This is a genomic window from Brevibacillus brevis NBRC 100599, from assembly GCF_000010165.1.
GTDB lineage: Bacteria > Bacillota > Bacilli > Brevibacillales > Brevibacillaceae > Brevibacillus > Brevibacillus brevis_D.
In genome coordinates, this window is sequence record NC_012491.1 from 5,189,730 (window position 1) to 5,305,072 (window position 115,343).

The 115,343-nt window shown below is 49.7% G+C and carries 100 protein-coding genes (2 of these 100 cut by a window edge); 21 read left to right on the forward strand and 79 right to left on the reverse strand.

Translation table 11 applies throughout. The annotated features are described in order from the left end of the window. Positions 1-1,137, forward strand: partial view of a Ger(x)C family spore germination C-terminal domain-containing protein gene (locus BBR47_RS24695; protein WP_015893169.1) — the 3' portion only. It extends 42 nt beyond the left edge of the window; the window shows 1,137 of its 1,179 coding nt (coding positions 43-1,179); the start codon falls outside the window, past its left edge; the stop codon is at positions 1,135-1,137. 60 nt (positions 1,138-1,197) lie between these two features. On the opposite strand, the gene ald is transcribed toward BBR47_RS24695, so the two are convergent. The 3 genes from ald to BBR47_RS24710 form a co-directional block, all read right to left on the reverse strand. Then, positions 1,198-2,322, reverse strand: a complete 1,125-nt coding sequence (gene ald, locus BBR47_RS24700) for an alanine dehydrogenase (RefSeq protein ID WP_015893170.1) — start codon at positions 2,320-2,322, stop codon at positions 1,198-1,200. Positions 2,323-2,453: 131 nt separating this feature from the next. Beyond that, on the reverse strand, positions 2,454-3,692 hold the full coding sequence (locus tag BBR47_RS24705) for a PucR family transcriptional regulator (RefSeq protein ID WP_015893171.1): 1,239 nt from the start codon (positions 3,690-3,692) through the stop codon (positions 2,454-2,456). Between the two features lie 81 nt (positions 3,693-3,773). Further along, on the reverse strand, positions 3,774-4,343 hold the full coding sequence (locus tag BBR47_RS24710) for a helix-turn-helix domain-containing protein (RefSeq protein ID WP_015893172.1): 570 nt from the start codon (positions 4,341-4,343) through the stop codon (positions 3,774-3,776). A 237-nt stretch (positions 4,344-4,580) separates the two neighbouring features. Between BBR47_RS24710 and BBR47_RS24715 the strand changes: the two genes are divergently transcribed. Next, positions 4,581-5,567: an ornithine cyclodeaminase family protein gene (locus BBR47_RS24715; protein WP_015893173.1), complete on the forward strand. Its 987-nt coding sequence runs from the start codon at positions 4,581-4,583 to the stop codon at positions 5,565-5,567. 68 nt (positions 5,568-5,635) lie between these two features. On the opposite strand, the gene BBR47_RS24720 is transcribed toward BBR47_RS24715, so the two are convergent. After that, positions 5,636-5,989 (reverse strand): response regulator, encoded by a 354-nt coding sequence (locus BBR47_RS24720; protein ID WP_015893174.1) that lies wholly within the window; start codon positions 5,987-5,989, stop codon positions 5,636-5,638. A gap of 119 nt (positions 5,990-6,108) precedes the next feature. Next, on the reverse strand, positions 6,109-6,300 hold the full coding sequence (locus BBR47_RS24725; RefSeq protein WP_041749638.1) for a hypothetical protein: 192 nt from the start codon (positions 6,298-6,300) through the stop codon (positions 6,109-6,111). Positions 6,301-6,473: 173 nt separating this feature from the next. Between BBR47_RS24725 and BBR47_RS24730 the strand changes: the two genes are divergently transcribed. Together BBR47_RS24730 and BBR47_RS24735 are read left to right on the forward strand one after the other, a co-directional pair. Next, a complete protein-coding gene (locus BBR47_RS24730; protein ID WP_015893175.1) occupies positions 6,474-7,484 on the forward strand; it encodes a BMP family ABC transporter substrate-binding protein in 1,011 nt (336 codons plus the stop codon). Between the two features lie 5 nt (positions 7,485-7,489). Beyond that, a complete protein-coding gene (locus tag BBR47_RS24735) occupies positions 7,490-9,310 on the forward strand; it encodes an ATP-binding protein (protein ID WP_015893176.1) in 1,821 nt (606 codons plus the stop codon). On the opposite strand, the gene BBR47_RS24740 is transcribed toward BBR47_RS24735, so the two are convergent. Both BBR47_RS24740 and BBR47_RS24745 read right to left on the reverse strand, forming a co-directional pair. Beyond that, positions 9,307-10,107: an alpha/beta hydrolase family protein gene (locus tag BBR47_RS24740; protein ID WP_015893177.1), complete on the reverse strand. Its 801-nt coding sequence runs from the start codon at positions 10,105-10,107 to the stop codon at positions 9,307-9,309. The two genes, BBR47_RS24735 and BBR47_RS24740, sit on opposite strands and share 4 nt — an antisense overlap. 5 nt (positions 10,108-10,112) lie before the next feature. Then, complete coding sequence (locus BBR47_RS24745; protein ID WP_015893178.1) at positions 10,113-11,000, reverse strand: LysR family transcriptional regulator; 888 nt, start codon at positions 10,998-11,000, stop codon at positions 10,113-10,115. Positions 11,001-11,119: 119 nt separating this feature from the next. Here BBR47_RS24745 and BBR47_RS24750 point away from each other — a divergent pair, with 119 nt between their 5' ends. After that, positions 11,120-11,506 carry a rhodanese-like domain-containing protein gene (locus BBR47_RS24750; protein ID WP_015893179.1) on the forward strand — a complete coding sequence of 129 codons (387 nt, stop codon included), beginning with the start codon at positions 11,120-11,122 and terminating at the stop codon, positions 11,504-11,506. Between the two features lie 53 nt (positions 11,507-11,559). On the opposite strand, the gene BBR47_RS24755 is transcribed toward BBR47_RS24750, so the two are convergent. The 5 genes from BBR47_RS24755 to BBR47_RS24775 all read right to left on the reverse strand — a co-directional run bounded on the left by BBR47_RS24755 (position 11,560) and on the right by BBR47_RS24775 (position 18,381). Then, positions 11,560-11,973 (reverse strand): S1 RNA-binding domain-containing protein, encoded by a 414-nt coding sequence (locus BBR47_RS24755; RefSeq protein WP_015893180.1) that lies wholly within the window; start codon positions 11,971-11,973, stop codon positions 11,560-11,562. A gap of 127 nt (positions 11,974-12,100) precedes the next feature. Beyond that, positions 12,101-13,219, reverse strand: a complete 1,119-nt coding sequence (locus BBR47_RS24760; protein ID WP_015893181.1) for an acetate/propionate family kinase — start codon at positions 13,217-13,219, stop codon at positions 12,101-12,103. A gap of 61 nt (positions 13,220-13,280) precedes the next feature. Further along, the gene (locus BBR47_RS24765) at positions 13,281-13,784 is read right to left on the reverse strand and encodes a VanZ family protein (protein ID WP_015893182.1); all 504 of its coding nucleotides are present in this window, start codon (positions 13,782-13,784) and stop codon (positions 13,281-13,283) included. A 108-nt stretch (positions 13,785-13,892) separates the two neighbouring features. Beyond that, positions 13,893-17,141: an efflux RND transporter permease subunit gene (locus tag BBR47_RS24770; RefSeq protein ID WP_015893183.1), complete on the reverse strand. Its 3,249-nt coding sequence runs from the start codon at positions 17,139-17,141 to the stop codon at positions 13,893-13,895. Beyond that, on the reverse strand, positions 17,134-18,381 hold the full coding sequence (locus BBR47_RS24775; RefSeq protein ID WP_015893184.1) for an efflux RND transporter periplasmic adaptor subunit: 1,248 nt from the start codon (positions 18,379-18,381) through the stop codon (positions 17,134-17,136). The genes BBR47_RS24770 and BBR47_RS24775 overlap by 8 nt, the downstream gene beginning before the upstream one ends. Positions 18,382-18,646: 265 nt before the next feature. Between BBR47_RS24775 and BBR47_RS24780 the strand changes: the two genes are divergently transcribed. From BBR47_RS24780 to BBR47_RS24790, 3 genes are all read left to right on the forward strand, one after another. Continuing rightward, positions 18,647-19,339, forward strand: coding sequence for a CoA transferase subunit A (locus BBR47_RS24780; RefSeq protein WP_015893185.1), 693 nt, complete (start codon positions 18,647-18,649; stop codon positions 19,337-19,339). A gap of 45 nt (positions 19,340-19,384) precedes the next feature. Beyond that, positions 19,385-20,041, forward strand: a complete 657-nt coding sequence (locus BBR47_RS24785) for a CoA transferase subunit B (protein ID WP_015893186.1) — start codon at positions 19,385-19,387, stop codon at positions 20,039-20,041. Between the two features lie 98 nt (positions 20,042-20,139). Continuing rightward, complete coding sequence (locus BBR47_RS24790; protein WP_015893187.1) at positions 20,140-20,904, forward strand: alpha/beta hydrolase; 765 nt, start codon at positions 20,140-20,142, stop codon at positions 20,902-20,904. On the opposite strand, the gene BBR47_RS24795 is transcribed toward BBR47_RS24790, so the two are convergent. Further along, a complete protein-coding gene (locus BBR47_RS24795) occupies positions 20,882-22,096 on the reverse strand; it encodes an MFS transporter (protein ID WP_015893188.1) in 1,215 nt (404 codons plus the stop codon). The two genes, BBR47_RS24790 and BBR47_RS24795, sit on opposite strands and share 23 nt — an antisense overlap. A 125-nt stretch (positions 22,097-22,221) precedes the next feature. Here BBR47_RS24795 and BBR47_RS24800 point away from each other — a divergent pair, with 125 nt between their 5' ends. Next, complete coding sequence (locus BBR47_RS24800; RefSeq protein ID WP_015893189.1) at positions 22,222-23,115, forward strand: LysR family transcriptional regulator; 894 nt, start codon at positions 22,222-22,224, stop codon at positions 23,113-23,115. A gap of 69 nt (positions 23,116-23,184) precedes the next feature. Here BBR47_RS24800 and purU read toward each other — a convergent pair whose 3' ends face one another. From purU to BBR47_RS24825, 5 genes are all read right to left on the reverse strand, one after another. Then, positions 23,185-24,081, reverse strand: coding sequence for a formyltetrahydrofolate deformylase (gene purU / locus BBR47_RS24805; RefSeq protein WP_015893190.1), 897 nt, complete (start codon positions 24,079-24,081; stop codon positions 23,185-23,187). A gap of 111 nt (positions 24,082-24,192) precedes the next feature. Beyond that, the gene (locus BBR47_RS24810) at positions 24,193-24,873 is read right to left on the reverse strand and encodes a TetR/AcrR family transcriptional regulator (protein ID WP_015893191.1); all 681 of its coding nucleotides are present in this window, start codon (positions 24,871-24,873) and stop codon (positions 24,193-24,195) included. Positions 24,874-24,890: 17 nt separating this feature from the next. Then, positions 24,891-26,030 carry an ABC transporter permease gene (locus BBR47_RS24815; RefSeq protein ID WP_015893192.1) on the reverse strand — a complete coding sequence of 380 codons (1,140 nt, stop codon included), beginning with the start codon at positions 26,028-26,030 and terminating at the stop codon, positions 24,891-24,893. Continuing rightward, positions 26,027-26,785: an ABC transporter ATP-binding protein gene (locus BBR47_RS24820; protein WP_015893193.1), complete on the reverse strand. Its 759-nt coding sequence runs from the start codon at positions 26,783-26,785 to the stop codon at positions 26,027-26,029. Before BBR47_RS24820 ends, BBR47_RS24815 begins: the two co-directional genes overlap by 4 nt. Then, complete coding sequence (locus BBR47_RS24825) at positions 26,782-27,972, reverse strand: HlyD family secretion protein (RefSeq protein ID WP_015893194.1); 1,191 nt, start codon at positions 27,970-27,972, stop codon at positions 26,782-26,784. The genes BBR47_RS24820 and BBR47_RS24825 overlap by 4 nt, the downstream gene beginning before the upstream one ends. A 296-nt stretch (positions 27,973-28,268) precedes the next feature. Between BBR47_RS24825 and BBR47_RS24830 the strand changes: the two genes are divergently transcribed. Next, on the forward strand, positions 28,269-28,646 hold the full coding sequence (locus tag BBR47_RS24830) for a VOC family protein (protein ID WP_015893195.1): 378 nt from the start codon (positions 28,269-28,271) through the stop codon (positions 28,644-28,646). Between the two features lie 53 nt (positions 28,647-28,699). Here BBR47_RS24830 and BBR47_RS24835 read toward each other — a convergent pair whose 3' ends face one another. Next, entirely contained in the window at positions 28,700-30,898 is a 2,199-nt protein-coding gene (locus tag BBR47_RS24835; RefSeq protein ID WP_015893196.1) for a DNA topoisomerase III, read from the reverse strand. A gap of 243 nt (positions 30,899-31,141) precedes the next feature. Here BBR47_RS24835 and BBR47_RS24840 point away from each other — a divergent pair, with 243 nt between their 5' ends. Genes BBR47_RS24840 through BBR47_RS24850 form a run of 3 tightly spaced genes read left to right on the forward strand, consistent with a single transcriptional unit; the run spans position 31,142 to position 33,628 of the window. After that, positions 31,142-31,630, forward strand: coding sequence for a MerR family transcriptional regulator (locus BBR47_RS24840; RefSeq protein ID WP_015893197.1), 489 nt, complete (start codon positions 31,142-31,144; stop codon positions 31,628-31,630). 13 nt (positions 31,631-31,643) lie between these two features. Beyond that, complete coding sequence (locus BBR47_RS24845; RefSeq protein WP_015893198.1) at positions 31,644-32,084, forward strand: SRPBCC family protein; 441 nt, start codon at positions 31,644-31,646, stop codon at positions 32,082-32,084. Further along, complete coding sequence (locus BBR47_RS24850; protein ID WP_015893199.1) at positions 32,081-33,628, forward strand: MFS transporter; 1,548 nt, start codon at positions 32,081-32,083, stop codon at positions 33,626-33,628. Before BBR47_RS24845 ends, BBR47_RS24850 begins: the two co-directional genes overlap by 4 nt. A gap of 259 nt (positions 33,629-33,887) precedes the next feature. On the opposite strand, the gene BBR47_RS24855 is transcribed toward BBR47_RS24850, so the two are convergent. From BBR47_RS24855 to BBR47_RS24865, 3 genes are all read right to left on the reverse strand, one after another. After that, on the reverse strand, positions 33,888-34,790 hold the full coding sequence (locus BBR47_RS24855) for an Ig-like domain-containing protein (RefSeq protein ID WP_015893200.1): 903 nt from the start codon (positions 34,788-34,790) through the stop codon (positions 33,888-33,890). Between the two features lie 198 nt (positions 34,791-34,988). Beyond that, the gene (locus BBR47_RS24860) at positions 34,989-35,507 is read right to left on the reverse strand and encodes a DUF402 domain-containing protein (protein ID WP_015893201.1); all 519 of its coding nucleotides are present in this window, start codon (positions 35,505-35,507) and stop codon (positions 34,989-34,991) included. 117 nt (positions 35,508-35,624) lie between these two features. Beyond that, complete coding sequence (locus tag BBR47_RS24865) at positions 35,625-37,046, reverse strand: amino acid permease (protein WP_015893202.1); 1,422 nt, start codon at positions 37,044-37,046, stop codon at positions 35,625-35,627. Between the two features lie 176 nt (positions 37,047-37,222). Here BBR47_RS24865 and BBR47_RS24870 point away from each other — a divergent pair, with 176 nt between their 5' ends. Beyond that, on the forward strand, positions 37,223-39,673 hold the full coding sequence (locus BBR47_RS24870) for an IPT/TIG domain-containing protein (RefSeq protein ID WP_015893203.1): 2,451 nt from the start codon (positions 37,223-37,225) through the stop codon (positions 39,671-39,673). Positions 39,674-39,742: 69 nt separating this feature from the next. Here the strand turns inward: BBR47_RS24870 and BBR47_RS24875 are convergent, their stop codons facing one another. From BBR47_RS24875 to BBR47_RS24895, 5 genes are all read right to left on the reverse strand, one after another. Next, positions 39,743-40,204 carry a DinB family protein gene (locus BBR47_RS24875; protein WP_015893204.1) on the reverse strand — a complete coding sequence of 154 codons (462 nt, stop codon included), beginning with the start codon at positions 40,202-40,204 and terminating at the stop codon, positions 39,743-39,745. A gap of 491 nt (positions 40,205-40,695) precedes the next feature. Continuing rightward, positions 40,696-44,523 (reverse strand): helicase-exonuclease AddAB subunit AddA, encoded by a 3,828-nt coding sequence (addA, locus tag BBR47_RS24880; RefSeq protein ID WP_015893205.1) that lies wholly within the window; start codon positions 44,521-44,523, stop codon positions 40,696-40,698. Beyond that, on the reverse strand, positions 44,492-47,989 hold the full coding sequence (addB, locus tag BBR47_RS24885) for a helicase-exonuclease AddAB subunit AddB (protein ID WP_015893206.1): 3,498 nt from the start codon (positions 47,987-47,989) through the stop codon (positions 44,492-44,494). Before addB ends, addA begins: the two co-directional genes overlap by 32 nt. Before the next feature lie 15 nt (positions 47,990-48,004). Then, a complete protein-coding gene (locus tag BBR47_RS24890) occupies positions 48,005-51,655 on the reverse strand; it encodes an AAA family ATPase (protein WP_015893207.1) in 3,651 nt (1,216 codons plus the stop codon). After that, positions 51,652-52,893, reverse strand: coding sequence for an exonuclease SbcCD subunit D (locus BBR47_RS24895; protein WP_041749641.1), 1,242 nt, complete (start codon positions 52,891-52,893; stop codon positions 51,652-51,654). The genes BBR47_RS24890 and BBR47_RS24895 overlap by 4 nt, the downstream gene beginning before the upstream one ends. Before the next feature lie 172 nt (positions 52,894-53,065). On the opposite strand from BBR47_RS24895, the gene BBR47_RS24900 reads away from it, so the two are divergent. Next, a complete protein-coding gene (locus BBR47_RS24900; RefSeq protein ID WP_015893210.1) occupies positions 53,066-53,815 on the forward strand; it encodes a hypothetical protein in 750 nt (249 codons plus the stop codon). Between the two features lie 387 nt (positions 53,816-54,202). On the opposite strand, the gene BBR47_RS24905 is transcribed toward BBR47_RS24900, so the two are convergent. The 32 genes from BBR47_RS24905 to coxB form a co-directional block, all read right to left on the reverse strand. After that, positions 54,203-55,117 (reverse strand): COX15/CtaA family protein, encoded by a 915-nt coding sequence (locus BBR47_RS24905; protein WP_015893211.1) that lies wholly within the window; start codon positions 55,115-55,117, stop codon positions 54,203-54,205. A gap of 122 nt (positions 55,118-55,239) precedes the next feature. Beyond that, the gene (cyoE, locus tag BBR47_RS24910; protein ID WP_015893212.1) at positions 55,240-56,175 is read right to left on the reverse strand and encodes a heme o synthase; all 936 of its coding nucleotides are present in this window, start codon (positions 56,173-56,175) and stop codon (positions 55,240-55,242) included. 38 nt (positions 56,176-56,213) lie between these two features. Next, positions 56,214-56,672: a DUF420 domain-containing protein gene (locus tag BBR47_RS24915; RefSeq protein ID WP_015893213.1), complete on the reverse strand. Its 459-nt coding sequence runs from the start codon at positions 56,670-56,672 to the stop codon at positions 56,214-56,216. A gap of 43 nt (positions 56,673-56,715) precedes the next feature. Further along, positions 56,716-57,588, reverse strand: a complete 873-nt coding sequence (locus BBR47_RS24920; RefSeq protein WP_041749642.1) for a cytochrome c oxidase assembly protein — start codon at positions 57,586-57,588, stop codon at positions 56,716-56,718. A 554-nt stretch (positions 57,589-58,142) separates the two neighbouring features. Then, a complete protein-coding gene (locus BBR47_RS24925) occupies positions 58,143-59,585 on the reverse strand; it encodes an NAD-dependent succinate-semialdehyde dehydrogenase (RefSeq protein ID WP_015893215.1) in 1,443 nt (480 codons plus the stop codon). 24 nt (positions 59,586-59,609) lie between these two features. Then, positions 59,610-60,113, reverse strand: coding sequence for a 1,2-phenylacetyl-CoA epoxidase subunit PaaD (gene paaD / locus BBR47_RS24930; protein WP_015893216.1), 504 nt, complete (start codon positions 60,111-60,113; stop codon positions 59,610-59,612). 17 nt (positions 60,114-60,130) lie between these two features. After that, the gene (gene paaC / locus BBR47_RS24935; RefSeq protein ID WP_015893217.1) at positions 60,131-60,964 is read right to left on the reverse strand and encodes a 1,2-phenylacetyl-CoA epoxidase subunit PaaC; all 834 of its coding nucleotides are present in this window, start codon (positions 60,962-60,964) and stop codon (positions 60,131-60,133) included. 17 nt (positions 60,965-60,981) lie between these two features. Continuing rightward, positions 60,982-61,314 carry a 1,2-phenylacetyl-CoA epoxidase subunit PaaB gene (gene paaB, locus BBR47_RS24940; protein ID WP_015893218.1) on the reverse strand — a complete coding sequence of 111 codons (333 nt, stop codon included), beginning with the start codon at positions 61,312-61,314 and terminating at the stop codon, positions 60,982-60,984. A 10-nt stretch (positions 61,315-61,324) separates the two neighbouring features. Continuing rightward, a complete protein-coding gene (gene paaA / locus BBR47_RS24945) occupies positions 61,325-62,293 on the reverse strand; it encodes a 1,2-phenylacetyl-CoA epoxidase subunit PaaA (RefSeq protein WP_015893219.1) in 969 nt (322 codons plus the stop codon). Between the two features lie 115 nt (positions 62,294-62,408). Further along, complete coding sequence (locus BBR47_RS24950; protein ID WP_015893220.1) at positions 62,409-63,236, reverse strand: methyl-accepting chemotaxis protein; 828 nt, start codon at positions 63,234-63,236, stop codon at positions 62,409-62,411. 84 nt (positions 63,237-63,320) lie between these two features. After that, on the reverse strand, positions 63,321-64,508 hold the full coding sequence (locus BBR47_RS24955) for an ABC transporter substrate-binding protein (protein WP_015893221.1): 1,188 nt from the start codon (positions 64,506-64,508) through the stop codon (positions 63,321-63,323). 34 nt (positions 64,509-64,542) lie between these two features. Next, positions 64,543-65,286, reverse strand: a complete 744-nt coding sequence (locus BBR47_RS24960) for an ABC transporter ATP-binding protein (protein WP_015893222.1) — start codon at positions 65,284-65,286, stop codon at positions 64,543-64,545. Between the two features lie 22 nt (positions 65,287-65,308). After that, entirely contained in the window at positions 65,309-66,070 is a 762-nt protein-coding gene (locus tag BBR47_RS24965; RefSeq protein ID WP_015893223.1) for an ABC transporter ATP-binding protein, read from the reverse strand. Continuing rightward, positions 66,067-67,098 carry a branched-chain amino acid ABC transporter permease gene (locus tag BBR47_RS24970; RefSeq protein WP_231850519.1) on the reverse strand — a complete coding sequence of 344 codons (1,032 nt, stop codon included), beginning with the start codon at positions 67,096-67,098 and terminating at the stop codon, positions 66,067-66,069. Before BBR47_RS24970 ends, BBR47_RS24965 begins: the two co-directional genes overlap by 4 nt. Beyond that, complete coding sequence (locus tag BBR47_RS24975) at positions 67,095-67,973, reverse strand: branched-chain amino acid ABC transporter permease (protein ID WP_015893225.1); 879 nt, start codon at positions 67,971-67,973, stop codon at positions 67,095-67,097. The genes BBR47_RS24970 and BBR47_RS24975 overlap by 4 nt, the downstream gene beginning before the upstream one ends. 135 nt (positions 67,974-68,108) lie before the next feature. Further along, positions 68,109-68,936, reverse strand: coding sequence for a phenylacetic acid degradation operon negative regulatory protein PaaX (gene paaX, locus BBR47_RS24980; protein ID WP_015893226.1), 828 nt, complete (start codon positions 68,934-68,936; stop codon positions 68,109-68,111). Positions 68,937-69,105: 169 nt separating this feature from the next. Next, positions 69,106-69,531 (reverse strand): thioesterase family protein, encoded by a 426-nt coding sequence (locus tag BBR47_RS24985; RefSeq protein ID WP_015893227.1) that lies wholly within the window; start codon positions 69,529-69,531, stop codon positions 69,106-69,108. Positions 69,532-69,558: 27 nt separating this feature from the next. After that, the gene (locus BBR47_RS24990; RefSeq protein WP_015893228.1) at positions 69,559-70,758 is read right to left on the reverse strand and encodes a thiolase family protein; all 1,200 of its coding nucleotides are present in this window, start codon (positions 70,756-70,758) and stop codon (positions 69,559-69,561) included. 33 nt (positions 70,759-70,791) lie between these two features. Continuing rightward, on the reverse strand, positions 70,792-71,991 hold the full coding sequence (locus BBR47_RS24995; protein WP_015893229.1) for a thiolase family protein: 1,200 nt from the start codon (positions 71,989-71,991) through the stop codon (positions 70,792-70,794). Next, the gene (locus BBR47_RS25000; protein WP_015893230.1) at positions 71,988-72,743 is read right to left on the reverse strand and encodes a 3-hydroxyacyl-CoA dehydrogenase family protein; all 756 of its coding nucleotides are present in this window, start codon (positions 72,741-72,743) and stop codon (positions 71,988-71,990) included. Before BBR47_RS25000 ends, BBR47_RS24995 begins: the two co-directional genes overlap by 4 nt. Then, complete coding sequence (locus tag BBR47_RS25005; RefSeq protein ID WP_015893231.1) at positions 72,727-73,584, reverse strand: 3-hydroxyacyl-CoA dehydrogenase family protein; 858 nt, start codon at positions 73,582-73,584, stop codon at positions 72,727-72,729. The genes BBR47_RS25000 and BBR47_RS25005 overlap by 17 nt, the downstream gene beginning before the upstream one ends. 22 nt (positions 73,585-73,606) lie before the next feature. Continuing rightward, positions 73,607-74,386 carry an enoyl-CoA hydratase-related protein gene (locus BBR47_RS25010; RefSeq protein ID WP_015893232.1) on the reverse strand — a complete coding sequence of 260 codons (780 nt, stop codon included), beginning with the start codon at positions 74,384-74,386 and terminating at the stop codon, positions 73,607-73,609. Between the two features lie 9 nt (positions 74,387-74,395). Continuing rightward, positions 74,396-75,169 (reverse strand): enoyl-CoA hydratase-related protein, encoded by a 774-nt coding sequence (locus BBR47_RS25015; RefSeq protein WP_015893233.1) that lies wholly within the window; start codon positions 75,167-75,169, stop codon positions 74,396-74,398. Positions 75,170-75,202: 33 nt separating this feature from the next. Beyond that, positions 75,203-76,531: a phenylacetate--CoA ligase PaaK gene (gene paaK, locus BBR47_RS25020; protein ID WP_015893234.1), complete on the reverse strand. Its 1,329-nt coding sequence runs from the start codon at positions 76,529-76,531 to the stop codon at positions 75,203-75,205. A 57-nt stretch (positions 76,532-76,588) separates the two neighbouring features. After that, positions 76,589-77,374 (reverse strand): enoyl-CoA hydratase-related protein, encoded by a 786-nt coding sequence (locus tag BBR47_RS25025; RefSeq protein WP_173362211.1) that lies wholly within the window; start codon positions 77,372-77,374, stop codon positions 76,589-76,591. Next, positions 77,374-77,775, reverse strand: a complete 402-nt coding sequence (locus BBR47_RS25030) for a PaaI family thioesterase (RefSeq protein ID WP_007723391.1) — start codon at positions 77,773-77,775, stop codon at positions 77,374-77,376. The genes BBR47_RS25025 and BBR47_RS25030 overlap by 1 nt, the downstream gene beginning before the upstream one ends. A 93-nt stretch (positions 77,776-77,868) precedes the next feature. After that, on the reverse strand, positions 77,869-78,330 hold the full coding sequence (locus BBR47_RS25035; RefSeq protein WP_015893236.1) for a PaaI family thioesterase: 462 nt from the start codon (positions 78,328-78,330) through the stop codon (positions 77,869-77,871). Positions 78,331-78,332: 2 nt separating this feature from the next. Continuing rightward, on the reverse strand, positions 78,333-78,632 hold the full coding sequence (locus tag BBR47_RS25040; RefSeq protein WP_041749930.1) for an EthD family reductase: 300 nt from the start codon (positions 78,630-78,632) through the stop codon (positions 78,333-78,335). Between the two features lie 697 nt (positions 78,633-79,329). Then, complete coding sequence (locus BBR47_RS25045; RefSeq protein ID WP_015893238.1) at positions 79,330-79,647, reverse strand: cytochrome C oxidase subunit IV family protein; 318 nt, start codon at positions 79,645-79,647, stop codon at positions 79,330-79,332. A gap of 3 nt (positions 79,648-79,650) precedes the next feature. Beyond that, positions 79,651-80,277 (reverse strand): cytochrome c oxidase subunit 3, encoded by a 627-nt coding sequence (locus BBR47_RS25050; RefSeq protein WP_015893239.1) that lies wholly within the window; start codon positions 80,275-80,277, stop codon positions 79,651-79,653. Further along, positions 80,277-82,121, reverse strand: a complete 1,845-nt coding sequence (gene ctaD, locus BBR47_RS25055) for a cytochrome c oxidase subunit I (protein WP_015893240.1) — start codon at positions 82,119-82,121, stop codon at positions 80,277-80,279. Before ctaD ends, BBR47_RS25050 begins: the two co-directional genes overlap by 1 nt. A 71-nt stretch (positions 82,122-82,192) precedes the next feature. Continuing rightward, complete coding sequence (gene coxB, locus BBR47_RS25060; protein ID WP_015893241.1) at positions 82,193-83,221, reverse strand: cytochrome c oxidase subunit II; 1,029 nt, start codon at positions 83,219-83,221, stop codon at positions 82,193-82,195. Between the two features lie 336 nt (positions 83,222-83,557). Here coxB and BBR47_RS25065 point away from each other — a divergent pair, with 336 nt between their 5' ends. After that, entirely contained in the window at positions 83,558-84,394 is an 837-nt protein-coding gene (locus BBR47_RS25065) for an oxidoreductase (protein ID WP_015893242.1), read from the forward strand. Positions 84,395-84,449: 55 nt separating this feature from the next. Here BBR47_RS25065 and BBR47_RS25070 read toward each other — a convergent pair whose 3' ends face one another. The 6 genes from BBR47_RS25070 to BBR47_RS25095 all read right to left on the reverse strand — a co-directional run bounded on the left by BBR47_RS25070 (position 84,450) and on the right by BBR47_RS25095 (position 89,144). Then, a complete protein-coding gene (locus BBR47_RS25070; protein WP_015893243.1) occupies positions 84,450-84,800 on the reverse strand; it encodes a DUF2512 family protein in 351 nt (116 codons plus the stop codon). A 47-nt stretch (positions 84,801-84,847) separates the two neighbouring features. Then, positions 84,848-85,075, reverse strand: coding sequence for a hypothetical protein (locus BBR47_RS25075; protein ID WP_041749643.1), 228 nt, complete (start codon positions 85,073-85,075; stop codon positions 84,848-84,850). A 28-nt stretch (positions 85,076-85,103) separates the two neighbouring features. After that, on the reverse strand, positions 85,104-86,285 hold the full coding sequence (locus BBR47_RS25080) for a Ger(x)C family spore germination protein (protein WP_015893244.1): 1,182 nt from the start codon (positions 86,283-86,285) through the stop codon (positions 85,104-85,106). 35 nt (positions 86,286-86,320) lie between these two features. Continuing rightward, a complete protein-coding gene (locus BBR47_RS25085; protein WP_015893245.1) occupies positions 86,321-87,829 on the reverse strand; it encodes a spore germination protein in 1,509 nt (502 codons plus the stop codon). Between the two features lie 141 nt (positions 87,830-87,970). Continuing rightward, positions 87,971-88,615: a SurA N-terminal domain-containing protein gene (locus BBR47_RS25090; RefSeq protein WP_015893246.1), complete on the reverse strand. Its 645-nt coding sequence runs from the start codon at positions 88,613-88,615 to the stop codon at positions 87,971-87,973. Positions 88,616-88,724: 109 nt separating this feature from the next. Further along, entirely contained in the window at positions 88,725-89,144 is a 420-nt protein-coding gene (locus BBR47_RS25095) for a hypothetical protein (RefSeq protein ID WP_015893247.1), read from the reverse strand. 217 nt (positions 89,145-89,361) lie between these two features. Between BBR47_RS25095 and BBR47_RS25100 the strand changes: the two genes are divergently transcribed. Together BBR47_RS25100 and BBR47_RS25105 are read left to right on the forward strand one after the other, a co-directional pair. After that, positions 89,362-90,105: an ABC transporter ATP-binding protein gene (locus BBR47_RS25100; RefSeq protein WP_015893248.1), complete on the forward strand. Its 744-nt coding sequence runs from the start codon at positions 89,362-89,364 to the stop codon at positions 90,103-90,105. Further along, positions 90,102-91,241: an ABC transporter permease gene (locus BBR47_RS25105; protein ID WP_015893249.1), complete on the forward strand. Its 1,140-nt coding sequence runs from the start codon at positions 90,102-90,104 to the stop codon at positions 91,239-91,241. The genes BBR47_RS25100 and BBR47_RS25105 overlap by 4 nt, the downstream gene beginning before the upstream one ends. Positions 91,242-91,560: 319 nt before the next feature. On the opposite strand, the gene BBR47_RS25110 is transcribed toward BBR47_RS25105, so the two are convergent. Both BBR47_RS25110 and BBR47_RS25115 read right to left on the reverse strand, forming a co-directional pair. Further along, positions 91,561-93,285: a methyl-accepting chemotaxis protein gene (locus tag BBR47_RS25110; protein ID WP_015893251.1), complete on the reverse strand. Its 1,725-nt coding sequence runs from the start codon at positions 93,283-93,285 to the stop codon at positions 91,561-91,563. Between the two features lie 210 nt (positions 93,286-93,495). After that, positions 93,496-94,260 carry a class I SAM-dependent methyltransferase gene (locus BBR47_RS25115; RefSeq protein WP_015893252.1) on the reverse strand — a complete coding sequence of 255 codons (765 nt, stop codon included), beginning with the start codon at positions 94,258-94,260 and terminating at the stop codon, positions 93,496-93,498. 231 nt (positions 94,261-94,491) lie between these two features. Between BBR47_RS25115 and BBR47_RS25120 the strand changes: the two genes are divergently transcribed. Next, positions 94,492-96,642, forward strand: coding sequence for a multicopper oxidase family protein (locus BBR47_RS25120; RefSeq protein ID WP_015893253.1), 2,151 nt, complete (start codon positions 94,492-94,494; stop codon positions 96,640-96,642). Positions 96,643-96,674: 32 nt separating this feature from the next. On the opposite strand, the gene BBR47_RS25125 is transcribed toward BBR47_RS25120, so the two are convergent. The 9 genes from BBR47_RS25125 to BBR47_RS25165 form a co-directional block, all read right to left on the reverse strand. Beyond that, on the reverse strand, positions 96,675-99,518 hold the full coding sequence (locus tag BBR47_RS25125; RefSeq protein WP_015893254.1) for a VWA domain-containing protein: 2,844 nt from the start codon (positions 99,516-99,518) through the stop codon (positions 96,675-96,677). Beyond that, positions 99,508-101,382: a vWA domain-containing protein gene (locus tag BBR47_RS25130; RefSeq protein ID WP_015893255.1), complete on the reverse strand. Its 1,875-nt coding sequence runs from the start codon at positions 101,380-101,382 to the stop codon at positions 99,508-99,510. The genes BBR47_RS25125 and BBR47_RS25130 overlap by 11 nt, the downstream gene beginning before the upstream one ends. 16 nt (positions 101,383-101,398) lie before the next feature. After that, the gene (locus BBR47_RS25135) at positions 101,399-102,280 is read right to left on the reverse strand and encodes a DUF58 domain-containing protein (RefSeq protein ID WP_041749644.1); all 882 of its coding nucleotides are present in this window, start codon (positions 102,278-102,280) and stop codon (positions 101,399-101,401) included. Then, on the reverse strand, positions 102,277-103,260 hold the full coding sequence (locus BBR47_RS25140) for an AAA family ATPase (RefSeq protein WP_015893257.1): 984 nt from the start codon (positions 103,258-103,260) through the stop codon (positions 102,277-102,279). Before BBR47_RS25140 ends, BBR47_RS25135 begins: the two co-directional genes overlap by 4 nt. Before the next feature lie 30 nt (positions 103,261-103,290). Next, entirely contained in the window at positions 103,291-104,994 is a 1,704-nt protein-coding gene (locus tag BBR47_RS25145; protein WP_015893258.1) for a hypothetical protein, read from the reverse strand. A 3-nt stretch (positions 104,995-104,997) separates the two neighbouring features. After that, a complete protein-coding gene (locus BBR47_RS25150; RefSeq protein WP_041749645.1) occupies positions 104,998-105,858 on the reverse strand; it encodes an ABC transporter permease in 861 nt (286 codons plus the stop codon). After that, complete coding sequence (locus BBR47_RS25155; RefSeq protein WP_015893260.1) at positions 105,855-106,781, reverse strand: ABC transporter ATP-binding protein; 927 nt, start codon at positions 106,779-106,781, stop codon at positions 105,855-105,857. The genes BBR47_RS25150 and BBR47_RS25155 overlap by 4 nt, the downstream gene beginning before the upstream one ends. Beyond that, on the reverse strand, positions 106,778-109,153 hold the full coding sequence (locus tag BBR47_RS25160; RefSeq protein WP_231850520.1) for a DUF7408 domain-containing protein: 2,376 nt from the start codon (positions 109,151-109,153) through the stop codon (positions 106,778-106,780). Before BBR47_RS25160 ends, BBR47_RS25155 begins: the two co-directional genes overlap by 4 nt. 231 nt (positions 109,154-109,384) lie before the next feature. Then, positions 109,385-110,350, reverse strand: coding sequence for a proline dehydrogenase family protein (locus BBR47_RS25165; RefSeq protein ID WP_015893262.1), 966 nt, complete (start codon positions 110,348-110,350; stop codon positions 109,385-109,387). 127 nt (positions 110,351-110,477) lie between these two features. On the opposite strand from BBR47_RS25165, the gene BBR47_RS25170 reads away from it, so the two are divergent. After that, complete coding sequence (locus BBR47_RS25170) at positions 110,478-111,917, forward strand: PLP-dependent aminotransferase family protein (protein ID WP_015893263.1); 1,440 nt, start codon at positions 110,478-110,480, stop codon at positions 111,915-111,917. After that, the gene (locus BBR47_RS25175; RefSeq protein WP_015893264.1) at positions 111,904-112,257 is read left to right on the forward strand and encodes a hypothetical protein; all 354 of its coding nucleotides are present in this window, start codon (positions 111,904-111,906) and stop codon (positions 112,255-112,257) included. Before BBR47_RS25170 ends, BBR47_RS25175 begins: the two co-directional genes overlap by 14 nt. 181 nt (positions 112,258-112,438) lie before the next feature. Here BBR47_RS25175 and BBR47_RS25180 read toward each other — a convergent pair whose 3' ends face one another. The 3 genes from BBR47_RS25180 to glpK all read right to left on the reverse strand — a co-directional run. Further along, a complete protein-coding gene (locus BBR47_RS25180; protein WP_015893265.1) occupies positions 112,439-112,993 on the reverse strand; it encodes a glycerol-3-phosphate responsive antiterminator in 555 nt (184 codons plus the stop codon). Positions 112,994-113,006: 13 nt separating this feature from the next. After that, positions 113,007-114,677, reverse strand: a complete 1,671-nt coding sequence (locus BBR47_RS25185) for a glycerol-3-phosphate dehydrogenase/oxidase (RefSeq protein WP_015893266.1) — start codon at positions 114,675-114,677, stop codon at positions 113,007-113,009. Between the two features lie 147 nt (positions 114,678-114,824). After that, a protein-coding gene (gene glpK / locus BBR47_RS25190) for a glycerol kinase GlpK (protein ID WP_015893267.1) crosses the window boundary here: on the reverse strand, positions 114,825-115,343 show its 3' portion. Its footprint extends 981 nt past the window's final position; 519 of the gene's 1,500 nt are visible here — the last part of the coding sequence; its start codon lies off the right edge, out of view; it ends in the stop codon at positions 114,825-114,827.

Below are 115,343 nucleotides of genomic sequence, written 5' to 3' on the forward strand. Positions count from 1 at the left end.
TCCATTCTTCTTGGGGGTTGCTGGGACCAGAAATCGATTCAGGATCTTCGCTACTTATCTGCCATGGGCATTGATTTCGTCAACAATGAGTATGTTTTATACGCCCAATCCACCGACCTGTCTACCGTCGCGAAACAGGAATCCTCATCCACCCTGCAAGCACCTCCTGCCACCATTTCGATCGGAAAAGGAAAAACACTTCAATCTGCTTTTGATAACCTGCAAAAAAACGCACAGGTGCCCGTATTTCTAGGCTTTGTATCCTCCCTCGTATTTCATGAGCGTCTCTTGCAAAAGGGCGTTATTACCTCCCATGATATTATGAATAGATACGGTTTGATTCGTTACACCAAATGGGTATTCGGAACGCGGGAGCCGATTGACAAAGTGTTAAGCTCTCATTCTTTGGTCGGATTTTCTCCATTGGACTCTCTCTTGCATCAGCCAAAGGATGTTTATGAGCAGCGTTCGTTTATCGAGCCGATCCAATTTTTTCGGTTTATCTCGGACTTTTGGGAGCCGTCAAGCACCGTGTTATTGCCAAACATCACGCTGTACAAGCGTTCCTGGAAAGAAAATAACCGTTTTATTTCTCGTCTCTCCATCGATGGCATCCACGCCATTCATCGTGGAAATTGGCAGGGTTACTTTCCCAATCGTGATTTAATGGGGATTCGATGGATGAATCATGATACGAAATTTGCTGGCCTCGTTGTGAGACAAAACAACATTCCCAGAGCAACCATGCGCATCGAGCACGTTCAATTGGACATCATTCCGATTACCACCGGAGAGCATCCTCGTTATCAGGTCAATGTTCGTCTAAAGGGGTTCGTTCGTGAAATGTTGAGTACAGTTACGCCTGCTTTCGTACAAAAAAGCTCCGAAGAACAGGTAGCCGAGCAAATTCGCGGGACGTTTCTAAAAGGAGTCAAGGCAGGGGTTGATCTATATAGCTTGGAGGAGAGTTTGTTTAAAAAGGACTACCAGGCTTGGCGAAAATACGAAATACGCAAGCGCAATAAGCTCACACCTGATTCCCTGACCCAAATCCAGGTGCATATGTACTTAAGTGATTCTGGAAAAATGAAGATGGATTCGGTTAAATACCCTGACCCGCTTGGGACGAATAAATAAAAAAACTGCTTGCCGTAAGCTCGGACAAGCAGTTTCTTCTTTATCTATTTACCGTTGAAGCTAGTTTTTCACCAGCAAAACTTCTTCGATAGAAGCATACGGCAGGTTATGCGCATCAGCGACAGCCTTGTAAGCTACTTTTCCGTCGATGACGTTTACGCCTTTTGCCAATGCTTTGTTGTCGCGAATCGCTTGTGCGTAGCCTTTGTTCGCCAATTGTACCGCGTAAGGAACGGTTACGTTGGTCAGGGCCAATGTAGATGTACGAGCGACTGCACCAGGCATGTTCGCTACCGCGTAGTGAATCACACCGTGCTTCTCATAGGTTGGCTTGTCATGAGTCGTGATGCGGTCAACGGTTTCGATCGATCCGCCTTGGTCAATCGCAACGTCTACGATCACTGAACCAGGTGACATCTCTTTTACCATGTCTTCTGTTACCAGACGTGGAGCACGAGCACCTGGAATGAGCACAGCGCCTACCAGCAAATCTGCTTTTTTCACAGCGTTTGCGATGTTGAAGGAGTTGGACATCAGCGTCTGAACGCGGCCTTGGAACAGGTCATCCAGTTGGCGCAGACGGTCTGCGTTTACATCGATAATGGTTACATTTGCACCCAGTCCAAGCGCCATTTTCGCTGCGTTTGTTCCTACGATCCCGCCGCCGATTACGACTACCTCGCCTTTTGGCACGCCTGGTACGCCACCGAGCAGAACACCTTTTCCACCATATTGCTTTTCCAAGAATTGCGCACCGATTTGAACGGACATGCGACCTGCTACTTCAGACATCGGCATCAACAGAGGCAGAGCGCCATTGTCGAGCTGGATGGTTTCGTAAGCGATTGCAATCACTTTTTTATCGAGCAATTCACGAGTCAATTCAGGCTCTGGTGCGAGATGCAAATACGTGAACAGAATCAGACCCTCACGGAAATATCCGTATTCAGCAGGGAGTGGTTCTTTTACTTTCATGACCATGTCAGACGCCCATGCCTCTGCTGCTGTCTCTACGATCTCAGCGCCTACTGCCTTGTAATCTTCATTCGTAAAACCACTGCCTTGCCCTGCGCTTGTTTCTACACGAACGGAATGTCCGTTTTGCACCAGAGCAGCTACACCTGCTGGGGTAATGGCTACGCGGTTCTCATTATTTTTAATTTCTTTTGGAATTCCAACGATCATGATAAGTATGTCCTCCTTGGAAACGCCAATTTCTTTGCGGTTACTATTATTGTACAGCGTATCTTCGGGCATACTCCTTGGAGATTCCTTTAATTTTAGCGTCTTTTCATTTGTGAAAATTCACAAACAAACTACTGTTCCCCATCTAATTTGGCTATTTTCAACTCTAAATATAAGGCAGCCCGCTGGTTCATATTGTCGAGATCGACACGCATGATCTCCTCAATTCGTCTCAGTCGGTAGCTCAACGTATTGATATGGATATGCAGGCGCTCTGCTGTCTTGTTGACCTTGCCAGCGGCATCCAAAAAAGTCTCCAATGTCGTCAAGAGTGTGGTCTGGTTGTCGCGATCATACTGTCTGAGCTTTTCCAGCCGTTCATTCTGATAGCCCTGCTCCTCTTCCCACTGCTTCAGTTGTAGTAGATATCGATATATCCCAAGCTCGTGATACCCGTGAATCCCCTCATTTTCCTGAGGAAACAACTTTTTGATCTTGAGTGCATGCAGCGCTTCCCTGTAGCTTTTCACAATATCCGTATAAGACTTGTAATCTCTCCCGTACCCGGCAATCACCTGGCGTCCTTCTGTAACATGTGCTTCGAGCTTGCCGAGCGAGTCGGAGAGGAACTGTTCCACCTTGCGAATGAGCACATCACTCTTCTCTTTTTTCGCATCGGACAGACCGATCAATAAGATGATTTGCGATCCGTCGACAACCCAGAGCAGCTTGTCACGCATTAACAACGGATACAAGTACTGGTCCAGACGGGCTCCTGCCGCTTCAATAATACAAATTAAATAAGAGGTCGGAAGCTGCATCTGCAAGGTGTCCGCTTTTTGGCGAATGCCAGCCTCACTGCTGTGATTCCCCAGCAACAGCTCCCACAGAAATTCCTTGCGTCGCTGTTCTTCCGCCTTGCGTTTTCCCTGCCGTTGGATGAGACGCGAGACAGCTACGCGTGCTGCCTGACGAAGAATTTCATCATCTTCCTGGGTAATTGGTCGATTCACCTCTTGTGCCCAAATGTAACCGAGCACGTCGCTCCCTCTGCGAATGGCAATTGCCACACGCTTCCCCAAGCCGATTTCGTCCTTGGCCGGGATGTGTACGGGGTTGTCGTGCGTTAACAGCTCCTGGAATACGCCGTCCTTCCAGAGGCGCGTCAGCACTTTTTCCGGTACCCGTCGCCCCATGATGGTAGACCAGCGCGCTTCATCTGTGCTTTCTCCGTGTGAGCTGTAAGCAATCAGTTTATGATCGGCATCTTCAACCGTAATCGGATTTTGCAAAAGTTCTCCAATGACATCAGCTAATTCGTCGATATCAGCATGCTGATACTGTTGAAAATAGTTAGGCTCTACGGGCACGCTTTCACCTCTTTACCGCTCTTTTCTACGTGTTCTTCTATTATAGTAGAAAACATGACTTCGCTACACGCTCTCGCTCCATTAATGAGCAGCGGTCGGAATCCTGTCGCTGTCATGCGAATTGACACAAAGGAATCTGGTGACCTCGCCTGTACGGTTCACCCAGTTGTGTGGCACGGATGAATCCATGTGAATGCTGTCACCAGGGAACAAATCATGCTCCTCTTCCCCCAGTAAAACAGTCAGCACACCCTCCAGGACATAAATAAACTCCTGCCCCTGATGAACAAAAGGCATGCCTTTTTCCCCATGTGGGGATAGCGTGACGAGAATCGGTACCAACGTCGGATTCACCAAATCACTGGACAGGTCCTCATACACAAAAGGCGCATGCAGAAGCCCAGATCGCTCCTTGCTCGCCCTGCGTACCTGCTCATTCCCTCCACTCGACTCGCCCGAAAAGAAATAGCCTGGGCTCACTCCCAAGGCTTCCGAAATTTTTTTCAATGACTCCAACGTAATGGAAGACTTCCCACGCTCTACTTGGGACAAAAAGCTGATCGACAGCTGTGTTTTTTCCGCAATTTGTTTGAGTGTCTTCTTTTTGCCGACACGAAGCGATTTGATTAATACACCAATGGTGGGTTCCATTTGCATACCTCGCCGTAAAAAGGATAGGTCTATCATACTCTTTCCCGAAAAAAGTTGTAAAGTTAGCATAAGTATCAATTTTTACTATTGCTACCAATTGTGTTTCATTTTAAAATATTTATTATTATCTGATTTGTGATTGTTTTATTTTTGCAAATCGAAGTGTTACTTCACTTATAATTTGAAGTGACACTTCAATATCTACTGACAAAGGATCCCGATGAAAGGATGAATGTCATGCTCGTATTAAGCCGTGAAAACATTGAACGAATCTACACGATGAAAGATTGCTTGGAAGATGTGGAACACGTCTTCCGTGAGCATATGCTAGGAAATGTCACCACCCCTGTTCGTACTGCCATTGACCATCCGAAATACGGAGCAACCAGTCTATACATGCCGTCCTATTTGGAAACGGACGATTATGTAGCGGTAAAAATCATCAGCATTTTCCCGGAGAATCACAAACACGATATCAAAGCACTCCAAAGCGTAATCGTGTTGACGGAAGCAAAAACGGGACAGCATGTGGCGATGATGGACGCGAGCCTATTGACGATTATGCGCACAGGTGCAAGTAGTGGCGTTGCAACCAAATACTTGGCAAAAGAAAATGCGCAAAGCTGCGCTGTATTGGGCTGCGGGGCTCAATCCATCGGACAGATTCAAGCCGTCATGGAGGTCCGTCCGCTGACAAACCTTTATCTCTATAACCGCACACGTCAGAAAGCGGACGAAATGAAACAAACACTACTCTCCCTCTATCCGGAGTGGCAAGGCGAAATCACGGTTATGGATAATGCCAATGAAGCGGTTGCGAATGCCGAAATCGTGATTTGCAGCACCAAGGCTACCAGCCCATTGTTTGATGGAGCAAGCTTGCGTCCCGGTACGCATATCAATGCCATCGGTGCTTTTCTTCCTCATATGCAGGAGGTCGACTCGACTACCGTACAAAACAGCAAGGTCGTGGTCGATACACTGGAGGGAGCCCGGCAGGAAGCAGGCGATCTGCTCATTCCGGTTGAACGCGGGGAATGGAGCTTTGAACAAATGCACGCTGAGCTGGGAGACATTCTGATTGGGAAAAAGCCCGGCCGAGAAAACGAGGAGGAAATCACGCTGTACAAATCAGTGGGGGTTGCCTACCTGGACACAGCCGTAGCCAAAACGGTCTATGAACGGGCGAAAGCAAACGGCATTGGAACGGAAATCAGCTTGTAAAATCTTCTCTTACTAGAAAAACAGCCGCCTTCCCAACCGGGATTTGGCGGCTGTTTGCTTTTTCCTGTTTACAAAAGCCGTGCGATTGCATCGAGAATCTGCTCTTTTTGAAAAGGCTTTACGACGAAATCACTCGCTCCTGTCCTCATCGCTTCTAGCACCTTCTGCCGGTGCCCGACTGCCGAGCAGATCAAAATTTTGGCATCACGGTCAAAATCCAAGATGTGACGCGTGGCTTCAATCCCGTGCATGTGCGGCATAGTAATATCCATGGTGACAATATCCGGCCTGAGCTCCTTGTACTTTTCAATTGCCTCCAAACCATTGCTCGCTTCTCCACAAACTTCATGTTGCTCGCCTAACATATCCGTCAGCACCCTTCTCGTGAAGGCTGCGTCATCTACTATCAGCAATCGGGCCATGCAATCTTATCCCCTCGCATCTCGCTTGCTATTCTACCTCCTACTTTTGCAGAAATCGCAAGCCTTGTCCACGAGAGAAAATGACTTCTTTTGTCGAATGGCGCGAAATCCGATCGGCTTTATGAAATAAAACCGATTCGCTCACTGCTCTCATTCGAAACGCTCTCGCTGGCGAGTTCGGCTGTTCCGCTCGACGCCAGAGGGCTTTCCGGTTTCGGGTGTGGAGTGGTCTCTCCAATCTCCGGTCGATCGACCTGTGTAACCTCATCAGGAATATGAATCTGGGGGATTTCCACCATATCGTTTTCCATCGCGTGCATGCCTCCCTTCTGTTCCCTCTTTGCAGGGGGATATGTTCTCCATATGCTTAGGCTGTCCGTATCCCTTTTTTCCATGCACAACCCTCAGAGAACCTATATAATAGGCATGACGTGTATCTATATTTTCAAGTGGATTATGCTTTTTTTCTATGGAGGAATCCCGCATGCCAAAGCTGCTGCCATTTCCCGTCTTATTTACCGGTTTGGTAGTCGGGCTGCTTCTGCTCATTACCAGTCAATTCGTTACAAGTATGAAGCATCTCGATAAAGTCATAAATAAAAGCAGCCATTCTTCTGACAAAGTGCGTGTCGCCCTATTGCTGGAGGGCCCCACATATGATCAGGGCTGGAACAGCAGTGCACTGGAGAGTATGACAGAACTGCAAAAAAGATTTAACTTTTCACTCGAAATCGCCAATAATATAAAACCGGAGCAGATCAGAAAGGTGGCTGAGAAATATGCAGCCAACGAGTATGATCTCATACTCGGTCATGGCCTCATCTTCTCTGATCCTTTTACAGACGTAGCGCTTCGCTATCCGAAATCACACTTTGTTTCCTTTAACGGAGAGGCTCCGCATCCGAATCAGACGACGATTCGTTACGATATGAAGCCTGCCGGCAAGCTCGTCGGTATCCTTGCCGCCAAAATGACGAAATCGGATAAAGTCGGATACATCATGGTGGACAAGCCCACTGAGTTAACGCAAGTAGAAGGCTTTATCGAAGGAGTGAAAAAGGCATCACCCAACACTACTATCGTTATTGGAAAGGTACCTGATTTCAATGATAGTACGGGGGCCATTCGCACGACTCGCAACATGATTTCGCAAGGCGTGGATGTTATCTACACCACAGGCGACAGCTTCAATCTCGAAGTGATTACAGAAGCGCAGCGCGCAGGAGTATTTACCATCGGATATATTGCCGATCAAAGCTACATCGCTCCAGAATACGTGCTGGCCTCCATGATGCAGGATGTTCGTCAGTGCTACCGCATCATCATGGAACAGTTTATTCAAGGGGATCTCCCCAATGGAAAAGTCATGTACGGACTTGCAGAAGGGGTCAACCATCTCAGTCAATTCGGACACATGGTGCCAGAAAATGTACGTAAAGATTTAGAACGGGAACTGCAAAATCTCATTCCTTCCCGTGGCTCGTATGGAGGTTAATCAGCATGCCCCTTTTCAGCAATCTCGGATTTCAGAAAAAAATCATGCTCAGCTATCTCGTAATGATGCTTCTCATCGGTTGCGTAACGACCCTTTTCAGTTATCAAATGACCAAAGTCACCTCTGATGAAGTGTATTTAACGCAAAACCTCTTACCGCAAACGAGTGCCTTATTGGAAGTCAAAAACCAGATATACACCAAGACATATGCCTTGAACATGTATACATTGACACGAGACGAGTCTTACCTGGATCAGTACTATACAAATCTAATCGATACGGCGCGCTTTTCCTCGCTTCCCAAAACCGAAGCCAACAGTGGCTTGTTTACCATTATTGAATCGATATCTAAACTGGATTTTATTTTTCTGAACAAAATCAATCCGTTGCTGCAAGCAGGGAATGTTCCTGCCGTCAGCTATGTCCTTACCAATGAAGTACAGCCATTGCTCGATCGGTTTGAACGGGATCTGTCTTTTTCACTCAATCAGCTGGAGTATCAGACGAATAAAGAGTTTCAGGATTCGAATGAGAGTATCAAGGTTTCGTTGATTCTAACCTATACGGTTTCCGTAGCCTCTATCTTGTTTGGGCTATTCTGTACGTTTTACTTCCGCAATGAGCTGTTGCGCCCGATTCAGTCTCTCATGCAACAAGCCCGTGAAGTATCGAAAGGAACATTCGGTCAGCAAATCGTCTATACCCATCAAGATGAATTCCTTGAGTTGGCGCAGGAGTTCAATAAAATGTCGAGTAGTATCGCCAATCTATTCGCGCAAGATGAACGGCAACGGCAAATTTTGACCGAAGAAAAAAACATCCGGGAGCAAATCTTAAACTCCCTGCCTGTTGGGATTATTACACGCTCCCATGCGCCAGTCGGTCTTCATGTAAACAAGTTGGCGCAGCATTTAGTCAAGCTCGACGATCTCGGCTACCCGGTGTCTAAGGATTCCTTTGAAGCACCCACAAGCAATGAGCCGACTCCCTGGTTCGTCAATCGCAAAATGACCTTGTACAAAAAAGACGATACACCATTCATTGCTCTGGTCTCCTACATCCCTTTACACAATCATCACCACGATCAGGAAACCGGGTGGATGGTCGCCTTCTTGGACATTACGGAGCAGGAGCAAATTCAAGAGTACTTGAATCAATCTGAGAAGCTGGCCATGGTCGGTCAGCTAGCAGCGGGAGCCGCTCATGAAATTCGCAATCCGCTAACGGTCATCTACGGCTTTATTCAGCTATTAGAACAGCGTTTATCTGATCAAGAGCGCGATTTGTACTATTTGCCCTTAATCTTGCAGGAAATTGAACGGGTCAACCGCATCGTGACGGAGTTGTTGATGCTCTCCAAACCATCCAAGCCCGATTATCGCGAGGTTGCGCTAACCGGTGTCATTCATTCGATTCTTCCCTTGATGAATGCCGAGGCTATGCTGCATGGGATTGAAATCGTAGACCGCTGTGATCCGAGCATTCGCATTCACGTCGATGTCGAGCAATTAAAGCAAATCCTGTTAAATTTAATGAAAAACAGCATTGAAGCCATGAAAGACGGCGGCGTTCTCTCCATCGAAAACCGCCTGGATGATCAAGCTGTCCATATTCATGTCAGAGACACGGGAGAAGGCATTCCCCAAGAATATCTGGTGCGTATATTCGATCCGTTCTTCTCCTTAAAAGAGGATGGGACTGGACTGGGGCTGCCAATTTCGCGGCGAATGGTGGAAAACCACGGTGGGGAGCTGCACGTGAACAGCAAGCTGGGAAAAGGAACGGAAATCATCATTACGCTGCCGCTTACACCAAAAGAAGATTAGGCTTGCGCATCCAGCCAAGCGAACATCTTGCGCGTGTACATCTCCATATCTTCCCCGACAAACAGATGGCTGGCCCCTTGCGCCAGCCATTTCTCATACGGTTTGCCTGCTAGCGTCAGCGCATCTGCCAATTTATGAGCATGCTCCACTCCCACATTCTCATCTTCCGTTCCATGTATGATTAGCACAGGACAAGAAATCTCGTCTATCCGGTACAAAGGTGTCCGATCGCGGTAAGCATCCTCCTGCTTACGTGGATGACCGATGATTCTGCGCAGCATCCTTCTCAGATCAACCCGCTCCTCATAGGTCAAAAACATGTCGCTGACACCACTCCATACGACACAAGACAGCATGCCCTTGCACTCTATTGCGGCAAACAAAGCCATGATACCACCGCGTGAAAAGCCGTAGACGCTGATTCGCTCCTTGTCTACCCTCTCCAGTCTACAGAGCAATTCAAATGCGGCAAACACATCATGCCTGTCTGCCCCACCGAATTCATCCCGGCCCTCTCCGCCTTCGTTGCCACGGTAATGAGGAGCGAGGACCACGTAGCCAAAAGCAGCCATCTGACTAATTCTCTCGGGTCTGACGCGTCCCACTCCTTTAATCCCACCTCGACAATACAGGAGAGCCGGCAGACATGCTCCCTCCTGAAAATACACCTCTGGCACAGCCAATGCAGCTTTTACCAGCAAGTCTTGACTGTAGTAGCTGACGGTGTAGAGCCGCACTCCCGGATAGACTGTCTCCTCAGGTGTACATGCGACAAATGGTGAAGTATCTAGCTGCATCCTGCTCACGATTCCTCTCTCTGTGATCTCGTAATCGTATCCACAAGCGTCACCATCGAAGGTGATAGCCATTTCTTTTTATGATAAACAAGCTGAATGGAAAACGGCGGCTTATCCGACTGAAACGGGATAGCTGTGAGCACCCCTTCTGCGAGCTCTCTCTGGACCGCCATTACTGGCAGCAATGCCACACCCAAGCCACAGCGTACACACTGCTTGATCGCTTCCGGATTGCTGAATTGGCAGGCGATTCGTTGGGTCATCCCAGCCTCACCAAAAGCCTCCAGCAGCATGCCCCGATACGTACAGCCTTCTTCGGTCAATACAAGCGGCTCCCCGCCCAAATCATGGACTGTGAGTGCCGTTGCTGTTGTGAATCGATGGGCGGGTGGCATGACGACCACCAATTCTTCCTCGCGAATGACGTGGGTGACTAACTCAGGGTCTGTACAAGGGCGATCGAAAATGATCCCGAAATCGAGATAACCATCCCTGATCTGTTGCACGATTTCGGCTTCTCCAGCCGTCCTCAATACTAAATCAACCTGAGGATATTGCTGGCAAAAAGCCTGCAAATACGGTGGCAGAAAGAATGCCGCCAGTGTATCGATCGTTCCAATGGCAATGGGACCTGTCGTCTGATGCTTGATCACTTCTTTAGATTCCCCATACAGACGAATCAATTCCCGTGCGTACGGCAGCAAGGCTTCACCTGCTTGGGTCAGTCGCAGCTTGCGTCCATATCTTTCAAATAGCGGGGCTCCATACGACTGCTCCAGCTTTTGCATTTGTGCCGTTACCGTCGGTTGAGCATAGCCCAGTTCTTCTGCTGCCCGTGTAAAGCTCCCATACCGGGCTACTTCGCGAAAAGTATGTAAATAGACCAGCTCCATCCCGCTTCCTCCCATAGAAATTAGTAATGATCCTCATTAAATAGTATAGATAACTGTGATGATTGGTTCAATGCTATGCTTTGTGCATCACCATCACATGTAACGAGGAGGATTTTGATATGTCCCTTGTTTTGCAAACACCCGCCGCGTCACCTGAAGTAGCCCGCACTCATTTTCTCGAGAAGCTTTCTCTTGAGACAGATGTCTCTGATGTATGGAGTGACATTCAGAACCGTGTGGAAGACTTCTACATCCTGGATGCTCGCAGCGAAAAAGCGTATAGGGATGGTCACGTTCCCGGTGCTCTGAATCTCCCCCATTCGCTCATTTCCACTGACACGACGGCTGCTCTGGACCCGACCAAGCTCCTGGTCGTCTACTGCTGGGGTCCCAACTGCAATGGTGCTGCAAAGGCTTGTGCGAAACTGGCCGCTCTCGGCTTTCGGGTAAAAGAGATGCTTGGCGGGATGGAATACTGGGAAAAAGAGGGAAACCCTATCGAATAGGAGACGCAAAAAAGGACGGGAGCTGATCCCGTCCTTCTTAGTTATCGCAAGGCTTAGTAGCCGCGTTTTGCGTTCTTTTTGTTGATTGTCGCAAGGTTCTCTTCGCTGTGCTTCATCCATTTTTTCATCTTGTCTTCGAAAGAAGCTCCGCTATCTCGTTTTGCATTCCCTCCGCGGTCGCCTCCACGATATCCACCGCCACGGCGTTCTTCACGTTCCGGACGCTCAGGCGCTGGGAGTGCTGCGCGAACCGAAAGCGAGATTTTACCTGCATCATCAATGGAGAGTACTTTTACCTTTACTGGTGCCCCCACGGTAAAGTGATCATTGATATCCTTAACAAAACCGTTTGCTACTTGGGAAATGTGGACCAGCCCCTGCTCCGTTTCGCTGACTGCTACAAACATCCCAAACGGTTTAATCGCTGTCACTTTTCCTTCGATGATGCTTCCCACTTGTACTGCCATCCAGTTTGCACTCCTTTTATTTTTTCAGAAAAATGGTGAGAACCTCAAACCAGAAGCCTCATTCTCTTAGTATAGCAGAGAAATTCCAATACTGAAAAGCCTATTCTTTCTAGGGACATACTCCAACCTAGTTATTGCCCAGTTCAAATGCATCCATTGCCATGACAAGTTCTTCATTTGTCGGGATGACCATGACTTTTACCGGGGAGTATTTCGTGCTGATGAATGCCTCACCTTTGCTGCTGCGGTTTGCCTCACGATCCAGGTTTACCCCGGCGAATTCCAAACCAGAGCACACCAAATCACGCACGGCAGCACTATTTTCTCCAACCCCTGCTGTAAAGATAATGCCGTCGACTCCATTCAAGCGAGCAAGGTACAGTCCCACATGCTTATGTAGAATAGTAGTAAATAATTCCAAAGCGAGCTTGCTGCGGAGATGTCCCTCTTCTGCTTTTTTCATAACGTCGCGCAAATCATTGGATACACCCGATACGCCCATGAGACCGCTCTTGTTATTCAGAATCTTGATAGCACCAGCCGTGTCGGTCCTTTCAATTTCCTCAATATACGGGATGATACCTGGGTCAATGTTTCCACTGCGCGTACCCATGGACAAACCTGCCAATGGTGTCATACCCATCGACGTATCATAAGATTCACCATTTCGGATCGCCGTAATACTTACCCCGCTTCCAATGTGGCAGCTGATCAGACGAAGCTGCTCCTTCTGGCGACCCATCATTTCTGCTGCACGGCCCATTACATAGCGGTGAGACGTTCCATGGAAACCGTATTTGCGAATGCCGTATTGTTCGTAGTATTCATAAGGCAGTGCGTACAAATACGAGGATGGTGGCATGGTTTGGTGAAATGCTGTGTCAAAAACAGCTACGTGAATCAAATCAGGAAACAGACCTTGAGCAACTTCAATCCCGGTTAGGTTAATGGGGTTATGAAGCGGGGCGAAACGGGACAGGTTCCGAATTTCTTCTTTTACTTGGTCATTGATAATAACGGACTGCTTAAATGCTTCTCCGCCGTGGACAACACGATGGGAAACGATATCTATCGAATATTGTTTGAGGGATTCAAACACTCCCCGAATCGTATCTTCATATTGGTCACGCTGGATTTGTTCCAAATAATCATGCGCAATCAATGTCTTGGAAGGCATTTCATAAAGCTTGTACTTCACCGAAGAACTTCCGCAGTTCAGTACAAGGACATTCTTTTTTTCTCCCACGATCTAATCCACTCTCCAATCGTTCATCACAGCCTTCTCTCCCATAGGATGGATAGGCTTCCTACATTTTATAACGATGTGCTCTTCGTGAATACAGGTAATTGAGAGCAATTATCAACAACATCGTGACAGATCCAGCTGCATCGAGCAAAACATCCTGCACCATTCCGGTTCGATCCGGTGTAAACGTCTGGTGCCATTCATCCAAAGCAGCCGTCATCACACTGCAAAAAGCGCTCCAGGGCAGTGCTTGCCCAAACGAGAGATGCTGCGAAAACACGCGATACCAGCTAAAAGCCAAGAGGGCAAAAACAGAAAAGTGTACCCCTTTCCGTAAGAAGAACTCTATAAAACCAGCCGCTCCCTTTTCTTCCAGGCTCACATCCTTGCCTCCGTAAGGAATGGATATGTCGCCTATACGGTTCTGTAAGCTCTGTTCGTCCACTAGCTTGTCTATCGTCCCTCGCATGTCTTGCTTGGCGTATGGCTGTGATGAAGAAATAAATAACCCGAGCAGAATCGCAATCAAAAGCAAGTAATCCCATACTTTTCGATATCGACGCACGTGTTGCTACCCCCTGCTTTCGATTCTCTTTCTATCTTACCATGACGCATACCTGGTACGTTGGTTACAGCTACGTGAACGATTGAAAATAAAAAACGCCAACCTATTTTAGCGGTTGGCGTCATGTGAAGAAGAAGAAAGAGGCAGGAAGTCCTCTTGTACAGGGACATAGTCCCGGGAATTGTGATTCGAGGCTTCGGCTTGCCCTGTTTTGGGTGAGCGGGCCTGTTCCCGTTTTCTTTCTTTGAAATCGCGGCGACGTACTTGGTTGTTTTCCCACCATATCCGCAAATGACGAGCAAGGATCGGCAAGGACATTTCAGAATGGGCAGCCTGTCTTTGCATAGCTGCATACTGCATACCGGGAAGAAGTGCCATGGTGACAAAAGCCCCCATTAGAATGCCAAACAACAATACGCTGGCAAAGGACGCAAACGAATCATTTCCTTCACCCAAGCCCCCAGCAAGTGGAAGGCTGGCTAACGCGATCGCGAAATATATCCCCGCTTGATTGGCCATGGTGCTTTTAGCCCCCAGCTTGATACTGTCCCAAACTCGCTCCTGTTCGGCTTGGGCCTTGTACAGCTCATTCATTGTAAGAAGTGCCTGCAAAACGATGACGGCAATGGCAGCCACCATACCATAGAAGCTCATAATGTTCATAGGTCGATCCAACCACAGCAATCCCAGCGCAAAGCCTCCAGACAAGGCTGGCAAGAGAACGAGGACAATTAATCCGTCGCGTGTTCTGCGTTGCAAAAGCAAGCTCATGATAAGTACGAGGGCAACCAGGCTGCCAATCGTCAAGAACCGACTGCTCCAATCAACCTTGTTGAGCTTTGTCTCCTCCAATTTCTTCAGCTCATCGTCGTTATATACCGTGTAGCCTTCGGGTATCTCCACCTTTTCTTGCATGGAAGAAGGAATGATATACGACCACAGCTCAATTCGACTCGGGTCTGAGACGGCACTACTTACCTTGAAGACATACAGTCCATCTTCCCGTTGATAAACGGGCGGCTCGCTGCCGATCGACCAATCTACCAGCTCAGATAATCGCACATTACCTTGTGATGTTCGAATCAAAATATGTTTCACCTGATCCGGATAGTCCATCCACCCGTCAGGGAATCTGACGTGGATAGGTACCTGACGCTCGTTCCAATAGACACTGCCAGCTGTTTTTTCTCCCAAATAGCTCTCCAGCTGTCTCTTGATCTCCTCCTGCGTAATCCGGTAGCGTGCCAGCATCTCTTGTTTCGGACGAATGTCGATTAAGGTCCCCTCTGCACCTGGACCGATTCTTTCATCGGTTACAAGTTCTCTCCCCTCTTTATCCTTCGCAGTCTGCTTTTCCATGAATGCCAATACTTCATTGGCAATGTTCTGCGTCGTTTGCAAGGATGGTCCCATGATCGTCAAGACGAGACGAGTCGCCTTATCTTTATTAATGACCAGCGCAAACGGATCTGTCTGAGGAATATCCCGCAGCTCTTTGTCCAGTACTTTTTCCAGCTCAGAGACTGATTGCGTCCAATCGTATTTATCCACGAGCTTTAGTTGAAAGCTCAGGTTTTCTTCGGAGGCAATCGTGTAGACATCTCGGACTTCGTCAATGGCGAGTAAACGCTCCTCAGCTATTTGTGCTGCCCGCATGGCCTCATCGATGCTGCTTCCCTGCACCATTGGCAATGAAAGCGTCTTGTTGCCATAATCAAGCTTTGCGTAGGGATCAACGAGAATAAACGACTTGAGCAAAAAGACAAAGACAAGCGAGGCAACCAGTGTGATTCCATAGGGCAAATACCCCTGTTCCACCAGTCGTTTCCAGCGATCTTGAAAATAACTTGTCACTTTATTGGAAGCCCGTGGCGTTTCCTCGTCTATTCGTACGGAAGCTTCTAGCCACGTTCCTGTCAGTACCGGCGTGATAAACCCATAGATAAGAATAAGAGCAAACGTCCCCAGCAAAAGTACGGGCCAGGCATCGTACAAGACAACCTTGTCTTCTGCCTTGAGGAAATCAGTGAAAACGACACCTGTCCAACAGGCCGCCACTACCACAACCGTAAGCAAAAACGGCTTCATCAACCCCCACGCCACTTGCAAACAACGAACAAACGAGTACGAGGGCAACCCTGAAAACCGATGAAACAACGCAGAGCCTGCTCCTGTGAACAATAGCGAAAACAACACAAGTGGCCCAAGTGTAGAGAGCGTCAATGGGATTCCCCAAAGCCACATACCCCCAAGAACACTGCCGACCGCGAGAACGTTTGCCAAAAGCGCGAGTACAGCCCCTGCCCATTGTTTTCGGGTCAGGTACAAAAAGAGTGAACAGATGACAGCGGTTAGAGCCGCCAGTGTTCCAAGCTGTCTCAATGCAGCGGTGATTGTCTGCGCATCGTCATGAAACAAATCGAGGCGGTATTTTCCGCCTGAAGCCTGATTCAACTCACCAATTGCTTCCTTTACTTGCTTGCTGATAACTGGCAATTGCCCGACATCTGCTGCGTACACCGTGATTCCTAAGGCAGGCGAGCCTCGATACATCCCGATTTGTTCGCCTTTGCTCCCCCGTCGATCACGAATGTCAGCCAACGTATGTAATGGCACGTATCCTTTATCGGTGGAGATCAAGTGCTTACCCAGATCTTGCAGCCCTTCCGATTTACTCGTCCATTGAATCCTGGTTCGATCCTTATCTGCACCAACAGAGCCTACCTCTTCTCCAACCACATCTGTCGGCAGCTGCGCCAGCATATCAGCAGGTGTGAGCCCGTAGGCGAGTAGCATGGACGGTCGGAAAATGATATCTACCTGCTCCTTCAAGCCTTGCTTGTCCATTTCGATGCGAGCGATTCCTGGCAGATTGATCAGTTTGTCGTAGACCGTATTTTGAGCAACGTCAGACAAGGTCTGCAAGTCCGTGCCGTACAGAACATAAAAACCAATTTTGTTATCTGCCAAATTGCTTTGACTGATGCTCCAATCCTGCACGGGTAGCTGCTTCGTGATCTCTCCCAGCTTCTTATCCAACCGTTCCTTGTAATCCGAACCGATTTGTTCTGATGTTTTTACAGTGATAACCGCGGATCCCGTCCGAGATTCCGTAGCAATCGTAAGCACACTGCCTAATGAACGTACTGATTCCTCTACTTTTCTCGCGACCGATTCATCTACTTCCGCAGAAGAGAGCTTGGGTGCCGAGAGACTGATTGTATATTCAGGCACAGACCGATCCGGAAAAGTCTTGATATCCAGCCCGAACCAAGCTCCTACCGCAAGTAGACAGCAAATGACCGCCAGAATGCGGGCAAAGGAGGGGACCGTCGCTAAAAATGTCTTGTTATTCATCCGCCACCTTCACCGCCTCACCATCCACTACATACGACAAACCTGCAGCGACAATCTGGTCACCAGGCTCAAGACCTTCCACTACCTCATAGAAGGTTCCTTGCAATGCCCCCACTTTGACAAACGTCTTTTCCACTGAATGTTCATTGATTTTCATGACGTAATATTCTTCATCAGAGACACCGATGCTGCTAACAGGAACAAGCGCAACGTTTGACGCTGGCAGCGGATACTGACAAGTAACAGTCATGCCACCCTTCCACGCTACTTTCTTGCCGTCTACGGTCACCTCGACGGGATAAGATCCCAAGCTGGTATCCATAACAGGTGAGACAAACGTCACTTTTCCTTCTGCTTCACTGCCGTCCGGAGCCTTCACCTTTACGACTTTCCCTGCCTGCCAATGGGCGATTTGCTCCCTTTCTATATGTAGCTTGACAAGCCATGAGCTCGTATCGACCATTCGAATGACCTCTGTTCCAGGTCCAGCTTGCTCCGACGCTGTCTTGGAGATCGCTGCAACCACACCTGTAAAAGGAGCTTTGATCACCGCATCAGCTGCTTCCTGCTTCGCTCGGCTCAATTGAACATTGGCCTGCTGGATGCTTGCATTCGCTTCTTCGATGTCCAGTGGATCGGCGCCCTTCAGCAGGTTGTTGTACGCCACTTGTTCTTCTTCCAGACTCAGCTCGGCCTGTCGCAGTGCAGAGGCCAGCTTGTCTTTTTCATCCTTCGAGATTGCTCCATTCGCATACAAAATCTCTGCTTTGGAGAGCTCGTCGCGAGCTTTTTGCATCTGTTCTCGCGCTTTTTCTACCTGTAGCTTCTTGGTTTGCAACTCATGACTCTCCGGTCCCTTGGCGGCCTTTTCCCGCTTGATTGCAGCACTTGCTACCTGTCCCTGGGCTGCGTGAATACCTTGCTGCAAGGCCGTTCCATCTAATGTCGCCAACGTCTGCCCTGCCTTGACAGTGGCTCCTTTTTCAACGAGAATGCCTGAAATTTTGCCTGAGGCGCCAAACGATAAAGCCAGCTCCTGACGCGGTTCCACTACACCTGCTACTTCCATCAGTCGCTCATCCTTGCCACTCTCCACCGTATACGCACTTACCGTTTTCAGCTTGATATCCGTTTCTTCTCTCGTCCGTTTCAGACTTGAGACATCCTCATTTAGCTTTTCGCACCCTACGAGCAGCAGGACCACAACCGTGAGACTTATCCATTTATTCGTATTTTTCATTCCTGCAACCCCACATTTCCCCTCGAGTCTTCCTATACTGACCAAAAAAACGACGAATATTGACAAAATATATTTTACAGAAAAAAATGGTATAGTTGTACTACTTTTCTGTCATTTTACATTATTTTTTATAATCCAAATGTCTCGTCACTTGTTTGTAACTCGCATCTAGTATGATAGAAGGGCAGGAAAACGGGGCACTGCATCGCCCTTATTGTTAACGCTTACAAAAATCCTTTATTTTTTCATGGTGGGAGTGATCGTCATGGCCAAAATTTACACTTCTTACACGGACATCGTGGCTGATATTCACGATGGTGCCACTTTATTAGTGGGCGGCTTCGGACTAGTAGGAATTCCGGAAAATCTGATTATCGCCCTGCGAGACAAAGCAGTGAAAAACTTGACAGTTGTCTCAAATAACTGTGGGGTAGATGATTGGGGACTCGGTCTCCTTTTACGTGAAAAGCAAATCAAAAAAATGGTCTCCTCTTATGTGGGTGAAAATAAGGAATTCGAGCGTCAATTTTTGTCCGGTGAGCTCGAAGTCGAGTTGACGCCACAAGGGACGCTGGCGGAAAGAATTCGTGCAGGTGGAGCTGGTATTCCGGCATTCTATACCCCTGCTGGAGTCGGCACACCTATCGCTGAAGGCCGGGAAACGCGTGATTTCGCAGGGAAAGAGTACCTGCTTGAGTATGGTATCACGGGGGATTTCGCACTGATCAAGGCGTGGAAGGCTGACAAGATGGGCAATCTCGTCTTCCGTAAAACAGCACAAAACTTCAATCCGATGATGGCCGCAGCCGGAAAAATCACCATCGTCGAAGTAGAAGAAATAGTAGAGACAGGTGAACTAGACCCTGAGCATATTCACACACCAAGTGTTTATGTGCAACGTGTGATACAGGCACCATCGTTCGAGAAACGCATCGAACGACGCACAGTCCGCTCATAGAGAGCAACAGAGAGAATTAATTACATTCAAGGGAGGAAAACACAGATGTCGCTTACACGTGAGCAAATCGCCACTCGTGCCGCCGGGGAAATAGAAGATGGCTTTTACGTAAACTTGGGGATCGGAATGCCCACGCTCGTCGCCAACTACATCCCGGAAGGAAAAACGGTCGTTCTGCAATCGGAAAACGGCTTGCTCGGAATTGGCCCTTACCCGACGGAGGAAAACCTCGATCCTGATCTCATCAACGCCGGAAAAGAAACCGTTACCGCTATTCCAGGTGCAGCCTACTTCTCCAGTGCTGAATCGTTTGCGATGATTCGCGGCGGCCATATCGACCTCGCTATTTTGGGGGCGATGGAGGTTTCTGCTGCGGGTGATCTCGCAAACTGGATGATTCCTGGAAAAATGGTCAAGGGCATGGGCGGTGCCATGGATCTCGTCCACGGCGCGAAAAAAATCGTCGTCATCATGGATCATGTCAACAAGCATGGTGAGACAAAAATCCTGAATGAATGTGCTCTGCCTCTTACCGGCAAGAAGGTTGTCAACCGTATCATTACAGACAGAGCTGTCATGGACGTGACGCCAGACGGGCTCGTCCTCGTCGAAGTAGCAGAAGGCTATACAGTGGAAGATATCCAAGCCTGCACGCAACCTACGCTGCTTATCTCTCCAGAACTGAAAACAATTGGGCTGTAACCTTTTTTCAGGGACAGAACCCCGTTAGTAAATAGCCGACTTCATCGCAGCTGCGTGGAGTCGCTTTTTCTTTCCTTTTTTGCTTGGTGTGGGCACACTTGCGTTGTCGCCTCCTTCTCACCTTTTCGTATATAATATGGATGATTCATCAAATTTCCCAGTATCTGAGAGGAAGAGATTCCATGTCAGGAACAGTCGGATGCTTACTCATCCATGGATTTGCCGGAGACATCAACGATATACTCCCACTCGCCAAAAAGCTCCGCGAGGCTGGCTATCAGGTGGAATGCCCTACCTTGGAGGGACATGGGACTACTCGTCGTCACATGGCAAAAAGCACCCGCCACGACTGGCTTCGCTCGGCAGAAGAAGGCTACAAGCGACTGGCCATGCGCGCTGACACCATTGTGGTCATTGGATTTTCCATGGGGGGGCTGCTCGCCTTTCATTTAACGACGAAATACCCCGTCGCCCTGCTAATTACCATCAACACTCCTTATAAATATTGGGATGTCAAAGAAGCGATGCACTATTTGCGTGAGGATTTCTCTACCCACTCCAAACGCTACATCCATGGCATCGGCAGAATCCCTATTAGCAGCATGCTGCAATTTCGCAGGCTGCTGGCAGAAACGAAGCCGCTTCTGCCTCAGATTACGACCCCTTACGTCCTGCTGCAAGCAAGGCGAGACGATACTGTACACGCCGTAAGTGCCCAAATACTCGCAACCAGTGTAGACGAATCTGCCTCCCCGCAAATCACCTGGTACGAGCATTCGAACCATATGCTGCTGCATGGTCCGGACAAGGAGGCAGCCATTGCTCACGTCATGACAACCATCAAGAAGCGCTTTCCATCTTGATCAGCTTTGGTCGCCACAGCCATACAAGACCAACCAGAAGCAAGATCATCGCTATTCCGATGTACACCAGACCAAGACCTACGTGTTCATCCAGCCAGAAAGCAAGGAGCGGCCCCAGCGCCGCCCCTAGATCGCTTACAACTGAATACTGTGTCATTACCCCTTGGCTGTTGGCCTGCCTCGCAGCTTCATCTGCCGCAAGAGTATCCATCACGGTTGTGATAATCGTCGCAGTCAACTGGATGCCGAATAAAATCGCAAACCATAGCACAAGTGAAGACGTTGCTTGCAACGTGGCAAACAGAACAGAAGCAACTAGCAACGTCCCGATGAATAGATTCGTCCGACCATGCCTGTCCGACAATTTTCCTACCAATGGAGCAGCCCACGGCTCCCACCCCCAGCGAATGCCTTGGATCACACTCGCAATCACTGCTGCCCCAAGCACGACTCCGCCAATCATGATGAGCGGTTCACGTACTTCGATCACTCTACTTAGCGTGGAGGTAAACACCCCCTGGTACACCATCGTGACGAGCAATCCCGTCATCAGCGTCAACAGCACCTGCGTCTGACTCCACAAGCTTTTTCCTGTATCCATCTGCTTCACGTCTTTCGGATGCTGACTGGTAAAGGAAGGACGTATATAGCGAAAAATAAGAATGAATGCTAACAAGGAAGGCACCGCAAGTGCGATGGAGGCAACAGAAAGTCCGTACCAAGAAGCCAGCAGCGCTCCGACCAGCATGCCGCCAAGACTGCCCAATCGATACAGTCCGTTGTACAAGCCCATAAGCTGCCCGCGATTATGCCCTTCGGAAACACCCACGATCAGGGAAAACGCACCTAATCTTAAAAATGTCCAAGCTACTCCCCACAAGCATCGCATCACAAGCCACAGCCAAAAGCCTTCCAAGCTGTACGAAAGTGTCGTCAGAAAAGCCAATACCACTGCCACAATCAAACCCGTGCGTCCGCCCGAGCGCTCATACCATTTTCCAACAAGAGGGCCGAGTGGTACACGGATGAAACGGTTCACCGCAAGCAATACCCCCACTTCCCACAGCGATGTTAATCCTGCCTCCTTCCAGAAAAGAGGAAGCGCCACATACAGCATCGAATCCCCTATCATGCATAATGCTGTCACCAGTGCGACTGCCACGACTTGTGTCTTTCCACTGACTTCTCTCATTCCATGATCCTTCTCTCTACCCGTTTTTACGTCTTTCTGAGTTATACCTTACGTGCAATCACTCATCATTTCTAATACATATTTCTCTATCACTCATAAACAAAAGTTATGAATCGAGGTACAGGATGAACTTACATGCTCTCCGCATTTTCGTAGAAGTAGCGTCACGAGGCAGTGTCACCGAAGCAGCATTCGCCCTCTCGATCAGCCAGCCTGCCGTAAGTGCCCAAATCCGCAAGCTCGAAAATGATTTGGACATGACCTTGCTCATCCCGGATGGTCGCGGCATTTCTCTCACCTATGAGGGGCGCTTTCTTTTTGAAAAAGCACGCCGCATTTACGACTGGGAACGCGAAATCGAATCACAGCTGACAGAAATCAAACAAGGGAAGAAAGGACGGCTAAGGATTTCTTCGACCTATCTCCCCTCCCATTATCTCGTGCCACAGTGGCTGGCTCAGTACAAGCGCGAATACGAAGGAGTCGATGTGGAAATTCGCACGCGTAATTCCATGCAATCCATTGAACTGCTTCTTAGCTGTGAGGTCGATGTGGCTATTATTATCAAGGAATCGTGGGATGAGCTGCCTATTACGCGGATTCATTTGACGGATGTGTCCTATTGGTTTATTTTGCCTGCCCATCATCCGCTTGCAGGAAAAGAGATCCGTATGGAGCAGCTCGTGGAGGAACCGTTTTTGCTACGCGAGCAAGGCAGTTCTACCCGCGATTGGCTTTTTGCCCTCTGTCGCGAGCATGGTGTAAAACGTCCACAGGTCGGTATGCAGTATCACGGTCTGGTCGAGTCAATCCACTCCGTTCGCGCGGGTTATGGGACGATGCTGGCTCCTGCTCTGGCCGTTAGGGAAATGGTAGAGCGTGGTGAGGTTGGTCGGGTAACCGTGCCAGGGGTAGAGATCAAGCGTCCCTTGTATGTCTGCACGCGTGACGATGAGACAGACCAGCGGCCTGTTGTTGCTCAGTTTCTGGAGATGGTGAAGCGTGAGAAACTGACTTGAAACTATGGCGAATCAAAACAAAAGAAGAGGCTTTTCCTCAAAAGGAAGGCCTCTTCTTATGCGAATTGCTTATGGGAACACAATCGTCTTGTTACCGTACACCAGCACCCGATCCTCCAGATGCCAACGAACTGCACGTGCCAGCACCGTACGCTCTACCTGACGTCCCAGCTGCTTTAGTGTCTCGACGTCTTCCTGATGCGATACACGTTGAACGTCTTGCTCGATAATCGGACCTGCGTCCAGCTCTTCTGTGACGTAATGCGCAGTCGCTCCGATTAGCTTCACGCCGCGACGATACGCCTGCTCGTAAGGCTTCGCTCCGACAAAGGCTGGGAGGAAGGAATGGTGGATATTGATAATCCGCATCGCGTAGTCCTCCAAAAAGCGCGGGGACAAAATCTGCATGTAGCGAGCCAGAACGATCAGATCGACGCCCTCTGCTGCCGCAATCTGCTCTTCTTCTGCCTGCGGCTTGTTATCCTTCGTGACTGGAATGCAACGATACGGAATACCGAAGGACTCGACAGTCTCCTGCATGTCAGGATGGTTGCTGACGACAACTGCGATATCCGCGAACAGCTCCCCGGACTTCCAGCGCCACAAGAGCTCCAAAAGACAGTGATCCTCTTTGGAAACAAACAACGCAACCTTTTTGCGCTTGTTCGCTTCGACCAACGACCATTCCATGCCAAAGCTCTCGGCTACTGGGCTGAATGCTTGCTTGATCTCTTCACAGCGCTCGTCCAGATTGATGAGATCGAATTCAATGCGCATAAAGAACCGGCCTGTTTCCGGATCGGTCGTGTACTGGTCAGATTGAACGATGTTGGCTCCTTGTTGGAACAAGAAGTTCGACACCGCCGCGACGATACCCGCGCGATCCGGGCAAGAAATCAGCATGCGCGCACGATCTTTGTTTTTCTCTCGATACGCGAGCCATTCTCTCTCTGATAACAATTGCATGGTTTACTCTCCTCCAAAAAACAGCAAAAAGTTGTTTGCAATTATACCATTCCCAGAAGGGATTTCTATACCCAATTAGAGAGAAAAATGTTCACTTATCGATAAAAATTTTTAGATAGAGTGATTTCCAATCCCGTTAAGCAAAATATCTACGGTCAGGGCGATTTGCTCGTCGTCGCTGAACTGCGTAAATTCATCGTTATCCAAAACTTGCCGGAACAAAACAAGCCCGATCATCGAGGACAGGATCGCCCGAAAGACAGCCTGTGTCGGGAGCGGACGCAATTCGCCGACCTCTACCTTTGCTTCGATCAGCTTGTTTGCCATCTCCTTCACACCCGTGAAAACGGTAGCGACCAGTGCTTCCCTGATTTCGTCATGGAAAAAAGCTTCTTGCAGCAAAATCCGAATATGCTTTTCATTCGCCAGCACCAAATCGATCCGGTTTCGGTACAGCTCTGTCACGATTTGGGAGAATGTTTTATGATTCTGCTCTTTGAAGATCTCACGGACATCTTTCAAGATAAACGGCGCCGCGAATTTGACCAATACAGGTGCAACGACGGCAAGTAAAATATCCTTTTTCGATTTATAGTGGCGAAAAATCGTTCCCTCTGCCACTCCTGCTTCTTTGGCAATTTCAGAGGTGGAGCTGGCATGGAAGCCTTTTTCAGCGAACAGCTTCACTGATGCACGCAAAATATTGCGCTGCTTCTCCGTCATCTCACTCTCATCTTTCAACTCTTCTACATATTGCAACAGGCCTTCTACAAATGTTGGCGGCTTGTTCATCACCCATTACGCTCCTCTTATTCGATCTTCTTGCGGAATCGCAGGATAGCGACGGTCAGGATCAAGAGACAAAAGCTGCTCATTCCGACGACATCCTTCCAGAGCGCATCGATGCCCACGCCCTTTAAGAAAATTCCCCGCAGGATTTCCAGAAAATAGGTCAACGGGACGAGCCCGCCTAACCATTGTATCACGAGCGGCATCGAATCGCGCGGGAACATAAAGCCGGAGAGAAGCACGCTAGGCAGGATAAAGGCGAATGCCATTTGCATCGCTTGAAGCTGGGTCTTTGCCACCGTAGAAATGAAAATGCCCAAGAGAAGCGTCGTCACCAAAAACAAAACAGACAAAGTCACCAAAAGCGAAATGCTGCCTTTGACCGGGACTCCGAACCAATACGTTCCAACCAATAGCACCAGACAAAACGAGAAGAGACCTACACCTACATAGGGGGTAATTTTTCCGAGCATCAGCTCCAATGGGCGTATCGGCGTCACGATTAACTGTTCCATCGTTCCCCGCTCCTTCTCTCGTACGAGGGAAAACGCCGTCAGAATCATCGTGACGTTTTGCATAATCAACCCGATCAAGCCGGGAATATTGAAGACGATACTCTCCATATTGGGGTTAAACAGCACGCGTGTATCCAAGCCGAGTGGCTGTTCTAGCTCCCCCAAGCCTTGTTTTTGCAGCTTCATTTCCTGCAACGTGATCGCCTGATGCTGGACGATCAACTGCGCTTGAGAGGTCGCAGTGCGGGCAATATTCGGATCGGAGCCATTAATGAGCATCTGCACGTCTACCGGCTCGTTGCGATCACGCTTGCGGGTGTAGTCAGGTCCGATAATGAGCGCTACATTTACGGAGCCATCGTCTAACATAGCTTCGATCTCCTTGTAGCTACTTACATGGGCTGCCACTTCGAATACATGCGTATGGACGAACTGATCTACCAGCTCTCGACTGGCAGCAGAAGGGCTTTGATTCCAGACGGCCATCTGGATGTCATTCACGTCTGTATTGACAGCATATCCGAACAAAAACAACAGCATCAGCGGCATGACCAGTGCAATCGCTAGACTGGGACGATCCCGTTTGATTTGGATGACTTCCTTTTTCACGACAGACCAGTAACGCTCCCAGACAAAATGCCTCATCTGACTCCCTCCTCCGCCGCCTGTCTGGCTTCCTCCCGCCTAACCAGATCGATGAAGACATCCTCCAGATTGCCTACTCCCATACGATCGATCAACGCTTGTGGAGTGCCTTCCGCCAACAAATTGCCGAAAAAGATAAAGCCGATCCAATCGCAAGTCTGCGCCTCATCCATGTAGTGTGTAGTTACCAGCACGGTGATCCCCTGTCTTGCCAGCTCATGAATCACGTCCCAAAAAATCCGGCGGGAAACAGGATCGACTCCTGCTGTCGGTTCGTCCAAAATCAACAGCTCCGGCTTGTGCAAAAGAGCGCAGGAGAGCGCGAGGCGTTGCTTCCATCCCCCTGACAGCGAACCCGCAAGCTGCTTTTCCCTGCCTGTCAGGCCTGCCATCTCAATCAGTTCCGTTTTCCGCTCCTTGCGTTCTGCTGCACCTAATCGGTAAACCCCGGCATAAAAATCGAGATTTTCTTCCACTGTCAAATCTTCATACAGGCTGAACTTTTGCGACATATACCCGATCCGCTGCTTAATTTCCTCGCTCTGTGTCATGACATCGAAGCCAAGAACCGTCCCCTTTCCCGTCGTCGGGGTTAGCAAACCACAAAGCATCCGGATTGTGGTCGATTTCCCTGAGCCATTCGGACCCAAAAAACCGTAAATCGAACCTCGCGGAACTGTCAGCGTCAAGCTGTTCACAGCTACTCGATCTCCAAAACGCTTCGTCAACTGCTCGCATTGGATAGCGGCGTTCATTGACCTCCCTCCTCGTCTGCCAGCAGCACATCGGCAGGCATACCTGGTTTGATTTTGTCGAGTCCATCTGTGATGTGTATCGTAACAGCGAACACGAGCTTGGTGCGTTCATCAGGTGTTTGTACATTCTTCGGCGTGAATTCCGCTTTTTCCGAGATACGACTGATTGTTCCTGTAAACGTCTCTTCCGGATAGGCATCCACCTTGATGCCAACCTTTTGCCCTTTTTTCACCCGATTCAATTGTGCTTCCGGGATGTACACGACGAGCTCAAGCTGATCTGACTTCATCATCGTAAACAAGGTGGCACCTGTTTTTGCTACTTCCCCCTGTTCGATAGAGGAGCGCAAGAGAGTACCGTCGTCGGTTGCCGTAATCTTGGACTTTTCCAACTGCAATAAGGCTTGATCCAGTTTCGCTTTCGCCTGCTGCTGGGCGGCGAGCAGTGCCCGAATCGCATAATCAGTACTTCCTTCCTTCACCTGGTCGAGATCTGCCTGCGCTGCGGCTTGCGCGGCTTGTGCTGTACCGATTTGGGCCACAGTTGCTGCGATGTCTTCTTGTGCAGAATGGTACTGTGCCTGTGTCTGCGCTACTTGTGCCGCCCATTGATCTGCCTGCGTTTTTGCCTGATTCACTGCTTCTTTTTGCGTGTCGAGGTCTTTGGCAGAGATCGCTCCTTTTTCAAAGAGCGCTGTTGCTTCCTCGAGTCGTTTTTGTTGATACAAAAGGGTCTGCTGCGCCCCCTGCCATTGCGATTCTGCCTGCGTCATCTGCTCTGCAGCACGTGCCTTTCCTGCTTGTGCCTGATTTTTTCTCGCTTGGGCCAGTTGGATATTCGCATTTGCTTGCTGGACGTTGGCCATGCTTCTTTGGATTGTTGTGTCGCGTGAACCCGCTCTCGCCTCTTCTAGTTTGGCTGTCGCTTGGTCCAATGCTGCCTGTGCTTCTGCCACAGTCATTTGGTAGCTTCGTTTATCGATTTGGGCCAGCACTTGTCCTTTTTTCACTGTACTTCCCTCTTCTGCCGTAACGTTTGTCACCAATCCGCCTACTTCAGCTACGATCGGCAGCTCGATGGCCTCGATTGTGCTAGACAGAGACGAATGATTTTCCGCTGTCCAATTGCAGCCTGACAAAGCCAGTAAGAGTCCCCCGATACAAATGGAGCGAACAATTGGTTTCATAAACGCTTCCCCCTACCTACGTAATGGAGTGAGTAATCACTTTCTTTTTATGAGTAAAAAAACAAGTCACAGAATCAGACTCGAGATGAGCTTTTTAGGGTAGCGAGTGATTACTCACTTTTAATTGTGAGTATATGCTCCTCTTTTGCGAAATGCAATTCCTTTTTCTACAATGCGCAATTGAAAAGAAATCCTGTCTGACGTCCGTTGGCATCGGGTATCAGATACCGTCGCGATGGAAAGGATTAGGAGCATCGGGTTATAAACTACCATGTAGGGAGTGGAACATGTCTATGATGATTAGCAAAGTCGGTCAAATCATGTTGTATGTCAATAACCAGGATCAAGCAGTGAACTTTTGGACCGAAAAACTAGGGTTTCGTGTGGTTTCAGAAGAGAAGAACGGTGAAATGAGATGGATTGAAATTGCTCCCGCACAAGGTGCTGAAACAAGCATCGTTCTGCACAATAAGGAATTCGTAGCGAAAATGTCGCCCGGAATGAATCTTGGCACTCCTTCGCTCCTGTTCTTTTCGGAAAATATCGAGGAATTGCGTAACGACCTTAAGAATAAAAATGTGAAGGTTGGAGACATTGTCACGATGCCTTCGGGCCGTGTCTTTAACTTCGCAGACGATGAAGAAAATTACTTCGCTATTCTGGAGAAAAAGTAAACAGAAGGAGGCGGCTGACTTGAATGGTCGGCCGCCTTTTGTTTCATGCCTATTTAGTCGAACTTTAATTTGGACAGTGCGTCTTTCAACGCTGAGTTGATTCCTTCGTCCGGCTCCTTGTCTTGCCCCTTTAAATACTTGGATACTTCTTTCTTCGAAACCTTGCTGCCCTTTTCCTTGTCGCGACGCTCCTGGAAGGTCTTCAGTTTTTCCTTGTGCCCACAACCGCAGACAAAGGTTTGTCCTTCCCCTTCTCCGCGCAGCTCCAATCTTTTGTGGCATTTTGGACATCTGGCATTGGTTTGCTTGGCAATGCTTTTGCGATAGCCGCATTCCCGGTCCTGGCACACCTGCATTTTGCCGCGCTTTCCGTTTACCTCCAACAAAAACTTATTGCACTCCGGGCACCTGCTTCTGGTCAGGTTGTCGTGCCGGAAAGTCTGATCGCTGTTCTTGATCTGCTGGACGACTTCTTTGGCGTACGTTTTCATCTCTTCGATAAACGCTCGCTTGTTCAAGCTTCCCTTGGCGATGGCACCGAGCTTTTGCTCCCATTGGGCGGTCAAGGTCGGCGATTGCATTTCATCTGGGACAAGCTCTAGCAATTGCTTGGCTTTTGCGGTGACAAAAATATGCTTGCCGCGCTTCTCTAGCAAAAAGCTGTTGAACAGCTTCTCAATCACATCCGCGCGGGTTGCTACCGTACCAAGGCCGCCTGTTTCCCCAATCGTTTTGATCAAATCCTTGCTCTCGTTTGCCATGTATTTTGCCGGGTTTTCCATCGCAGATAGCAGACTCGCTTCTGTAAATGGCTCTGGCGGCTTCGTCTCGCCCTTGGTCTGGGAAATCGACTGGATTTGCAAACGATCTCCTTTGGCAAGAGAAGGCAGGATTTGTTCCTTTACGCCGTCCTTCGCATCGTCTTCTTCTACATCGTGGTCGTACGCCTCTCTCCAGCCTTGGGAGAGCACGGTTTTTCCTTTTGCCAGGAATGTTTCATTCCCGATTTTTGCCTGGATGGTCGTTTGCTCGTATTCGAAGGCAGGCAGCAAAACGGCCAGGAAACGCTTCACGATGAGGTCGAAAATCTTGCGCTCCTTATCGCTCAAATCACCGAGAAAAACAGCTTGCTCCGTCGGGATAATCGCATGGTGGTCAGATACTTTGCTGTCATCCACGAATGATTTGTTCGCTTTGATCGGCGCCCGCAGGATTCTGGCGGCGAGGGGCGCGTATGGCTTCATTTGGACAGCCTTGATTCGATCCGGCAGCGTCTCGACGATATCAGCAGAGAGATAGCGAGAGTCCGTTCGTGGGTATGTCACTGCCTTGTGATGCTCATATAGCCCTTGCATGATAGACAGTGTCTGCTTTGGCGAATAGCCAAACATCCGGTTGGCATCCCGTTGCAGCTCCGTCAAATCGTACAGCTGTGGTGCATACGTCTTTTTGTGCGCACGAGTAATCTCGATGACTTCTGCATTTTTCTCCTGTTTGAGAGCGGCTATTAGCTGATCAGCCTTTTCCTTGGAAAACGTTTTGAAATCCTTCGTTTGCTGATCCTGCCATTGGAGCTGAATCGGACCTTGGGCCACCGCAGACAGTCCGTAAAATGGCTTGGGTGTAAAGCGACGAATCTCCTCTTCTCGCGTTGCCACAATGGCGAGTGTTGGCGTCTGGACACGACCGCATGAGAGCTGGGCGTTATGCTTGCACGTCAAGGCGCGGGTGGCATTGATTCCAACGAGCCAGTCGGCTTCTGCACGAGCAGCAGCGGAGGCAAACAAGTTTTCATAGTTTTTGCCGTCCTTCAGATTGCGGAAGCCCTCACGGATTGCCTTATCTGTCACCGAGGAAATCCACAGACGTTTGATTGGTTTATTCACGTGAACCAGCTCGAGAATCCACCTGGCTACGAGCTCTCCTTCACGTCCTGCATCCGTCGCAATGACGATCTGCCCGACATCATTGCGTCTCAATTGTTGTTTGACGACCTGAAATTGCCTGTTGCTTTCCTTGATCACGACCAAGCGCAATGGGGACGGCATAATCGGCAAATCCTCGATTCGCCACGAGCCGAATTGCTGCCCGTACGCTTCAGGATCAGCGAGAGTAACCAAATGCCCGAGCGCCCACGTTACAATGTATTTATCTCCCTCAAAAAAGCCGTTTCCTTTTTTGTGACACTGCAATACTTTGGCAATGTCTCGTCCAACCGAAGGCTTTTCTGCCAGTACAACTGTTTTACTCATGTACGACATCCTTTCAAACCAATTCAACAATCTGTTATCCATTGTAAACAAAAAAGCAGGAAGAAGGGGCTTAGAAATTTTTCGAGATCATAAAGTTTTAGACTCTTAGGGTTATGAAACGCTAACGGGCAGGCTTAAATTCCCTCTGGAAAAAAATTCATATGGGTCCTTGACCATTACGTAACGTAACGGTTTATAGTGAAATTACCGGTGAAACGCTAGCGATCAAGAAAGGGGCTGATCATGAAAAGTCATTGGAAAGTCGGAGAACTTGCGAAAATAGCGGGAATTACGATACGGACTTTACGTTTTTACGATCAGATAGGCTTGTTTTCACCATCTGGCTATTCGCCATCCGGATACAGACTCTACACCGAAAAGGACATTTCACGCCTACAGCAAATTTTGTCCTTAAAGGAATTGGGGCTATCGCTGGAGCAGATTAAAGCCGTTATGGCCGGAGACCAGCTCAGCCTGTCAGACATTGTTTCCATTCAAATAGACAGCCTGAAAGAAAGTATCCGCATGCAGCAGAAACTCTTGCATGAGCTTGAGAATGTTTCGAGTCGGATGCAAAGGAACGAACCGTTTACCGTTGAGCATTTCATGAACATCATACGAACGATGAGAATGAAGCATGAGAAATTTTTCGCTGAGAGAAAATCGAGTATGGATCGCCACCTCGACCGACTTGGTGAATATTTAGATGAGCATCCGGAAGAACCCGGATAAGGAGGTTTCGACTGTGAGTGAAAGATCAGCCAAACATTCCACATTTGTCATTGAAAGGAACTATAAGCATTCCCCTGCTCGTGTATTCGCTGCATGGGCGGGTCAAGCAGCCAAAGCCAGTTGGTTTCCTAAAGCTGAAGAATTCGACTTCCGCGTCGGCGGCCGCGAATTCAATCGTGGTGGTCCGCCTGGGGGACCCGTTTACACATTCGATGCCTGCTATCAGGAAATCGTTCAGAATACGCGAATTGTATACTCTTACACGTTGAACATGGAAGACAAGCGGATGTCTGTCTCCGTGACGACGGTAGAATTCGAATCCGTAGACGGCGGCACGCGCTTGATCTATACCGAGCAGGGCGTTTTTCTGGACGGTCTCGATACACCTGAACAGCGTGAGCACGGAACAAAGGTGATGTTGGATCGGCTCGGAGAGGTTCTCGACGCCCAATGAAAGCTGCTGCGCTTGAATCGAGTCACCGGGCCGGTTTGAACGAATGGATTGGACTTGCCGTACTTTCCTTGCCTGCACTGCTCGTTTCGATAGATTTGTCGGTCATGATTCTCGCACTTCCTCACATAAGTGTCTCTATCGGCGCTGACAGTACAGAACAGCTCTGGATCATGGATATATACGGCTTCATGCTCTCGGGGTTTCTGATCACGATGGGCTCGCTCGGAGATCGGCTCGGACGCCGTAAGCTGCTGATGTTCGGAGCAGGGGCATTCGGTTTGGCTTCGGTGTTGGCTGCTTACTCCAGCACCTCTGGGATGCTGATTGCAGCACGGGCGCTGCTTGGCATAGCCGGGGCAACGGTATCGCCTTCGTCCCTGGCATTGATCAGCAATATGTTCCGCGATCATAAGCAGCGTTCCCTCGCCATAGGCATATGGTTCATGTGCTCCATGGGAGGCATGGCGCTTGGCCCAGTAGTCGGCGGGATGATGCTGGAGCATTTTTCATGGGGTTCGATTTTTCTACTCGGCGTTCCTATCATGGCGCTGCTGTTGTTGACTGCAACCCATCTTCTGCCCGAATATCGGGATCCCGCACCTGGTCATTTGGATATGACTAGCGTCATGCTGTCGATGTGCACCATTCTACCAACAATTTACGGCCTAAAGGAAATCGCTAAGCAAGGTATACATACCTTGCCGCTCATTGCCATCGTGGCTGGCGTTGTTTTCGGGACGTTATTCGTAAGACGGCAGCAACGATTGGACAGTCCGCTAATGGATTTGCGCCTATTCGCAAACCCCGCCTTCAGCACAGCACTGGGCGGCTTGTTCGGCATCACTTTGACAGGTGCTTCCATGTTCTTCATCGCACAGCATCTTCAATTCGTGGAAGGACTATCGCCGCTTGCGGCAGCGATGTGCATGCTCCCGGGAGTGGTTGCGTCGATGGCAGGCATGTTGTTGTCGCCGATCATCGCTCGGTGGGTCCGACCGTCGCTCCTTATCGGGGCAGGCCTTGTCGTCTCGGCGACTGGTTGTTTTCTACTGTCCCAAGTAGAGGCGGGATCCGGGCTCTCAACCCTGATCGTCGGTTATATCTTTTTTCATGTAGGAGCCGCCCCGTTTGCGAGCTTGTCCAGCGATCTCATTATCGGCTCAGCCCCGCCTGCAAAAGCAGGTTCGGCGGCGTCCTTGCTGCAAACGAGCGGTGAATTCGCATTCGCACTGGGTATTGCTGTATTAGGCAGCATCGGAACATACGTGTACCGCACTCAAATTGCCAGCTTCATACCGGGAGATGTTACGATGTTAACATCCGCAGCCTCCCGCGAAAGTCTCGCTGGGGCAGTCTCGGCGGCTAAAGCTTTACCCGAACCTATTGGTTCACCACTTCTTCATGGCGCCCAGATAGCATTTACCGACAGCATGCATGCTGTTGTGACCATTAGCGGCGTGCTCATGATCGCTATCGCCATACTCACCGTGATCAAGCTTCGGCATATCCCCCCCATCGGGCAGAAAGCGCCAGGTGAGATGTAAGGATCCGTGGCAGTCTAGGACTTTATTTTCTCGTCCCAGACTGCCACTGTCTCATGTATGCGAGACAACCTTTCAAACCTAGTCAAACATCCCTGTAACGATTGTAAAGAAAGAAGTCGTAGGAGGGATTCAGGAATGAATGAAAAAAGGGCCGTCTCTGGAATAGAGACAACCCTTCTATCTTTAACATTTCACCCTATACACTTGTTGCCCTTTCCAGTAACAGTCGCAACAGAGGTGTCAGAAGAAGATGCTTTTTCTACTCAACCTCTGTTGAAAGGTCACCAAATTCTAGATCATCCCATCCACCAGATGGGGTGCCTGTTGAAAACAAGGAAAAATATTTATAGCTTTCATTCCCTGATGTATCCTTTACTGCTCCTTGGGCTACATCTATGTAGTACTCTACATTATTTTTTAAAGGCGCTTTCGGTTGGATCGTTACAGTGTCATTACTGACAGTAAAAGTTGCAGGAACCTTCGCACCATTGTCATTCATTAATAGGAATTTCTTTGTTCCACTTATCACTTTGCGATCATACTTAATTGTAATAACCGCATCTACATCCACTTTTGTTTCCTCTCCATACGGCTTTACATCGATTACTACAGGCGCTTCGTTGTTGCTGGTCACAAACTGTAATAAATACTTATCGATCGATTTAGTAGAATCAATGGTGCTTACAATTGCTCCTTTGTCAATCTCGATCGCATATTTCGTATTGGATTCCAAAGTCTTGTCAGGACGAATATAGAGTGTGTTATTTCTAATCTCCAATTTTCCGCTGACTGGTGATTTTCCTTCAACCTTATAGAGCGATACTACTGTTGACGGATCATTGTCAAAAGTAATTGGCACCGGGAATGTTAGCGCAGGTTGAATGTTTGTAGGAACATCTGTCTGCGCAATAATAGGATTAGAAACTGATACGAACACATCCCCAGGCTTTGGATAACTGATTAGGTCGTCGGAAATATACGTGCTATCAAGTTGGTATTCACTTTTGAATTTCGCGTCATTTTCCTCTAGCTGCTCATCATCAAGGAACTGATTCGGTACACCAAGCTCTTCTTTCTCCGATTTTGCTGATACGCTGTTGCTGTTTAGCGTTAAACTGAACATGAGTGTTACTGCGAGTAAGGATTGAACTAATCTCTTCATACTTCTCCTCCTACATGGTTTGTTTGTTCATAAAAATCGTATTTGATTTTTTAGGCGTAACATACAGTTTTTTACACGAAATAAAAATATGGTTATTTTGGACTAAGACAAGCTCCGAGCCTCCGACTCCACTCCAAAATGCGGTACGTCGACCAAAAAAAGAACGAAAGCAACAACCGCCTTCGTTCTTCCATACGTTTATGCAAAAAAATTCGGAAAGTCAAAGTCATCCCGTTTGCCCGACAAAATATTTTGTAATAAAAGATCAGCGGTCTCAGAGGCAAACTGGTGATACTCGCTCGTGATAACGCCTTTTTTCAATGCCTCATCGAGCTCATCCTGATCAAGCAGATATACTTCTCCTGTCGGCAGTACCACGATGTCGAGGTACAAATCGTCATACCAGATATGCCCGTTCTCGTCCTTGCCATGTCCCCGGCAAATATCGATATACCACTGCACGGTATTCCCTAACTCATCCATCATTTTTGTAACGGCATAGGCTTGGCCATGGGGAAAATACTGCAAGTACACATATCCTCTATCGCCCACACACAGTAGTTGATCCCCGACAGGCATGTAGGCAGGCTCACTTACTTCGTCCAGAGTCAGGCGGACAGTGTACCCTGAGAAAGATAAAGATTCTACCCATTTTTGCTGGTAGCCCAATCGTTTCACGCGTCTCCAACCAGGTCGATCTGCTCGTTTTCGCTTCATAGCCTGCCCTCCCTCGTCATTTAGGTTGTTTTTACTCTACCATGAATAGGATCGTTTTGTCAGATAGCAAACAAAGACATGCTCACGTTGAACATGCCTAAACGGATGACCTGCCATTTATGTTTGGGAGGAGTCGTCTTTTGTTGCCAATCGACTGTGTTTGCGCCCATAAAGAAAATAGACGATCGCTCCTACCGACAGCCAACCGAGAAAACCGAACTTGGTCAGCGTAGGCAGGTTGAAAACGAGATAGCCGCAAAAGAGAACCGAGAGCAAGGGAAAAAGCGGAACAAGCGGGACGCGAAAAGCCCTCGGTAATTGCGGATGTGTACGACGCAGTACAACCACTCCAACCGAGACCAAAATAAAAGCAAACAGCGTGCCGATGTTGGTGAGCTGGGCCAAGCTGGAGAGGGGCAATAATCCACTGAAGGTTGCTACTAATACAGCCACGACAAGCGTGCTCTTTTGTGGTACCTGTGTGCGGGGATGTACGTGCGAAAATAGCTCAGGGAGCAAGCCATCCCGGCTCATCGCAAAAAACATCCGGGCTTGTCCATACATCATGACTAACAAAACGGTCGTAATTCCGACGATAGCTCCCAACGAAATGAAGCCTGCTGCCCAGTCCTGATTGACATAGCTGAGCGCAAACGCGACCGGATTTTTGACATTTAACAAATAGTACGGAACAATCCCTGTCAATGTCAGTGAAACAGCAATGTACAAAATTGTGCATACGAGTAAGGACGAGATGATCCCAATTGGCATGTCGCGCTGGGGATTGCGCACTTCTTCGGCGGCAGAAGACACCGCATCAAATCCGATAAAAGCAAAAAACACCGTTGCGGCACCAGTCGCTACTCCAGCAAAACCAAACGGCATGAATGGACTCCAGTTTTCCGGCTTGACATACTTGACCCCAACGACGAGGAACAGGACCACTACCGCTACTTTTATTAACACCATGATGGTATTCAAGCTCGCTGACTCTTTCGTCCCTTTCATCAATAAAGCTGAAATGATGACAATGATGAGGACCGCAGGTAAATCAATGATTGTTCCTTTCGATGCATCAAACGCACTCGTGAGCGCATGTGGCAGATGGATGTTAAACCCGGCTAGCAATCCCTGAGCATACCCCGACCATCCGCTTGCCACTGCAGCACAAGCCACTCCGTATTCGAGAATCAAGTCCCACCCGATCATCCAGGCGACAAACTCACCAAATGCGGCATAGCTGTATGTATAAGCACTTCCTGACACCGGAACAGTCGATGCAAATTCTGCATAGCAGAGTGCGGCAAACACACAGGCAAGTGCCGCAATAACAAAAGACAAAACAAGTGCCGGTCCTGCGTGCAAGGCAGCCGCAACCCCCGTTAGCACAAAAATCCCTGTTCCCATGATCGCACCGATGCCCAGCATTGTCAGGTCAAAAGCACCTAATGACTTTTTGAGAGAGCTTTCTTTTTTATTCACCTGCTCCAGCATTTGCACAACTGACTTTTTTCTCAGCAATTGATTTTTCCATGACATCATGTGCGACCTCCCAAGCGGGTCATTCGCTTCCAACTGTAAATGAAAACAGTTGGAGTATGATCCATTTGGAGGAAAGTTATACACATCTGATAGAGCGAGCTTCGCGGACTAGTTAAATATATCCAGATTATATTCCGATAAGAAACTATAGAAAAATGAAAAGGAGTTTCAAAATGAGAAAAGCGAATGTTTCATTAACAAGCCTAAAGATATTTATGGTCTTGTTACTCGTATTTTTTGCATCAGGCGTATCAGCACCTCGGGCACTCGCACTAACAGATTCACCTGTCATTACGAAAGTTACCCCGAACAGCGGAAAGCTAGCGGGGGGCGAAATTCTTTATATGGATGGGAAAGACTTCGCCCAAGATTTGAAAGTGTACGTAGGGAACAAAGAAGCTAAGCTCATCACCTACTACAATGCTACCCGATTGAAGGTGGAGGCACCCCCAGGAGATAATCCGGGTACCATCGATCTGAAAGTCGTGAATCCAGATGGCACAGAAGCGGTGTTGGCTAATGGCTATACCTATCTGGCGCCGCCGGTGCTCATTCCGGCGATTACGAATATTTCTCCGAACAGCGGAAAGCTGGCGGGGGGCGAATTTCTTTATATTGATGGAAAAAACTTCATCCAAGGCTTGAAGGTGTACATTGGGAACAAAGAAGCTAAGCTCATCACCTTTTATGGGGACGCTCGAATAAGCGTACAAGCACCTCCGGGAGATAGTCCCGGAAAATTCGATCTAAAAATAGTAAACCCGGATAGCAAAGAAGCGGTGTTGGCTAATGGCTATACCTATCTGGCGCCGCCAGTACTCATCCCGGCGATTACAAATATTTCTCCGAACAGCGGAAAGCTTGCTGGGGGCGAAATGATTTATATTGATGGCAAAGACTTCGACCAAGGCTTGAAGGTGTACATGGGGAGCAAAGAAGCAAAGCTCATGACCTATTATAATGCTACCCGCATCAAGGTAGCGGCGCCTCCAGGAGATAATCCGGGTACCATCGATCTGAAAGTCGTCAATCCGGATGGTAAAGAAGCAGTATCGGCTAATGGCTATACCTATCAGGCGCCGCCGGTACTCATCCCGGAAATTACGAAGATTTCTCCGAACAGCGGAAAGCTAACGGGGGGCGAATTTCTTTATATTGATGGCAAAAGCTTCATCCAAGGCTTGAAAGTGTACATTGGGAGCAAAGAAGCAAAGCTCATCACCTATTATGGGGACGCTCGAATAAGCGTACAAGCACCTCCGGGAGATAGTCCCGGAAAACTCGATCTAAAAGTAGTAAACCCGGATGGCAAAGAAGCGGTGTTGGCTAATGGCTATACCTATCAGGCACCGCCAGTACTCATCCCGGCGATTACGAATATTTCTCCAAACAGCGGAAAGCTTGCTGGGGGCGAAATGATTTATATTGATGGTAAAGACTTCGACCAAGGCTTGAAGGTGTACATGGGGAGCAAAGAAGCAAAGCTCATGACCTATTATAATGCAACCCGCATCAAGGTAGAGGCGCCTCTAGGAGATAATCCGGGTACCATCGATCTGAAAGTCGTCAATCCGGATGGAAAAGAAGCGGTGTTGGCTAATGCCTATACCTATCAGGCTCCGCCAGTACTCATCCCGGCGATTACGAAGATTTCACCGACGAGCGGAAAGCTTGCTGGAGGCGAAGCTATATATATCGATGGCAAAGACTTCGACCAAGGCTTGAAGGTGTACATGGGGAACAAGGAAGCAAAGCTCATGACCTATTATAATGCAACCCGCATCAAGGTAGAGGCGCCTCTAGGAGATAATCCGGGTACAGTCGATCTGAAAATCGTCAATCCAAATGGAAAAGAAGCGGTGTTAGCCAATGCCTACACCTATTTGAAAGATCCGGCTCCTGAGTTAACAAGCGTTACACCTTCTAGCGGATTGTTAGCGGAAGAAAAAGAGGTATTCCTGTCCGGAGTAAATCTAAAGCCAGATGTAAAGATATTCTTTGGGGATAACCAAGCAAGCATTCTGGCTTACTATACTGACGGTTACATGAAAGTAAAAGCTCCGGTGGCAAATGCAGAGGGCGATGTCGATATACTGGTTGTCAACCCGGATGGACAATCCTACAAGTTGAAATCGGCGTTTACGTACCGCAGCACGTCCGATCCAAACGACCGTGTGGACACTCCAGCAGATGTTGGTAGTACCAAGATTACGAATATCATTACTCCGAGTGGAGCAGGACCAATCAATTACGGGTACGGAGACAAATGGCGTGTGGACGATTTTGTCCCGGTTACATTTGAAGGAGAAGTTACCGATCAAAACGGAAATCCGTTACCAAATGAAAAAATGACCTTCCGTTTCCTTGGCCATCTTAAAGCAGAAGGTATTAAACAGATGGAATTCGTTACGGATGCCAACGGGCGCTTTTCTTTCCAGATGATTCTTCCAGCAGCTCTTGGTGAACACGTGTACGCTTTACCAATGGGAACCCATTATTACGATATTGTAGAAATTGAATTTTACGAGGGAATATATGACGCTACACAACCATCATCAGCAAGAATCATAGAGAATGTAACAGATCGAGATGTCTATCATTATGGCCTCTCCATCTTTCCTTGATTCAACGCTTGATGTTGAAGGCCCATGCAACTACGCATGGGCCTTTTCTATTACTGTCTGTTCAACACTTTATTTTTTTGATCGACCAATGACATTGGCGGAAACAGGGGTAATCCCGAGCTCTCTCGCCCAAACAGACAACTGACCCATGTGATGAATCTCGTGGGCGATGACATGACGAAGTAGCTCCCCCTTCGTGTACACTTCATCATCCCAGGCGACCTTTACCGATTCGCTCTCCCTCTCGTCTGACCAACTCTCGATGAAATCACGCAATTCTGGGCGCCAGGCATCTGATAGCTCTTTTACTTTTTCTAGCGTCTTGTACGCTTCGTATGCCACCTGAACATCCGGCTTTCCTTGTACACCCCGAAGCCAGCTATACTCGACGTCAGCAATGTGAAACAAGGTGTACAAAATCGTGCCAGCCCCACCTGTACGCTCGCGCAGCAATTCTTCTGGTGGAAGCTGCTTGCACCATTCCATCCACTCGTCCCGTACCTGCCAGTTATACTGGAAAAGCATTTTCATTGAGTTCACCCTTTATTTGATGATTATGTATAGTAAGGAAATCACAACCAATTATAGCACGTACGTTCGTGTGTTTTGTAAAATTCTCAGTTGATTTCTAACGGTAGTGGTCGGGAGAAGCCCTGCCACATGTTTTCGTATGGCTGTGATCCTCTTCTGGCTTCTAGATCATATTAGAAGGTCAGTGCAAAATAGCTTTCTTACATTCTTTTTAATCAAAGCCGCGTAGGAAGAAGCGCATTTCCAGTCCAAGCGCCTCTGGAGCCCACCTCAGCGCAGGAAAAATGGCGGGGAATTTAAGCTTCACTTATGAAAAACCTCCTCGAAACTTCTACGTTTGAAGCGCTCCCGCCATTTTTCCGGAGCGGACAGTGAATCCCCTTGCGGGGCGTAGGCCGAAGCGTAGACTGGAAATGCGCTTCTTCCCCCACCACAGCAGCTCTACTAAACAAAAAGACCACCAGAGCTATTAACCCTGACGGTCCAACATACTAATCCATGCTTTCATCCGAAAACGAAAGAGAGAATCCACCTGAGAGTAAATAAAGATAACTAGACACGTTCCCTTTTGGCTTGATGATCTGCTTGATCGCTCGGACGTATAGCCTGATCTGACCTTCGTATCTTCGCTTCATCTCTTCCATGGCTACGGCAGTCGCCTCTTTTGCCATCCAATCTGTCTTGAAATCGATCAGAACCAGGCTTCCATCCGGTTCCTCCAACAGGCAATCAATGACCCCTTGGACGACAACCTGCTCGTCGCTCTCTTCACCTAACTCCGCTTCTACTTCATATGCAGGCAACACGAGAGTAAATGGCAATTCTCGATGCACGACCGCCGCCGACTTCATTCGCTGCCCCAAAGGATCAGCGAAGAATCGGGCGATCTGAGGAACGTCTACTGCTTGTACTTGCTCGTCAGTCAAAAAGCGGTGCGCCGCGAGTGCCGTCACCTGCTCCCGAATATCTGCTTCATCCAGCGGGCGCTTCAAATCGAGATGCTGGAACACTAAGTGCGTAATTGTCCCTTTTTCTGCTGCTGTCAGTCGATTGGATTTTTGCTCAGACAAAAACTTTGGTTTTTCCGTAATCGACGGAAGTGTAAGTGGCTGTCCGCCTTTGCTGACTTTGGCATGTCGCTTGAGTTCGCTGACACTCCATTTCGCAGCTACGCGAGGCGCAATTGGATGCGGGTCCTGCCATCCTAATCTCTTTTCGACAATCTCTCGCAAAATGTCATCAGACGGTCGTTCCGCGATCGCCTCTCGCCTGGTCATGCGTTCCCACAGTGACGCCTCGTGGTTGGCAGACTCTCCTTGGGCACGAAGCTCATCTGCCTGATAGAAGTGAAACGACCAAACCGAATCGTCCGGCACACTTCTGACTCTCACGACGTCTCCTGAGCCTTGCTGCTCTGGATATGCCCGCAGCAATCCTGCCCCAGGATGTCGCAGCATCGCACGCCCTACCCAGTCCAGGTATCCCTTTGCCTGAATCAAGTCTTCGTCACTGAGCCGCTCGCTGTCATCCTGTCTTCCCCAGTCCGTCACACTTTTTGCGAGATCCTTGGATGAACCGACAAGAATGAGCTTCTCGCGTGCACGCGTCAAAGCCACATAAAGCACACGCATTTCCTCTGCCAGCATATCCCGACGCAGTTTTTGCCGGATGCCCAGCGCAGCCAGACTCGGATAGCGCAGCTGCATGGAGGGCTCAACAGCCATCGGGCCAAAGCCCAGATCTTTATGCAACAAAAACTGGCTTTTCAAATCCATCGTATTAAACTGCTTGCCCATGCCCGCCACAAATACAACAGGGAACTCCAGCCCCTTACTTTTGTGGATCGTCATGATACGTACGACATCCTCGTTTTCCCCGATGGTTCTTGCTTCGCCCATATCATTGCCCGCTTCTTGCAGGCGGTCGACAAAGCGCAAAAAGCGGAACAAACCACGATAGGAGCCAGCTTCGTATTGTCTCGCACGATCATAGAGCGCACGCAAGTTAGCCTGTCGCTGCTGACCGTTTTCCAGAGCCGCTACATAATCGAGATAACCTGTCTCCCGGTAAAGCATCGTCAGCAGTTCTGATAAGGCACCTCTGCGAGCCTCTGTCCGCCATAGACCCAATCGACCAAAGAACTGCCGAAGTCTTTTCTCCCACGACTCTTGGGGCGGGCGTTCTTCTGCATATTGGAGAACAGCTTGGTGAAACGGCCCTGTCGCGTAGTGAATGCGGATTTGAGCAAGTTGCTGCTCCCGCAAACCGACGATGGGTGATCGCAAGACAGCTGCCAATGGAATGTCTTGGAGCGGGTTGTCAATGACACGCAGTAAAGAGAGCATCGTTTCCACCTCAGTCGCCGCAAAATAGCCCGCAGTCTGCTCTGCATACACAGGAATTCCTGCTGCGTGCAGCTCCTCTTGCATCGTCTGCCCCCAGCCTGAGGTCGCACGAAGCAAAATAACGATATCGCGATAGGCCAGCGGGCGCATTCCCCCAGCCTTTTTATCGAAAACGAGTAGCGGCTCTTCTCCCTCGCCCGGCTCCATCCAGCGGCGAATACGGCTGGCAATCAGGCGTGCTTCCAGCTGTGCCACACTCGCTTCCTCAGCGGACTCTCCATCGGGAATACCTGCTTCGCCCTCATCTGTCGCCTCTGCAACTACTGCCTGACCTTCGTCTGCTATCACTGTATTCCGGTCGATCAGATGCATCTCTGCCTGCAAACGGTTCGGCTGTGCTTCAGGATAAGACGCGCGGTTGATCAGCTCCGCCGAAGGATCATAACCGATCTCACCTACCCCGTGAGACATGATCTGACGAAACAAAAAGTTAACGGCATCTACGACTTCCCTTCTACTGCGGAAGTTCGCCGCCAGATCGATACGCCGTCCGATGCAAGCTTCGTCGGCATCACCATCTTTTTGATAGGTTACATATTTTTCGAGAAACAGCTTCGGCTCTGCCAAGCGGAACCGATAAATACTCTGCTTCACGTCACCCACCATGAAGCGATTCGCTGGCTGACCATTCGCTCCGTCTCGGGAAACCATTTGCAAGATTGTCTCCTGCACGAGGTTGATATCCTGGTATTCGTCTACCAGTACTTCAGCGAACTGTTCGCGCAATTGAGTGGAGATAGACGAAGGAACAGTCTTCCCAGACTCATTCGTTTCGGTTAGAACACGCAGAGCCAGATGCTCCAAGTCGCCAAAGTCGACCAAGCCACGTAAGCGCTTCTCCAATTGATAAGCATCCGAAAATGCTGTAACCAGCCTAGCCAATGTCTGCATGTGAGGAGCAATCCGCTGCAAGTCCGCAACATACTGCTCGGCTGGCGTAGAAAAGTACTGCTCGATTTGCTCTGCCAGTTCCTTTTTCACACTGTTTCGCAGGTCTTGCACCTGTTCCTTCACGAGCGGATCTGTGCCTTTCACCGGAGGCAGCTTGGCAAATACAACTCCACGAACAGCTTCGACGGTCGCTTCCCAGCCAGCTCTGCAAGCCGCTCCTGCACGGTGCAGGGCAGCGGCTTCCGCCTCAAGCAAAGGCAAATAGCCAGCAGGCCCTTCCGGTGAGCCAGCCAAAAGAACTGCCCTGCGCATCTTAGCGGTCATTCCACCGAGTGCCAGCTCCACAGAACGCAGCACGCTTCTACTCCACTCCAGCCCGTCCAGGCCGTTTTTATCGTGAACCGCAAACATTCCTGCCGCTTCCCCAAGCCATTGTTCTGGTGCCGGATGACTGCGCGAAAACTCATACAGCCTGAGCAGCAACAGGGTGAGGGCATGGTCATCCTGACCGTCAAGCATCACATCAGCCAATGCATGAAAGTCCGCGTCATTCTCATACCAGCTCTCTAGCTGTTCCTCCAAGACATCCTGACGCAAAAGCTCCCCTTCCATCTGATCGGCAATGCGAAAATCAGGATCAAGTTCTATCAGATAGTAATACTGGCGCAAAATCCCCAAGCAAAACGAGTGAAGTGTCGTAATCGTCGCCCGCTGGAGCAGTGCCAGTTGTCGGCGGAGATGAGAAGAGTGCGGATCATCTTTCAATGCTTTTCGCAAGGCATCGCCAATCCGGTGACGCATCTCTGCCGCTGCCGCATTGGTAAAGGTCACCACCAACAGTCGATCGACTCCAACCGGGTCCTTCTCGTCCATGATGCGTCGGATAATCCGCTCAACCAGGACTGAGGTTTTCCCAGAGCCAGCCGCAGCAGCCACCAGGAGATTATTCCCGCGCTGCATAATCGCTTGCCATTGCTCGTCCGTCCATTGTTCAGGCTTGGCCTGCAATTGTTGATCCACCATCGGTCATACCTCCTTCTCCTGCCATCTGCTGCTCTGCCAGCATGCTCCATATTTGCTTATTGTTCCATTTGGCAAGCTGTCGGTGCTCATTCCCGCCCGCATCTCCATCAAACTTGCATACCGGCTTGTACGAACAGTAATCACAAGCGGTCATCGTCCCGTTCGTGTACGGTTCGATCTGAATTTCCCCGTTGGTCATGCGCGTACTGATTTGCTTCACAGTATCGCGAACATAGGAGGTCAAAGCTTGGAATTGCTCGACTGTTGCCACGGATGATCGTGACGAAAGCGTTCCGTCCTTTTTGATTTCAAATGGCACCAGCTCTGACGCCCCTTGCTCTACATAGCCATCCATCATTCGTGCCAGCTCTGGGTCTGCGAGCATCAAGCCTTTCATGCGCAAACGCTTTGCCCGCTCCTTTGCCGCCTCGTCTGCCGTTAGCAAGCGTTTTGCCGTCACAAAAGGATCCGCTACCTGGTAGTAGAAAACGCCTCCCATTTCAGCTTTTTTCCCCAACCATTCCTCGGCATTTGCCACGACGACATCCAAATAGACAAGTAGTTGCAAATTCAGACCATTCCACACATCCGAGAGAGATAACTGCTTGGGACTGGACTTGTAGTCAATCACGCGCAGATACGGGACCTCACTATCCAGTGATTGGTCAACACGGTCAATCCGTCCGATTAACTGAAGCTCCACGCCATTTTCAAGCGTTAAAGCCAATCCAGGCAAATCTGAATTTGGCCCAAACGAAACCTCCAGCCCTACTGGGGCAAAACGGCTGCGCTTCGCATGCTCCCCAAGTACGTAAATCGCACGTCCAACGGCTCGCTTTAGCTTGCCGGACAAATAACGATACCGGGCTGTCCGCGTCAAAATACTGCTGCGAGTCGCAGGAACCAGTTCTTCTACAACCACGTTTGCCAGCTGCATGCTATTGTCTTCCGTCAGCTTGCTCCACTCCAGATTGTCTTCGTTCATTTTTTCAACGGCCCGCTTGAGTGAAGCGTGGAACAGCTCTCCCACATCGAACCGCTCAAGCTTGTACATCGTTCTCTCCGCCAATCTGAGACCGTGGGAAGAAAAATGCGAGAACGGACATGACTGGAACCGCTCCAGACGAGATACGCTCATTTTTAGTTGTTTGCCGTATAAGGTCGTGCTCGTTTCCAAATCCAGCTCCTGAGGTCGGTTGAAATAGCGCAAGCCGGACAAAAGCCACTGCTCCCGTTTGACATCGGGAGAAGCGCGAATATACCAGTCGTATACCTCCCACCAAAAGTCTGGCAGCTCTCCTGTTTTCTTCATCGATCGCAATAGCGTCAAAAGGTGGCGAAACACACGTCTCGGATGTCCGAGCAGGAATGCATCTGTCTCGTACTGCCCCGTCGGTTCATTGTAAAACACCTGATGCGGGATATCCGGTAGCACTTCCCGGATGCGGGTAAACACAGAGGAAGGCAACAGTGCCTTGCCCTCTTCATCTGCCAACGCACAGCTCAGGATCAGCCTCTCCGACGGTCTCGTCATCGCTTGGTACAGCAGGTAAGGCTCAGCCATCAGCTTTTGCTTTGCACTCGGTGCCAGAGACATGCCCATTTCAGCCAGTCGCTCACGTTCCGCCTCATCCAAAATTCCTTCTTCTTTTGGACGCAACGGAATAATGCCCTCGTTTACACCAAGCAAAAACAGAGCTTTGACATCCGGTTGACGGGAGCGCTCCATGGCCCCGATCAGCACCTGATCCAGCGCCGGAGGAACGAGTCCCAATTCAATCGTCTCCAGACCGCTGTCGAGCACACGGGCAAATGTCGCCAGGTTCATGCTCTCGTCACCCATGACCTCCACGACCTGATCCATCAACTCGATCAATCCTGTCCATACTTGTCCGTGCACCTGTGCTGCATCGAGATCGCCGTCATTTTCCGCCTTTCGCTGCCAATGCTCCAGCTTGTTAGGCACATCCAGCGCGATCAGAAGGTTGTACAGGGCAAGCGTCATTTCCTGTACGTTTAGACCCGTTGCTTGCTTCATCTCTTTTTCAAAGGACAGGAGCGGCGCTGCGTATTTGCGTCTCAACTCATCGATTTGCGCGTCTTCCTCAGCGCCTGCCTGCCCGCGGAAATGCCAAGGAGATTCTTCTGCCCATTGATAGCCAAAGACACCATGAGCCAGCACGTAGTTTTCCAGGCGGTCGATTTCCTTCCGAGCTGTATGCTCATCGGTAATATCCAAAAGGAGCAGGTCTGTTTTCAAACAGCGGAAAACCGCGTCGTACCGCCACCTCGTAACAATGACCTCCAATGCCGATCGCACCAGCTCTACCAAGGGATGGTGCATGACGGAGCGCTTCTGGTCCAGGAAGTGCGGGATGCCGTATTCGGTAAACACAGCCGAAATCTCATCAGCGTACGTCCCGATTTCCCGAAGCAATATCGCCATATCCTTCCAGCGATATCCCTCTTCTCTCGACAGAGTCAGGAGCTTCAAGGCCACAGCCTCTACCTCTGCCCGCCTGTTCACTGCTGAGAGCATTGTCACTTCGTCAGCACGTCCGGGCTGATCCGGGATCGGCGGGTCTCCCCATTGGAAATACACTTGCTCAACCTGACGCAGCCACGGACTGCTCTTGAATCGCTGTGCCTCGGTCAATAAAAGCGGCTTGGCGATGGATACACCCGATTCACGCGCCATCAGTGTCAAGGCTTGATACGTTCGCAGCGTAGGGTGAAAAAGCCCCAGTTCATCCACAGAGGCGTCACGTTCATTCGGGTCCAGCGTCAGCGCAATCGTCACTTGCTTGGCGTGCTGCATCAACTGCTCGATCAAGCGCAGCTCTTGATTCGTAAACCCGGTAAAGCCATCGATAAATATTTCAGCCTGCTTGATGTACATGGAATCACGCACCATCGTGGCCACTCGATTCAGGATGTCGTCCGCATCACAATACCCCTCTGACAAGTAAGCCTCGTACGCATTCATAATCAAGCGAAGGTCATGTATTTTTTGATTGAGATTGGCTCCTCCCCATTCCACATTCTCGGAATGGGTGAAGGATACCCCATACGATTTGCACTCGCTAATCAAGCGACCGAGCTGAGCAGCAAACCCAGGCTGTGTCGCCGAACGCCCGAATACGTTCAGCTCCTCCTTGTGCCGCTCCAAAAGCATGCGCAAAACCATATGCTTACCCAGATCGTCGACAGGCACGGTAGTCAGATCGCCCAGCTCCTGCATGAGCCTGTGAGCCAATCTACCGAAGCTGAGCACTTGCGTCCCTATCACACCGCCCAGCTCTGGCAGTGTAGCGAGAGCATACTCTTCCTGAAAGCTTGCCTGTTCCGGCACGAGCAGAATCATAGGCGAACCCAACGGCTTTTCCCGCAGCCGGGCTTGCATCTGCCGATGAATCGATTCTGTCTTCCCCGTCCCTGCCCGTCCCAGTATAAATTGGACTGCCATGATTTTTCCCCTTCCCTACTCCATTTCCAGATGCAGCATGCTTCCTTTTCCCATCGGTTCTGCTGGTGTCACGACCAGACGACGCGGCATGCGCACACGTATTTCCGGGACGTGGCTAATGACTCCGATGGTGAAATCGTCCATGCGCAGTCGCTCGAGCGCATCCATAACGACTTCCAAAAGCTCCGGATCGAGTGTTCCAAAGCCTTCGTCCAGGAAGAAAAACTCCAGGCGTCCGCCACGCATTTGAATCTCCATCGACAGGGCAAGAGCCAGCGACAAGGAGGTTAGGAATGTTTCCCCGCCAGACAATGTGCTAACTGGACGGCGCATTCCACCAGCTCCCTCATCCCGCAAAACAAATTCGCCCTCGTCGCCGATTTCCAGTCCGTAACGATTGGCGGTCATCCGCTTCAGGTGATAGGAAGCGTCTCTTGCGATTGATACCAGTTTTTCCTCCGCAATGAACTGGACAAACGCCTTAGCTTCAAACAATTTTTTTAACTCTTCCAAGCGGCTCTGTTCATCCTGCTGCTGTAACATCTCTTTGTGAAGCTCTTGCCATTTGTCATGATTTTTTTCCATGCGATCCACATGCTCTTTGGCGACAGCGACTTGCTTTTGAGCCTCCTGGAAGGCTTGCTCCCATTGATCCCACGCCTCTTTTGCGGTGGTGAGCTCTTCCTGCGTAAACGAACGGCCTGCTATAGCTTGTTGCAGCCGTTCTTCCTCATAACGAAGCTGCCCTGCGATTCTCGTGTAAGCCTCGACTTGCTCCTGTGCCTGTGGCAATTGCTCGCGCTCTGCGTACCGTTCCCGTACATACTCGACAGTGCCGAGACCTGTTTCCTGCAAGCCTTGGTACAAGGTCTCGTGAGCTTCCGTGCGTTGCCGCGTGAGGATCGCCAGCGTCTCCGAATACTTGACCAAATTGTTTTGCACCGTTTCCCGCGCTTCGGAGGTCTCTTTGCGCTTTGTCTCTGCCAGCGTGACTGCCTGACGTAAGCCGAGGAGAGAATCCTCTACCCTCATCAAACATTCCTGCGCAGTAAGTCCTCCCGTACGCTCCAGCCATTGAGCATGCTTTTGTTCCCACATGCGCTTTCTATCTTCCAGCTTTTCCTTCAGCGCCGCTTCCCGTGATTTTCCCTCTACCTTGCGCGACTTGGCGGCTTCTACCTGCATCATCAGCTTTCCGCGCAACGCTTCTTTCTCTGATCGCACCTGCTGCAATTCTGCCAAACGGCGATCTGATTTTCCGATTTCCTCGTACCGCAGTTCGATTTCCTCAATGGGAAGCTCATTGCGCTTCGCGTCCAGCTCTTCTCTGGATTGCTTTTCTTGCATGGATGCAGCGTCCAGACGCGCTTTATTGTCATGGATCACCTTCTGTGCCTGTTCGAGCAACAGCGAGCTCCGCTCCATCAAGCGTTTCTTTTCCGCTTCTTCCTCACGCAAGGCCTCCAGCTGCTGCTGTAATTGCTCACGCTCTGCTTTTAGCCGCTCTCTTTCCGCTTGCTTGGCAATCAGTTCTTTTTCCTCGCGCTGATAGACGGCGATCAGCTCTTCAAAAGAATCCACGATCCAAGGCTGTCCGTACCCGCTGCACTCTGCCTTGATCGCTTCCAAGCGCGCGTCCAGCTGTTCCTGTTCAGCCTTTACGCTTGCAAGGCGCTCATCAAAAGCAGCAAGCGCTCCCTTTGCTGCCAACCAAGCTTCCTTGGTCTTGCCTGCTTCTTGTTCAGCCGCACGCACTGCCTCTTCTGACGCTTTGATTCGAGCACGCAGGCCATCACCCTCTGTTCCCGCTTCAGATGCTTTTGGATGGTTCTGGTGGCCGTGTGGGTGGTGTTCGGAACCACATACCGGGCACTCCTTGCCTTCCTCTAAACGTTCGCGCAAAAATCGCGCCATATTTTCCTGCTGCCAGCGTTCCCAGTCCTGGCGCAGCTCATCTCGTTGGGCCAGTTGACTCTTCACAAGTGCTTCGCTTGCCTCTACCGCCCGAGTCAGCTCTTGATTGTGCTCCTCCAACTGCTTACGCTCCTGGACGATATGTTGCGACTTCTCCTGCCAGGCTGAGAAAGCCTGCAATACTTCCCGCCACTGGCGACCTACCTGCTTCATATCTGCCAGGACATTTCTTGCTTTCTCCCATTCAGCTTCGCTCATCAAAGCCGAGTCGGCTGGTGCTGCCAGCTCTTCTCTTTTTTGTGCCAAACGATTCGCACAAGCTTCCCAACTGCGTTTGTGCTCATCGGCAGTATGGGTTGCCGCCTGAATTTGCTGCTGTGCTGTGAGTTGTTCTTTTTCCAGCTCACGCGCCTTGGCATAGTCCCGCTCCCACTGCTGCTTCGCTTCCCTGGCTGCTCCTATTTGCGCTCGCCATTCGGGAGAGATCGTGACCTGCTTCATCTGTTCTTGCAGTTCCGCCCACGCAAGCTCCCAGTTTTTTAAGTCGGCCTCATCCTTTTCCAGCTGTTGTTCTATGTTGGTCAAGGCGACTGACACTTCGTTCCATTCACGTTCCAGACCTGTCCACTCTTCCCGGATCGCCTTTAGCTCCTCTTCCCACTCCTGTGCCTGTACCAGCCTGCCCTTTTGCTGAATCAGTAACGGCTCCTGTACAGCCAACTCGGCTTGAACCTTCTGATACGCTTGCTCTGCCTCCTCTACAGCCAAACGTGCGCTCTCCTGTTGCTCGCGGCTGCGTTCCAATCCCGCACCGGTCGCATGCCATTCCTGATCCAAGCGCTCATATTGCTGGAGTAATGGCCACAGTCGAATACTCGACTCCCACTCGCGAATCTTTGCAGTGAGAGCTGCCATTTCCGCTTCATTTGCTCCCTGCTGCTTTAGTTGCGCCTGGACGTGCAATAGCTCCTGATGCCATTGGTTAAGCTCCTCCAGCTCCTTGAGCTTCCCTGCCAGCTCCTGTTTTTGCTGGGTGAATTCCTGCTCTTTTTGCGCAGCTTCCTCCCACGTTTGTCTTGCCAGCTCTAAGGCTTCCGGACCTGCGTCACCCAGTGCTGCACTCGCCAGCTGCAAGCGATGCATCTGTTCCTTGACCTGCTCCAATGCGTGCCGTACGCGTTCACTCAGCTTTTCCCCATATATATGTAGGCGGAACATTCGTTGCAGCATTTCATTGCGTTCACTGCCCTTCAGCGTCAAAAAGCGAGAAAATTGACCTTGTGGCAAAACGACCGCCCGGGTAAAGTCCTGCAAAGTGAGACCAATCAGTGCCTCAATCGCAGCTGTCGCAGAAGTGGCTTTGGACTCCAATACGACATCCGGCTCTCCGGTCAAGGCTCCCGACTGAATCAGCCTCACTTCTGGTTGTCGCTTGTTCCCCTTTTTATCCAAACCAAATTCCCGTTCCACCGTATATTGCTTGCGCTCATCGCCAGTACCCAGCTCAAAGGTAAAGGAAACGAAAACGCGCTGCTCCAGTTGGTTCAGCACTTCTTTTGGGTGATTACCCCCGCCCAGCCGGACGACCTGCCCGTACAACGCAAGCGTGATGGCATCCAGAATCGTCGATTTCCCGCTTCCAGTCGGGCCAAATATCCCAAACAGTCCCGCCTGACATAGCACTTCGAAATCGACCTCTTGCATTTCTCGGTAGCTGTGCATCCCTGCCAGCTTCAATCGTATCGGTCTCACTCTTCTTCCCCCTCTCCTCCGGTTTCTGCCAATAGACGTTGGAACAAGGCCACGAGCTGCTCATCCGGCTCTGCTCCCCGTCTTCGTTCGTAGAAGCGCTTGAACAATTGATCGGACGAAAGCTCTGTCAGCTCGACCCGCTGTTCCTCTTCCTCCTCACGCTCTTCCCTCACGACAACACGCTGTATTTTCAAGAAATCATCCGATAGCTTGCGGACACGCTGAAATTCTGCCGGGTCGATCACGCCAGACACATGCAGCTCCAAGTCAATCCACGCCCCTGCATCGCGTCCCTCTTCCAACCAGCGCTCTACTTGCTCGATTCCCTCTGTTGCCCTCCAACGTGCCAATGGCCGTGCGCTCGTCAAATAAATGATCTCCTCACGTACTTCTTGCCCTGGCTCCACCTCGACCAGTACGACTGCCTTGCTCTGGCCTGCTTCAGAAAAGCTGTACGAAATCGGTGAGCCACTGTAACGCACCAATGGCTTGTCACTGAGCTTTTGTAGTCGATGAAGATGGCCGAGTGCCACATAATCAGCGTTCTTCGGAAAAGCCTGCGGCGATACAGTCAACGCTCCCCCAATTTGAATCGGACGTTCGGAATCCGTTTCTTTACCGCCCATGACAAACAAGTGACTCGTGACCAGATTGACCGTATCCTCGCGAAAATGAACAGACAGATCGGCAAGCAATTGTGCAATGCGCTCGGAAAAAGCAAGCTGCATCTGCTCCTGGGTAAAGCTTTCGCTCAACAGCTCCTTTAATCGCGATTCAGAAGGATATGGCAATGCCAAAATGATCGCATTCGCAGCGCAACCAGGAATCTTCATTTCCAGCCAAGAAGGCCCTCCCTGCACAATTTGCACGCGATCAGCCGATGCTTCCTGTGTCAGCAATGGCGCTTCCTTCGGCAACCCCAACAAAACGATCCCGTGCTTTGTGGCAAGCGGCGCTGCTGCCCGCACCCGCTCAGGCTGGTCATGGTTCCCGGCGATCACGACAACACCTCTCCTGCCTTCCGAAGACAAGCGCTCCAATGCATCATAAAAAAGCTCTTCCGCCCAAGCAGGCGGATTGACCGAGTCGTACACATCCCCAGCAATGAGCACCAAGTCCACTTCCCGCTCATCCGCTATGTGACAAAGCTCGTCCACAAACGCCGCTTGCTCAATGCGGCGATCCCGCCCTTCCAGTTGCCGCCCGAAATGCCAATCGGCTGTATGTAATATCCGCATAGCTACTATCACTCTCCACGATCATGTGTTTGCTTTTCATTGTAACAAAAGACAGCGCTGTTCGCGGTTGAAATTTACTCCACTTCTCCGTAACTTTTGCTCCTGACTGCTCGTCTTCCAACTGAAAGGGTCATGATTGATCGATCTCATCCCGGAAAGGAGCTCGTTACCGTTGCCTAATTCCCGCCTGTTTCTCAACCTGACAGTAGGACTTGCCGCCTCTAGCCTCGTCCTCACTGCCCCCTCTTCCCTTGATTCCAAGGCGCCTACCAAGACCCAAGTATTGGATTGGATTAACAAGCAAGCCAAAGCCCCAGTTGTTACCGACAACTTTGATTTTGAGCTCGTCAATCTCGATGATGATCCAGAACCAGAAATTGTCGCTAAGCATAACGGCAGCGTACATATCGGTAACTTTTACATTTTGGATCAAAAGCCAGATCGTACATATGCCCTTATCGCGGAAGAGCAATGGAATCCACCGCGCCTGCAATTGGACCATTGGGACTATACCCGTGAAGTAAATTCCTCTGAGATCGACAAGAACGCGGAAGATGAACCACGTCTGCTCGCAGGAAAACGGGTTTTTGAAACAGTCCAGCACACTGGCGTATCAGGTGTATCAGTATACGAGGCGAATCTGTGGTATTTGGACAAAGGTCGTCTGGTCAAAGCATGGGAAGGGCTGCTGCGGGAAACGGTTTCAGTGCCGGGTGGTCAACTTTTCCGGACTGTCGGCAGTTATCAAATCGTACATAATGACGAAGTAAAACCATTGCTCTACCACTGGCAAACGAAGCAGGAGCTAAACCCGGATACAGGTGAACTACTGCCGGGCAAGCCTGAGACTACTTTGCAAATGTATCGTTGGGAAAATGGTGTTTTTGTTCCATTGAATGTTGAAAAACCGTCTGGGCAATAGCCTGACGGTTCGGTATGTAAATGCGTTGTCTTCTATCCGTTGTAGTGGGGAGAAGTCCTGCCACATGTTCTCCAGTCGCCTTTTTCCTCTCTGCGTTCGGGCGGTCTCCTTCCGAACATGCGACAGGACTTCCAACAGCTGTGTATCTGAGCCGATGCTTTTACATCATTGTGAGAGCAGGACAAGAAGTTCTTTGAATCCACTCACAGATTGTTTTATCAAAAGCTCGTCGGAAGAAGTGCATTTCCAGTCCAAGCGCCTCTGGAGCCCTACCCAGCTATGAAATAAATGGAGGCCGAAGCGTAGACTGGAAATGGACTTCTTCCCCCACCGCAGCCACTTATAAAAAAAGCTGCCCTCCTCGAATCAGGAGCGCAGCTTTTCCTCTTATCTTCTCAGCTTTTCATTTGTCGGTGACTTCAACGTCTGCAAACACATGTAGCAGATGATCCCGAACAAAATCGTGATGATCATCGAGTGCGTCAGAGTAGCATACAGGTGAAGCTTGTAGATAATTACGAAGCCGCCGCTGAACACCTGCGCGATGCAAAGAATAAAGCTCAGGATACTTGCACCGTACAAATCACGTCGTTTTTCCTTGAAATGACGTATGCAGTAAATCATTGTCCCCAACAACAAGAATCCCAACACCAACGCAGCGATTCTGTGTGCAAAATGAATACCAGTCTGTCCGTACAACTCTGGGATGACCTGTCCTTGGCACAGTGGCCAGTCACTGCATGCCATACTTGAACCCGTATGTCTGACATACGCTCCGAGATAAACGACCGCGTATGTATAAATGGCGACGAACCACATCCAGTTGCGGAAGCCTTTTGAGACGGTCGTTTTCACCAGGCTTTGCGTTTTTTCCCGCTGATAAACGAACACACTCAACAAGAACACGCCTGTATAAGCAAGCAAAGAGAATCCAAAGTGCAGAGCCAAGACAGATGAGGACTGTGGCCAAATAACGGCAGAAGCGCCGAGAATGGACTCCACTACGATGAAAAACAAACCAAAAATAGCGAGATTGCGAACTTCTTGGTTGTTTTTGTAATAGCGCCAGCAAAGTACAGAGAAAATCGCGACAACAATACCGGCAACACCTGTAATCAGGCGATGAGAATATTCAATAATGGATGCCAACGTGTATTCCGGAACCCATTTACCGTTGCACAGCGGCCAGTCATTTCCACAGCCGAGTGCTGATTCTGTCTTTGTAACAAGCGAACCGGCTACCATCACGATAAACATGATCAAGGTAGCAAGAAAAGCTAATGGCTTCAGCCATTTTCCCATAGTAAGTCACCCTGTTTCTTGTGAGGATCAAACAACACCTCGTTCTATGTCCTCTTTTACGATAATGAAACATCCCCTGCTAAGCAAGGGATGTTCCGTGAACATTTAGTGAGTGTTTCGTGTCAATAATAGTTGACCATGGTACTAATGACGATCGCCGCACAAAACACTGTCAAATAAAGGATGGAATAGCCGAATAGTTTGCGTGCCCAAGCAAGATCATCCTTGGTTTTGAACCCTTGGAAAAGCAGAACCATGTACACAATCCCCATCACACCCATGACGAGCAAATACACAAAGCCTAGGCTACCGTGGATGAAAAGCAGCAAAGAAGCCGGGAACAACACCGAACCCCACAGCACCATTTGTCGCTTCGTCTCTGCAAAACCTTTTACTACAGGTAGCATCGGCAGATTACCTGCACGGTATTCTTCTGTTTTTAACATGGCCAACGCCAAAAAATGGGGAGGCTGCCACAAGAACAAAACCAGGAACAACAGCCAAGCAGTCATGTCCATGGTCTCTGTTACTGCTACCCACCCAATCACGGGAGGAGCTGCACCTGAAATACCGCCAATCACCGTATTGAGAGTTGTCACTCGTTTCAACGGCGTGTAAATCAGTACGTAAAAAATGTGGCCGATCAATCCCCAAACAGCCGCCAAGGGATTCGCATAAACTGCCAACACAGTAACCCCTGCCAAGAGCAGGCCAATTCCTAAGAGGATTGCGTTACGTGCAGATATTCTTCCTGTCGCTACCCCCCGATGTTGCGTCCGCTTCATTTTTTTGTCCAGATCACGGTCGTAGAAATTGTTTAATGCCGCACCCGACATAATGACCAAAGCGGTTCCCAGCATGGTGAAAAAAGCCAGTTTCCAGTTCGGATAACCGTAGGACGCTAACCATAAAGCAGCAAAAGTGGTCATCAAGTTTGACAGAGTAATACCTGGCTTCGTCAGTTGTACGTAATCCCGAAAGGTAGCTGGCCCTACCGGCTGTGTCTGCAAAGAAGCATCGGCATCAAGCGATTCCTGCACGGTCATTTGCTGGTCCACGTTTTGTACCTCCTGTTTCCTTCTATCTGAATACCCGATTACTTACCAAAAATGACATCCAGCACGCCAGACGTCTCGCCACCTGGATAAATCCAATACAACAGCAGATAAACCGCAGCTCCCGTAATGGATGTGACAAACCAGACAATGGACGTCCAAGGACCGATCTTCCGATGTGAAGCATAATTTTTCGTGTAAGCGTACCTGAGTGTAATCAGACCCATCACACCACCGACTGTTGCCAGGACGATGTGGAAGAACAAGAACGTCTGATAGATTGGCTTGATGCTATCAGGTCCGCCAAAATGCGTGTTTCCGATAAAAGCCGTTCTGGAAACATAAGTGATAAAGAAGATCGTGGCACAGATTGCAGCCCATTTCATAATCTTCATATGCTTATCTACTTGCTTTTTCGCAATGGCGTACCAGCCAATTGCAACGAGAATTCCGCTAATGACAATAAAAGTCGTACTTACCGTAGGCAAGATGAGCCCCATTTTTTCACCTCATTCAACAAACGTTTCTGCTGTTCGCGCATATTTAAAAAGTCGGCTTTTCAGCACCGAAAGATTGATCCATCGGCAAGTCGTCCTGCTTCTCTGCCTTGTACCAATGGTAGAAGACATAGGCCAGCACACAGCCATAAACAAGCTCCTGTACCAGCTTCATAATGATTCCGCCAAGACGCTGATCGTTAAACGCATCGAGGCTCTGGAATAGCTGTGGAGCAGCTATATACGTAGCGTACAGCGGTTCCGAGGCAAAAATAATCAGCGCACAGGCTGGCGTAATCAAGACACCGTTTGCAAAAACGTACGACAGTTTTTTCAATCCGGCCAGTTGTCGCTTGTTATCAGACAACGGACTCACAATGGGCCACCACATTGCAAATGCGGCAATCACGAGAATGATATGATAAAACGTCATCCACTCATGGTTGATCGCAACGGCATCAAATATAAACGGAACATGGTAAAACGAAAACAGCGAGTTGAACAACAGCGCTGCCACTAACGGATGTGTCAAAGCGTTTAGGATAAGCTTCAGCGCTTTCGGACTGAAAATCCTTGCCAAAAGCCATTCAGGCATGGCCAGAAGCATGAGCGGTGGCAGAGCAAAGTACAAGATCGATTGTTGAAGCATGTGTAAACTAAACATGTAATGATGGCCGTAATAACTGATAGGGCTTCCTTGTGCAACGTAAAACAACACGATTGCCAACACGAAAAGCAATCTTTGCTTGCCAGTCGCCGGTGTAGCGTTTTCAAAACGTTTATGCATGGGACCTGTTAGAAGAAAGTAGACAGTTGTCACGAGCAACGACAAAAGCATCACATCCGGACTCCATAAATCCGAAAAGGTTGCTGATCCGGTAGCCGGTGACATCTCGTGCATTTGATGTGCATTTCCCAAGTTTATATCCTCCCTTCCGAATGTGAAATCTTGGACGTTGCCGCACTCGCTGGGCGTCGTCATATGTACATTTTGTTTCAATTTGAAATACCAATTTTTATCTATTAAATGTTGCCCTTGATCCAATCTCCATTATACCGTTTATTCCCTTTTTCTTTGAAGACAAAAATGAACAAAGTGTTGAACAATACAATTCGTAAAATTCACACAAAAAACTCCTTATGAGTGGAGTCAACATAGTGTAGGGAAAGAAAAAGCACAGTTCTCTCCGACTCTGACACGCCCGCAAGGGGGATTTACTGTCCGTCTCCACTTCCAAAAGGGGACCGTCGAGCCAAAGCCACCCTACGGGCGGAAGTTTCTCAGGGAAGAAGTGTTCGACAAGCGTGGTCCTCTTTTGGAAGTTCCGACTGGGTAGGCGTTGTCAAGGTCTACGAGACCTGTGCTTTTTCTTCTCACCAGCTTTATTGGGACATCGTACCTTTTACAACACTTCCTATAAAAAAAATAAAGAAGAGTCCAGATCTTGTCTGAACTCTTCTTCTCTTCTTATCTTACAAACCAAAGGAAACGAACTTCGTCTCCAAATACTCATCCATTCCGTAGCGGCCACCCTCACGGCCGATTCCGCTTTCCTTGAAACCGCCAAACGGCGCTTGTGTCTGGGTTGGCGATCCGTCATTGATCCCGACGATTCCGTATTCGAGGAGCTCAGCCATGCGGAAGCAACGCTGATTATCGCGGGTATACACATAAGCAGCCAAGCCGTAACGTGTGTCGTTTGCCATCTGTACGACATCCGCTTCCTCGGTAAAACGCACGAGTGGAACGACAGGGCCGAACGTTTCCTCAAAGGAGATTTTCATATCCGTTGTAACGCCAGCAATCAAGGTCGGTTCGCAATAGAAGCCCTTCGCATAATCACCTTCAACCAAACGATTTCCGCCGTATACCACTTGCCCGCCTTTGTCCTTGGCGTCCTCGATATGCTCGAGCACCTTGTTCAGGGCACGCTCGTTCACCAGTGGACCGATCTCCGTCTCTTTCTGGCGACCATCCCCTACCTTCGCACGCTTCAAACGCTCTACCAGCTTTTCTGTAAACGCATCTGCGACATCCTCGTGGACGTACAGACGGTTCGTGCAAATGCACATTTGACCGGAGTTGCGGAACTTGCTCTCAAACAGACCTTTTACGGCTGCATCCAGATCGGCATCCGGGAATACGATGAACGGTGCGTGACCACCAAGCTCCATGCTGACGCGCTTCACTTGCTTCGCCGCGCCTTCCATCAGCAGCTTGCCGACACGGGTGGAGCCTGTAAATCCGATTTTGGAGAGCTTCGGATTGTCGATAAACTCCTTCCCAATCGATTCCGGATTTCCAATGACGAGGTTTACGACGCCTTTTGGAAAGCCAGCCTGCTCAATCAGCTCAAACATGCGAATCGCAGACAACGGCGTGCTTTCTGCTGGCTTTAAAACCACCGTGCAGCCCGCAGCCAAAGCCGGAGCGATCTTACGTGCAACCATGTTCACCGGGAAATTCCATGGGGTAATCGCCCCTACCACTCCTACAGGCTGGCGGAGCACCATGATGCGCTTATTCGCAACCGAGGATGGGATCGTTTCTCCATTGACACGCTTGGCCTCTTCTGCGTACCAAACAAAGTTATCAGCAGCACCCAGCACTTCGCCTTTTGCCTCGCCCAAAGGCTTGCCCATTTCAGCAGAAATGATGCCCGCCAGTTCATCCCGATTGTTTTTCACCAGCTCGGACAAACTGTACAAATATTTGGCGCGCTCACGAGCAGTTAGTCGAGACCAGCTGGCAAATGCCTGATGAGCAGCGTCGATGGCCTTGTTGGCATCACGCCCATCACCGAAGGTTACGGTGCCAACTGTTTCACCTGTAGCCGGATTCGTAATTTGAATGGACTCGCCACTCTCGGCATTCTCCCATTCTCCATTAATAAACATTTGCTTGTACTCTCCCATGACATTCGCTCCTCTCAATCTCTCTCAATAGATTGGTTTTAGGGCCTCAAATGGATTTTTGCAGTGCCGGCAATACAAAATACTTCGACAAGCAGCAGGGCCAAACAAATTTTCCATTTGCGTATAAGGGGAATCACAATAGGGACAGGCTACTTCCCATGTGTCTCCCGGTTTGAAGTCAAGCGGTGGCGGCGCGATGCCAAAGCTTTTCAGCTTATCGCGGGCATCCAAAGCGATACGATCAGATGTCCAGGCTGGATCATAGACGAACGCTACCTGAACCTGATTGATTCCTTCTGCCTCCACCAGCTTTTCTGTGATGTTTCTCTTCATGATCTCGAGTGCCGGACAGCCGACAAAGGTAGGGAGCACCTCGACGTGTACGACGTCTGCTTCGACGCGCACTTTGTGGATCATCCCCATCTCTACCATGCTAATCACCGGAATTTCGGGATCGGTTACTTGCTGCAGCAGTTCCCAGCATGTCGCTTCAAGCCCTTCATGCAGTTGCAGTTCTTCTTGCGCCATGAGAGAATCACCCCTTTTTACCAGCCCGCAGCCGGATCAATGCGATACACTTCAGACAAGGTTGCCAAAGCTTGCACCAGATCAGCAGTATGTTCACCATGACGACCGCGCTCTTGTGGCACTCCTGGCTCACCTGGCCAGTCAAGTCCTGCATTTTCAAAAATGTCTTTGGTCAGTGTCAGCCATTTTTGTTTCAGTTCCTCTTCTTCTGCAATCAGGCCAAATTGAACGATATCGACTTGGTTTGGTCCAAGCTGAGGCAACTCCCCGGCATCCTTCCAAACTTTTGCGATGGCTGCCTCCAGCCTCTGACGGGCATCAGCCGTACTGTTCGCCAATTGCTTCAACCAAACTTGCCAGTGCATCAGATGGTAGCGATGCTCTGTCATCATTTTGCGACTGACCAGCGCGAGTGGTGCGTATGACGACTGCGTAAGAGCCTCCAAGCGAACCTGCTTGTATAAGCCGTACACATAGCTGCGAACAATCGCATAAGCCCAATCGTAATGGGGATGATCATTGTATTCGCCGTCGCCGTTTTTACGCTCTACCAAGATCGCATTGGAAAACGCCTTCGCCTCGCGCAGCTGTGCGAGATCGTCTGCTTTGCCCACTCCTAGTTGCTCGAGCATGTCATAAAACATTACGGCATGGCCCATCATGTCCTGAGACATCGATGAAAAAGCCACATCTTCTTCAATATGCGGAGCCAGCCCAAGCCATTCCGATCCGCGATAAGCCAATATAAAATCGTCATCAGCAAGCTGGAACAACAGGTCGGTCAAGGCTTTTGCAAATGACGGGTTTTGTTTTGCTGCTTCCACTGTTTCTACATGTAAACGGTCGCCCATGATTGTATCCCTCCTGCTTAACTGCCGTTGCCTGCATGCTTCTGTTTTTCTTCGTACTGCTCACGATGGTGGCGCCATCTCGACTGCAAATCGCCGTACCCTTTGGTCTCCCGGTAGCTCTTGTTGTCGAGTCTTTCCAAGAAAGGACGCTCCTCTGGCGGCAGTCCAAAAATGTCGTCGCGCTTGACTACCCACAAATTAAAACAAGGCTCACGGCGCAGGAAATTCTCCCTCGCCATACTCAAAGCAACTTCTTTATTGGGTGCCAACAAACTGAACTGTTGGACGAACGGAGCATTTACGCTTTTTTGGCTGAATACTTCGTATATGAAAAAGTTTTCGTTGCTCATCCACATTCACCTACCCTACTTGTCGGCCGTACGACATAATCGCATCGCGCACCCATTTGGTTTCCTCATAAGACATTACCCGAAGATTCAGACGATGAGCGGAGCGTGGTCCGTTCCCCTTGACGATTTGCTTGAACTCTTCCCAGTCAGGCTGTTGGTAGACCCATTTGCCTTCTGCCTCGTCGAAGTAAATCGTATCGTCTGGCACTGTGAAGCCAAGATGGAAAATACGCGGCAAATACTTTTCCAGGAATACTTGGCGCAATTCTTCATTCGTCTGTGTGCGAATCTTGTAGCGCATGTTGGCTTCCTGATTGCTCGTAATGTTGCCATTTTCCGGTGGTCCGAAAAACATCAAGAGGGAAGGCCACCAACGATGGATCGCATCTTGTAGCATTTGACGCTGTTCATCAGTGCCTTCTGCCAACTCCAAGACGATGCTCTCCCCGTGCTGGGCGTGGAACTTTTCTTCCGCACAGATCCGATGCAGAGCGCGGGCGTAAGGTGCATAAGATGTATCGAGGGACATCGATTGTGTAATGATAGCCGCTCCGTCAACCAGCCAGCCAATCACACCAGCATCAGCCCAGGTAGGTGCTTCCATGTGGAATACATTGTGAAATTTCAGTCTCTTTGAAAACAAATCATTCATGATATCCTCGCGCGTCTTGCCCAATGGCTCAAGCAAGTCTTCTGCGACGCGAAGGAGCAATTGACCATGCCCCATCTCGTCCTGGACCTTCGCCATGATCGCCAGCTTTCTGCGCAATGTCGGCGCCTTTGGTACCCATTCCTTTTCCGGCAAGGCACCCATGATCTCACTGATGCCATGCATCGAAATCAGCTTGATCAACTGGTTGCGATAGTCGTCTGGCATCCAATCGTCTGCCTCTATTTTTTCCCCGCGATCGATTCTCGCTAAAAACGCTTCCAACTTTTCGTTTTCAGTCAGATCGGCATGTTCGAGCCTCATTTGCATGGAGAACGCCCTCCTTTTATCAGATATGCATTATGATAAAATTATAATACGTTTTTATAACGCAATAATAACATAACGTCATACGTTTTTGCAATACGCTTACATGGAGACTCTCCTATTCTCCGCGCCCAGTTATATCTGCTGCCTTTTTCAACTGCTCGGCCATATGCCGCAGCTCTTGCATGACTGCATCCAGCTCCTGTATTCGGGTCGACTGCTGTACACTGTGATTCATCGTCTTCTCCATTTCGCCCGTTACCGTCCCGACGAGTGCATTCATTTCATCTAATAGACTGAAAATGCCTTTCGCTGAAGTAGCGGTCGTCTGGGAAAGCTGACGGATTTCCTCTGCAACGACGGAAAAGCCGCGACCAGCAGCCCCTGCACGAGCCGCTTCGAGGACGGCATTCAAGCCGAGTACATTGGAGCGCGTCGAGATATTGCGGATCAATTCGTTGATCTGGGTCGTTTCTGCAATTTTCAGCCCTAATTGACCGGCTGCATCACTCAGCGTGTGGCTCGCTTGTGCCAAATGGTCTGCGTCCGTTGCCAGACTTTCTGTGTGCTGCGTGATATTTTCCAGCGCGTCCGTCAAGTTTTGAGCCAAGCCGTGCAAGCGATCCTCTTGATCGGTCGTCACGCCTGTCGCCAAGCATCCGACTACCTGCCCGTTTTCAACAAGCGGGTAACCGACTGCGATATACGGGACGCCGTATAGCTCTTTGGAAATCTTCTTCACGACCCTCTTCCCCTCTTTTACCGCCGTCGCATTGATACTCCCCGGGCGCAATTCATCTCCTACTCGAATCCCCAGGTTCAAGCCCTGTGCCGGATAATAGGCGAGAAACTTCTCTTTGTCAGTGACTCCTACCATACATTCGGACAAAAATGCCTTTTGTAAAATCGGTGCAACCATTAAGACGCTATTCAGCAATTGAGACATGCTTGCTCCTCCTACCCTTGTGATGAAAACAACGATTCCCCCCGCATTCTTTTTCACAACGCGGAGGGAACGAACTTCTTTCACTTATTTAACGAGCTGGAATTTTCCATCCTTCACTTCAACCATGATCATGCTGTCTTCTGTCAGACCGTTATGATCATCAGCCGTGAACTTGAATTCTCCGGTTACCCCTACGTATTTCACCTTTTCCAATACTTCGCCTAGTTTGGATGTGTCGCTGCCTGCTTGCTTCAAGCCTTCCACGAGCAAGTTCAAGCCGTCGTATCCGTATCCTGCGAAGCCGTCAGGATGTGTATTGTAGGCAGCTTGATAGCCATCCACGAATTTTTTGATGATCGCAGATTGCGGATCGTCCGCCGCTACTTGTTCAGGAATGAGCAGTTTTCCAGCTACCATCAGGACACCCTCGCCGGCGTCTCCAATCAGTTCGAGGAATTTGCTGTTCGCAGAGCCATGGCTGCTAATAATCGGAATAGTGAGGTTCAGTTGCTTCGCTTCCTTCACAATCGTAGCGGGTCCTGGGTTCGTCCCTGCCACAATTAGCGCTTGTGCGTCCGTCCCTTTGATCTTGGTCAATTGAGAGCTCATGGACGGGTCTTTTGTGCCGTATTTTTCTTCCGCTACAATCGTGATGCCGTACTCAGGCGCATATTTTTGCAGCTGTGTCGTCCAGCCACTTCCATATGGATTGCTGTCATTGAGCGTAGCTATTTTGGTAATGCCTTTTTCCTTCAAATACTTGAAGATGCGCTTCGTTCCGTGTACGTCTGTGTGCGGTGTTTTGTAGATGTTGGCACGAACTGGATTGGTGATTTGGTCTGCAGCTGCCATCGAGATCAGCGGGAGCTTTTCTGCTGCGGCATACTCAGCCATCCCGAGAGACGGACCACTGCCTGAGGAGCCGAGTACGGCAACGACCTTTTCTTTCGATGCGAGTTTTTTGATCGCTTTTACCGCTTCCGTATTGTCAGACTTGTCGTCTTCAAAAATGATTTCTACCTGTCGGCCATCTACACCGCCCGCGCCGTTGATTTCTTTTACCAACAGCTCTACCGCTTGCTTCTCCGGTACGCCGAGCGGACTGTTCGGACCCGTCAGCGAAAAAATAGCGCCGACCTTGATCGGGTCCTTGCTGGCGCCACCAGGGCCTGATTCTGCCGCTGGCGTAGCGCCGCCTCCACAGGCGCTCAAGAATACGAGCGAAGCAACTGCTGCTGGAAATAGCCATTTTTTGAATGTTCTTTTTTTCATGGGTGTACCCCCCTCATGTATGTGGTTATCTTTGTTAAACAGCTTCATGTGAGCTTCCCAAATAAGCAGATTGTACACGCGGGTCATTGCTTATCTCGTCTGCCTTCCCTTCCAGCATGACGGTTCCCGTACTGAGTACGTATGCCCGGTCGGAAATAGCGAGCGCTGCGCGAGCATTTTGCTCGACCAACAGCACCGTGGTGCCCCATTCCGAGCGAATCTCCTGCACAATCGTCAGGATTTCTTTGGCAATGAGCGGAGCCAGTCCTAGTGAAGGCTCGTCCAACAAGAGGAGCTGCGGTCGAGACAAAAGCGCCCTGCCGATGGCGAGCATCTGCTGTTGCCCCCCGGAAAGCGTTCCTCCGAGCTGCCATTTCCGCTCTGCCAAAATGGGAAAACGTTCATACACCGTCTCCATTTCTTTGGCAATTTCCTTTTTGCTCGTCTTGGGCATCCGATGCGAAGCACCCAGCCATAAATTGTCCTCAACTGTCAGCGTGGAAAAAATTTGTCTGCGCTCCGGTACATGCGCCATGCCCCGAGGTACCACCAGCTCCGCAGGAACGCGCGTAATGTCCGCGTCACGAAACCAAATCTTCCCCTCCTTGTCGCCATGCAGGCCGCAGATACAGTTCAAAAGTGTCGTTTTGCCTGCCCCATTTGCCCCCAACAGGGAGACGATCTCGCCCTCGTTCACCTGTAGAGTAATGCCGTGTAGCACTTCCACTGGGCCGTAGCGAGCCCTGATGTTGTCTACTGTAAGGACTGTCTTCCCCATCATGTTCCACCTCTTTCACGCTTCATTCTGCACCCAGATACGCCGCAATCACTCGTGGGTTCTCCTGAATCTCACGCGGGGTTCCTTCTGCGATTTTTGATCCTTGATCCAATACAACGATGCGGTCCGCAATCGTCATGATCATGTCCATGTCATGCTCCACTAGCAAAATAGCCGTTCCGTTGTCGCGAATCTCGCAAAACATGCGGCTCATCTCCGCCGTCTCGGTATGGTTCAGGCCCGCAGCAGGCTCGTCCAACAAGAGCAACCGCGGCTTGGCTACCATCGCGCGGGCAATTTCCATCAGCCGCAGCTTCCCGTACGGTAAACTCCCAGCTAGCGAGGCCGCCACCTCTGCTAGTCCTACATTCTCGATCCACGTTCGTGCCTGCTCCTGCATCAGCTTTTCTTCTTTGCGGGACTTTGCCAGATTCATGCCGCAGGAAAAGAGACTCGCACTTGTCTTGGTATGCATGCCGACCATCACGTTTTCCAAGACGGTCATATCGTCAAATGTCTGGAGGTTTTGAAAGGTTCGCGTGATGCCTAATCCGGCATATTCATAGCCTGGCACGCGTGACAACGGCTGGCCGCTGAAGCGAATCTCACCTTCCGAAGGCGGGATCACACCCGACACCATGTTGAGCACCGTGCTTTTTCCAGCGCCATTCGGACCGATCAACGCAAGGATTTCTCCTTCCCGCACTTGAAAATCTACTTGATTCACTGCCCGTACGCCGCCAAAATCACGAGAGAGCTTTTGCACATCCAAAAGTGTCGTCATGTTGCAGCCTTCCTTTCCACCTGCTGCTTTCGCTGTGCTTCCTCAGCCATGCCCTTCGCCTTTTTCGCCTGCCCTTTTTCGAAAGCAGTCCGGATGCGCGGAACCAATCCTTCAGGCATGAACATGATGAACAGCACGAGAATCGCACCGAATACAATCGTGTCCACATCCCCCTGCAAGCCCGGCACCACTTCACTCAAAAGGACCAGCCCCTCACTGATAAAACCAATCAGGATCGTCCCGACCAAAGCGCCCCAGATGCTTGTCATCCCGCCGATGACGACCATCGTGAGAAACTTGATCGACTCGTGCAATCCGAACGGCTGCGGATCGAGAATTCCCATGTAATGGGCGTACAAGCCGCCGGAAATACCAGCGAACATGCCGCTTACCACAAAGGCATTCAGCTTGAACTTACGGACATCAATTCCCATCGAGGTCGCAGCAATCTCACTTTTGTGAATCGCCCGAAACGCTCTGCCGACGCGCGAATTCAAGAGATTGAGTGAGAAGAGCAGCACACAGGTGACGACTCCCCAAATCAGAAAGTACATGGACAGCTCGCTTCCACCGAAGAAAGTCATTTGTGGAATGCTGATCATCCCGTTTGCTCCCCCGGTGACCGGCTCCCATTCCGTAATCCCGATCTGGACGATGTAGCCAAATGCGAGCGTCGCCATCGCGAGGTAGTAGCCTTGCAGCCCCGCTATCGCCCGCCCGAGGATAAAGGCGAATAAACCTGGAACAATCGCAGCAGCAATGAGACCGATAAATGGCGGCAGACCGTACTTTGTCGTCAATACTGCCGAGGTATAGGCACCAATCCCCCAAAACGCTGCTTGTCCCAGCGAAATTTGTCCAGCCAGCCCCATCACGAGGCATAGCCCAATGGTTACAATTGCTTGAAGACCGATAATAATTCCGACAGAACGATAGTATTCATCTGGCATCACGAATGGAAAAAGAACCATCAAGAACAGGTAGATTCCTATGCTTTTGCCCCACTTATCGATGATCTGCTTCATCATAGCCCTCCTTTTCCAACGCTGCGTTCTCCAAAGATGCCGGATGGCTTAATCAACAGCATGCCGATCAACACCAGAAAGGCGATCGCGTCCTTCATACCGGAACTGATGTAACCAGCTCCCAGCGACTCGACGATCCCGAGTAAAAAGGCGGCTACGGCTGCACCCAATGGATTTCCCAGTCCGCCAAGAATGGCTGCGGAAAAGCCTTTGATTCCGAGCAGCACGCCGATATCGTAGGACGTTACGGAGAGCGGCGCGATCACGATTCCCGCAATCGCTCCGGTCGCTCCACTGATGGCGAAGGCCAGCATACTCATCTTTGTCGGGCTAATCCCCATCAGGCGAGCTGCCATCGGGTTGACCGAACAGGCATTAATTTTTTTGCCGAGAATTGTCTTGTCCATCAAGTACCAAAGTAGAAGAAGAATGATAAGAACAGCAGCCAAAATCCAGATACTTTGTTGTGCGATCATCACGCCACCCAACGAGATCGGCTCATTGCTCGTAATCGGTTCGAGGGCAAACGCATCTTTTCCCCAAATAAAGCTGGCAATGCCGCGAATCAGTGTGGATATCCCTATCGTCAAAATAATCAAACTAATTGGATTAGCCTTTTTGACGTAAGCGATTACATATTTCTGCATCAAAACACCGATCAAGGTGACCAGGAGGATCGCGAGCAATGCTGCCAACCCATATGGAAGATTCATGCCGATCAATGCTACTGTAACCATTCCGCCCAGCATCAAAAATTCACCCTGCGCCAGATTAATCACCTTGCTTACGCTGTAAATCGTGATGAAACCAACCGCTACGATCGCGTAAATCCCGCCACTGACGAGTCCGTTTGCAACGTACTGCAGCAATTCCGTCATATTCGTGCTGTACCCCCTTTGTTTCTCGCCCACCAAATCATACCCAAGTAAAACGCTTACATTTTAAATAATGGAAAATCTATTGATGAAATAAAGACCCTAGACGTGCTAGGGCCTTTCCTTCGCAGCTTTCGCCTATGCGGATGGCGCAGCTTCATACACGGTCTCGAAGAATCGTATTGCCCCTGGATTCAATAGCTGGTAGTAATTTTGGAACAACTGATCCGCCTCTTTGCCCAACCACAGCTCTGGCAACAATTCCTGCGGCAAATCAGGATCGATGAACAAGAACTTGCGGTATTGGTGGACGAGCTTTGTCTTTTCCACGAAGCAATGGCTGTCTGGAACCTCTTCCCCATTGCTGAGTTTTGCTGAAAGCTGCTCATATTCTTCTCGGTAGGCATCGATGAAGGCCTTGTATTTTTCATTGATTTCATCGATATCCCAGCATTTCTGCACGAGCTGCTTCGGATTGCTCCAACCCATATGCTCGGATGTAAAAATCTCGACATACTCTGTAATCTCGTGAGCTTCCGTCAGGTCCTTCACGCGATCACTGAGGTTATTCGGGCTGATCCATGTGCTTGTCGTCAGCATCCCGAAGCCCATCCAGCCCAGCTCCTTGCGCAGTTGATCACGCAGCGCTCGACGCTCCTCGGGAATGTTGTAGCTGGCAATGCACCACTTTCCGTCCCACACATCTGTCTCGACCTTATAAATACGTGCCGCTGCCTCTTCCAGCCGCTTTTTGCCGCGGTCGGATACCGAGTAGAAGCTGCGGTTCCCTACTTTTCGCGATTCCAGCCAGCCTTGGCGAAGCATCCGGGAGATCGCTGCACGAACAGCCGGCTCCGACAGTCCGAATTCCCCCATCAGCTTGGTCAGACTACCAATCCAGATTTCGCTTCCATAATGGCGGACGTATTCACCGTAAATTGTAAAAAGCATGGATTGTGGCTTCACGTTTCTTCTACCCCCAAATCGATTCATACCTATTAGCTGTGTGAAATTGTACCATATTCTGTAGGAAGTGCGTGAATCGATCGAGAGTATATGACGATAAAATCGTATAACGTAATTTTAACGTAATTATAGTAAAACATTTTAAAAGAGTCAATTTATTCTGTCAAATTTATAATTCCCTACTTGCTTCCTGATTGATCTCAGCTTGCAAGGCCTCAAAGCGCTGCTTGATCTCGTCCTTTTTGAAGATGGCCTGGACGAACGTCCCGAGTCCGACACGATTACGTGTAGTGTCCGCAGTAACCTCGCACACTACGCGTTTTTCGGTAACCTGCACACAGGAAGCCCGGAACGTGACCTCCTGACCAATTACAGCTGGGCCGACATGCTTGATATCTACAGCAAATCCCGAGCCCTCTTCATCGGCTTCCAGGTACGGCAAAATGACGCGTCTTCCCACCCATTCCATGTAATAAATCATGCTGACCGTCGACATCACAGGATGCACGACTTGGCCTTCAAAAACAGGAAGCATGTCCTTTGTCACTGTCACAGTAAATTCTTCCGTCGTACCCGGCTGCAGTCTATCTATCAAGAGTACCTGCCTCCCTATCTGTCCAAGCTACACACGCTCGATAATCGTCGCAATTCCCTGTCCAACTCCAATGCACATCGCGGCCAACCCGTAACGAGCATCACGTCGCTCCATTTCATACAAAAGAGTAGTAAGGATGCGCGCTCCGCTACATCCGAGCGGATGACCCAAAGCAATCGCTCCGCCATTTACGTTGACCAGATCAGGGTTGACTCCCAGCTCGCGTACGCTTGCCACTGCCTGCGCCGCAAAAGCCTCGTTGAATTCGAACAGATCAATCTGCGAAAGCGTCAAGCCTGCCTGCTTCAGTACTTTTCGCGTAGCAGGTACAGGTCCAATTCCCATCACGGATGGATCAACGCCTGCGACTGCGGATGCGACGATCCTTGCACGAGGCTTCAAACCGGCTGCAAGAGCCGCTTCCTGTTCCATGATGAGTAGAGCGCAGGCTCCATCATTTAGACCGCTGGAGTTGCCTGCTGTGACGCTGCCATCTGCTTGGAATGCTGGTTTCAGTTTTTTCAGCTGTTCGATAGTCGTCTCCGGACGTGCATGCTCATCGTGTGCAAACAGTGTGACCTCACCTTTGCGCCCTTTTAGCTCTACCGGAACGATCTCGGCCTCCCACTTTCCTTCTGCCAAAGCACATGCGTAATTTTGCTGACTACGCAATGCAAACTCATCCTGCGCTTCGCGGCTAATGCCGTATTGCTCCGCTACCTTCTCCGCAGTTTCCCCCAAGCTGATCGGCGGATACATCTCTTTCATTTTTTCGTTGACCAATCGCCAGCCCAACGTCGTATCAACTAACTGCTGATTGCCGCGCTGAAAAGCCGTGCCAGGCTTCATCATTACCAGCGGAGAGCGTGTCATGCTCTCTGTCCCGCCCGCGATATAGACGTGACCTGCTCCGGCTTTGATTGCATTCGCGCTTTGGTTCACAGCCTCCAGACCTGAGCCACACAGGCGGTTCACAGTCACTCCCGGCACCTCGACAGGCAATCCCGCCAATAGAAGTGACATACGCGCGACGTTGCGGTTGTCTTCCCCAGCCTGATTGGCACAGCCCATGATGACATCATCAATCGTCTTCGGATCGATGGAATTTCGTTCCAGCAGCTTTTGAATCACCAATGCGCCCAGGTCATCCGGGCGCACATCCTTCAACGCACCACCAATGCGGCCGATTGGCGTGCGCACAGCATCTATGATGACAGGTGTACCCATTCTTCCACTCCTCCCATGCACAAGGGCTTTTTTCTATAGCGCTTCTACTAACGTGGCCAATCCTTGACCGCCGCCTATGCACAACGAAACGATTCCGTATTTCTTTTGGCGACGTCTCAGCTCAAAAAGAATCGTACCTGCCAGGCGGGCACCGCTCATTCCGAGTGGATGACCCAACGCGATTGCCCCACCGTTTACATTTGTTTTCAGAGGGTCCAGTCCCAGTTCTCTCATGCAGGCGAGTGATTGGGAAGCAAACGCTTCATTTAACTCAAACAGGTCGATTTGCTCTACGGTCATGTTCGTTTCTGCGAGCAGCTTGCGGATCGCAGCGACCGGACCCATGCCCATAATGCGCGGATCTACACCAGCACTGACGAAATGAACAATGCGCCCCAAAGGAGCGACGCCTGTCTTTTGCAGCATTTTTTCGTTCATCAAGAGCAAAGCCGCTGCGCCATCGTTTATGCCGGAGGAGTTGCCTGCTGTGACGCTACCATCTTTTCGGAAGGCAGGTCGCAACTTGGACAACGACTCCACACTGGAATCTCTTCTTGGGAATTCATCCGTATCAAACAGCGTCTCTTCCCCTTTTTTCCCTTTTAACGTGATGGGAATGATCTCATCGCGGAACAGACCTGCATCTATCGCGGTGATAGCCCGAGACTGGCTCTCTGCTGCAAAACGATCCTGATCCTCGCGACTGATGTCGAATTGCTCTGCCACGTTTTCCGCGGTATCTCCCATGGTCAGATCGCCATAGATCGAGACAGGAGCAGAACGAGGTCCGCCAAAAGACTCGATCAGTGTCTGTCCGCCGCGTTGATACGGCTGCTCGAATTTTTCCATGATGTACGGTGAACGAGTCAAATTCTCTACACCGCCAGCCAGCATGACCTGACTATGTCCTGCCTGGATAGACTGCGCAGCCAAATTGACTGCCTCCAGCCCGGATGCACATACCCGATTTACAGTCAGTCCAGGTATGGTGTCAGGAAGCCCTGCTTTCAACAAACCAACGCGGGCAATATTAATAAACGGTCCGGCCGATATAACGTTACCCATGATGACCCCATCAACAATCTCACCGGATTGTCCTGCCTTCGCAAGCGCTCCATTCAAGACAATGGCTGTCAGGTCGTCGATGGGGGTGTTCTTCAGACTTCCGCCCAGCTTGCCGATTGGTGTACGTACGGCTGCTGCTACGTACACCTCCTTGTTAGTCAAGCTCATGCCTCTACACCCACTTTTTCTTCGTACGTGTAAAAGCCTTGCCCACTGCGTACGCCGACTCGCCCTGCCAGCACCAGCTTTCGTAATAGCGGTGCAGTGCGATAACGCTCCTCGGCCAGATCCCGCTGCAAGCCTCTCGATATCGCAAAAATCTCATCCAAGCCAACGCGATCTGCCCATTCGAGAGGACCGTATGGGTAGTTGGTGCCTTTTTTCATCGCGATATCAATATCAGTAGCCGTTGCTGTTTTTTCCATCAGAGTAAAGGCTGCCTCGTTGATAATGAGTGTTAAAATGCGCGGGAATACGAGACCTACCTCGTCGTTTACGGTTTCCGTCTCTTTCCCGAGCGATTGAAAGAAGCCTTCTGTTGCTTGAATCGTATTCAGCTCCGTTTGCAGAGCAGGGGCAATCTCGATCAGCTCCCGTTCGACCAAGGGCACGAGCGTTCCAAATCCGCAAACGCGTTCAGGATGTTGTGTCCAGGACGCTACTTCTGTCGCTGTAATCGCGAGCGAAGTCGTGATGATCGGTACGTTTGGTGGCAATAGGTCATCCAGCTCGCGTACCTGCCTCTTTTTCGCCTGCATATCCACGCTATTTACTTCCACAGCCAATTCAACCAGCTCAGGTTCCGCCATTGCTTCTGCAAGCGTAAGCACCTGGTAGCCTCTTTCCACCATCAATTGATTCAACTCTGCGTACAGCGGGCTTGTGCCCACGAGCAATACAGCCTTATTTGTTGTAGTCATAGAAGCCTTCCCCCGTCTTTCTGCCCAAGCTACCGGATTGAACCATTTGTTGCTGAATCCGGCTAGGCTTAAATCGTCCTTCATGGAAGAAGTCGGTATAGACCGATTTGGTGGTGGCAAAATTGATGTCGATGCCAATCATGTCTTGCAGCTCAAACGGTCCCATTTTGAATCCGCCAGCCAGCTTCATGATGCGGTCAATCTGCTCCACACCTGCCACATGATCGCCCAGGATGCGCAATGCTTCATTATAATAAGGACGCGCGATGCGATTGACGATAAAGCCAGGGGTGTCCGTCACCAGAACAGGCACCTTGCCCAACTCTTGCGCAAATCGATACGCCATCTCCACATTTTCCTCGCTCGATTTTTTCCCGCGAATAACCTCAACCAAAGGCATGACAGGTGCGGGATTGAAAAAATGAAAGCCAAGAATGCGCTCGGGATGCGAAAGCCCTCCTGCAATCTCCGTAATCGAGATGGAGGAAGTATTCGTTAGTAAAAGGGCATCCTCTCTGCAAATCCCAGAAAGCTGGCTGAAAATGCTTTTTTTCAAATCAAGACGCTCTGGCACCGCTTCGATGACGATATCGCAGTCTGCCAACTGCTCCATTTCCGAAACGAGATGGACCAGCTCTAGCGTCTCTGTCATTTCTTGCTCGCTGATTTTGTTTTTCTCCACGTCTTTTGTCAGGATCGATTCCAAATAGACAAGGGCTTTGTCCAGCACCGCCTGATTTGCATCCAGCAGCATGACCTGATGTCCTTTTCGAGCGCATACGAGAGCGATCCCCGCTCCCATCGTTCCCGCCCCGATGACGCCTACTGTTTTTATACTCACTTGGGCTTGCCTCCCTTCGCCTCTAACGGCCTGTAAAACGAGGCGCACGTTTTTCCATGAAAGCGGTGACCCCTTCTTTATGATCCTCTGTGCTGCCAGCCGCCTCTTGTGCAAAAGCTTCATATTCCAAGGTCTCTTCCAACCCCATCTCAAGCCCTTTGTACATCGTGCGCTTGATCAAACCAATGCCCTTCGTCGGCAGTGACGCCAGCTTGCGCGCATACGCCAGCGCATCCTCCATGAAGCTCTCCGCAGGGTACACCTGATTGACCAATCCAATTCGCAGTGCTTCCTCAGCAGTAACCTTTTCCCCCGTCATCGCCAGCTCCAACGCCTTGCCGATCCCGACGATGCGCGGCAAGAAGTAGCAGCCCCCTGAATCAGGAACGAGCCCGATGTTCACGAAGGCATTGACGAAGGATGCCTTTTCCGATGCCAGACGAATATCGCACGCCAGCGCAACACTCATGCCTGCACCTGCTGCTACACCATTAACCGCTGCGATGATTGGCTTCTCTGTTTTTTGAAACTGGAGGATCATTGGATTATAGCGATCCCTCAAGAAAGCCCCGTAATCCACGTCTCCTCCTCCAGCAACGTCACTGAGATCCTGACCCGCATTGAACGCCTTCCCTGCTCCGGTAAGAACGATGCAACGCACGTCCGCATCCTTCTGTGCTTGCTTCAACGCATCAGTGATTTCCTTGTTCATGACGGCTGTAAACGCATTGAATTTGTCCGGACGGTTCAAGGTCACTACTGCTATGCCTTCTGACACTTCATAAAGAATCGTTTCGTACATGGCCGCCTCCTAATGTCCCATAAAACGGGGTTTGCGCTTCTCCAGAAATGCTTGCATGCCTTCTTTTCGATCTTCGCTTGCCAAAAGAAGATAAAAGCTGTTTCGCTCGTAATCCATTCCCTCTTGAAGAGCGAGATCACCAGCTTTGTACACGGATTTTTTGATGACCTGTACCGCGAGCGGCGGCTGCTGGGCGATTTGCTTCGCCAGCTTGAGCGCTTCCTGATAGTACGCTTCTACTGGCACTACCCGATTGACCAATCCGTATTTCAACGCTTCTTTGGCCGAAATCGGTTCACCTGTGAGCAGCATCTCCAGTGCTTTTCGTTCACCTACCACACGCGTCAGACGCTGTGTACCACCAGCCCCAGGCATGACTCCCAGCTTGATTTCAGGTTGGCCAATGACGGCTGTCTCCGAAGCGATCACAATGTCACAGTTCATCATTAATTCACAGCCACCACCGAGCACAAAGCCGCTGACGGCACCAATGATCGGCTTGGAGATGAGTGAGATGCGATCCCAAACCGCAAACTGATTGCGCTTCATGATGTCGATGGCTGATGCTTCCACCATTTCATTAATGTCGGCACCCGCTGCGAACGCCCTCGCGTTTCCAGTCAGGATGATCACCCGTATATCCGGGTCGCGGTCCATTTGCTCCAGCTGGTCAACCAATTCGTCGATGAGCTGCAAATTCAGCGCGTTTAGAATCTTCGGCCGATTCAACGTAATGATACCGACACCATCTTCACTGGCTACGCTAATATATTCATAGGCCATGAACTGTCACACCCTTTTTTTACAGGAGTTGGTTTAGATCGCTGCCTGAGATTTGTTTCGATTATCTACGACTCGTATCGCTTTGCCTTCGCTACGCGTCAAGGAACTTGGCGGTTGCACCCGCAGCACCACGGACACACCTAACGTATTTTTGATGTGATGGCAAATTTCTTTCACCAATGACGAGAGAGCAGAGCTGTCATTTTCACTGAGCTCTTTTGCATATGCTGGTGTCAGCTCGCAGTGCACCTCAAAACGGTCGAGGGCACCGTCGCGCTCAATGACGACCTGATAGTGTGGAGCCAATTGATTGAACGTAAGCAGAACGGACTCGATCTCTGTCGGGAACACATTGACTCCGCGAATAATGAGCATGTCATCTACACGCCCTTTGATGCGCGACATCCGCATGGTTGTCCTTCCGCACTTACAGGGCTCAGGATTGAGGGACGCGATATCACCCGTACGATAGCGGACAACCGGGAATGCTTCTTTCGTCAGCGACGTAAATACGAGCTCGCCCTCTTGTCCGTATGGAAGCACTTCTCCGGTATTCGGATCGATAATTTCTGCGTAGAAATGGTCTTCTGCGATATGTAGGCCATCCTGCGCCTCCTGACATTCAATGGAAACGCCTGGCCCCATCACTTCGCTCAGACCGTAAATGTCCACGGCTTTAATGTCGAGCTCTTGCTCCAGCTGCACGCGCATTTCTTCCGACCACGGCTCCGCACCAAAAATCCCGTATTTGACACTCGTCTCACGTGGATCGATTCCTTGCTTTTTCATCTCTTCCACGATGTTGAGGACATAGGATGGCGTTGCTGCAATACCACGTGGCTTGAAGTCCTCGATCAACGTAATTTGACGGGAGGTATTGCCGCCGGATACTGGCACTGCGACTGCGCCCATATGCTCGATGCCATTGTGCAGACCCAAACCGCCTGTAAAAAGACCGTAGCCATACGCGTTATGGAAAATGTCCCCTGGCTCTCCACCCGCACAGCAAATGGCGCGGGCCACGATCTCCGCCCAATTCTCCAAGTCTTTTTTGGTGTAGCCGACAACGGTCGGTTTTCCCTTTGTTCCGGAAGAACCATGAATGCGTGCTACTTCCTTCATTTCAACCGCAAACAGATTGAATGGATAATTTTCTCGCAAATCAGTCTTTTTCATAAAGGGAAGCTTCTGTATGTCTTCGATCGATTGGATGTTTTCTGGTTTCACACCAGCCTCATTGAATGCTTTTGTGTGGAAAGGAACGCGCTCGTATACGCGTTTAACCGTTTCTTTCAAGCGTGCCAGTTGCAGTTCCGTCATTTTCTCTCTTGGTAGCGTTTCCATTTCTGTGTTAAAAATCATGTCGCTTCCCTCATTCCCTTGCGTTATGACTCGGTATGGAGTGCTTATTTGAAAATGTTACTCGCCTTTAAAAACTGGTTTTCTCTTTTCGCGAAAGGCTTCCAATGCTTCCAGACGATCTGTCGTGGGAATAATCACTTCATAGCACATGGTTTCGATATCTAGACCTGTCTGTAAATCAACACTGCTTCCGCGATCAATAGCTGACTTTGCCTGATAAACCGCCAACGGAGCATTTGCCAAAATCTCGTTTGCCAGCCCTATTGCCAGCTCACGCAGCTCCTCTGTATCTTTTGCAACAGCATTTACAAAACCGATATGATACGCTTCCTGCGCTTGTATGCGCCTGGCAGTCAGGATCAGCTCCTTTGCCTTGGAAGGTCCGACTAAGCGAGACAACCGCTGCGTACCACCCGCACCAGGAATGATGCCCAAGCTCACCTCTGTCAGTCCCATTTTGGCATCTGCGACGGCATAGCGGAAATCACAGGCCAGCGCAAGCTCAAATCCCCCGCCAAAAGCAAATCCGTTGATCATGGCAATCGTCGGCTGCGGAAGCCTCTCCAACGCAGTAAATACATCGCGGATTTTGCGGACATTGCGGCGCACCTGCTGTTCCGTCAGTGTACGGCGCTCCTTCAAATCTGCCCCTGCACTAAATGCTCGCCCTTCTGCCTTCACGATAACCACGCGAATCTCTTTTGCATCCAAACGCACCTGCTCAATCAAGCTTCCCAGGCGCTCCAATGTATCGTAGTTCAGCGCATTCAGCTCATCTGGACGATTTAATGTAATCAGTCCTATATGTCCTTCACGTTCAAAGCGAACGCTCTCTTCCATCATCAACGTCCTCCTTGTGTAGGCGGGTTCACCCGTGCATACGTGCCGGTAGCAAAAGCCACAAGCTTGCCATCACAAGTCACGCGTGCTTCCATCACGATCAGGCTTTTTCCTTGTTTCAATACATGAGATTGTGCCTCGAGTACCTCACCGCGTGCAGGGTGGAGGTATTGAATCTTGCTCTCCACCGTCACACATTGCTGTACACCATCCACATGGGGTGCTGCCCCATGCCCCATCGCCACATCGGCTAATGTCGCCGTAACGCCTCCGTGTACGACACCTTCGATGCTATTGAATAGCTCGGGGCGAATTTTCAGTGCTACCTTACAGCCCTGTTCATCTCGGTGAACGACTTCTATGCCCAGGTAGTGGTTGAATCGATTACGGATCTCCACTGACATCTTTGCCCCCTTTCTCGTATCGTCTTGAAACAGTGAAAGGAGCCTAAGCACGTGGCTTTTGGCATCCTTTCTCCGGTTTATTTTCGCTGTCAGTTATTCGTTTCCCTCGATTTCGACGAAGTAATCACTTTTCCGGTACGCCAGTGCATCCAGTGTCGCTACCAAGCCATGCTCCGTTTCTACACGGATGCGGTACCAGGCTGTGCGATTGTTTTTCTTCTCTTCGGTCGCAGTTGCCACCAAGCGATTTCCTTTCATGGCAGCAGCCAAAAATCCGATATTCATCGACAGTGCTACAGATGTTTTGCCATAGGAATTACAAGCCGCTGCAAAAACAAAGTCTGCCAGAGAGAAGATGATTGCGCCATGCGCGGTGCCGTGGGCATTCAGCATATGCTCGGCAACCGTGACTTCCGCAGTCGCCGTTCCTTCTCCCAGCTCAATCAGCTTGATGCCCAAAAATTGAGCAAATGGATCTTGCTTTAGCTTCTCGCAAATCTCTGCGTAATGCTTCTGATGGAGCGCTTGTTCGTCTATCAATCTTTTCGTGGTCATGATTAAACTACTTCTGCAAAATGCATGGACACAATGGGTCCAGCGAAGCCACGGAGGTCTTTTCCTGCTGCGCGGCCTTCAGAAGATGACAACGCTTCCGTCAAAGCTTCTTTTGATTCAAAGTACATTTCTGCCATCAGATGCAGGTCAGATTCTCCCATTGGTGTTCCGTAGATTTTGCTTACTTCCATTTTGATTAAGCCAGGCATTTTTTCTGCCAATGGGCCATGTACCTCGAAATAATGCTTGTCAAAAGCATCGATATCTTCGGGCTTGCGATAAATTGCTACCAATTTCACCATCATGATCCCTGCTTTCCTCAGATTATAGTTGCAATGTGTGACGACTAATTCATATAACGTTATTTTAACGCATGTTAATATTTTTATTATATAAAGCCTTTGTGACAGGTGCAAGTATTTTTCAAAAAGCGCGAAAACTCCGTCTGCTCTTACTCCCCCCTTCTCTTCATGTTTATGACTGGCAAAAGGCTGACAGAATATGCTTCGATGGGGTGTCTTCCAACTTTTGTGGTCGTGGGAAGCCCTGCCACATGTTTTCCAGTCGCCTGTATCCTCACTGCGTTCGGGCGGTCTCCTTCCAAACATGTGACAGGACTTTCGAACAGCTGTGGTTGCCTTTGATTATTCAAAACATTTGTTAGGGAATTTCAAGGAGTCCTTTTTCGGAATTTAATAAAAGCCGCGTGGGAAGAAGCGAATTTCCAGTCCAAGCGCCTCTGGAGCCCTACCCAGCGGAGGGATGAATGGCGGGAATGGTTTTAGCTTCAACCTCTGCTACCCCTTCTTCGAGACTGCTACTTTTGAAGCGTTCCCGACATTCATTCCAGAGCGGACAGTGAATCCCCCTTGCGGGGCGTAGGCCGAAGCGTAGACTGGAAATTCGCTTCTTCCCCTCCCCAACAGCCACTTAATAAAACAAATACACAAAAAAAGAGGACAGACCCAATGTCTGTCCTCTCTCGCATCGCTCCACTTTCTAGACCCAGACCCAGAAAATAAAGACGATGATCGCCATCATAATTACAAACAATCCTGCGAAAATACTGATCCGTGCAAACTCATGACCTTTTTGATCCATGTGCATCCAGACATACAGCTGGAAGAACGCTTGAACAAAGGCCAGTGCTACGATGAATGGTACGGTAAAACCTGATGGAATTGCTTCATACGCCACTGCAATGAATGCCAGTGCGGTCAATACGAGAGATCCGATGAAAGCAACAAGGTGTCTTTTCGGACCTTCGTGCTTCACTTTCGGTTTGCGTACCTCTTCATTATGAGCTTGTGCTCCCATAGATTATCCCACCTTTCCACCGATCATACCCATGAGATATACCACGGTAAAGATGAATACCCATACAACGTCGATAAAGTGCCAGTACAGACATGCCAGGTAGAACTTCGGCGCAGTTACTACCGTTAGGCCCTTTTTCGTCGCAGATAGTTGCAAAAGGGTGATCCAGCAAATCCCGAACGCTACGTGAGCTCCGTGGAATCCAACCAATGTATAGAAGGCAGATGAAAATGCACTCGTTGACATTTTCAGTCCTTCATTTACATAGTGTACAAACTCGTAAATCTCCAAAGCAAGGAAGCCGAGACCGAGTATTACTGTGATAGTCAGCCATAGCTGAATCTTCTTGAGGTCTTTCCTGTGAAGAGCCAGTGTAGCCATAACACTTGTCATCGAGCTGGTAAGCAAGAGAAGTGTGGCCACTGCAACGAGATTCATGTCAAACAACGCTTGGGACGTTGGTCCACCATTTGCTTGATCACGAAGAGCGATAAATGTTGCAAACAAGGAACCGAAGAGAACTGTCTCCCCACCGAGGAAGAGCCAGAAGCCAAGAACCTTATTCTTACCTTCAAGGGTGGCTTTTTCCGGTTCGTCAGGCAATACTGCATGTGCGTGATGGTTAGCCATTAAGCCTTTACCCCTTTCTCTTCGAGTTCATCTTCATGAATGTGATAGCCTGGATCGTCTTTCACTGAACGGGTAAACATGCAGGACAGTGTAGCGAGTATTCCAATGACTACAACCACATAGTTGTGGTAGATAAAGCCATAGCCTGCCACGAACAATCCGAGAGACATCAGGAATGGCAAGAACGATGGCGATGGCATGTGAATGTCGCCAATAGGCTCCGCAGGCGTCATGCCTTTGTTACCAGCCATTTTCTCAACCCACAACGCATCCAAACCGCGAACGAGAGGCGTTTGAACGAAGTTGTACTCCGGCGGCGGCGAAGGAATCGCCCATTCGAGTGAACGTCCATCCCAAGGATCTGCAGGAGCGCGTTTGGAGCTCTTCGCTGCAACGACTACGTTGATCACGAATAGGATGGTACCGATCGTCATACCAAATGCACCAATCGTACTGATAAAGTTCCCCATATCCAGGTTCTGATCTTTGAGGTATGTAAAGACGCGGCGCGGCATCCCCATCAGACCCAGGAAGTGTTGCGGGAAGAAGGTAAGGTGGAAACCAATGAAGAACGTCCAGAAGTTCCATTTACCAATTGTTTCGTTCAGCATTTTACCGAACATTTTCGGCCACCAGTAGTAAAGACCAGAGAAGAGACCGAATACGAGACCCCCTACGATTACGTAGTGGAAGTGAGCAACTACGAAATAACTGTCATGGTATTGATAGTCAGCCGGCGGAACCGCAAGCATAACCCCTGTCATACCACCGATTGTAAACGTTGGGATAAATCCTACTGCAAACAGGTTTGCGGTAGGGAAGCGGATTTGACCGCCCCACATGGTCAACAGCCAGTTAAAAATTTTGATCCCTGTAGGAACAGCAATCAACATGGTTGCAAGTCCAAACAGCGTGTTGGCAATTGCGCCCAAACCTGTTGTGAACATGTGGTGAGCCCACACCATGAAGCCCAAGAAACCGATCAGCGCTGTTGCAAATACCATAGAGCTGTAACCAAACAGACGCTTTCTTGAGAATGTAGAAACTACTTCTGAAATGACACCGAATGCCGGGAGAATCAAAATGTATACTTCGGGGTGACCGAAGATCCAGAACAAGTGCTCCCAGATAACAACGTTACCACCTGCGTCAGGGTTAAAAAAGTTTCCGCCGAACAAACGGTCAAACATCAACAGAACCAAACCAACCGTAATCGCAGGGAATGCGAAGAGGATCAAACCGGATGTAATAAAGGACGTCCAGGTGAACATTGGCATACGCATGAATGTCATACCTGGAGCACGCATGTTGATGATCGTAACCAGGAAGTTAATACCACCAATCAGCGTTCCGAGACCGGCAATTTGCAAACCGAGTACGTAGAAGTCTACGCCTCTGCCACTGTATTGATTCAAAGCCAAGGTTGTATACGATGTCCAACCAGCATCAGGTGCGCCACCCAAGAACCAGCTTGTGTTCAGTAGCACTCCCCCGAAGAAAAATAGCCAGAATCCGAGAGCGTTAACAAACGGGAATGCTACGTCGCGTGCACCGATTTGAAGAGGGACAATCGCGTTCATCAAAGCAAAAATGATCGGCATAACCGCCAAGAAAATCATCGTAGTGCCGTGCATCGTAATTAATTCATTAAAAGTCTTGGCACCAACGAGTTCAATCTCTGGGTACATCAACTGCAAACGAATCAGCAGGGCTTCCAAACCACCGGCCAAGAAGAATATCCCACCAGCAATCAGATACAGGATCGCAATCTTCTTATGGTCCACTGTCGTAAGATAATCCCACAGCCCCGAGCGATTTGGTGCATGAGAAGCATGTGCAGACACGGGTTTACCTCCTTTTTAAGCGTCACTGCCTATGACGATTGTCAATGCAATAAGTTTTATGAGGTTTTACTTTACTTTTTCTCGCTTACGCTCAATGTCTCCATGTACTCTACAAGTGCTTTCACTTGGTTGTCATCGAGGTTGAGGTTAGGCATTTTGTTGCCTGGCTTGATTTTTTGCGGATCTTTCAGCCACTCTGCAATGTTTTCAGGCGTATGTGCTTTGATACCTGCTACACGTTCGCGATCTGCAAAGTTAGTCAGGTTTGGCCCCATCTTACCGCCTTTACCTGCCACAGCGTGACATCCCAAACAGCTCTTATCAAAGATTTGTTGACCTTCTGCAGCCAGTGGAGAAGTTGCCGTTACAGGTTCTTTTGCCTGAACGCCCTTCATGTTCGCTACCCAAGTGTCAAAATCTGCTTGTTCCTTTACTTCTACCTTGAAGTCCATCAAGGCATGGGAGGCTCCACAGAGCTCCGCACATTTACCGTAGTAAATGCCTGCTTTGTCTGCTTGCAGCCACATTTTGTTTTCTTGCCCTGGGTTCGTATCGATTTTACCGCCCAATGCAGGAATCCAGAATGCGTGCTTAACATCAGATGCTGATAATACGAATTGAACCTTTTTACCAACCGGCAATACCAAGTCTTGTGCACTCGCTACTCCAAGATCAGGATACTCGAATTCCCACCAGAATTGGTGAGCGGTAACCTTTACTTGAACTGCTTCCTCTTTCGGGTACTCCTTGTGCAGTGCGAAACCAGTAGTAACAGTCGGAATCGCCATGATGATTAGGAGCAAGAAAGGAATTACCGTCCAAAGAATTTCAAGTGCATGATTTCCTTCAACCTGCTTAGGAATGCCTTGCTGTCCGGGACGCTTACGATAGCGGATAAGGACGTACGTAAAGATCGCCATAACGACAATGAAGACGCCGATCATGATAGCGGAGGACAGCTTCATCAGGTCAAACTGCATCGCAGCTACCGGACCAGAGGGCTTGAGCGCTGAGAGCTCATCCTTGCCACACCCGGTTAACACTAGCGCCAGCAGAGCAAACAGGGAAAACTGACGCCAATACTGTTGCCAACCCTTCATACCAATGAACCCCTCTTTCTTCGTGTTGGTAACGTTCTAGCCACGCCTATAACTAGAAGTTTTCGTACTTTTCTATCTGCTTAAAGAAATCGCATACAATACCATTCACAACTATAATACCCAAACGTGAAAAGTATTAGCAGCCATTCCAAAAACAAACAGCAAAGTAAGGGGCAGTATTGCACACTTCTACCCAAGCGTGGTAACCATTTAAGTATACATAAATTTTCCTTAATACAAAGGCTATTTGTTATGATTTTGTTAACAAATTTATGAACAATTTTGTGAACATTGCAGTTAAATTCTGCCATACTATACATTTTAAAGGAGAATTCTATGCAAAAAAGACCAATTGCACTAGTCACTGGTACCTCAAGTGGCTTTGGTAAGCATGCATCGGTCGCTTTAGTCAAGGCTGGTTTTCAGGTAATTGCTGCTATGCGTGATCCAGCAAAAAGAGACCCTCTTGACAAATTGGCAAGCTTGCTTATAGATCCTGACCACCTGGAAGTCATTTCCCTTGATGTTACGAATTCGGAACAAATTCAGGAGGCGATCACCTCCATCATTGCAAAACATGGGCGCATTGATTTGTTGGTAAACAATGCCGGCTACGCGTTGGGTGGCTTTGCTGAGGAGGTCTCTTCTGAAGAATGGCGCAAGCAGTTTGATGTAAATGTGTTTGGGCTGATCGACGTCACTCGGGCAGTCTTGCCTTATATGCGGCAGCAACAAGCTGGACGAATTATAAACGTAAGCAGCATCAGTGGGCGATTTGGTTTCCCCGGTCTCTCGCCGTATGCCGCATCCAAGCATGCAGTCGAAGGCTTCAGTGAATCGCTTCGCCTTGAAATGCTACCCTTTCAGGTTCAAGTCGTCCTTGTTGAGCCCGGCTCCTTTCGTACAGCCATCTGGGAGAAAGGAATGCAAGACCAACAGCTTGATGAAGACTCTCCTTACGCCTCCCAAATGAAGCAACTGATACGTCACGTAGAAGCAATCATAGAAAAGGCACCTGCTCCCGACGCAGTCATCTCGACGATTGTCCATGCGGCCACCACTCCCAAGCCGCGATTCCGCTACCCGGTTGGCCGAGGCGTGGGACTTACAATCGTCGCAAAAAATTGGCTTCCGTGGTCATGGATTGAGCGAATCGTGACAAAGCGATCGTAATGATTTTTCCATAAACAAAACACACCCCCAAGGAGTGTGTTTGCACGTTGAACAACTATACACTTTCCGTTCGTCCTGTTCGTATCAGCCAAACATGCTGGATATATTCTGCTACGCCAAAAAATATCGCAACAAAACCGGCCCCGACTGCAGCGATTTGAGCCGTCGGCAAAAACACAATGCTTCCATAAACGATCAAAAAGCCGATAATCAAGTCAAACATGGTCGTAAGCCAAAGACTCCCTGCTGTAAGGATCGCCCTATCCAAAAAATATCCGGCGATTGCCAAGACAAATCCGACTCCGACAGACTGATATAGATTAGCGAAATTCACTTCTGGAAAGAGAGCATCTGCCAAAACGACCAACAACGGACTAACGAGCAGCTTCATCAAAAGACCGTCCACGTCTATTTACTCTCCTTTACTGGGGGTGTACTCAGTATGCCCCTCGTTTACTTCAGCCATGTCATGAGGCCGTCGTATACGGGCTTGTAAACCATTTCCACCCAATAAACAGGATTGGGGACAACCCCTTTTTCAGCTCCTGCGTACAAACCAACACTGATGACGAGCAACCCGAGAAAGACAGCGATCTCTTTACGCTGCCGCTTCCGAATTAGTCGGGGCAGCTCGTATGCACAAACGATTATGGATATAACGATGACAGCAAATGTCGACATACAAACTCCCCCTGCCCCTGTTACACAATCACCTTTCTTCAAAGGCATTATTGATGGTTCCTAAACGTCTGATTTTCACATCAGCTTTGACATGTACAGGCAGCTTGGAAAATCCCTTTTCCCAATTGCTCCCTATCTTCTTCCATACCTTCGGGTATTGCCGATGAATCGCTTCTCCGAATCCATATATGTCTACTCCATTTTTCTTGGCATTGGCAATGGCTTTTGTCGCCAATGCTTCCAGTGATTTTTCTGCCTCTTTTTCCAGCTCCTTGATCGTATCCTCCTCTGTCAGATCGAGCTTGCATTGCACTTCGCCAATATCATTTTCCAAAGCGATGTGAACGATGACTTCAGGCGTGCCATTTTTCATGGTAGCCTCGATTTTCGCGTCGGCGTGCATGACTTCCAGCGTCAAGAGTCCTCCCCCCTTGCAAGGCATACTTCCGACCGTGCTTTTTACTTTGCCTGTAATGTAACTATAGGCTTTGCTGTCCGCTTCACTCAGCCAGTTGATCATCTTGTCTCCCCGGAAAGTAGCCAATGTCGTATATTGAAGAAGCACGGGGGTATCTATTTGCTCGACGTTATTTCGTTTGTCCCCCTCCCTTGCAGGTCCGGTTAGTCGCACGCCTGTCAAAACGGCTTCTTTCCCTTTGCTGGTAAAGTCAGTAATCAATTGATCCATTGTAACTGCTGCGGTAGGCGCCCATACTTTGGAGGATGTCTCTAAAGAAGCAAACATTTCTGTAGAAGGGATTTGTTCAAGCGGTGTGATCACTCTTAGGATGTTGCGTGCCGTCGTTCCTCTAGCGATGGCAATATAAAAGTCAGTCCGAAACTCATGGTCACGCGAGACAAAATCGATGACAGGAGCGATCCCTTCCCTCGCGACCTCCTCGCCAAATATGAGCATCCGCGTGTGGGCCATATAAATTTTCCGAGGAGAGATCGTGGTCATTTTGCGCACAGCCTCAAAAATTGTCGGAGCGTTCATCGTAAAGAGAGTAACAGGTGCACGTCCAGGCTTCCCCTTGTTGGCCGCGACCTCTGCAGGGTCGACTACTTGAACCGAAACCTGATAGCCTGTTTGCACTTTATCAATACCAATCCCGACCGCAATCGCTAAATCGTTCAGTTCTTTTCGATCCCAACAACCAGCTAGGATAATAACGAGCACGATGCAGAGAAGAACTTTTATCCCTTTCACTGGTGCCCACTCCTTTACATGCTGTGGAAAGTCTCTTACTTTTGCGGTGGTAATGGCTTTATCCCTTTAGATTGGCGTCGCAAATTGTTTTTGGTAATCGATTCAGGCCGTTTGTCCAAGGCCCAGCGAGGCAAGCGAAGGATCGTGTCTCTTTGCTCTTTCAAGGAAAACGGAGCAAACGATTCCATATACGGTACGCCAAACGAGCGCAGACTGCATAAATGCAGCACCAAGGCTAGCATCCCTACAATAATTCCGTATATACCAAAAGAAGCAGCCAACACCATCAGGGGAAAACGAAGAATCCTCACGGTAATCGACATGTTGCTCGCTGGGAAAATAAAGCTGGAGATCGCAGTAATCGAGACCACAATAACCATCGCTGCCGAAACAATCCCGGCTTCCACCGCCGCTTGTCCGATGACCAGTGTTCCCACGATGGAAATGGCTTGACCTACTGCACGCGGCATGCGGATTCCGGCCTCTCGCAATATCTCAAAAGCCACTTCCATCATGATCGCCTCAATAAAGGCTGGAAAGGGCACTCCTTCTCGCTGTGCCGCCAAGCTGATCAGAAGCTGTGTCGGGAGCATCTCTTGGTGGAAGGTCGTAATGGCGATATAGAGAGAGGGGGCCAGCAACGCTATAAAAAAACAGGCGAAGCGCAGCATGCGAATCAACGTACTAAAATCAAAGCGCTGATAGTAGTCTTCCGCAGAATGGAAAAACTCAACAAAGAGAGAGGGCACGGTCAAAACAAAAGGAGTCCCATCTACAAGAATCGCTACGCGTCCCTCTAATAGATTCGCGGCCACTACATCCGGGCGCTCCGAGTTAGAAATGGTGGGGAAAGGTGTGTAGGCTTCGTCCTGGATCAGCTCCTCAATCATTCCGCTTTCCATGATGCCATCGATGCTGATTCGATCCAGTCTATTACGTACTTCTTCTACCACATCTTCTTCTACAATCCCTTTCATATACACAACCGCGACTTCTGTCTTGGTTTCCTCGCCGATTCTGTTGATTTCAATCCATAGCTTTTCACTGGAAATCCGTCTCCGCAGCAGCGTAATATTGGTGCGAAGTGTCTCCGTGAAGCTCTCCCGTGGACCACGAATGACAGTTTGTGATGACGGCTCGGTGACTCCTCTATCCTTCCACCCCTGCAAACCAATATGAATACCTTGCGAGCAGCCATCCACGAGAATGATGACACAGCCAGACAGCAATGCTGTAAACAAGGTGGGAAAATCGTATAAATCCCCCATATCCCCTACGGTCAAGATGGATTCTTTTAAAAAGGGAACGAACTCGTCCTCGCGTATCCCTTCCCATTCCTTCAAGCGCATTTTGTATAAGAGACTGTCGATTAAGACGGCTTGTACCAGATACGAATCAACCATGCCATCCGCATACATGACAGCTGCCCGAACGGGTTCTAGGTTATGTAGGACTACCTCTCGAATTACTATGTCATTGCTGTATCCGAGCGATTCTTTTATATAGTGAACGTTGTCGTCCAGGCTGCAACCAATCTGAGCCATTCGGATTGCTCCTCACATCGGCTATTATGAACACAGTTTCTCCGATTGCCCCCATTGCTAAACAAAACGTTCATGACCGTTTTCACAGAAAAAGACCTCGCACTCATGGAAGAGGACAAGGTCTTTGGGTATAAGTTCTACTTATGGAGCAGGTATTTGTTCTTCACCTGGCACTGATGGATCGTCAAAGGAAGGGTCGTTCCATTCTACTTTGTGTTTATCCTGAAGCGTATTTAACCAGGTACCGTAGTTCTGACTGCGATTTTGGTCAGTCAGCATCATCTTGATCTGATCTTTGACTTTATCAAACTCAGGTGCTGGTGAACCCAGCTGTGCTTTATTTGTATCATAGTAGGTTTTGATTTGCTCCTCGGTAACCGGGAATGCTTTATCCAACAACTTATCCCGTGTCATGAGCACGTTCAACTTATCCCGCAGTTGGGCCTCAGTCATTCCCATACTCTTCAAGTAGTTTTGGAATGCCTCAGGTGAACCTACCTGTTTTTTCATCGAATCAATCTCTTTATTCATATCTTCTTGCGTCACCGCGACGTTTTGCGCCTTGGCTTCCTGCTTGATTAACGCTTCCGCAACAAGTTCATGTATCGTTTGTTTTCCGTACGTTTTCTTCATTTCACCGTAAAGCTGATTTTGTGTAATCGAGGTATCGCCAGCTGTTACCAATACAGGGTCATTGCCTTTTGCCCATGATTGATAAAAACCTAAAACAGCTAACCCCGTTACTAATATGGCAACCGTAAGCATGGAAATATCAAACTTCTTCACTTGGATATCCTCTCTTTCTATAATCTGCCCTCCAAGTATAGAAAGAAGTTATGGTAGAAAAATGGAAAGCGTATTACACAACTTTTCCACATTTTAAACATATTATGCGCTACATAAAAAATCGGGTAAAAAAAGAGGAGAGAACGGAGGCGATAACAGGACCTAAAACTGCCCAAACCTGTAGAAAGCGTTCTTGTTTCCTGTCTTTTTCTACTTCCATAAACTGAGCAAGTGCTTCCTTGTCCCGATTTTCATTAGACAGCAATTGCAGGATAATATCTTTGTCTTTTTCCGTCTTCTCTGCTTTCGTTTCTAATTCAGTCTGCAGCTTGTTCAAAACTTGCAGTACATCGTAACGCACATCCTCCATGCGTCCCAATCGATGTTCAATTCGTTCCAACCACTTCGTGACGACTAACATTTGTCCCTCAAGCTGATCGATTCGTTCTTCGAATTTGTCTAATTTCAAATAGATACGTTGGATATGCTGATCTATATCTTTCTGATTTTCATACGGTCCTGCTGTCATAGATTCCACCTCCCCCGTCCGTCCTTTATACTACTTGTTTATGTATCGGTGAGGAGCATTGCCTGTACGGTTATCCCTCTCTGTTCAGTCTCGTGTAAAAAAGGCGGCAAACAAATGTATTTCCAAATCCTGAATTCAGCTAAAATAGAAGGAAGACTATCTAGCATTTCTCTCAAATAAACGGGGACATAACCGTTTATTCATAAAGGAGGATACCATGACAACCTTGTTGGAGGTAAAAGGGGTAACGGGTGGGTACTCTTACAACCACGCTGTAATTAAAGATGTCTCCTTTCACATACGCGAAAAAGAAATTGTGGCCCTAATCGGCCTGAATGGCGCAGGCAAAAGCACGACAATCAAGCATATTCTAGGACTCTTGGAACCCATCGCAGGTGAAATCAGCATTGCGGGGAAAACTTTTCAATCTGATCCAGAAAACTATCGCTTGTCTTACGGGTATATTCCTGAGTCCCCCATTTATTACGAAGAGCTTACGCTGTGGGAGCATATCGAGTTAATGGCCATGAGCCACGGGTTGGACCGGGAAGTTTTTTATGAACGAGCACGTCCTCTCTTAAAAGAATTCCGCATGGAGGAAATGAAAGACCGATTTCCTCAGCAGTTTTCCAAAGGGATGCGACAAAAGCTCATGATCATGATGGCGTTGCTCGTACAACCGCCTCTGTACATCGTAGATGAGCCGATCCTGGGTCTGGACCCGCTGGGGATTCGTTCTCTTCTCACGTGGTTGAACCGTTGCAAGGAGCAAGGGGCTGGCATTTTGATGTCCACACATATTTTGGCGACTGCCGAAAAGCATTGTGACCGATTCATCATTTTGCACAAAGGCGAGATCAGAGCCCAAGGAACGCTTGAGGAGCTTCGGCGTATGACAGGGCTCCCAGATAGCTCTTTGGACGACATATACTTACATATCGTAGAGGATGACGGCCAGTGAAAATAGACGTTGATCAATTATTTCGCAAACGGTTCCATGCCTTTTCCGTAGAATTCATTCGGTATGCCCAGTACATGGCGAATGGTGGTTTAGCGTTTGTTGGGATCTTTTTGATGGGGTTGCTCGCCTTCTACTACCGCAGCATCATCGCGATGATTCCAGCCTGGTTCCCTCTGCCGTATGCGATGGCGCTCGTGATTGCAATTGTCGTGGTGAGAAGCCCCCTACGCACGTTTTTGCTGGAAGCGGATTTGCTTTTTTTGACTCCGCATGAAGTAAGACTGGATCGCTATTTCCGAAAGGCGCTCATTTACAATTTTGCCATTCAGGGCATGGTGGTGTTTATCATCCTGCTCCTGCTCATGCCTATGTATACAGGGGTCGTAGGCGCACAAGGCGTGCAGCTGTGGGTGTACTGGTGCATTCCCCTGCTCTTGAAGGGCTGGAATATTTACAGCAATTGGACGTTCTTACGTTTGCCAGATCAGCAGAAGATCGGATTCTATACACTCGCTCGATTTGTCTTTTCGTACATCCTCCTCGCCTGGGTATTGAGTGAAGGCCAATTCTTGCGCTTGGGTAATGTCCCATTTGGTGTTCTGATCTGCGCTGCGCTCTTGATCTGGCTCCATTCGCGAATGTTGACTTATAAGAAAAGACATTCTCTACAATGGTATCGCCTGCTGGCCATCGAAAGTGGCTTGCGTCACCGCTTTTATCAGTTCGTGAACAACTTCCGGGATGTCCCTGCCATGCAGCACCAAGTGAAGTCACGCTCGTGGCTCATTACCCTGACGAAGCTGCTGCCTTACCGTCAATCAACAGCAGGACGTCATTTGTTTACCAAAAAATTTATTCGCTCTGGTGACTTTGCGGGCACTTATTTCAGACTGCTCCTGTTGTCAGCCTTCGTCGTTCTCATATTGCCCAGCCCATATGCGAAAATCATTGCAGGTCTGCTCTTTCTCTTCATGACTGCCAGCCAGATCAGCAGTCTTTGGCGGCATCAGCAAAAACGCAACGGGTATTCGATCTTTCCGATTCGGGATGGGCAGATGAGACAGGCTTTTAGCTGGCTGCGTATGGTTCTTTTGGGTTTTCAGGGTGTAGTTCTTGTGCTCATTGGAATTTTGTAGTGTAAGCTTGCCGTTACATGAAAAGCCGCGTGGAAGAAGCGCATTTCCAGTCCAAGCGCCTCTGGAGCACGACCCAGCTCTGGAATAAATAGCGGGGAATTTCAGCTTCACTTATGGAATACCTCATTGAAACTTCTACGTTTGAAGCGCTCCCGCTATTTATTCCGGAGCGGACAGTCTTCACCCCTTGCGGGGCGGAGGCCGAAGCGTAGACTGGAAATGCGCTTCTTCCCCCACTACAGCCACAAAAAAACAGCTCTTCCCGGCATCATCCTGCCAGTAGAAGAGCTGTTTTTCATTTATAGATAAAGTAATTTGTCTACAGTCGGAACGTATCCACCTTGCTGCGCAGCTCTTGAATGCTGTCTGTCACCTGCTCCGTTTCAGACACGAACTGATCAACGTTTCCACTGACCTCATGCATCGTAGCAGATACCTCTTCGGTGGCTGCTGCTGTTTGTTCCGAGATGGCAGTAACCGTCAACACGGATTCATTCACCTTGTTCTGACCTTGCTTCATCGTCTCTACACTTGCCATAACATTCGCAAGCGACGTCTTCAAGGTATGCGTCATATCAGACAGCGCCGTAATGCCTTGTGTAACGGAATCCAAGCGCTCTGTACCTGCATTGTAGCGATCCAGTGTCGCATTTGTCTTTTCCGTAGCTTGTCTTACCTGATCTTGAATATCTTTGATGCTCTCCTGAATAACATGAGTTGCCGCACCTGTCTGTTCAGCCAGCTTGCGAACTTCTCCCGCTACCACAGCGAAGCCTCTGCCCGCCTCGCCAGCACGCGCACTCTCGATGGCTGCATTCAACGCTAACAGATTGGTTTGTCCAGCGATCTGCTGAATCGTTTCAATCACGTCGTTAATTCGGCTCGATTTCTCTTCGAGAATCGCCATTGTATTTTGCACTTCATGAAATTGTTTGTTCGTCTCTGTTCCATCTGCCAAAAACTCTTGCAATACTCTATAGCTACTCTCTCCGATATCAGACACGCGATTGGATACTGCATCCATCTCGTCAATCGCCGTATTCAATTCAGACAGCTCGCTCAAGAATTCTTGCACCGTTTGCACCGTCATCTCCATCGCCGTTGCTGTCTGCTCATTCCCTTGGGCAATCTCTTGACTGGTGACCACGATATTTTTGTTTTGCTCGCGGACAGAGTTGGCACCTTCCCGAATGGAATTCGCCATGGTGTCGATATGCTCCGTAGTCTCTTTTACTCCGCCGATGATTTGACGCAGCTGAGCCGTCATCTCACCAAAAGCAACGACAATTCGGCCAATCTCGTCTTTTTTGTTGGAAACGGAAATCTCGGTAGACGTGAGATCACCAGAAGCAATACGCATAGACGCTTCTTGTACAACCTGCAGTGGACGAAGCAGCTTTTTGATCAAGAAGAATACAGCACCTAAAGCAATAATCGTTACGACAATCATAGCCATTATGATACGTGGCATGGTTTCATCCAAAACCTGATCATTAATCAGCTCCACTTTGTCTGCCGCAGTATCTACACCTAGTACAGCAATTACTTGACCAGATGGATCTTCAATCGGTGCGAATGCACTCAGGTAGTCCCCGTACACAGGGTCTTTGACAATTGGCGTACTGTTCGATCCGCCTGCCAAAACAGGAGCGATATCGGCCATGCCGGTAGAGGACGTCTCTTGACCGATTGTAGCTGCCCCCTCTGCTCCCTTCGCCATTCCATCCACCATAATCTTTACCTTCTCACCGTCAGAATGAAGAATATAAACATAAAGGGCGCCTGTTTTTTGCGTGTACTCAAGCAACATATTTCGGATCGACCAGTAGTCGTCAGATTCTTTTGGCTGAGATATAAATGTCGCTATCTTCTCTGAGTCGAGCCCTTGGGAGATATGCAATGCCGTGTTGATGCTTGAGCGCGAGAGTGTTTTTTCAACAGTAGCTACGCTGTTTTCGTAAATCATGATAATATTGATTGCCATCATGACGGCAATGATCACTGCTACAAGAGCAACGACCCGTGTTGCCAAGCTCTTACTCATCCTGTTTCACTTCTCCTTCGCCGGTTGCGATATGTGTAATGCGGACCACCCACCCAGGAGCGGACGCTTTGTTGCGGGAGGGTTTGCCTTTTCGTAAAAGGATCAGCGTTGCTGTTCTCACACGGTGCTACTCGATAAAAAAAGCACCCAAAAAGGGTGCTTTTCCTAAACACTCCCTACCAGTCTTATCGACAATCGGTAGTGATTTAATTAGGACTTTTGTTGGGTGATCACGAGAAAGCGATGGGTAGGAATATCGATATAACCAGCCGCTTCGATTTTCTGGTGCAGATCGAGCAAGGCTTGAGTATACTTTTCAACAGTAAAGTCGCGAATCTGCCATTCGATAGCCTTCAGGTAGTAAACAATGGCACCTATGTCGTAAAAACGCGAAAAACCCATTTCCTCTCTTTGCTCCACAATCGTAAGACCAGCTTCCTCCAGTTCGTTCACTGCATAGGCTAGATTCCAGTGCAAGTAATCTGGCGGAATGGGAGCGTCCAGCAATCGATTCAGCTCGAGATTGTCTTGACCGCCTACTTGCTGGGTAACAAATGTGCCCCCTGGCTTCAACAGGCGTTTTATTTCAGAAGGCAAATAAGCTTCATGTCGATTGATAATCAAGTCAAGTGACTGATCTTCGAAAGGCAGTATTTCTTCCCCGTCTACCGGTAACACACGAACACCCAGGGGCTCCAAATTGGCTTTTGCCACCGCTACATTCGGCTCATAGCCTTCTGTCGCATACGTCTCCAAAGGGAACGGCGCAAGCGTAGAAAACAGTTCTCCACCACCTGTTCCCATTTCCAGCATAGAGCTGATCCCTTGCATGTTCTTTTTCACGAGGTTTACATAGTTCCATCCAAGTGGTGCATCCTGCATCCTGCCTGTCGCAGTCAATCTGGCAAAATCCCACCCAGAAAATGGTGCCTCTACTTCCTCTTGAAAGCTTTTGATCCAATCCTTCTTTTCCATGTCTGCCTCTCCTCTCGTTTATACCAGTCTGTTCACGTCCAAACCAGACGAGGCAGGAGGAGCTCGGGAGCGTTGTTACGTTTGTACAAAATCAAAGGACATGAGTAAAAGCCCCCTCTCCAATATACTTCTCCGACTTAAGGCGGAGTGAAAATACTGCCCCAGTACGTTTGGTCCTCAGCCGTTTCTCTATATCATTAGTATCGAACTAGTAAACAGGAGGAACTGATCATGGCTGATTTTGAAGTGCTTGCCGGGATTCATCAAGGATTGTTTCTGGTCCTTCTCATCGTCATGCTGGTCCCTACAATCATGGCAAACCAGCTCGTTTTCCGTCCGACGAAACGGGCTTTCATAAGCAGTGCTCGCATCACTTTATGTTTTTTATGGTCGGCCCTTTTTGTCTTTGCAGGGCATTTGGTGATGACGTGGGTTTTGTTTGAATCCTTTGGCTGGCTTTACATAAAGGATAAGCTGCTTGGCTTTTTACCTTTTATTTTTGTTCCATTGCTTTTCTGCCTGCTCTCTACTTTTCCACGTCTGTGGGAGTTAACCGGAAAAGGAGGCAGAGATTCGAGACATTCACAAGTAGATACGGATTATACCCGAATTTTGTTACAAGAGAAAAATGTTCGACCTGTAAAAGCAAACTCCCCTGACCTAGACGACACGTTAGATGCAGAGTGGCGAGGAGACGCATCTTGCCCCGAATTGCTTGTTCCGTTGCAAGCTACCGTCTTGGGTTGTCTAATTGCACTCTTCCTTCAAGTCTTTTTTCCTGCTGTTACGTTGGAACCGTCCATTTTATTTCTTGCTTGGGGTGTATTATTAGCTGGGGTCTCCCTGCTTTGGATTCAGCAATCGTGGCAGCATCAATACCACTCCACTGCGGAAAACTGGGTAAAACCGCGCCGTCTGCTCCGCTTCATCCGTTTTGCCGTGTTGTTCCTGATGACCGCTTTACTTGCAACGATCTGGGGAAATCAAGCGATGATAGCGAGCCGCCTTCCCGACCATCCATCCTTGGGAGCTCAGAATCAGGACGATCACGCTCTCCCCGATTTCGTTTTCCCTGTAAGGGCAAGTGCCTATTCAATGCCTTCCACAGAGAAACCTAGAAGTATCGATGTATCAACAAAATCAAACCAAGAAAACCCTGATCGAACGTTTTCGCTGAACGCACAGAAAACAACCATCCGTCAGGCATCAGGCAAAACTCTAGAAGCATGGACCCTGAACGGACAATATCCAGGACCTGAGATGCGTATGAAGCAAGGTGAGCTCGTGGAAATCACCCTGCTGAACGAGGATATATCCGAAGGGATAGACATCCACTGGCATGGCATGCAGACTCCCGCTAGCAATGATCGCCTTGCAAAAGGAGAAAAATCTGTGTTGCGTTTTCGTGCAGAACAAACAGGAACGTATTGGTACCATTCTCATCAGCAAATTCCTGGGCAAGTAGTGAACGGGTTATTCGGTGCCCTTGTGATCGAGGCAGCCGATGCAACGACTACAGGCAAACCCATCCGCGACATCGCCATGATTCATCATAAGGATGAAAAGGCAGGCGCGACGTTAAACGGCTCAGATACGCAAAAAATCGAAACAGTTACTCCTGGCACAACAGTTCGCCTTCGCTTTATAAACGCCGAAAATGCTCCTGTCACCTATTTGCTGCAAGGAACTCCTTTTCAGGTAGTAGCAATAGACGGAACCGAGGTAAACGAACCGAATTTGATTGCCAATCAAGCCTTGCAACCGGGTGGAGGCGGTCGATACGACATTCAGTTTACGATGCCGAATCGTCCCGTGCTATTTGCTCCAGCTGCCAACCAGCATGACAAGGGGCTGCTCTTAAGTCCAGACGGGTCCAAAGACGCTGTACCCTTCTTAAACGCAGAGCTTTCCGTCTTTGACCCTGCACGTTACGGTAGTCCGACTGCCCTTCCTTTTGATCTCTCTTCCCATTTTGATCGGGAATATCAACTGCTCATTGATAGTCAGTATGGTTTTTATGACGGTAAATTCGAGCGATTGTCGACTGTAAATGGCGACTTGCTTCCTGATACCCGGATGATGCTTGAAGAGGGCGATCTCATAAAGCTAACCTTCGTCAACCGCAGCTTCCAGGATCAATCGCTGTATCTGCACGGCCATCACATGCTCATCTTGAGCCGGGACGGCAAAAAGGTTACGGGAAGTCAATGGTGGACGGATACTCTCCAGATAGCGCCGGGTGAAACCTATGAAGTTGCTTTCCGCGCGAATAATTCTGGTGTATCGATGAAAGAGAACCTTCCTAAAGATGAAACTGCTTTTGGTATCGCAATCCCGCTTGTGTATGAAGTGCATCTCCAAAAAGAAAACAGCAGTCCGTAGCGATTCTTTCGCCAGGCTGCTGTTTTTTTCTATTACCGAGACTTTTTCCGGTTCTTGGCCGCCAATAGTCTGTTTAGCGCTTCGTCAGGCTGTGTTTGCTTCTCCTGTTTCTCTTTTACCTGCTCGTTCTTGACTGCCGCTGGCTTCACCCGATTTCCAGCCGTTCCTACCGGATGAATAAGGGGAGCAGATACGACGTTCTGGTCATCTGTCCGCTCTTCGCGTGTCCGTCTTGTTGCTGAGCGCTTCTCGCCGAGGCGAGACAATACTGCCTGTTGTTCAGAATCGGCAGACGTGGACTTGCGCAATCTCCATAGACTGGAAAGCCTTGCCCACCATTGATCTGGCAACTGCAGACGACGAACGGCGATATCGATCGGCAGCAGCAACGCCGCCAACATCAGTAACCACTCACTGATTGACTGTGTGTCCCATTTATCGGGAAGCGTGCCACCAAAAGCTTCTTCCGGCTTGATGATCTGATTCCCTCCACCAGCACTTAACCACTCTTGAAGTCGCTTCTCACCATCGGCATGTATCCCGTATTCGGGTGAATAGGAAACGGTCAAGCCTGTCGTTTGGCTCGCCGTGACTTGGCCTCGATTTTTTTGTGAGATCTGAATCATGTACGTGCCCGGATCAGCCGTCTCGAATTCACCCTCCATGACACCGGGAGCAACCGGCTTAAGCTTGATGACCTCTCGCTTCATCTCTTGGTTGAGAACGACTGCCTCCATCTCTTGAGGCATGCTTTTACCAGCTGGCATCGTAACCTTCACATTGCCTTTGGCGCCGTTCATGCTCGTGGTCGTCTTCCAAGCGCCTTCTGTAATCTGTGGGAAAGTCCATGCCACGATTTCGTTCCACAGACGGCTGTTTCCTCCCCAAGCCACCCAGTCCGGTGACCACTTCCCTTCCAGATCACTCGTCCAGGCGACAGAACGCCCCAGACCGTACTGCCAGCGTGAGAGAATCGGATCATCGTCAGCACTCATCAAGGATGATTCGGCTGTTTGCTTCGGTGTTGTTGCAATATACGCTCGCACCGGAGGCAATGCTTGCTTCAGCGTAGGCCAAGCTCCCAAGCCTGTATAGCCTGGTACTTGAGGCTTCTCCACAATAAACGTGCGGCTGGCTAAGGCTGTTTCTTTACTGAAGATTTTCGGGATGGATTCGGCATCATTTGCAAAATAGTATCTGCCTTTTCCTAACTCGGCAATCATCTCCAGCAGCCCCCTATCTGAATCATCCCCAAGCGCCACTGTTGAAACAGTAATATTTTCAGCCGTCATTTGTTGGAGCAGGCCCTCGTAATCGTCGTCGAGTGCAGACTGCCCATCTGTGAGCAAGATCACGTGCTTACGCTGTGTGTTCATCGCCTTTACACGTTCGTAGCCCAGTTGCAAGGCAGGGAAAATATCGGTCCCGCCATCCGCTTGAATTCTGCTGATCTGCTGTTGGATTTCATCCAGCTTCGTGACAGATTGTGGAGCTACGACATCCCATGGTGTGTCGTCAAATGCGATTACCCCGATGTAGTCCTGTGCATTCATCATGGTTGTCGCTCGTATCGCGGCTTCCCTAGCTAGTGCCATCTTATCCGCACCTCTGGCATCGGAGCTCATGCTGCCCGACTTGTCGATGACCAGCTGAAGTCCGAGCGAAGGGAGCTGTTCCTTCCCTTTTAAATCCATGTGAACAGGTAATGCCTCTTCGATTGGTGTCTGGAACCAGCCACCCATACCAAAGCTATCTTTACCGCCTGTCATGATCAAACCAATGCCTAAATCACGTACAGCAGTCCGCATGCGTTCCATATCCGCATCAGTCATGCTCGTAGCGGGCACATCTGCCAGTACAATGGAGGCAAATTGCTTGTAGCCCTCAAGCTCCTTTGGCAGCAGTGCGAGATCGCGTAGCTCTACCTTGATATTGCCTGCTTCCAGCGCTTGAATGAGGTTGCTGGCGGCACCTGGATGCCCTTCGGCTACGAGTACAACTGGTGCCCCGGCTACCTGCGTATAGGCTGTTGCCTGATTGTTCGCCGCTACGGTATCTTGTCGTGGCTCGATTTCCACACGATAGCGATGGAAACCCTGCTGCATCGCTTTTTGCGAAAAAACGAAGCGATTGTTGCCTTTGCCAATCTGTACCGTTTGCTGGCCAGCCTCGCGATTGCCTTCATACAGGCGAAGGATAGCTTCGGTCGTTATCGTACTCTCCACATCAACAGTGATGCCGTATTCCTCTCCCGCATACAGTCTTTGTGGCACCTGTACAGATGTAAGGACGACCTCATCCCCGTTTGGCTGCTGCAAGGAAACAGCCTCTACAGCGATTCCTCGCTCCCTCGCCAGTCTCGTCTGCCGTGCCGCATCTCCGCTTGTTTCCAGACCATCTGTTAGCAAAACGACTTTTCCTCTGGCATTGGTAGGGATCATGGCAGACGCCAATCGGATTCCCTCTGCCAAATTGGTTGCATTCCGGTTGACATCCACGCCCAATGGCTGTACCTCTTGGCGTATCGTCATCGGTTGATCGACCGCCGCCTCTGCACCTATTGCAATGACAGCATACTTATCCGCTGCCTGCTTTTGACCGACCGCCTCCCGCAAAAAGGAAAGAACTCGCGGATCGTCCTTCATGGAAGCCGATCGATCTACAACAAACACAATCGTTTTCGCCTGAACAGGTGTCAGCAGCTGTGTCCCTGCCAACGCCAAAACCAGAAGGAGGAACAAGAGCGAACGAATAGTAGCAATTGTTGCCTTTCTGCCGATTGGCATTTGCCTTTGATGTCGCCACCAGCTGATGATGACATACGCAACAGGAAGCAATAACAACAGGAATAGCGGCTGTATAAAGTTAATACCCACGCTGATACACCCTCCATTCCACCAATAACACCAAGAGAGCAAAAGCTGCCAACCAATAGGTCAGCTCCTTCGTTCCCAGTGCTCCTGTCGTGTCAGTCTCTGTTGCTTCCTCACTCTCCTTTTGCTCTTCGGCATTCTTCCGGGCAACGCTCAAGGACTTTGGTGTAATGTTCGATTCTCCCTCATTCATTTGGACAGGAAAATACGTACTTTTGGTGCCTGTATCTACCTCTTCATCAAGGCGATACAATCCGGTTAACTCCGGTAGCTGCATCGTTTTGGACGTGGCGTCCTCCGTAAGAGACTGCTGATGTCCATTCGGATACGTCAAGGTACGTGCTGTCGCTCCCGGTGAGAGTGGGAGGGTCAAGACTTCTCCCGGATGTGCCATAGGGATTGGGGCTGTTTGACCAGGTGACAGCCAGTTGACGACATTTTGCATAAAAATCGGAAAAGCAGGACGCAGCGGGAAGTCCGATGCATGCAAATCAAATCCGATAATGACTATTCGTCGACCGTCTATGATCCCGGCTCTGACCAGATCGACATCGCCTGCGCGTACCAATGGCTTCATACCAGGCATCTCGTCCAATGCGTATCCTTTGGCGATGTGCACATCTCGCCAATCTACGTGCTTGAGCAGCGGGTCATCCGGGGAAACTGGCCTTGGCTGTTGATCTAGCTCTTTTTCTCCGGCAAGTGGCAACCACTCTGTTTTCTTGTTCGGAGCAATCAACAAAAGGTTTCCTTTTGGTAGCTGGTCTGGCACGACTCCGTCAAAAACCCACAAGTCACGCGCATCAGCCGCAGCATCCGGTGCCTGCTGAATCGTTTCCACCTCAAGACTCCCGACTGTTTGCAATACTTGATGGAGAAAGCGGTTCCCCTCTGGCGAATACAATGCTGCTTTTCCCTTCCCGGCAGCGAATGGAACACTCCACATGACATTATCCTGGGAAAGTCCGTCCTGCTCCGGTTCGATGACTGCACGATAGACGCTAGACACCGCCAGCTTCTGAAACGAAAATGTCTGGGAGCTACCCGCCCCAATCGCAAAAGAATCGGTATCCAGCAGCTTATCTTGCTCATCAAAAACCGTGACTTTTCCTTTTGCAGGCATACTGCCGTGATTGTCCACCCGCAGCAGTCCCTCTACCCCTTTTTCCGTAGGTTGGGTCACAAAAACACCGATTGACGTATTCTCCCGGGTGCTTCCCATCTGCATGAACTGAAAGCTTCCGGAAAAGGCAGGGACTGAGCCTCCATCCAGCTTGCGTTCCCCGCTTCCGTCCCCCATCCAAACCACTCCACTGCCTGGTTCATTCTCTGCAATGGCTCCTGCCAAAGACAAGGCTGCGATTTGATCGGATGTCCCGGAAAAAGGCGCAAGCTTTTCGATGGCTTGCAAGAGCGGCTCTTTGTCTGCACTTTTGGAAACTAAAACATTTGGCTCACGCCCTGCCTCAATGAGGGTCATCGTCTGTGTGCTTCCCAGCTTCTCTACCAGTGCTTTTGCCTGTGAAACGGCTCGTTTCAGCCGCGTCTCGTTTCCTTCCTTCGCCATCATGCTCCCTGATGTATCCACGACCAAAATCGTATGGTCCGATGTGATTCCCTCAGTGGGCACGGCCGGTCGGATCAAGGCCAGCACGAGCAAGCAGGCAGCGAGTAGTTGCAGCAGCAACAACAGGTTGCGCCGCAGCCTTTCCCACGGTTTCACCGCTTCCCAGTTTTGCAACGTGCGCTGCCACAGGAGTGTACTAGGTATGACACGATCCTCTACTTTTCGCTTGAGCAGGTAAAGGACGATGATGGCCGGGATTATCAGCGCAAACCACAAGTTGCCCAAACCCATCCACTGCATGTTGTCTCTCTCCTCTCTAGCGAATCAAGCCGGCCTGACGAAAGACATGGAAGACAATCGATTCCAGAGATTGTTCTGCCTCTACAGACACGAAGGCGATTCCTCTTCCATAAGCAAACGCGGACAGTTCTCGTTGATAATCTTGCAAGCTCTTGTGATACTCTTCCATCAAAAGGCTGGTCAAGGATGCTTCTTTTGCCTGCCCGGTCTCTGAATCGATCAACCGCAGCTCTCCCGCATACTCGGGCGAAAGCTCTTCTTTGGAAAGCACCTGGACCAGCGTGACCTCTTGTCTGGCCGCCTGCAAATACGCGATGCCTTCCGTATAGCCTGACTCAAACAAAAAGTCCGACAGCACGATGGATGTGCCAGCTTTGCCCCTAACAGCCCCGGGCTGGCGCATTGCGGTTTGTATATCACCTGCTCCCCCTTCTCGCAGGGAAGATAGGAAACTGAGTAAGCGATGCGCCTGGCTCTTTCCCTGCAGCCCGGTAAGTGCTGCCGTAATGCGGCTGTCAAATGCATAGACTGACACATGATCGAGGTGACACAGGGACAAATAGCCAAGAGCCGCAGCAATCTCGACAGCACGGGTTATTTTGTTCGGTTGCCCGTAGCTCATCGAACGACTGCAATCGATATACAAGTTCACATGAAGCTCGGTCTCATCCAAGTACTTTTTCAAAAACAGCTTGCCTGAACGGGCATACGCATTCCAATCGAGCTGCCGCAAGTCATCGCCGGGAACATACGCCCGAAAGTCTGCGAACTCCATGGAGCTGCCCAGCTGTCTCGCCCTCCGCTTTCCTGCCTGGCTGCCGCTGACCGCTTTGCGACTAGCCATCTGCATTCGCTCCAGTCTGGCGAGCCATGACGGATCAAGCAGGTGTTGATTCATACCTTTTGCGTCCCCAGTTCGTCCAAAATATCCATAATGACGCGGTCTGGTCGGATGCCGTTTGCCTCGCCTTCAAAATTGAGGAAAATGCGGTGGCGCAACGCTGGCAAAGCAACTGCTGTCACGTCCTCGTACGCCAGATTGTATCGCCCAGCCAGTAATGCACGTACTTTTGCCAAGGAGACAATCGCCTGCACGCCACGCGGACCAGCACCGTTGCGCACATATTTGTTCACCGAAGCAATTGCCTGTTGGCTCGGATGCGTCGCTAAAAGCAGCTTCACGGCGTAATCTAGTACCGCATCAGCTACCAGCACTTCACGCGCTGCCTGCTGAATCTCAGCAATCTGCTCGGCTGAGGCCACTTTTTCCACGGTGATCACCTGGCTCGTGGTCGTTTGCCGCACGATCATTTTCAGTTCTTCTTCGGTCGGATACGGCACGTCGATCTTCAATAAAAAGCGATCCATTTGCGCTTCTGGCAACGGGTATGTCCCTTCCTGCTCCAGTGGGTTCTGGGTCGCGAGAACAAAGAACGGATCCGGCAGCGGACGAGTCACTCCTCCAGCTGAAACGGTTCGCTCCTGCATGGCCTCCAATAGGGCGCTTTGCGTCTTTGGCGTCGCCCGGTTGATTTCGTCAGCCAGCACAACGTGAGCGAAGATCGGCCCATGTTGGAATTGGAAGGACTGCTGTCCCTTCTCGTCGACCAACAGGATGTTCGTTCCAGTAATGTCTGTCGGCATCAGGTCCGGAGTGAACTGAATCCGCTGAAACGACAGCTCGAAGGCTTGGGATAGTGTCCGAACAAGCAACGTTTTGCCCAATCCGGGTACGCCTTCCAAAAGCGCATGTCCTCCTGCAAACACGGCCCACAGAAGTTGCTCGACCACCTCTTTTTGTCCTACCAATACCTTTCCAATTTCCTGCCTGACAAGCTCTACTCGCTGCAAGCAATCCTCTAGCGTTTGCTGCGCCATCTCCGTGTCTCCTTCCTGTTGTTGAATGATCTAAGGCTCTATTTTGCTGAAGTAATCCTTCACGATCTGTTGATAATCGCCGGGAATACTGCCTTTTTCCATACTCTCGCGGGCAAATTGCTCATACTGGCCGTAAACTTCCTCGTACGGCAGCGTTCCACCGGAGGTGACTTGTGTGTTTCCGCTTTGCTGTGACTGGGAAGGTCCTGACCCGAGTGAGCCTCCGAGCGTATCAACAGGTCCTTTGTCTCCACCTATGCGATCTGCCGGGACGGTGACGAGCTCGTGTTTGCCTTTTCCTAACCCGGCGCCGCCGCCTTGACCGCTTCCATTGCCATTTCCGCTTCCATTTCCATTTCCGTTGCCATTACCGTTTCCGTTTCCGTTGCCATTTCCGTTTCCATTCCCAGGCTGGTTTGCCGGGTTCGCCCCTTGATTTGGGTTAGTACCTGCTCCCGGTGTCGCCGCTGATGGCTGATTGCCGGGTGACCCAGATGCTGGAGTCGCCTGTCCTGTTGCTGCCGTTCCTGCCCCAGCTCCACTCGCCCCAGCATTTCCTGCTTGTGTGCCTGCACTGGCAAGCGTCATTTGCGACTGATTGAGCGAGGCCGCGGCATGTATAGCTGCGAGCATAGCCTGCTGAGATTGCTGGATGCCCGTCATGGCTTGCATCAAGCTGTTCTCGAGTGCGGTCATTGCTTGAGGCACTTGTCCTTGGGCTGTTTGCTGGGCTGCCTCTGCCAGTTGTTTGGCGATATCCTCCAGCTCCTTCGAGTCGGCAGACTCTGCCTCTTTTTTCAATTGCTCTGCTGCACTTGCGAGTTCACGGGCGATCTCTTCCCGCTCCTTTTGCGGCATGCTTTCCATGGCCTTTGCCATTTGTGCCAGGGCCTCGGTCATCGCTTTTCGATCTTTCGCTTCCATCGCGCCAGCCAAGGCTTTTGTCCCTTCTTGATTACCCAAGCTGCGCTGGAGTGCTTGCAGCGCTTTTTCTTTGCGCTGCTCTGCATCTCTGACCTTCTCCAATTGTTTTTCCGCAGCGCGCAAGGCATTTTGACGTTCTGCCGGGTCGTCTGCTTTCGCCAAAGCCTTTTTTGCCTGCTCTAGCATTTCCTCCAGCTGCTTTTTCTGCGCGTCCGTTAAGTCTGTATTCTTTTTCACGTCCTGTTTGATTGCCTCTACTTCTTCCTCGACCTGCGCGATGGCTTTCTTCTCCTCTGCCATCTGGGCCAGTCGCAAGTCTTGAAGATTCGGCCAAAGAAACAGCACCAGGCACACTAATAGCAAGCTGCTTGTGACATACACCTTTCTTTGGATCAGCGACCAGATGCGGACGCTCTCCACGATTTGCGGCAAATTTTTACGCAGATGCTGCAAGGCGTCTTCCCTCTGCATACCTGCTACCATCGACTGATTCTCTTGATTCTCCCATGCTGTGACGACTCGCTGGGCCAAACCATTACCGTCTGCCACTTGTGCACACTGGAGCCAGGTTGGGCGCATCCAAAGCGCGCGCACCAGACCTGTCATGACAACAAGCACTGGCAGCACAACCGCGATCCAATGGTAAAGCGGAATCGGCCAGATACGGGCAAGGAGGAGGAGGACCAGACTCGCCCCTATTCCCCACAAACCATAAGCAGTTAGCTGCTGTATCCATACTCGCAGGCCCAATTGCTTTCGAATGGGTGCAAGCAGTGACTTCAGCTCGTCGTTCGCTCTAGAGGTAAACATGGCTTATTGCTCCTCTTTTACTTTGCGCAATCTCGGTTTCACTGGCTGAATGAGATAAATGGAGAGTAACAGGCAGAACAATGTAATGACCCCGAAAAACAGACAGTAAACTGCGTACGGGTCCACATTCCCAATCCTGATCTGCGGCCCTTCTTCAAAAATGTTCAACATCGCAAACAATGGGTTAAAATTATGCATGAGATTGGGCCAGTCTGGCATAGTCGCGGATGGCATGTTACCGGTCCGACGCTGGTACCGAATGAACTCTTTGATAATTTCCGCCAGTATGCTCGACCCGATCGCAGATCCGAACACCACGGCATAAGTGACAACCGTAGAGATACCAGTCCGTTTGATCAGCGTGGACATAAGCACACCAATGCTGCCGATACCGAACATCGTAATGATGTAAAAGCCAAACACCTTGATTACTTGTGCAGGTGAAATTCCCCCATACAAAAAGACGATGGCATAGAGGGGGATGGTCGCAATGACCAGAAAGCTCATGAAGCTGAGCGATGCCAGCCATTTGCCTAAAATCAATCGTGTGGCGCTAACATTCGTGGTCAACAGCACACTCAACGTCTGGCGTTCGCGTTCACCGGAAATCACACCTGCCGTCAGTCCCGGCACGACGAAGCCGATCATCCCAAGCTGAAATACAGACAACATCATGAACAGCTCCCGTGTATCATTCGGGTTGTAATAACTGCCACCGTTTGTCATAAAGAAAATGATCGTGAGCGTCATTGCGCCCAAAACGAGCAAATATAACAGGATGATCCACGGTGACCGATTGGTCCGCATCCGCATTTTCCATTCATTGAACAAGACAGGGTTGTGAAATCGTCTCAAGTCGCTCATGAGCCCACCCCTTTCGTAATTTCCAGGAAGATTTCTTCCAAATCACCTACTGCCTCATTAAACGCGGCAACAGGATAGCCTGACACCGCAAGCTCCCGCAGCAGCTCAACCTGTTCTTCGTCATTGCCTGAAAAGCCTGCAACGACCCAGTTCCCTTCACGTGTCACCCTGGTAATGACGGGCATTTCACGCAGGCACGTCATTGCTTCCTCAACCCGATCTAAGAGGCGAATGCGCAATACCCGCTGCTCTTGCATTTTCGAGTAAATCTCATCGACTCGTCCAAAGGCAACCAGATTGCCTTCCTCCACAATCCCGATGACGTCGCACATCTCCGCCAGCTCAGGCAATATGTGCGAGCTAATGATAATCGTCTTGCCCATATCACGCAGTTCCTTCAAAATCTCCCGCAGCTCGATGCGTGCACGCGGGTCCAAGCCAGAAGCCGGTTCGTCCAAAATGAGTACCTCCGGATTGTGAACCAGCGAGCGGGCCAGTCCGAGGCGCTGCTTCATCCCCCGCGACAACGAGTCAACGTAGGCATCCCGCTTGTGCGTGAGATTCACCAGCTCTAATAACTGCGGAATGATTTGTTTTCGTTCGGCTGCCGGAATATCGTAGTTCGCAGCGTAAAAATCAAGGTACTCTTCTGCTGTCAAATTGTCGTAGACACCAAAAAAGTCTGGCATGTAGCCGATCAGCTTCCGCACTTCCTTTGGATGCTTGGTCACTTCGTAGCCGCCTACGTATGCTTTCCCACTGGTCGGCTCCAATAAAGTCGCCAAAATGGACATTGTCGTCGATTTTCCTGCCCCGTTCGGACCGACGAAACCAAAAACGGTACCCTTGTCAATTTCGAGCGAAAGTCCTTTTAACGCTTCCATTTTGCCGTAGCGCTTGCGCAAATTTTGGATCTGGATCACTTCTTGCTCACCTTCCCTTCCACACTGACACTTGGAACCCCAATGTGGCGTTCGTCCTCAAACTGGTGGGCAAATTTGATACGGACAATGCCGTCGCCCGAAACATAAGTAGCGGTCTTGTCACTTGACATGACGTTGTTCATGAATGCTTTTTCAAATGGTTCGAAAGCTTTTGTCTTCCAGTTGTAAACCTCTTTTTCAAATGTCGTATTGTCCTCTGACCAGGTGTACAGATACAAATTGCTGATGGTAAGCTCCTGTCCTTCCTGATTCAGATTGATATCAAACGTAATATCCCCGGCAGGGAGTCGAAAGCCATCGCCGTAATCATCTACCGGAACAGAGCTGCCCGACATCGTCACATCGAATGATCCCGTCGGATAATAAATGTGTCCGTCCTTGGATGGATTTACATGCAGCGTCGAAGTAACCATCGCAATGCTGCTGTTCTCCGTATTTTCGTTTGGTACGACAGCCTCAACAACTTGCTCATCGGTCCAGCCCACGAGTTTTACCACTTCAGACGGACCGCTACGTCTGTCCATCATGTCCAGCATTTCCACGATGAGTTGTTCACGCGTTTCTGTTTCATAGCCATTCGATTGCAGGTGCTGCGGCAGCGCATTCCCCATATTCATCCGATGTTTGTTCCGCCTTGCTTGATGTTGAGAGGCAAACGGCAAGTTCACTTCGATACTGCTGCCAGCCGCCAACTGCGGAAACTCTTGTACCGTTATACCTGTCGAGATCGTCACATCTCGCAGCGAGTACTTCGTATGGTTCGTCACAGTTCCTTTTAGTGCGCCGTTCTCATACGACAGATTCGATTCTATTTTTCCTACGTCTGATAACGTTTGCTCCGTCGCAACCTTGCGCATCGACCAGAATTCTACATCTCGGAAATCAATATGAGTCTGATCTGGCTGTATGGAAATCCACGTTTTCGGAACTTGATCGGTATAATTTCTTTCAATGACGGGCTGGGTCATGCCCTCTCCCTTTAAAGTCAAACGATAGTCGTCATTACTCGGTACGAATAATGCGGTAACACTCACCGTATTCGCCTGTCCGTTGTTTTGCAGCTCCACATAACCTACCTGGTGCAGCTTTACACCTACACCCCGCTGGATGGCACCAATCGAGAAGATTCCGATTCCCGCCACCACCGAAAGGGCAGGGACGATCACCCACATGTAGCTTTGCTTGCGGCCTCTCCGCAAAATATAGAAAAGAACTGGCCCGACAACCAGGGCATAAATTCCGAAAAATACTGCGAACCAGCCAACCTCCGGAATTTTCAAGGATGGGACGCGATCAGCAGCATCCCGAAGCGGCCATACGTCCTCGATCATGCTCCTATTTGAAGCGTTGATGGAAGAACCAAAAGCCTTTACTAATGTATCTGCCCAAAAGCGGCTGTTTCCTGCCCAACTGGCTACTGGTTCCGCCGCTAAATCATAGGCGACGTACAATACTTTTCCGGCTCCCACGTTATGTACAGCCATCAGCGGAATATTTCCTTCGCTATACAGAACTTTCCCTGCCTTCAATGTCCCATTGCTTACAGTAAAGGGGGATGTCAGTGCGATCAGATTGGTCTTATCCACTTTTAAACTAGAAAGTGCCTGTATACTCGTCACTCCTGTCACTTCTACTGGTGACAAATCACCCAAAACGCCTCCGGATTTCTTGTACTGTGCTCCTCCAGCTAAAATCAGCATCCCGCCTGATTTCGTCCAGTCCCGAATCGCTTTGATCTGCTGTTCATTCAATGAATCCAATGCAAAATTGTTGATGACGAGCATATTCATCATCTGGAGCTGTGTACCTGTCACTGGCATATTGTCTGCCTTCATCGTCAAGAGCTGGACAGGGTTATGATTAGAGCCTTTCGGCAGTACACCAAGGAAGTTAGCTGTATCGGGGTTTTCTGCCAACACACCGATCATCAGCGTATCTTCACTGTATGAGCTCCCTGTTATTGGCGTTTGCGCGATCACTTTGTTATTTTGCATCAAGGCCACAAAAGAACTGCTTTGCAGCTCTGATCCAGGAACGATAATCGTTGCCTGCTTGGTCACTCCGCTTGCAATGGAAACCGGCTGATAATTGGCAACTGCGAAGCGACTGTCTCCCCGTTCTCCAGTGGCGACAAAAAGCTCCCCTTCGATATCCGCCCCTCCATTTTTCACCGTGACGACAACGGGAATCATCCCCGTTTGCCTGTACTTCCCTTCAATTCCGACTGTTACTCCTAGCTGAATGTTTCCCTCTGCCAAGGCTGTCCTCGTTAATCCTAAAGGAACACCTGCTACCAACAGGAGGAACGCACAGAAGGCCAGGAGCCATCGCTTACACTGTGCCGTTTTCATTCGTTCAAAACCTCCACGGACCATTCTTTTTTCTTCCTATCTTTTCTACTCATACAGTTATTGACGTTATTTCCAGACAAATAGCTACAATTTTTTTCAAAATGAAGTCTTCGGTTTCATGGAATTTGCGAGATGATTTGCATGAATTTGATTACGGGGACTCACAGGTAAGACATAATGAAAAATAGAAAAAACGTCAGGATCATGCTCTGACGTTTTTTCGTAATCCTTCTATGACATGCCATACCCTACATCCTGAAGTCTCGCCGTATCAAACATATCAGCTATCGCCTGATGAACATGAGGGGGGTGCTCCGCCAGTCGATGACACAAGTACAAGTACCACTCTGTCCCATATGTGAGGTACAAGCGCACTGGAACCCCTTTTTCTCGCAAAGCATGAGCCAGCTCAGGGCGAACCCCGTATAACAGCTCTACCTCTACATTCGGTCGATGCAAATAGTCTCGACCGTCTAGCTCGTCTACAATCGCTTGGTCGTGCGTGGCGAGTGAGCATTCACGCCCAGCTCGTACACACATATCGGCCAGCTCCAGATATCGTTCGTTCAACTCCACGGAACGCCCCAATGCGATTTCCTGAGGCTCCTTGAATGCGCCTTTAACCAAACGAATTTTCCCCGGGAGTCTGAGCACCCGTTTCACATCATCCAGCGAGCGGTGCAAATGTGCTTGAATCGTAATGCCCACATTTTCATGTCGCTGTGCCAAGCGCTCGTACATGCTAATGATCGCCTCTGTTTTCGTCGATTCCTCCATGCTGATCATCAAATAGTGCCCGCTATGTCTCGCCCGCTCCGCCAACTCTTCTACGTGGGAAAACGCCAGCCCTTTATCCAGTAACAAGCCGAGATGGGACAGATCAAAGGAGATTCCGACTGGTGTATGTAATTGGGAGCAATCCGCCGTTAGCGCCAGAAATTCCCGCTGCGCTTCATGTACAATCTGCGAATCCAGCGTATTTTCACCAATGTGTTCCATTGATAGATGGTAGCCCATTTTTTCCAAGCGTTGGGCTATTTTTATTGCATCCGCACGCGTTTCACCTGTCACATAACGTTTCGCAGCAGTCAAAAGCAACGGATATAGCAAGGGCGATGTTCTGACCGCTTCCTTGATTCGTTCATCACGGGCGATTGTACGCAAAATCTCTGCGGTTCTTCTCTCTTCTGGTGTCATCCTTCTCTCTCCTTTGGCAGTGGCATACCTCTTCTCTTCTATCACCCTACCATGGTACGCTTGTTTGGATTAGGTCCAGTTTCCCACAATTTCGAGAGGACCAGTTGCGTAAGGAGGCTCACACGGCTTGTTCTGGATAACCATTGACCGAGAGAAACCGATTCCGTTAATCAGACAAATTTATTCTGAATTGCGCACAAAGATTTTGAGCGGAGAACTGACAGCAGGCTACAAGCTTCCATCTACCCGAAAAGTAGCAAGCGAACTGCACCTCTCTCGCAATGTGGTACTAGAGGCGTACGAGCAGCTACTAGCCGAGGGCTACATCGAGAGCAGACGTGGCTCCGGGTATTTCATTGCCTCGGGCATTTATTTGGAACAGCACGCCCGGATGACAGAAGCTGGGGCTGGGTTGCCGAAAGTGGATCAGCATTTCAACGAAGCCGAGAGCAAGCTAATCGATTTTCGTTCTGGTGTTCCTGCTCTGGAGCACTTTCCTCGCAACCTCTGGGGCAAAACTGTCCAGCGTGTCTGTCAGGAAGCGCCGCTGTCAGTCTTTGGCTATAATCGTCCCGAGGGACGCACGGAGCTACGCACGATTTTGTGTCGCTATTTGTATCGAACGCGCGGCGTGCAATGCGACCCCGAGCAAATCATTATGACATCCGGTGCTACTCAGGCGCTCACCCTGATTGCCAATGTGCTTCTACGTCCTGATAGTCACGTAGTCATCGAGGACCCGATCACGCACGATATCCAGAGTATTTTCACCAGGACAGGCGCTCGTTTACTGCCTGTTCCGACAGATGGCTACGGGATGGATATGGAACAGCTACCGTCATTATCTGCCCATCGCCCCCGCTTCGTATTTGTCACGCCTTCTCATCAGTTCCCGCTCGGCGGCACCATGCCCATCCAGCGAAGACTTCAACTCATTCGTTATGCACGGGAAGCTGACTGCTACATTGTCGAGGATGATTACGACAGCGAGTTTCGTTACGAGACTGCTCCCATCAGCTCCATTCAGGGACTTGCCTCGGAGCGTGTTATCTACATCGGTTCCTTTAGCAAAATCCTTTCTCCCGGACTGCGCCAGGGGTACCTCGTCCTGCCAAAAGCATTGGTAGCTTCCTATCAGCAGGCAAAATGGCTATCCGATTTGCACGCCCCTTCGATTGATCAGCTTGCCCTCGGGGTTTTTATCGAGGAGGGGCATCTAGAGAAATACGTAAATCGCGTGAAAAAGCTGTACAAAAAACGCCGTCAATGCTTGATTGATGCTCTTCAGCTGGCTTTTGGTGATAGTATTCGCATTTGGGGGGAGGCCGCTGGACTGCACATCGTAGCTGCTTTTCCCACGATTCACTTCACACCTGACGTCCTTGCTGCGCTGGAGCAAGCCGGAGTGCGTGTCTACCCGGTCGAGGAACACGCCATTGTCAAAGGCAATCATACAGATAAAATCATTCTCGGATACGGCAATACCAATGAGGCACAGATCGGAGAAGGGGTCGAGAGGATCAGGGCTGTTTTAACGAGAATGCTGGCATCTCTTGATTCTCCATGATTTCCACCCTCTTTCCTTCTTAATTGCCCAAAAGAAGAGCCAAATCTCTCGAATCCATCTCAAGATTTGGCTCTCATTCTACTACTTATCTGTTAGCGAAAGCGTCCGCAGCAGCCAGGAGGGCACCAACGACAGTGATCCGGACATCTCCGTCTGCGGTCAAACTCCCAACTCCGGTAAGGTCTCTGCCATTCTCCTCCACGATCCCATCCTGGTGGACGTTCCCGATCTCTTTGCCAAGGGTAATAAGAAGAATGTCCTTCCCGCGAAGAATACGAGGATTGCCATTGAGAGCTTTGAAAATTCACGCAACCGCCTTCTTTCCTCTTATTTTTGCTGACTATATGTGTATATGCACGGTGACGTTCATCCGCATAGACTACTGACCGTTATCCAAATAAAAGGGTATCTACCTACCTCCTCTATCATCGTCATCTACCTATTTTCTTGTAGGACAAACACCAAAAAACCGGTATTCCTACGAACAGGAATGACCGGCTTTTGACTACCTTAATAGGCTCTTATAATTTCGTCCACAGCTCTTTGCGAGAAGTGGTTACAGATGTCGCACCTGCAAGAATAGCGCGATCAACATCTTCCATTGTACGAATAAAGCCTCCAGCGATAACCGGAATCTTGGTTCGTACAGTGATTTCTTCGATCAGATGGGGAATGATTCCTGGCAAAACCTCGACGTAATCCGGCTTGGTTCTCTCCAGCTGGGTAAGGCTGCTATCTAATGCCATCGTATCAATGAGAAAAAGTCGTTGGATCGAAATGAGTCCTTTTTTCTTGGCAGCAAGAACGGCACTGTTCCGTGTGGTGATGATTCCTTCGGGCTGTGCTTCTTGCGCAAGAAACTCCATCGCATATTCATCAGACTTCAAGCCGTCTATGAGATCAGCATGGATCAGCAGTTTTTTCCCAAACGCTCTGGCCCGTTTCCCCAGTGGCTTTACTTGCGCTACATGAGCATTCAGCAAAATAATGCGCTCGTAGCTGCTTTCCATGAGTTCATCAAATTCTTTTAATGTCCGGGCTGCAGGAAGTATGACTTGATTGATCTGGTTTGCCAATCACGAATCACCCCTATTGAAATGTTTTCGCAAGATGATATTCCTCTTCAAACGCTTTTATTTCATGTTCTTTCCTTTCATCCGACCATTGCAGCTCTTGAGCGAGCTCTTCTCCCACCATTCGATACACAGGCTCCAGTGTATCCCTCTCGAAGAATAGTCTGCCACTGCGACGAATGAGAAAATCGCTCATGGTCATGACCATTTCTTCTTCTACAGCGTAGCGCAGTTCTGCTTTCAACAGGGCTTCGATTGGAGACACATTTTGAGCATTTTGTGTCAAAATCTCCTGGCACATGGTTACGATTTGCTCACTGTTGCTTCCATATTTCCCAACCAGAACGCGGATTTGTTCCTCGGTGATTCCCCATTGGCGAAGTCGCTCTGCTTGTGCTTTCACAAATACAGGAATCTTGGCCGCAGATTCAAATTTTCCGCCAGCGAGGACGATTTTGTCTGTCTGGCAAGCTTTAAATGCTCTGCCTTCTTCTTCGGTCAACTGCTTGACCACCACATCGACAATGCGCTCGGCCATCTTGCGGAAGCCCGTCAATTTTCCACCTGCGATCGTAATCAGCCCGCTCTTGGAATAAAAAATCTCGTCCTTGCGTGACAATTCGGATGGAGACTTGCCATCTTCGTGGATCAGCGGTCTGAGTCCTGCCCAGCTCGAGCTGACATCCTGTTCCGTCAGTTTCACAGAAGGGAACATCTCGTTCGCGGCATTCAACACATACTCCATGTCTTCTCTCGTCACCGTTGGCCGCTCCAGCACACCTTTGTAATTCGTGTCAGTGGTACCGATATACGTACTGTTATTGCGCGGAATGGCAAACAGCATGCGCCCATCGGATACATCGAAATAAACGGCCTGCTTCAATGGAAGTCTGTTATATGGCACGACCAGATGGACACCTTTGGTCAGGTGGAGGCGCTTGCCGTACAGGGAGTGGTCTTTTTCTCGAAGCTGATCCACCCAAGGTCCTGCTGCGTTGACGATTTTTTTGGCATGGAGATTGTACTCCGTACCCGTAAGCAAATCCTTCACGCGAATCCCGATGACTTTGCCGTTTTCATAAATAAAGCCAATGGCTTCCGTGTAGTTCACGCAGAGCGCTCCATGCGCGCTTGCTGTTTTCATGACTTCAACGGTAAGCCTAGCATCATCTGTCCGATATTCGAAATAGAGCCCGCCGCCCTTGAGAATATCGCGGCGCAAAAGCGGTTCTGCCTCCACGGTTTTCTGTTTGTTCAGCATGATGCGTCGTTCTTTTCTTTCGACTCCAGCCAGCACATCGTACACGTACAAACCAACAGAGGTTGCCAGCTTGCCATAGGTGCCATTTTTCACGATAGGCAAAATCATTTTTTCCGGGATGACGATATGTGGCGCATTGCGATACAAAATAGCTCGCTCCCGGCCTACTTCCCGCACCAGCTGCACATCGCCCTGCTTCAAATAGCGCAATCCTCCATGAACGAGCTTGGTAGAGCGACTGCTGGTGCCCGCAGCGAAGTCCTGTTTTTCTACGAGTCCAACGCTCAGACCTCTCGCGGCTGCGTCGAGGGCAATACCTGCTCCCGTCACCCCACCGCCAATTACCAAAAGATCGAGTTGTTTGTTTGCCATTTTATCCAGACAAGCCTGGCGTTGACTTGATGATAGTGCATGTTGATCGTTCATCGTTCTTCTCATCCTTTCTAAAAGAAAAAGACAGCCAATATCCAAAAGAAGCAATGCAATGTCATTGCTCTTCTGATACTGGCTGTCTCCGGAGTCTCCACAGCATGATTAACTTATCTTTAACTTTAGACCTCTTTTACGCAAAAATCAATGCCTAATCTTGTAACCCATCGTTGCCGTAACCGCTTGCTTCCAACCTGCGTACAGCCCCTGGCGCACTTCGTCTGCCATATCTGGTGAGAAGGAGCGCTCCACCACTTTATTATTTACAATATCTTCCTTACTGCCCCAATACCCGACGGCAAGCCCAGCCAGGTAAGCTGCTCCCAGTGCGGTCGTTTCATTCACACGCGGACGCTCTACCTCTGTATTCAGGATATCGGACTGGAACTGCATCAAAAAGTTATTCGCCACGGCTCCACCGTCTACCGCCAGCTTTTGCAGCCGGATACCGGAGTCAGCCTCCATCGCTTCAAGCACATCCCGTGTCTGATAAGCCAAAGACTCCAGCGCTGCCCGAATCAAATGGTCTTCCGTCGTTCCACGGGTCAAGCCAAAGATCGCGCCTCTTGCTTCCATGTCCCAATACGGTGCTCCCAGTCCAACAAAGGCTGGAACCATATAAACACCATCTGTGGTGTCAACAGCGAGTGCGTGTTTTTCTGA

Excerpts from the sequence above, each read along its gene's own strand:
- BBR47_RS25100 (WP_015893248.1), top strand. The coding sequence starts at position 89,362 with ATGACAACCTTGTTGGAGGTAAAAGGGGTAACGGGTGGGTACTCTTAC.
- BBR47_RS25065 (WP_015893242.1), top strand. The coding sequence starts at position 83,558 with ATGCAAAAAAGACCAATTGCACTAGTCACTGGTACCTCAAGTGGCTTT.
- BBR47_RS24965 (WP_015893223.1), bottom strand. The coding sequence starts at position 66,070 with ATGACGACACTTTTGGATGTGCAAAAGCTCTCTCGTGATTTTGGCGGC.
- BBR47_RS25150 (WP_041749645.1), bottom strand. The coding sequence starts at position 105,858 with ATGAGCGACTTGAGACGATTTCACAACCCTGTCTTGTTCAATGAATGG.
- BBR47_RS25115 (WP_015893252.1), bottom strand. The coding sequence starts at position 94,260 with ATGGAAAAGAAGGATTGGATCAAAAGCTTTCAAGAGGAAGTAGAGGCA.
- BBR47_RS24725 (WP_041749638.1), bottom strand. The coding sequence starts at position 6,300 with ATGGAAAACGATATGGTGGAAATCCCCCAGATTCATATTCCTGATGAG.
- BBR47_RS24960 (WP_015893222.1), bottom strand. The coding sequence starts at position 65,286 with ATGGGGAAGACAGTCCTTACAGTAGACAACATCAGGGCTCGCTACGGC.
- addB (WP_015893206.1), bottom strand. The coding sequence starts at position 47,989 with ATGGCAGTCCAATTTATACTGGGACGGGCAGGGACGGGGAAGACAGAA.
- BBR47_RS25085 (WP_015893245.1), bottom strand. The coding sequence starts at position 87,829 with ATGGCTCAGATTGGTTGCAGCCTGGACGACAACGTTCACTATATAAAA.
- BBR47_RS24745 (WP_015893178.1), bottom strand. The coding sequence starts at position 11,000 with ATGGAGCTGGTCTATTTACATACTTTTCGCGAAGTAGCCCGGTATGGG.
- paaB (WP_015893218.1), bottom strand. The coding sequence starts at position 61,314 with ATGAGCAACGAAAACTTTTTCATATACGAAGTATTCAGCCAAAAAAGC.
- BBR47_RS25135 (WP_041749644.1), bottom strand. The coding sequence starts at position 102,280 with ATGAATCAACACCTGCTTGATCCGTCATGGCTCGCCAGACTGGAGCGA.
- BBR47_RS24875 (WP_015893204.1), bottom strand. The coding sequence starts at position 40,204 with ATGAAAATGCTTTTCCAGTATAACTGGCAGGTACGGGACGAGTGGATG.
- BBR47_RS25185 (WP_015893266.1), bottom strand. The coding sequence starts at position 114,677 with ATGAACGATCAACATGCACTATCATCAAGTCAACGCCAGGCTTGTCTG.
- BBR47_RS25095 (WP_015893247.1), bottom strand. The coding sequence starts at position 89,144 with ATGACAGCAGGACCGTATGAAAATCAGAAAGATATAGATCAGCATATC.
- BBR47_RS25165 (WP_015893262.1), bottom strand. The coding sequence starts at position 110,350 with ATGACACCAGAAGAGAGAAGAACCGCAGAGATTTTGCGTACAATCGCC.
- BBR47_RS24810 (WP_015893191.1), bottom strand. The coding sequence starts at position 24,873 with ATGAACAAGCCGCCAACATTTGTAGAAGGCCTGTTGCAATATGTAGAA.
- ald (WP_015893170.1), bottom strand. The coding sequence starts at position 2,322 with ATGATCGTTGGAATTCCAAAAGAAATTAAAAATAATGAGAACCGCGTA.
- BBR47_RS25130 (WP_015893255.1), bottom strand. The coding sequence starts at position 101,382 with ATGCAGTGGATGGGTTTGGGCAACTTGTGGTTTGCGCTGATAATCCCG.
- BBR47_RS25120 (WP_015893253.1), top strand. The coding sequence starts at position 94,492 with ATGGCTGATTTTGAAGTGCTTGCCGGGATTCATCAAGGATTGTTTCTG.
- BBR47_RS24755 (WP_015893180.1), bottom strand. The coding sequence starts at position 11,973 with ATGGCAGTACAAGTGGGAAGCATCATCGAAGGAAAAGTGACAGCGATT.
- BBR47_RS24835 (WP_015893196.1), bottom strand. The coding sequence starts at position 30,898 with ATGAGTAAAACAGTTGTACTGGCAGAAAAGCCTTCGGTTGGACGAGAC.
- BBR47_RS24975 (WP_015893225.1), bottom strand. The coding sequence starts at position 67,973 with ATGACGGAATTGCTGCAGTACGTTGCAAACGGACTCGTCAGTGGCGGG.
- BBR47_RS25010 (WP_015893232.1), bottom strand. The coding sequence starts at position 74,386 with ATGTACGAAACGATTCTTTATGAAGTGTCAGAAGGCATAGCAGTAGTG.
- BBR47_RS25140 (WP_015893257.1), bottom strand. The coding sequence starts at position 103,260 with ATGGCGCAGCAAACGCTAGAGGATTGCTTGCAGCGAGTAGAGCTTGTC.
- BBR47_RS25000 (WP_015893230.1), bottom strand. The coding sequence starts at position 72,743 with ATGACTACAACAAATAAGGCTGTATTGCTCGTGGGCACAAGCCCGCTG.
- BBR47_RS24730 (WP_015893175.1), top strand. The coding sequence starts at position 6,474 with ATGCCAAAGCTGCTGCCATTTCCCGTCTTATTTACCGGTTTGGTAGTC.
- BBR47_RS24735 (WP_015893176.1), top strand. The coding sequence starts at position 7,490 with ATGCCCCTTTTCAGCAATCTCGGATTTCAGAAAAAAATCATGCTCAGC.
- BBR47_RS24995 (WP_015893229.1), bottom strand. The coding sequence starts at position 71,991 with ATGAGCTTGACTAACAAGGAGGTGTACGTAGCAGCAGCCGTACGTACA.
- BBR47_RS24955 (WP_015893221.1), bottom strand. The coding sequence starts at position 64,508 with ATGAAAAAAAGAACATTCAAAAAATGGCTATTTCCAGCAGCAGTTGCT.
- BBR47_RS25110 (WP_015893251.1), bottom strand. The coding sequence starts at position 93,285 with ATGAGTAAGAGCTTGGCAACACGGGTCGTTGCTCTTGTAGCAGTGATC.
- BBR47_RS25035 (WP_015893236.1), bottom strand. The coding sequence starts at position 78,330 with ATGACCACGAAAAGATTGATAGACGAACAAGCGCTCCATCAGAAGCAT.
- paaD (WP_015893216.1), bottom strand. The coding sequence starts at position 60,113 with ATGGCGCAAGAAGAACTGCAACTGCATGAAGGGCTTGAAGCGACATGC.
- BBR47_RS24720 (WP_015893174.1), bottom strand. The coding sequence starts at position 5,989 with ATGGCCCGATTGCTGATAGTAGATGACGCAGCCTTCACGAGAAGGGTG.
- BBR47_RS24950 (WP_015893220.1), bottom strand. The coding sequence starts at position 63,236 with ATGTCTCAATTGCTGAATAGCGTCTTAATGGTTGCACCGATTTTACAA.
- BBR47_RS25160 (WP_231850520.1), bottom strand. The coding sequence starts at position 109,153 with ATGAAAACGGCACAGTGTAAGCGATGGCTCCTGGCCTTCTGTGCGTTC.
- BBR47_RS25075 (WP_041749643.1), bottom strand. The coding sequence starts at position 85,075 with ATGTCGACATTTGCTGTCATCGTTATATCCATAATCGTTTGTGCATAC.
- BBR47_RS25045 (WP_015893238.1), bottom strand. The coding sequence starts at position 79,647 with ATGGGAGCACAAGCTCATAATGAAGAGGTACGCAAACCGAAAGTGAAG.
- purU (WP_015893190.1), bottom strand. The coding sequence starts at position 24,081 with ATGCAATTGTTATCAGAGAGAGAATGGCTCGCGTATCGAGAGAAAAAC.
- BBR47_RS24905 (WP_015893211.1), bottom strand. The coding sequence starts at position 55,117 with ATGGGAAAATGGCTGAAGCCATTAGCTTTTCTTGCTACCTTGATCATG.
- BBR47_RS24870 (WP_015893203.1), top strand. The coding sequence starts at position 37,223 with ATGAGAAAAGCGAATGTTTCATTAACAAGCCTAAAGATATTTATGGTC.
- BBR47_RS24775 (WP_015893184.1), bottom strand. The coding sequence starts at position 18,381 with ATGAAAAATACGAATAAATGGATAAGTCTCACGGTTGTGGTCCTGCTG.
- BBR47_RS24750 (WP_015893179.1), top strand. The coding sequence starts at position 11,120 with ATGTCCCTTGTTTTGCAAACACCCGCCGCGTCACCTGAAGTAGCCCGC.
- BBR47_RS24990 (WP_015893228.1), bottom strand. The coding sequence starts at position 70,758 with ATGGGTACACCTGTCATCATAGATGCTGTGCGCACGCCAATCGGCCGC.
- BBR47_RS24710 (WP_015893172.1), bottom strand. The coding sequence starts at position 4,343 with ATGGAACCCACCATTGGTGTATTAATCAAATCGCTTCGTGTCGGCAAA.
- paaA (WP_015893219.1), bottom strand. The coding sequence starts at position 62,293 with ATGCAAATGAGGCTCGAACATGCCGATCTGACTGAAAACGAAAAGTTG.
- BBR47_RS24895 (WP_041749641.1), bottom strand. The coding sequence starts at position 52,893 with ATGCGGATATTACATACAGCCGATTGGCATTTCGGGCGGCAACTGGAA.
- BBR47_RS24770 (WP_015893183.1), bottom strand. The coding sequence starts at position 17,141 with ATGAATAACAAGACATTTTTAGCGACGGTCCCCTCCTTTGCCCGCATT.
- paaC (WP_015893217.1), bottom strand. The coding sequence starts at position 60,964 with ATGGGCGACCGTTTACATGTAGAAACAGTGGAAGCAGCAAAACAAAAC.
- BBR47_RS25040 (WP_041749930.1), bottom strand. The coding sequence starts at position 78,632 with ATGGTGAAATTGGTAGCAATTTATCGCAAGCCCGAAGATATCGATGCT.
- BBR47_RS24715 (WP_015893173.1), top strand. The coding sequence starts at position 4,581 with ATGCTCGTATTAAGCCGTGAAAACATTGAACGAATCTACACGATGAAA.
- BBR47_RS25015 (WP_015893233.1), bottom strand. The coding sequence starts at position 75,169 with ATGGCCTATGAATATATTAGCGTAGCCAGTGAAGATGGTGTCGGTATC.
- BBR47_RS24740 (WP_015893177.1), bottom strand. The coding sequence starts at position 10,107 with ATGCAGCTAGATACTTCACCATTTGTCGCATGTACACCTGAGGAGACA.
- BBR47_RS25050 (WP_015893239.1), bottom strand. The coding sequence starts at position 80,277 with ATGGCTAACCATCACGCACATGCAGTATTGCCTGACGAACCGGAAAAA.
- BBR47_RS24860 (WP_015893201.1), bottom strand. The coding sequence starts at position 35,507 with ATGAAGCGAAAACGAGCAGATCGACCTGGTTGGAGACGCGTGAAACGA.
- paaK (WP_015893234.1), bottom strand. The coding sequence starts at position 76,531 with ATGATTTTTAACACAGAAATGGAAACGCTACCAAGAGAGAAAATGACG.
- BBR47_RS24850 (WP_015893199.1), top strand. The coding sequence starts at position 32,081 with ATGAAAGCTGCTGCGCTTGAATCGAGTCACCGGGCCGGTTTGAACGAA.
- addA (WP_015893205.1), bottom strand. The coding sequence starts at position 44,523 with ATGGTGGATCAACAATTGCAGGCCAAGCCTGAACAATGGACGGACGAG.
- BBR47_RS24795 (WP_015893188.1), bottom strand. The coding sequence starts at position 22,096 with ATGAGAGAAGTCAGTGGAAAGACACAAGTCGTGGCAGTCGCACTGGTG.
- BBR47_RS25145 (WP_015893258.1), bottom strand. The coding sequence starts at position 104,994 with ATGTTTACCTCTAGAGCGAACGACGAGCTGAAGTCACTGCTTGCACCC.
- BBR47_RS24970 (WP_231850519.1), bottom strand. The coding sequence starts at position 67,098 with ATGATGAAGCAGATCATCGATAAGTGGGGCAAAAGCATAGGAATCTAC.
- BBR47_RS24800 (WP_015893189.1), top strand. The coding sequence starts at position 22,222 with ATGAACTTACATGCTCTCCGCATTTTCGTAGAAGTAGCGTCACGAGGC.
- BBR47_RS24915 (WP_015893213.1), bottom strand. The coding sequence starts at position 56,672 with ATGGGGCTCATCTTGCCTACGGTAAGTACGACTTTTATTGTCATTAGC.
- BBR47_RS24830 (WP_015893195.1), top strand. The coding sequence starts at position 28,269 with ATGATTAGCAAAGTCGGTCAAATCATGTTGTATGTCAATAACCAGGAT.
- BBR47_RS24785 (WP_015893186.1), top strand. The coding sequence starts at position 19,385 with ATGTCGCTTACACGTGAGCAAATCGCCACTCGTGCCGCCGGGGAAATA.
- BBR47_RS24825 (WP_015893194.1), bottom strand. The coding sequence starts at position 27,972 with ATGAAACCAATTGTTCGCTCCATTTGTATCGGGGGACTCTTACTGGCT.
- BBR47_RS24855 (WP_015893200.1), bottom strand. The coding sequence starts at position 34,790 with ATGAAGAGATTAGTTCAATCCTTACTCGCAGTAACACTCATGTTCAGT.
- BBR47_RS24820 (WP_015893193.1), bottom strand. The coding sequence starts at position 26,785 with ATGAACGCCGCTATCCAATGCGAGCAGTTGACGAAGCGTTTTGGAGAT.
- BBR47_RS24840 (WP_015893197.1), top strand. The coding sequence starts at position 31,142 with ATGAAAAGTCATTGGAAAGTCGGAGAACTTGCGAAAATAGCGGGAATT.
- BBR47_RS24925 (WP_015893215.1), bottom strand. The coding sequence starts at position 59,585 with ATGGGAGAGTACAAGCAAATGTTTATTAATGGAGAATGGGAGAATGCC.
- BBR47_RS24780 (WP_015893185.1), top strand. The coding sequence starts at position 18,647 with ATGGCCAAAATTTACACTTCTTACACGGACATCGTGGCTGATATTCAC.
- BBR47_RS25030 (WP_007723391.1), bottom strand. The coding sequence starts at position 77,775 with ATGTCAGTGGAGATCCGTAATCGATTCAACCACTACCTGGGCATAGAA.
- BBR47_RS25025 (WP_173362211.1), bottom strand. The coding sequence starts at position 77,374 with ATGATGGAAGAGAGCGTTCGCTTTGAACGTGAAGGACATATAGGACTG.
- coxB (WP_015893241.1), bottom strand. The coding sequence starts at position 83,221 with ATGAAGGGTTGGCAACAGTATTGGCGTCAGTTTTCCCTGTTTGCTCTG.
- BBR47_RS24815 (WP_015893192.1), bottom strand. The coding sequence starts at position 26,030 with ATGAGGCATTTTGTCTGGGAGCGTTACTGGTCTGTCGTGAAAAAGGAA.
- BBR47_RS24865 (WP_015893202.1), bottom strand. The coding sequence starts at position 37,046 with ATGTCATGGAAAAATCAATTGCTGAGAAAAAAGTCAGTTGTGCAAATG.